At 40.4% G+C, this 115,343-nt stretch carries 117 protein-coding genes, 12 tRNA genes, 1 rRNA gene, 2 pseudogenes and 3 riboswitches (1 of these 135 running past the window's edge); of the genes and pseudogenes, 98 read left to right on the plus strand and 34 right to left on the minus strand.

The window, feature by feature from the left end; all coding sequences use genetic code 11:
- The 31 genes and pseudogenes from rrf to hepT form a co-directional block, all read left to right on the plus strand.
- Positions 1–97: ribosomal RNA gene (rrf, locus tag ABD006_RS14920) — 5S ribosomal RNA — on the plus strand; the annotation flags it as partial.
- Between the two features lie 13 nt (positions 98–110).
- Positions 111–185, plus strand: a tRNA-Asn gene (locus ABD006_RS14925).
- Positions 186–189: 4 nt separating this feature from the next.
- Positions 190–262 (plus strand) — tRNA-Thr (locus tag ABD006_RS14930).
- Between the two features lie 37 nt (positions 263–299).
- A tRNA-Glu gene (locus tag ABD006_RS14935) sits at positions 300–371 on the plus strand.
- A 49-nt stretch (positions 372–420) separates the two neighbouring features.
- A tRNA-Val gene (locus ABD006_RS14940) sits at positions 421–496 on the plus strand.
- 17 nt (positions 497–513) lie between these two features.
- Positions 514–589, plus strand: a tRNA-Thr gene (locus ABD006_RS14945).
- Between the two features lie 23 nt (positions 590–612).
- Positions 613–699: transfer RNA gene (locus tag ABD006_RS14950), tRNA-Tyr, on the plus strand.
- Positions 700–704: 5 nt separating this feature from the next.
- Positions 705–779, plus strand: a tRNA-Gln gene (locus tag ABD006_RS14955).
- 1 nt (position 780) lies between these two features.
- Positions 781–853, plus strand: a tRNA-Lys gene (locus tag ABD006_RS14960).
- 119 nt (positions 854–972) lie between these two features.
- Positions 973–1,047, plus strand: a tRNA-Gly gene (locus tag ABD006_RS14965).
- A gap of 21 nt (positions 1,048–1,068) precedes the next feature.
- A tRNA-Ala gene (locus ABD006_RS14970) sits at positions 1,069–1,144 on the plus strand.
- 467 nt (positions 1,145–1,611) lie between these two features.
- Positions 1,612–2,508: an arginase gene (gene rocF, locus ABD006_RS14975; RefSeq protein ID WP_343842761.1), complete on the plus strand. Its 897-nt coding sequence runs from the start codon at positions 1,612–1,614 to the stop codon at positions 2,506–2,508.
- A gap of 331 nt (positions 2,509–2,839) precedes the next feature.
- Complete coding sequence (gene sigW / locus ABD006_RS14980; RefSeq protein ID WP_343842764.1) at positions 2,840–3,403, plus strand: RNA polymerase sigma factor SigW; 564 nt, start codon at positions 2,840–2,842, stop codon at positions 3,401–3,403.
- Positions 3,404–3,415: 12 nt separating this feature from the next.
- Complete coding sequence (locus ABD006_RS14985) at positions 3,416–4,036, plus strand: zf-HC2 domain-containing protein (RefSeq protein WP_343842767.1); 621 nt, start codon at positions 3,416–3,418, stop codon at positions 4,034–4,036.
- 365 nt (positions 4,037–4,401) lie between these two features.
- Positions 4,402–5,220, plus strand: coding sequence for a diadenylate cyclase CdaA (gene cdaA / locus ABD006_RS14990; RefSeq protein ID WP_343842769.1), 819 nt, complete (start codon positions 4,402–4,404; stop codon positions 5,218–5,220).
- Complete coding sequence (locus ABD006_RS14995) at positions 5,213–6,439, plus strand: CdaR family protein (protein WP_343842772.1); 1,227 nt, start codon at positions 5,213–5,215, stop codon at positions 6,437–6,439. The genes cdaA and ABD006_RS14995 overlap by 8 nt, the downstream gene beginning before the upstream one ends.
- Before the next feature lie 139 nt (positions 6,440–6,578).
- The gene (glmM, locus tag ABD006_RS15000) at positions 6,579–7,934 is read left to right on the plus strand and encodes a phosphoglucosamine mutase (protein ID WP_343842775.1); all 1,356 of its coding nucleotides are present in this window, start codon (positions 6,579–6,581) and stop codon (positions 7,932–7,934) included.
- Positions 7,935–8,451: 517 nt separating this feature from the next.
- Complete coding sequence (glmS, locus tag ABD006_RS15005; RefSeq protein ID WP_343842778.1) at positions 8,452–10,257, plus strand: glutamine--fructose-6-phosphate transaminase (isomerizing); 1,806 nt, start codon at positions 8,452–8,454, stop codon at positions 10,255–10,257.
- 947 nt (positions 10,258–11,204) lie between these two features.
- Positions 11,205–14,283 (plus strand): annotated as a pseudogene (ileS, locus tag ABD006_RS15010) (isoleucine--tRNA ligase).
- Between the two features lie 240 nt (positions 14,284–14,523).
- On the plus strand, positions 14,524–14,826 hold the full coding sequence (locus ABD006_RS15015) for a hypothetical protein (protein WP_343842781.1): 303 nt from the start codon (positions 14,524–14,526) through the stop codon (positions 14,824–14,826).
- 445 nt (positions 14,827–15,271) lie between these two features.
- Positions 15,272–16,345, plus strand: coding sequence for a hypothetical protein (locus tag ABD006_RS15020; protein WP_343842783.1), 1,074 nt, complete (start codon positions 15,272–15,274; stop codon positions 16,343–16,345).
- Positions 16,346–16,747: 402 nt separating this feature from the next.
- Positions 16,748–17,545, plus strand: coding sequence for a nucleotidyltransferase domain-containing protein (locus ABD006_RS15025; protein ID WP_343842786.1), 798 nt, complete (start codon positions 16,748–16,750; stop codon positions 17,543–17,545).
- A 148-nt stretch (positions 17,546–17,693) separates the two neighbouring features.
- Positions 17,694–18,707 (plus strand): S66 family peptidase, encoded by a 1,014-nt coding sequence (locus ABD006_RS15030; RefSeq protein ID WP_343842788.1) that lies wholly within the window; start codon positions 17,694–17,696, stop codon positions 18,705–18,707.
- A 152-nt stretch (positions 18,708–18,859) separates the two neighbouring features.
- The gene (locus ABD006_RS15035) at positions 18,860–19,438 is read left to right on the plus strand and encodes a histidine phosphatase family protein (RefSeq protein WP_343842791.1); all 579 of its coding nucleotides are present in this window, start codon (positions 18,860–18,862) and stop codon (positions 19,436–19,438) included.
- 66 nt (positions 19,439–19,504) lie between these two features.
- Positions 19,505–20,047, plus strand: coding sequence for an NUDIX domain-containing protein (locus ABD006_RS15040; protein ID WP_343842794.1), 543 nt, complete (start codon positions 19,505–19,507; stop codon positions 20,045–20,047).
- A gap of 38 nt (positions 20,048–20,085) precedes the next feature.
- Positions 20,086–20,655, plus strand: coding sequence for a nucleotidyltransferase domain-containing protein (locus ABD006_RS15045; protein ID WP_343842797.1), 570 nt, complete (start codon positions 20,086–20,088; stop codon positions 20,653–20,655).
- Positions 20,656–21,084: 429 nt separating this feature from the next.
- Complete coding sequence (locus tag ABD006_RS15050) at positions 21,085–21,381, plus strand: hypothetical protein (RefSeq protein WP_343842800.1); 297 nt, start codon at positions 21,085–21,087, stop codon at positions 21,379–21,381.
- Between the two features lie 62 nt (positions 21,382–21,443).
- Positions 21,444–22,043 carry a hypothetical protein gene (locus tag ABD006_RS15055; protein WP_343842803.1) on the plus strand — a complete coding sequence of 200 codons (600 nt, stop codon included), beginning with the start codon at positions 21,444–21,446 and terminating at the stop codon, positions 22,041–22,043.
- 101 nt (positions 22,044–22,144) lie between these two features.
- The gene (locus ABD006_RS15060) at positions 22,145–22,675 is read left to right on the plus strand and encodes a DUF4269 domain-containing protein (RefSeq protein ID WP_343842805.1); all 531 of its coding nucleotides are present in this window, start codon (positions 22,145–22,147) and stop codon (positions 22,673–22,675) included.
- An 874-nt stretch (positions 22,676–23,549) separates the two neighbouring features.
- Positions 23,550–23,954 (plus strand): type VII toxin-antitoxin system MntA family adenylyltransferase antitoxin, encoded by a 405-nt coding sequence (gene mntA, locus ABD006_RS15065; RefSeq protein WP_343842808.1) that lies wholly within the window; start codon positions 23,550–23,552, stop codon positions 23,952–23,954.
- The gene (hepT, locus tag ABD006_RS15070) at positions 23,947–24,354 is read left to right on the plus strand and encodes a type VII toxin-antitoxin system HepT family RNase toxin (RefSeq protein WP_343842810.1); all 408 of its coding nucleotides are present in this window, start codon (positions 23,947–23,949) and stop codon (positions 24,352–24,354) included. The genes mntA and hepT overlap by 8 nt, the downstream gene beginning before the upstream one ends.
- Before the next feature lie 126 nt (positions 24,355–24,480).
- Here hepT and ABD006_RS15075 read toward each other — a convergent pair whose 3' ends face one another.
- On the minus strand, positions 24,481–25,458 hold the full coding sequence (locus ABD006_RS15075; protein ID WP_343842813.1) for a glycine betaine ABC transporter substrate-binding protein: 978 nt from the start codon (positions 25,456–25,458) through the stop codon (positions 24,481–24,483).
- Between the two features lie 376 nt (positions 25,459–25,834).
- On the opposite strand from ABD006_RS15075, the gene ABD006_RS15080 reads away from it, so the two are divergent.
- The gene (locus ABD006_RS15080; protein WP_343842815.1) at positions 25,835–26,389 is read left to right on the plus strand and encodes a TetR/AcrR family transcriptional regulator; all 555 of its coding nucleotides are present in this window, start codon (positions 25,835–25,837) and stop codon (positions 26,387–26,389) included.
- 66 nt (positions 26,390–26,455) lie between these two features.
- A complete protein-coding gene (locus ABD006_RS15085) occupies positions 26,456–27,643 on the plus strand; it encodes an MFS transporter (RefSeq protein WP_343842818.1) in 1,188 nt (395 codons plus the stop codon).
- Positions 27,644–27,762: 119 nt separating this feature from the next.
- Here the strand turns inward: ABD006_RS15085 and ABD006_RS15090 are convergent, their stop codons facing one another.
- The 3 genes from ABD006_RS15090 to ABD006_RS15100 all read right to left on the minus strand — a co-directional run bounded on the left by ABD006_RS15090 (position 27,763) and on the right by ABD006_RS15100 (position 31,059).
- Positions 27,763–28,974 (minus strand): Bcr/CflA family efflux MFS transporter, encoded by a 1,212-nt coding sequence (locus ABD006_RS15090; RefSeq protein ID WP_343842821.1) that lies wholly within the window; start codon positions 28,972–28,974, stop codon positions 27,763–27,765.
- A gap of 445 nt (positions 28,975–29,419) precedes the next feature.
- Positions 29,420–29,986: an NADPH-dependent FMN reductase gene (locus tag ABD006_RS15095; protein WP_343842823.1), complete on the minus strand. Its 567-nt coding sequence runs from the start codon at positions 29,984–29,986 to the stop codon at positions 29,420–29,422.
- A 14-nt stretch (positions 29,987–30,000) separates the two neighbouring features.
- Positions 30,001–31,059, minus strand: coding sequence for an LLM class flavin-dependent oxidoreductase (locus tag ABD006_RS15100; RefSeq protein ID WP_343842826.1), 1,059 nt, complete (start codon positions 31,057–31,059; stop codon positions 30,001–30,003).
- A 170-nt stretch (positions 31,060–31,229) separates the two neighbouring features.
- On the opposite strand from ABD006_RS15100, the gene ABD006_RS15105 reads away from it, so the two are divergent.
- From ABD006_RS15105 to ABD006_RS15130, 6 genes are all read left to right on the plus strand, one after another.
- Positions 31,230–31,592, plus strand: coding sequence for a winged helix-turn-helix transcriptional regulator (locus ABD006_RS15105; protein ID WP_343842828.1), 363 nt, complete (start codon positions 31,230–31,232; stop codon positions 31,590–31,592).
- A gap of 291 nt (positions 31,593–31,883) precedes the next feature.
- Entirely contained in the window at positions 31,884–32,348 is a 465-nt protein-coding gene (locus ABD006_RS15110) for a flavin reductase family protein (RefSeq protein ID WP_343842831.1), read from the plus strand.
- A gap of 51 nt (positions 32,349–32,399) precedes the next feature.
- Positions 32,400–32,732, plus strand: a complete 333-nt coding sequence (locus ABD006_RS15115) for a CHY zinc finger protein (RefSeq protein WP_343842833.1) — start codon at positions 32,400–32,402, stop codon at positions 32,730–32,732.
- A 205-nt stretch (positions 32,733–32,937) separates the two neighbouring features.
- Entirely contained in the window at positions 32,938–34,743 is a 1,806-nt protein-coding gene (locus ABD006_RS15120) for a heavy metal translocating P-type ATPase (RefSeq protein WP_343842836.1), read from the plus strand.
- Positions 34,744–35,200: 457 nt separating this feature from the next.
- Positions 35,201–35,899, plus strand: a complete 699-nt coding sequence (locus tag ABD006_RS15125; protein WP_343842839.1) for a CPBP family intramembrane glutamic endopeptidase — start codon at positions 35,201–35,203, stop codon at positions 35,897–35,899.
- 376 nt (positions 35,900–36,275) lie between these two features.
- The gene (locus ABD006_RS15130) at positions 36,276–36,821 is read left to right on the plus strand and encodes a hypothetical protein (RefSeq protein WP_343842842.1); all 546 of its coding nucleotides are present in this window, start codon (positions 36,276–36,278) and stop codon (positions 36,819–36,821) included.
- A gap of 92 nt (positions 36,822–36,913) precedes the next feature.
- Here ABD006_RS15130 and ABD006_RS15135 read toward each other — a convergent pair whose 3' ends face one another.
- Positions 36,914–37,513, minus strand: a complete 600-nt coding sequence (locus ABD006_RS15135; RefSeq protein ID WP_343843156.1) for a sterol desaturase family protein — start codon at positions 37,511–37,513, stop codon at positions 36,914–36,916.
- Positions 37,514–37,541: 28 nt separating this feature from the next.
- Positions 37,542–38,248: pseudogene (locus ABD006_RS15140) on the minus strand (GntR family transcriptional regulator).
- Positions 38,249–38,506: 258 nt separating this feature from the next.
- Between ABD006_RS15140 and ABD006_RS15150 the strand changes: the two are divergent.
- The 3 genes from ABD006_RS15150 to ABD006_RS15160 all read left to right on the plus strand — a co-directional run bounded on the left by ABD006_RS15150 (position 38,507) and on the right by ABD006_RS15160 (position 39,732).
- Positions 38,507–38,752 (plus strand): YuzB family protein, encoded by a 246-nt coding sequence (locus ABD006_RS15150; RefSeq protein WP_343842846.1) that lies wholly within the window; start codon positions 38,507–38,509, stop codon positions 38,750–38,752.
- 65 nt (positions 38,753–38,817) lie between these two features.
- Complete coding sequence (locus ABD006_RS15155) at positions 38,818–39,309, plus strand: DUF1648 domain-containing protein (RefSeq protein ID WP_343842849.1); 492 nt, start codon at positions 38,818–38,820, stop codon at positions 39,307–39,309.
- Positions 39,310–39,324: 15 nt separating this feature from the next.
- Positions 39,325–39,732: a secondary thiamine-phosphate synthase enzyme YjbQ gene (locus ABD006_RS15160; protein ID WP_343842852.1), complete on the plus strand. Its 408-nt coding sequence runs from the start codon at positions 39,325–39,327 to the stop codon at positions 39,730–39,732.
- Between the two features lie 299 nt (positions 39,733–40,031).
- On the opposite strand, the gene ABD006_RS15165 is transcribed toward ABD006_RS15160, so the two are convergent.
- Entirely contained in the window at positions 40,032–41,204 is a 1,173-nt protein-coding gene (locus ABD006_RS15165; RefSeq protein WP_343842854.1) for an MFS transporter, read from the minus strand.
- A 177-nt stretch (positions 41,205–41,381) separates the two neighbouring features.
- On the opposite strand from ABD006_RS15165, the gene ABD006_RS15170 reads away from it, so the two are divergent.
- The 5 genes from ABD006_RS15170 to ABD006_RS15190 all read left to right on the plus strand — a co-directional run bounded on the left by ABD006_RS15170 (position 41,382) and on the right by ABD006_RS15190 (position 45,521).
- Positions 41,382–42,713, plus strand: a complete 1,332-nt coding sequence (locus ABD006_RS15170) for an MFS transporter (protein WP_343842857.1) — start codon at positions 41,382–41,384, stop codon at positions 42,711–42,713.
- 121 nt (positions 42,714–42,834) lie between these two features.
- Complete coding sequence (locus tag ABD006_RS15175; RefSeq protein ID WP_343842860.1) at positions 42,835–43,299, plus strand: MarR family winged helix-turn-helix transcriptional regulator; 465 nt, start codon at positions 42,835–42,837, stop codon at positions 43,297–43,299.
- A 137-nt stretch (positions 43,300–43,436) separates the two neighbouring features.
- On the plus strand, positions 43,437–43,994 hold the full coding sequence (locus ABD006_RS15180; protein WP_343842863.1) for an NADPH-dependent FMN reductase: 558 nt from the start codon (positions 43,437–43,439) through the stop codon (positions 43,992–43,994).
- A 105-nt stretch (positions 43,995–44,099) separates the two neighbouring features.
- A complete protein-coding gene (locus tag ABD006_RS15185; protein ID WP_343842866.1) occupies positions 44,100–44,951 on the plus strand; it encodes a VOC family protein in 852 nt (283 codons plus the stop codon).
- Between the two features lie 429 nt (positions 44,952–45,380).
- Positions 45,381–45,521, plus strand: coding sequence for a hypothetical protein (locus ABD006_RS15190; protein WP_343842869.1), 141 nt, complete (start codon positions 45,381–45,383; stop codon positions 45,519–45,521).
- 247 nt (positions 45,522–45,768) lie between these two features.
- Here ABD006_RS15190 and ABD006_RS15195 read toward each other — a convergent pair whose 3' ends face one another.
- A complete protein-coding gene (locus ABD006_RS15195; protein ID WP_343842871.1) occupies positions 45,769–45,957 on the minus strand; it encodes a hypothetical protein in 189 nt (62 codons plus the stop codon).
- 115 nt (positions 45,958–46,072) lie between these two features.
- Between ABD006_RS15195 and ABD006_RS15200 the strand changes: the two genes are divergently transcribed.
- From ABD006_RS15200 to ABD006_RS15210, 3 genes are all read left to right on the plus strand, one after another.
- Positions 46,073–47,200 (plus strand): glycerate kinase, encoded by a 1,128-nt coding sequence (locus ABD006_RS15200; protein WP_343842874.1) that lies wholly within the window; start codon positions 46,073–46,075, stop codon positions 47,198–47,200.
- A 92-nt stretch (positions 47,201–47,292) separates the two neighbouring features.
- Positions 47,293–48,309, plus strand: coding sequence for a GTP 3',8-cyclase MoaA (gene moaA / locus ABD006_RS15205; protein WP_343842877.1), 1,017 nt, complete (start codon positions 47,293–47,295; stop codon positions 48,307–48,309).
- Positions 48,310–48,454: 145 nt separating this feature from the next.
- Complete coding sequence (locus ABD006_RS15210) at positions 48,455–49,513, plus strand: NAD(P)/FAD-dependent oxidoreductase (RefSeq protein WP_343842879.1); 1,059 nt, start codon at positions 48,455–48,457, stop codon at positions 49,511–49,513.
- A gap of 118 nt (positions 49,514–49,631) precedes the next feature.
- On the opposite strand, the gene ABD006_RS15215 is transcribed toward ABD006_RS15210, so the two are convergent.
- A complete protein-coding gene (locus ABD006_RS15215; protein ID WP_343842881.1) occupies positions 49,632–51,107 on the minus strand; it encodes a methyl-accepting chemotaxis protein in 1,476 nt (491 codons plus the stop codon).
- Between the two features lie 179 nt (positions 51,108–51,286).
- Here ABD006_RS15215 and ABD006_RS15220 point away from each other — a divergent pair, with 179 nt between their 5' ends.
- Positions 51,287–51,526 (plus strand): hypothetical protein, encoded by a 240-nt coding sequence (locus ABD006_RS15220; protein WP_343842884.1) that lies wholly within the window; start codon positions 51,287–51,289, stop codon positions 51,524–51,526.
- Between the two features lie 35 nt (positions 51,527–51,561).
- Here ABD006_RS15220 and qoxD read toward each other — a convergent pair whose 3' ends face one another.
- The 6 genes from qoxD to ABD006_RS15250 form a co-directional block, all read right to left on the minus strand.
- Positions 51,562–51,846 carry a cytochrome aa3 quinol oxidase subunit IV gene (qoxD, locus tag ABD006_RS15225; protein WP_343842886.1) on the minus strand — a complete coding sequence of 95 codons (285 nt, stop codon included), beginning with the start codon at positions 51,844–51,846 and terminating at the stop codon, positions 51,562–51,564.
- Position 51,847: 1 nt separating this feature from the next.
- Positions 51,848–52,444 (minus strand): cytochrome aa3 quinol oxidase subunit III, encoded by a 597-nt coding sequence (gene qoxC / locus ABD006_RS15230; protein WP_343842889.1) that lies wholly within the window; start codon positions 52,442–52,444, stop codon positions 51,848–51,850.
- The gene (qoxB, locus tag ABD006_RS15235) at positions 52,441–54,390 is read right to left on the minus strand and encodes a cytochrome aa3 quinol oxidase subunit I (protein ID WP_343842891.1); all 1,950 of its coding nucleotides are present in this window, start codon (positions 54,388–54,390) and stop codon (positions 52,441–52,443) included. Before qoxB ends, qoxC begins: the two co-directional genes overlap by 4 nt.
- A gap of 89 nt (positions 54,391–54,479) precedes the next feature.
- Positions 54,480–55,358, minus strand: coding sequence for a cytochrome aa3 quinol oxidase subunit II (gene qoxA / locus ABD006_RS15240; protein WP_343842894.1), 879 nt, complete (start codon positions 55,356–55,358; stop codon positions 54,480–54,482).
- 286 nt (positions 55,359–55,644) lie between these two features.
- Positions 55,645–57,546 carry an ABC transporter ATP-binding protein gene (locus ABD006_RS15245; RefSeq protein WP_343842897.1) on the minus strand — a complete coding sequence of 634 codons (1,902 nt, stop codon included), beginning with the start codon at positions 57,544–57,546 and terminating at the stop codon, positions 55,645–55,647.
- A gap of 120 nt (positions 57,547–57,666) precedes the next feature.
- Positions 57,667–58,692: a hypothetical protein gene (locus tag ABD006_RS15250; RefSeq protein ID WP_343842900.1), complete on the minus strand. Its 1,026-nt coding sequence runs from the start codon at positions 58,690–58,692 to the stop codon at positions 57,667–57,669.
- A gap of 201 nt (positions 58,693–58,893) precedes the next feature.
- Between ABD006_RS15250 and ABD006_RS15255 the strand changes: the two genes are divergently transcribed.
- Together ABD006_RS15255 and ABD006_RS15260 are read left to right on the plus strand one after the other, a co-directional pair.
- Positions 58,894–59,859, plus strand: a complete 966-nt coding sequence (locus ABD006_RS15255) for a DMT family transporter (protein WP_343842903.1) — start codon at positions 58,894–58,896, stop codon at positions 59,857–59,859.
- A gap of 712 nt (positions 59,860–60,571) precedes the next feature.
- The gene (locus ABD006_RS15260) at positions 60,572–60,826 is read left to right on the plus strand and encodes a YdbC family protein (RefSeq protein WP_044164242.1); all 255 of its coding nucleotides are present in this window, start codon (positions 60,572–60,574) and stop codon (positions 60,824–60,826) included.
- A gap of 124 nt (positions 60,827–60,950) precedes the next feature.
- On the opposite strand, the gene ABD006_RS15265 is transcribed toward ABD006_RS15260, so the two are convergent.
- The 3 genes from ABD006_RS15265 to ABD006_RS15275 all read right to left on the minus strand — a co-directional run bounded on the left by ABD006_RS15265 (position 60,951) and on the right by ABD006_RS15275 (position 62,007).
- Positions 60,951–61,043, minus strand: a tRNA-Ser gene (locus ABD006_RS15265).
- A 10-nt stretch (positions 61,044–61,053) separates the two neighbouring features.
- Positions 61,054–61,126: transfer RNA gene (locus ABD006_RS15270), tRNA-Thr, on the minus strand.
- Positions 61,127–61,260: 134 nt separating this feature from the next.
- Complete coding sequence (locus tag ABD006_RS15275; RefSeq protein ID WP_343843160.1) at positions 61,261–62,007, minus strand: MerR family transcriptional regulator; 747 nt, start codon at positions 62,005–62,007, stop codon at positions 61,261–61,263.
- Positions 62,008–62,213: 206 nt separating this feature from the next.
- Between ABD006_RS15275 and ABD006_RS15280 the strand changes: the two genes are divergently transcribed.
- From ABD006_RS15280 to ABD006_RS15305, 6 genes are all read left to right on the plus strand, one after another.
- Positions 62,214–62,711: a hypothetical protein gene (locus tag ABD006_RS15280; RefSeq protein WP_343842910.1), complete on the plus strand. Its 498-nt coding sequence runs from the start codon at positions 62,214–62,216 to the stop codon at positions 62,709–62,711.
- A gap of 50 nt (positions 62,712–62,761) precedes the next feature.
- Positions 62,762–63,445 carry a response regulator transcription factor gene (locus ABD006_RS15285; protein WP_425542236.1) on the plus strand — a complete coding sequence of 228 codons (684 nt, stop codon included), beginning with the start codon at positions 62,762–62,764 and terminating at the stop codon, positions 63,443–63,445.
- Entirely contained in the window at positions 63,442–64,794 is a 1,353-nt protein-coding gene (locus ABD006_RS15290; protein ID WP_343842913.1) for a sensor histidine kinase, read from the plus strand. Before ABD006_RS15285 ends, ABD006_RS15290 begins: the two co-directional genes overlap by 4 nt.
- A 102-nt stretch (positions 64,795–64,896) precedes the next feature.
- Positions 64,897–65,679 (plus strand): PepSY domain-containing protein, encoded by a 783-nt coding sequence (locus tag ABD006_RS15295; protein ID WP_343842916.1) that lies wholly within the window; start codon positions 64,897–64,899, stop codon positions 65,677–65,679.
- Positions 65,680–65,736: 57 nt separating this feature from the next.
- Positions 65,737–65,937 (plus strand): hypothetical protein, encoded by a 201-nt coding sequence (locus tag ABD006_RS15300; protein ID WP_343842919.1) that lies wholly within the window; start codon positions 65,737–65,739, stop codon positions 65,935–65,937.
- A 108-nt stretch (positions 65,938–66,045) separates the two neighbouring features.
- Positions 66,046–66,255, plus strand: a complete 210-nt coding sequence (locus tag ABD006_RS15305) for a hypothetical protein (RefSeq protein ID WP_343842922.1) — start codon at positions 66,046–66,048, stop codon at positions 66,253–66,255.
- A 43-nt stretch (positions 66,256–66,298) separates the two neighbouring features.
- On the opposite strand, the gene ABD006_RS15310 is transcribed toward ABD006_RS15305, so the two are convergent.
- On the minus strand, positions 66,299–66,658 hold the full coding sequence (locus tag ABD006_RS15310; RefSeq protein WP_343842925.1) for a Lin0512 family protein: 360 nt from the start codon (positions 66,656–66,658) through the stop codon (positions 66,299–66,301).
- Between the two features lie 110 nt (positions 66,659–66,768).
- On the opposite strand from ABD006_RS15310, the gene ABD006_RS15315 reads away from it, so the two are divergent.
- Together ABD006_RS15315 and ABD006_RS15320 are read left to right on the plus strand one after the other, a co-directional pair.
- Positions 66,769–67,149 (plus strand): CidA/LrgA family protein, encoded by a 381-nt coding sequence (locus tag ABD006_RS15315; RefSeq protein ID WP_343842928.1) that lies wholly within the window; start codon positions 66,769–66,771, stop codon positions 67,147–67,149.
- Positions 67,142–67,831, plus strand: a complete 690-nt coding sequence (locus ABD006_RS15320) for an LrgB family protein (RefSeq protein WP_343842930.1) — start codon at positions 67,142–67,144, stop codon at positions 67,829–67,831. The genes ABD006_RS15315 and ABD006_RS15320 overlap by 8 nt, the downstream gene beginning before the upstream one ends.
- A 72-nt stretch (positions 67,832–67,903) precedes the next feature.
- On the opposite strand, the gene mnmH is transcribed toward ABD006_RS15320, so the two are convergent.
- From mnmH to ABD006_RS15335, 3 genes are all read right to left on the minus strand, one after another.
- Positions 67,904–68,947: a tRNA 2-selenouridine(34) synthase MnmH gene (gene mnmH, locus ABD006_RS15325; RefSeq protein ID WP_343842932.1), complete on the minus strand. Its 1,044-nt coding sequence runs from the start codon at positions 68,945–68,947 to the stop codon at positions 67,904–67,906.
- A 92-nt stretch (positions 68,948–69,039) separates the two neighbouring features.
- Positions 69,040–69,762 carry a hypothetical protein gene (locus tag ABD006_RS15330; protein ID WP_343842935.1) on the minus strand — a complete coding sequence of 241 codons (723 nt, stop codon included), beginning with the start codon at positions 69,760–69,762 and terminating at the stop codon, positions 69,040–69,042.
- A gap of 14 nt (positions 69,763–69,776) precedes the next feature.
- Positions 69,777–70,232, minus strand: a complete 456-nt coding sequence (locus tag ABD006_RS15335) for a LytTR family DNA-binding domain-containing protein (RefSeq protein ID WP_343842938.1) — start codon at positions 70,230–70,232, stop codon at positions 69,777–69,779.
- Between the two features lie 619 nt (positions 70,233–70,851).
- Between ABD006_RS15335 and ABD006_RS15340 the strand changes: the two genes are divergently transcribed.
- On the plus strand, positions 70,852–71,775 hold the full coding sequence (locus ABD006_RS15340; protein ID WP_343842941.1) for a manganese-dependent inorganic pyrophosphatase: 924 nt from the start codon (positions 70,852–70,854) through the stop codon (positions 71,773–71,775).
- 88 nt (positions 71,776–71,863) lie between these two features.
- Here the strand turns inward: ABD006_RS15340 and ABD006_RS15345 are convergent, their stop codons facing one another.
- Positions 71,864–72,643, minus strand: coding sequence for a Cof-type HAD-IIB family hydrolase (locus ABD006_RS15345; RefSeq protein ID WP_343842944.1), 780 nt, complete (start codon positions 72,641–72,643; stop codon positions 71,864–71,866).
- Positions 72,644–72,737: 94 nt separating this feature from the next.
- Here ABD006_RS15345 and ABD006_RS15350 point away from each other — a divergent pair, with 94 nt between their 5' ends.
- The gene (locus tag ABD006_RS15350; protein WP_343842946.1) at positions 72,738–72,884 is read left to right on the plus strand and encodes a lmo0937 family membrane protein; all 147 of its coding nucleotides are present in this window, start codon (positions 72,738–72,740) and stop codon (positions 72,882–72,884) included.
- Between the two features lie 6 nt (positions 72,885–72,890).
- Here the strand turns inward: ABD006_RS15350 and ABD006_RS15355 are convergent, their stop codons facing one another.
- Complete coding sequence (locus ABD006_RS15355) at positions 72,891–73,343, minus strand: YueI family protein (RefSeq protein WP_343842948.1); 453 nt, start codon at positions 73,341–73,343, stop codon at positions 72,891–72,893.
- A gap of 285 nt (positions 73,344–73,628) precedes the next feature.
- Between ABD006_RS15355 and ABD006_RS15360 the strand changes: the two genes are divergently transcribed.
- From ABD006_RS15360 to ABD006_RS15385, 6 genes are all read left to right on the plus strand, one after another.
- Entirely contained in the window at positions 73,629–73,979 is a 351-nt protein-coding gene (locus tag ABD006_RS15360; protein WP_343842951.1) for a lmo0954 family membrane protein, read from the plus strand.
- Positions 73,980–73,993: 14 nt separating this feature from the next.
- Complete coding sequence (locus ABD006_RS15365) at positions 73,994–74,635, plus strand: PspA/IM30 family protein (protein WP_343842954.1); 642 nt, start codon at positions 73,994–73,996, stop codon at positions 74,633–74,635.
- Positions 74,636–74,761: 126 nt separating this feature from the next.
- Positions 74,762–75,499 carry a cell wall-active antibiotics response protein LiaF gene (liaF, locus tag ABD006_RS15370; protein ID WP_343842957.1) on the plus strand — a complete coding sequence of 246 codons (738 nt, stop codon included), beginning with the start codon at positions 74,762–74,764 and terminating at the stop codon, positions 75,497–75,499.
- Complete coding sequence (locus ABD006_RS15375; protein ID WP_343842960.1) at positions 75,496–76,521, plus strand: sensor histidine kinase; 1,026 nt, start codon at positions 75,496–75,498, stop codon at positions 76,519–76,521. The genes liaF and ABD006_RS15375 overlap by 4 nt, the downstream gene beginning before the upstream one ends.
- A 60-nt stretch (positions 76,522–76,581) precedes the next feature.
- Complete coding sequence (locus ABD006_RS15380; protein WP_343842963.1) at positions 76,582–77,208, plus strand: response regulator transcription factor; 627 nt, start codon at positions 76,582–76,584, stop codon at positions 77,206–77,208.
- Between the two features lie 152 nt (positions 77,209–77,360).
- Positions 77,361–78,164, plus strand: coding sequence for a hypothetical protein (locus ABD006_RS15385; protein ID WP_343842966.1), 804 nt, complete (start codon positions 77,361–77,363; stop codon positions 78,162–78,164).
- A 45-nt stretch (positions 78,165–78,209) separates the two neighbouring features.
- On the opposite strand, the gene ABD006_RS15390 is transcribed toward ABD006_RS15385, so the two are convergent.
- From ABD006_RS15390 to solA, 3 genes are all read right to left on the minus strand, one after another.
- Positions 78,210–78,437, minus strand: coding sequence for a hypothetical protein (locus ABD006_RS15390; RefSeq protein ID WP_343842969.1), 228 nt, complete (start codon positions 78,435–78,437; stop codon positions 78,210–78,212).
- A 2-nt stretch (positions 78,438–78,439) separates the two neighbouring features.
- The gene (locus ABD006_RS15395; protein WP_343842972.1) at positions 78,440–78,763 is read right to left on the minus strand and encodes a YbjQ family protein; all 324 of its coding nucleotides are present in this window, start codon (positions 78,761–78,763) and stop codon (positions 78,440–78,442) included.
- A 93-nt stretch (positions 78,764–78,856) separates the two neighbouring features.
- A complete protein-coding gene (gene solA, locus ABD006_RS15400) occupies positions 78,857–79,987 on the minus strand; it encodes an N-methyl-L-tryptophan oxidase (RefSeq protein ID WP_343842975.1) in 1,131 nt (376 codons plus the stop codon).
- Positions 79,988–80,093: 106 nt separating this feature from the next.
- Positions 80,094–80,239: riboswitch (FMN riboswitch) on the plus strand.
- A 192-nt stretch (positions 80,240–80,431) separates the two neighbouring features.
- Between solA and ribD the strand changes: the two genes are divergently transcribed.
- The 7 genes from ribD (at position 80,432) to ABD006_RS15435 (ending at position 85,349) form a co-directional block, all read left to right on the plus strand.
- A complete protein-coding gene (gene ribD, locus ABD006_RS15405; protein WP_343842978.1) occupies positions 80,432–81,532 on the plus strand; it encodes a bifunctional diaminohydroxyphosphoribosylaminopyrimidine deaminase/5-amino-6-(5-phosphoribosylamino)uracil reductase RibD in 1,101 nt (366 codons plus the stop codon).
- Positions 81,533–81,536: 4 nt separating this feature from the next.
- Positions 81,537–82,130 carry a riboflavin synthase gene (ribE, locus tag ABD006_RS15410; protein ID WP_343843165.1) on the plus strand — a complete coding sequence of 198 codons (594 nt, stop codon included), beginning with the start codon at positions 81,537–81,539 and terminating at the stop codon, positions 82,128–82,130.
- A gap of 59 nt (positions 82,131–82,189) precedes the next feature.
- Complete coding sequence (locus tag ABD006_RS15415; RefSeq protein ID WP_343842981.1) at positions 82,190–83,395, plus strand: bifunctional 3,4-dihydroxy-2-butanone-4-phosphate synthase/GTP cyclohydrolase II; 1,206 nt, start codon at positions 82,190–82,192, stop codon at positions 83,393–83,395.
- A 25-nt stretch (positions 83,396–83,420) separates the two neighbouring features.
- Positions 83,421–83,891 (plus strand): 6,7-dimethyl-8-ribityllumazine synthase, encoded by a 471-nt coding sequence (ribH, locus tag ABD006_RS15420; RefSeq protein ID WP_343842984.1) that lies wholly within the window; start codon positions 83,421–83,423, stop codon positions 83,889–83,891.
- Positions 83,892–83,901: 10 nt separating this feature from the next.
- Positions 83,902–84,414 carry a GNAT family N-acetyltransferase gene (locus ABD006_RS15425; RefSeq protein WP_343842987.1) on the plus strand — a complete coding sequence of 171 codons (513 nt, stop codon included), beginning with the start codon at positions 83,902–83,904 and terminating at the stop codon, positions 84,412–84,414.
- Positions 84,415–84,497: 83 nt separating this feature from the next.
- Positions 84,498–84,980 (plus strand): spore coat protein, encoded by a 483-nt coding sequence (locus ABD006_RS15430; RefSeq protein ID WP_343843167.1) that lies wholly within the window; start codon positions 84,498–84,500, stop codon positions 84,978–84,980.
- A 159-nt stretch (positions 84,981–85,139) separates the two neighbouring features.
- The gene (locus ABD006_RS15435; protein ID WP_343842990.1) at positions 85,140–85,349 is read left to right on the plus strand and encodes a YozQ family protein; all 210 of its coding nucleotides are present in this window, start codon (positions 85,140–85,142) and stop codon (positions 85,347–85,349) included.
- A 114-nt stretch (positions 85,350–85,463) separates the two neighbouring features.
- On the opposite strand, the gene ABD006_RS15440 is transcribed toward ABD006_RS15435, so the two are convergent.
- Positions 85,464–85,586, minus strand: a complete 123-nt coding sequence (locus ABD006_RS15440; RefSeq protein WP_343842993.1) for a DUF4023 domain-containing protein — start codon at positions 85,584–85,586, stop codon at positions 85,464–85,466.
- Between the two features lie 254 nt (positions 85,587–85,840).
- Here ABD006_RS15440 and ABD006_RS15445 point away from each other — a divergent pair, with 254 nt between their 5' ends.
- From ABD006_RS15445 to ABD006_RS15455, 3 genes are all read left to right on the plus strand, one after another.
- Positions 85,841–86,038 (plus strand): cold shock domain-containing protein, encoded by a 198-nt coding sequence (locus ABD006_RS15445; protein WP_343842996.1) that lies wholly within the window; start codon positions 85,841–85,843, stop codon positions 86,036–86,038.
- A gap of 333 nt (positions 86,039–86,371) precedes the next feature.
- A complete protein-coding gene (locus tag ABD006_RS15450) occupies positions 86,372–86,578 on the plus strand; it encodes a zinc ribbon domain-containing protein (protein WP_343842999.1) in 207 nt (68 codons plus the stop codon).
- A gap of 99 nt (positions 86,579–86,677) precedes the next feature.
- Entirely contained in the window at positions 86,678–87,130 is a 453-nt protein-coding gene (locus ABD006_RS15455) for a GNAT family N-acetyltransferase (protein WP_343843003.1), read from the plus strand.
- A gap of 184 nt (positions 87,131–87,314) precedes the next feature.
- On the opposite strand, the gene ABD006_RS15460 is transcribed toward ABD006_RS15455, so the two are convergent.
- Both ABD006_RS15460 and ABD006_RS15465 read right to left on the minus strand, forming a co-directional pair.
- Positions 87,315–87,611, minus strand: coding sequence for a 4a-hydroxytetrahydrobiopterin dehydratase (locus ABD006_RS15460; RefSeq protein ID WP_343843005.1), 297 nt, complete (start codon positions 87,609–87,611; stop codon positions 87,315–87,317).
- Between the two features lie 223 nt (positions 87,612–87,834).
- Positions 87,835–88,023, minus strand: coding sequence for a DUF5370 family protein (locus ABD006_RS15465; RefSeq protein ID WP_343843007.1), 189 nt, complete (start codon positions 88,021–88,023; stop codon positions 87,835–87,837).
- Positions 88,024–88,098: 75 nt separating this feature from the next.
- Here ABD006_RS15465 and ABD006_RS15470 point away from each other — a divergent pair, with 75 nt between their 5' ends.
- The gene (locus tag ABD006_RS15470) at positions 88,099–88,329 is read left to right on the plus strand and encodes a hypothetical protein (RefSeq protein ID WP_343843009.1); all 231 of its coding nucleotides are present in this window, start codon (positions 88,099–88,101) and stop codon (positions 88,327–88,329) included.
- Between the two features lie 105 nt (positions 88,330–88,434).
- Here ABD006_RS15470 and ABD006_RS18030 read toward each other — a convergent pair whose 3' ends face one another.
- Positions 88,435–88,977: a 3D domain-containing protein gene (locus tag ABD006_RS18030; RefSeq protein WP_425542237.1), complete on the minus strand. Its 543-nt coding sequence runs from the start codon at positions 88,975–88,977 to the stop codon at positions 88,435–88,437.
- Between the two features lie 688 nt (positions 88,978–89,665).
- A complete protein-coding gene (locus ABD006_RS15480) occupies positions 89,666–89,803 on the minus strand; it encodes a hypothetical protein (RefSeq protein ID WP_343843011.1) in 138 nt (45 codons plus the stop codon).
- Positions 89,804–90,001: 198 nt separating this feature from the next.
- Between ABD006_RS15480 and ABD006_RS15485 the strand changes: the two genes are divergently transcribed.
- Positions 90,002–90,895, plus strand: a complete 894-nt coding sequence (locus tag ABD006_RS15485; protein ID WP_343843014.1) for a helix-turn-helix domain-containing protein — start codon at positions 90,002–90,004, stop codon at positions 90,893–90,895.
- A gap of 204 nt (positions 90,896–91,099) precedes the next feature.
- A complete protein-coding gene (typA, locus tag ABD006_RS15490) occupies positions 91,100–92,926 on the plus strand; it encodes a translational GTPase TypA (RefSeq protein ID WP_343843017.1) in 1,827 nt (608 codons plus the stop codon).
- A gap of 41 nt (positions 92,927–92,967) precedes the next feature.
- On the opposite strand, the gene ABD006_RS15495 is transcribed toward typA, so the two are convergent.
- Positions 92,968–93,741: an enoyl-CoA hydratase gene (locus ABD006_RS15495; RefSeq protein WP_343843018.1), complete on the minus strand. Its 774-nt coding sequence runs from the start codon at positions 93,739–93,741 to the stop codon at positions 92,968–92,970.
- Positions 93,742–93,856: 115 nt separating this feature from the next.
- Positions 93,857–95,116: a helix-turn-helix domain-containing protein gene (locus ABD006_RS15500; protein WP_343843021.1), complete on the minus strand. Its 1,260-nt coding sequence runs from the start codon at positions 95,114–95,116 to the stop codon at positions 93,857–93,859.
- 180 nt (positions 95,117–95,296) lie between these two features.
- On the opposite strand from ABD006_RS15500, the gene ABD006_RS15505 reads away from it, so the two are divergent.
- The 16 genes from ABD006_RS15505 to ABD006_RS15580 all read left to right on the plus strand — a co-directional run.
- Complete coding sequence (locus ABD006_RS15505; protein ID WP_343843023.1) at positions 95,297–96,598, plus strand: serine hydrolase domain-containing protein; 1,302 nt, start codon at positions 95,297–95,299, stop codon at positions 96,596–96,598.
- 216 nt (positions 96,599–96,814) lie between these two features.
- Positions 96,815–96,919: riboswitch (TPP riboswitch) on the plus strand.
- 128 nt (positions 96,920–97,047) lie between these two features.
- A complete protein-coding gene (gene thiT / locus ABD006_RS15510; protein ID WP_343843026.1) occupies positions 97,048–97,632 on the plus strand; it encodes an energy-coupled thiamine transporter ThiT in 585 nt (194 codons plus the stop codon).
- Positions 97,633–98,114: 482 nt separating this feature from the next.
- Positions 98,115–99,023, plus strand: coding sequence for a branched-chain-amino-acid transaminase (gene ilvE, locus ABD006_RS15515; protein WP_343843028.1), 909 nt, complete (start codon positions 98,115–98,117; stop codon positions 99,021–99,023).
- Between the two features lie 12 nt (positions 99,024–99,035).
- Positions 99,036–100,703 (plus strand): dihydroxy-acid dehydratase, encoded by a 1,668-nt coding sequence (gene ilvD, locus ABD006_RS15520; protein ID WP_343843031.1) that lies wholly within the window; start codon positions 99,036–99,038, stop codon positions 100,701–100,703.
- A 385-nt stretch (positions 100,704–101,088) separates the two neighbouring features.
- Complete coding sequence (gene ilvB / locus ABD006_RS15525) at positions 101,089–102,786, plus strand: acetolactate synthase large subunit (protein WP_425542239.1); 1,698 nt, start codon at positions 101,089–101,091, stop codon at positions 102,784–102,786.
- A complete protein-coding gene (ilvN, locus tag ABD006_RS15530; RefSeq protein ID WP_044164326.1) occupies positions 102,783–103,304 on the plus strand; it encodes an acetolactate synthase small subunit in 522 nt (173 codons plus the stop codon). Before ilvB ends, ilvN begins: the two co-directional genes overlap by 4 nt.
- A 21-nt stretch (positions 103,305–103,325) precedes the next feature.
- Positions 103,326–104,360 carry a ketol-acid reductoisomerase gene (gene ilvC, locus ABD006_RS15535; protein ID WP_343843039.1) on the plus strand — a complete coding sequence of 345 codons (1,035 nt, stop codon included), beginning with the start codon at positions 103,326–103,328 and terminating at the stop codon, positions 104,358–104,360.
- A complete protein-coding gene (locus ABD006_RS15540; protein ID WP_343843041.1) occupies positions 104,347–105,891 on the plus strand; it encodes a 2-isopropylmalate synthase in 1,545 nt (514 codons plus the stop codon). Before ilvC ends, ABD006_RS15540 begins: the two co-directional genes overlap by 14 nt.
- A gap of 43 nt (positions 105,892–105,934) precedes the next feature.
- Positions 105,935–107,041, plus strand: coding sequence for a 3-isopropylmalate dehydrogenase (gene leuB / locus ABD006_RS15545; RefSeq protein WP_343843044.1), 1,107 nt, complete (start codon positions 105,935–105,937; stop codon positions 107,039–107,041).
- A gap of 60 nt (positions 107,042–107,101) precedes the next feature.
- Positions 107,102–108,520 carry a 3-isopropylmalate dehydratase large subunit gene (leuC, locus tag ABD006_RS15550; protein WP_343843047.1) on the plus strand — a complete coding sequence of 473 codons (1,419 nt, stop codon included), beginning with the start codon at positions 107,102–107,104 and terminating at the stop codon, positions 108,518–108,520.
- Positions 108,521–108,545: 25 nt separating this feature from the next.
- A complete protein-coding gene (gene leuD, locus ABD006_RS15555) occupies positions 108,546–109,136 on the plus strand; it encodes a 3-isopropylmalate dehydratase small subunit (RefSeq protein WP_343843049.1) in 591 nt (196 codons plus the stop codon).
- Positions 109,137–109,189: 53 nt separating this feature from the next.
- A complete protein-coding gene (gene ilvA, locus ABD006_RS15560; protein WP_343843051.1) occupies positions 109,190–110,143 on the plus strand; it encodes a threonine ammonia-lyase in 954 nt (317 codons plus the stop codon).
- 380 nt (positions 110,144–110,523) lie between these two features.
- Positions 110,524–112,107 carry a peptide chain release factor 3 gene (locus tag ABD006_RS15565; protein WP_343843053.1) on the plus strand — a complete coding sequence of 528 codons (1,584 nt, stop codon included), beginning with the start codon at positions 110,524–110,526 and terminating at the stop codon, positions 112,105–112,107.
- Positions 112,108–112,513: 406 nt separating this feature from the next.
- Positions 112,514–112,697: riboswitch (cobalamin riboswitch) on the plus strand.
- A 208-nt stretch (positions 112,698–112,905) separates the two neighbouring features.
- A complete protein-coding gene (locus tag ABD006_RS15570; RefSeq protein ID WP_343843055.1) occupies positions 112,906–113,892 on the plus strand; it encodes an ABC transporter substrate-binding protein in 987 nt (328 codons plus the stop codon).
- 18 nt (positions 113,893–113,910) lie between these two features.
- On the plus strand, positions 113,911–114,963 hold the full coding sequence (locus ABD006_RS15575) for a FecCD family ABC transporter permease (protein WP_343843058.1): 1,053 nt from the start codon (positions 113,911–113,913) through the stop codon (positions 114,961–114,963).
- Between the two features lie 10 nt (positions 114,964–114,973).
- Positions 114,974–115,343 carry the 5' portion of an ABC transporter ATP-binding protein gene (locus ABD006_RS15580; protein WP_343843061.1) on the plus strand. It continues 410 nt past the right edge of the window, so the window shows 370 of its 780 coding nt (coding positions 1–370); its start codon is at positions 114,974–114,976; its stop codon lies off the right edge, out of view.

The raw sequence follows: 115,343 nt of genomic DNA on the forward strand, positions 1-115,343 counted from the left end.
AGGTCACACCTGTTCCCATTCCGAACACAGTAGTTAAGCTCTCCAGCGCCGATGGTAGTTGGGGTTCTTCCCCTGCGAGAGTAGGACGCTGCTGGGCCAATTAAAACAATTCCACCGTAGCTCAGAGGTAGAGCAATCGGCTGTTAACCGATCGGTCGTAGGTTCGAATCCTACCGGTGGAGCCATAATGCTTCCATAGCTCAGTCGGTAGAGCGCTTCCATGGTAAGGAAGAGGTCGCCGGTTCAAGTCCGGCTGGAAGCTCTTTGGAAACTTTTCAAGGATAAATTTTATTTTGAATGGCCCGTTGGTCAAGTGGTTAAGACATCGCCCTTTCACGGCGGTATCACGGGTTCGAATCCCGTACGGGTCATCGTAAATATAAGGATGGATGCTGAAAAAAACAGGCATTATCCTTTGTCGGAGGATTAGCTCAGCTGGGAGAGCACCTGCCTTACAAGCAGGGGGTCGGTGGTTCGAGCCCGCCATCCTCCACCATATATCTCTTTAAATATGCCGGCCTAGCTCAACTGGTAGAGCAACTGACTTGTAATCAGTAGGTTGGGGGTTCAAGTCCTCTGGCCGGCACCATTTTAAACTCTATTGTTATCAATGGAGGGGTAGCGAAGTCTGGCTAAACGCGGCGGACTGTAAATCCGCTCCCTTTGGGTTCACAGGTTCGAATCCTGTCCCCTCCACCATATTTTGGGCCATAGCCAAGCGGTAAGGCAACGGGTTTTGATCTCGTGATGCGCTGGTTCGAATCCAGCTGGCCCAGCCATGAGCCATTAGCTCAGTTGGTAGAGCATCTGACTTTTAATCAGAGGGTCGGAGGTTCGAATCCTCCATGGCTCATCAAGGAAGTTATGGTTGGATTCTCACCTGCGGTTCCCCTTGTTATCTATTGATATAAAGGTAGGAAACAAGGACTAGCCGGGGGGCGTCGGAATCCTCCATGGCTCATTTTTCTTTTTGCGGAAGTAGTTCAGTGGTAGAACACCACCTTGCCAAGGTGGGGGTCGCGGGTTCGAATCCCGTCTTCCGCTCCAGAAGAAATGATTATATATTAAGGGGCCTTAGCTCAGCTGGGAGAGCGCCTGCTTTGCACGCAGGAGGTCAGCGGTTCGATCCCGCTAGGCTCCACCAGAATATAAATATTGAACAGTGTACTGTCTCGAATTTTCCGTGACAGTTTTTTTGTGTACGAAATTATAAAATAACTGATTTATGGATATGAAATCAGCAAGCCGCGTCCTGCTCCATCACCCTGCGATAACACACAATAGCGTTATAAAGAATTTTGGTTTACCAAAGAATAGTTATATTCAAGCAGGAGATCCTATATGGAATAGGAAGATTAATTAGAAACAGGTAGGTAAAAATGGTGTATCGCTCAGTGAATCATTAGTTATTAAACCACTTCATTATGCAGGAATCATCAACACTTCTAAAGGCCTCCAACGTCTGTCAGCATCAATCATATTCCCTCACAGCCATCTGATCTAAACCGCCCTTCACTTTTTTTCTCACCGTATATATATACATAATTTTGTCAGGTTGAAACATCGTCTCCTTTGTATCTAAAATAGTGATAACTGAGGAGGGGGAGAAGTATGAACAAATATATATCATTAATTGGAGTACCGATGGATTTGGGCCAGAATCGCCGTGGGGTTGATATGGGTCCCAGTGCCATCAGGTATGCAGGGGTAATGGATCGTCTCGAAAAGTTGAATTATATGATAGAAGACTTAGGAGATATTGATATTCCTAATCCGGGAAACCGTCCTGATGATAAGGGGCTGAAAAATTTAGATGAAGTATCGGAAGGAAATATCCGTCTAACCAAGGTTGTGGACGAAACAGCAGCAAGAGGTCATTTTCCTTTAGTTTTGGGAGGTGACCATAGTATCGCTATTGGTACCCTTGCAGGGATCGCCAAGCATGCAGAAAACCTCGGAGTCATCTGGTATGATGCCCATGGAGATTTAAATACCGGAGAAACGTCCCCATCAGGAAATATTCACGGAATGCCGCTTGCGGTCAGTTTAGGGATAGGAAACGAAAAACTGACTCAAATCGGAAAGTATGCTCCGAAAATACGTCCGGAAAACATTGTTATTGTAGGAGCAAGATCTTTGGATGAAGGAGAAAAGAAGCTCATAAAGGATAAAGGAATAAAGGTGTACACCATGCATGAAGTAGATCGGCTGGGTATGACTCAAGTAATGAATGATACAATTGAGTATTTGAAGGAGCGAACAGATCAGGTTCATTTAAGTCTGGATTTGGATGGATTAGATCCACAGGATGCACCGGGAGTAGGGACGCCTGTTGTAGGCGGGCTAAGCTTTAGAGAAAGTCACTTAGCCATGGAAATGCTCTCGGAAGCAAATATTATTACCTCAGCAGAATTTGTGGAGGTGAACCCAATATTAGACGAAAAAAATAAAACAGCCTCTGTCGCCGTTGATTTAATGGGTTCTCTGTTTGGGGAAAAATTGTTATAATTATAGCTGTATAACAAACGTCAGCAACTTGTCTTTGCACAGGTTGCTGAATTTTTATCACGCATTAACTGGCCATAATACCCCCACTTCAGGTCTTGAGGGTACCCCAACAGTACTAAGTGGGGGGATAAATGGCCAGTAAATTCCTAATAAGTTCAACTAACCATCAGTGGGGGATGAAGAAAAGCCCCACTGATGGAAGTTTCACTTTATATAAATCACTTCCAATGGATAAAACGAACAACATGATAAAAAATTTTATAAAAATGAAACCTGATTTGTCTGGTGTTCGTACATATAGAGAACCCGCAGATCTAGCGGAGGTACAGGGATGGAAACGATAATTAAACAAAAAATTCGACAGGTTAAAAAGGGAGATCAATCCGCATTTGAAGATATCGTTAACTTTTACCAAAATAAAGTTATTCAGATATGCTATCGAATGCTCGGAAATTTACATGAAGCAGAAGATATTGCCCAGGAGGCTTTTGTGAGAGCTTATACAAACATCCACTCCTTTGACGAAAAACGTAAATTTTCCACCTGGTTATATCGAATTGCAACAAATTTATCGATTGATCGAATACGAAAAAAGAAACCTGATTATTATTTAGATGCCGAGGTTAAAGGAACAGAAGGATTAACGATGTATTCACAGCTTTCTATGGATGAACCCTTACCAGAGGAAAAAGTAGAGAGTATGGAGCTTAATGATTACATTCAAAAACAAATTTTATCCTTACCTGAAAAATATCGATCGGTTATTTCTCTTCGCTATGTCGATGATTTATCGCTGCAGGAAATTAGTGAAGCACTGGAGATGCCGATGGGTACAGTTAAAACTCGAATACATCGGGGAAGAGAAGCTTTGCGGAAAAAGCTTCGCGATTTGTAAAGGGGTGATACCTTGAGCTGTTCAAAGCGCTATATTGAGTTAATGCATAAATATCTGGATCATGAAATTCTGAAGGACGAAGAGGATGAGCTAAAACAGCATTTGATGCAATGTAAGTCCTGTCAATCACACTTTCATGAATTAAAGCGAACGGAAGCACTGCTTGAGAGTCCTTCTCATGTGCAAGCTCCCGATGACTTTGTGCAACAGGTCATGAATAAACTTCCAAGGGAGAAGAAATCTGTAAGTTACAGAAAATGGCTGAAGGCGCACCCGATTTTTACCGCCGCTGCTATCTTTTTTATTCTGATGTTTTCCAGTGTTGTAACCCAGTGGAGCCAGGATGGACAATTGACGGTTTCAAAGCAGGAAGGGATTGTTATTGAAGATGATACGGTTATTATCCCGGAAGGCCGGACAATCAGTGGAGACCTGGTTGTGAAAAATGGAGATGTTCAAATTGAAGGAAAACTGCAGGGCAATCTTGTACTGATCAATGGGAAAGTAAAAAATAGAAATGCTTTACGGGCTTCGGCTGGAGAAGTGACAGGTCAGATTGAGGAAGTGAATCAGGTTTTTGAATGGGTCTGGTACCATTTAAAAGAGGTTTCTGGTGATATTATCCCCTTTTAACGACAAGAAGCTATTAACTTGGACTTCCATAAAAAAATGGCCGCTAATCAAGCGGTCATTTTTCACGTGGTATAGAAAATAGTCAAATGGCAGAGGAGCGGACAGGAAATCAGGGGAGATCACGTCCGGCTCCAGCACTCAACGAGACTTCCTGCATCTGTACAATAAGTCAACAACGACCCACACAGTTTTTGTCGTGTATCCTTTGTTCTAAGATTGTTCACTTTGAGGTTTAAAGGGTTATGGCTATAGGGAAATATGGTATAATAAGGGAAGTTCAGGATTTAACTACATAGTGATGGTGATTTGTCGAATGATGTTTTACTTCGTCACAATGAAAAACAACGGTAGAAGGAAGTGTGCGCATGCTTGATGGGGGATTTAATTTCGTAGAACTTTTACGAATTGTTGTGGATGTCACCCTCGTATGGTTCGTTTTATATAAACTATTTATGCTGATTCAGGGAACGAAGGCTGTTCAGCTGTTAAAAGGAATATTTGTCATCTTAGCCATTTTTTTTGGCAGCTCCCTTTTAGGGTTGCAGACGGTTCAATGGCTAATGTGGCAAACCATGATGTTTGGTCCTCTCGCCATCATTATTCTCTTCCAGCCAGAATTAAGAAGAGCTTTGGAACAATTGGGTCGAGGAAAGTTCTTCTCAAGAAACACGCATTCTGAGGAAGAGGAAATGAAGGAGTCGATAGAGGCAATCATTAAATCCTGTAAATATATGGGGAAGCGTCGAATCGGTGCTCTTATATCCATTGAAAGAGAAACCGGTATGAGTGATTATGTGGAAACCGGGATTAAAATTAATGCAAATCTGACGAGCGAACTTTTGACGAATATTTTTATTCCGAATACCCCATTACATGACGGTGCTGTTATAATTAAAAGAAATGAAGTGATAGCAGCTGCATGTTATCTTCCGTTGTCCGAAAGCCCCTTTATTTCCAAGGAGCTGGGAACGCGCCATCGTGCAGCATTAGGGATCAGCGAAGTAACCGATGCATTAACTATTATTGTATCTGAAGAAACAGGAGCCATTTCCTGTACCAAAAACGGAGAATTGCATCGTGATTTAGAAGAAAATGCATTAAGGGAAATTTTGACGAGCGAATTAAACCCTGAGTTTGCTCAGACATCAAAAAGCTGGAACTGGAGGGGGAAGAAGAATGGATAAGTGGCTAAAGTCCCCTTGGTTTATTCGAATCATTTCATTACTTCTGGCTATAGGTTTATATGTATCTGTAAGTTTGAGCGATAATGAAGCGAGTGCATTGCTTCCAAAGAGCTCCAGTGAAACAGCAACGATGAGTAATATTCCTTTACAGGTTCGGATGGATGAGGAAAAATATGTTGTACGAGGGGTTCCTCAAACCGTTAATGTTTCGATTGAGGGATCGGGAGGTATCGTAACGACAACAGAAAGAGTAAGGGCTTTTAATGTATTCGTTGATTTGGAAAAGCTTGAGCCTGGTAAACATGATGTGAGGGTTCAGCATCAGGGATTTTCAAATAATTTATCGGTTAATATTGAACCTCAGACCATTGAGGTGGTCATTGAAGAAAGAGCAACAAAAGAATTTAATGCAGAAGTAGATATCCTTAATCAGGATCAGTTAAATGAAGGAATGATTTTAGGTGATCCTTCCGTTGACCCGGAAACTGTAGAAGTAACGGGAGGGAAATCCGAGGTTGATAAAATAGCGATGGTAAAAGCCATTGTTGACCTGAATAAAATAGATGGGGAAAAAATTAGTGTTGATAACGCCCCTGTAAAAGTCTATGATGAGCAGGGGAACGAATTAAACGTTTTTGTAGACCCATCAACTGTACAAGTTGATATTCCGGTTGAAGGGGGACAAAAAGAGGTCCCATTATCCGTACAGACAAAAGGAGAACTTCCGAATGGATTAAGCTTACAATCCATATCAACCAAACCTGAAACAGTCACTGTTTTTGGACAGGAATCTCTCCTGAAAGATGTAAAAGAGATTTCAAACTTAACGGTGGACCTGTCATCCTTTGAGAAGGATGGCTCGGTTGAAATAGATGTTCCGCTGCCATCAGGGTTAACAAGAGTGGAACCGTCCACTGTACAAGCCCAAATCGACGTTGAAGAAACCGTTGAAAAAATACTGGAGGACATACCTGTTCAGGTAAATGGTTTGGAAGAAGGCCGTGATATTACGTTTATTGAGCCTGAAAACCAGGCAATCACAGTTACGGTAATGGGTACCGAGAAGCAGCTTCAGGAAATTACAGCGGAGGACTTTACTGCTACGATCGATGTACAGGGTTATTATGAAGGTGAATTTGACGCTGAAATCCAAATTAATGGTCCTGAAGGCTTTGATTACACAGCAAATTTCAATTATGCACGAGTTCGAATTGAATAAATAGAATGTAAGAACTAGCAGGATAAAATGAAAAAGCCTTGCGCATAAAGGACATAGCCTTAAGTTTAGAACAAATGGTCTCATGCTTGGGCTAACCATGCCTTTGCGCTTTGAAATAAGGACGAAGGAGCGATTATAAATGGGAAAGTATTTTGGTACGGATGGTGTCAGAGGCATAGCAAATAAAGACTTAACACCAGAGCTGGCTTTTAAAGTTGGCCGCTATGGCGGATATGTATTAACAAAAATGAGCGATAGTCAGCCAAAGGTGTTAATTGGCCGTGACACCCGTATCTCCGGTCATATGCTGGAAGGAGCTCTTATAGCCGGTTTGATGTCTATTGGAGCTGAAGTGATGCGTATTGGCGTAATCTCGACTCCTGGAGTTGCCTATTTATCAAAAGCGATAGAAGCACATGCGGGAGTAATGATCTCCGCTTCCCATAATCCTGTTGAGGATAACGGAATTAAATTTTTTGGACCTGATGGGTTTAAGCTGACTGATGAGCAGGAAGCTGAAATTGAAGAACTCATGGACCGTGAGGAGGATGATCTGCCACGACCTATTGGTGCTGAAATCGGACAGGTGAATGATTATTTTGAAGGCGGTCAAAAGTATCTTCAGTATTTGAAACAAACCATAGACTTTGATTTTGAGGATATGCATATAGCTCTGGATTGTGCACATGGTGCGACATCCTCTCTTGCTCCTCACTTATTTGCGGACCTTGAAGCTGACATTACAACGATTGGAACCTCACCAGATGGATTAAATATCAATGATAAAGTAGGTTCCACCCATCCTGAAGCATTACGGGAGGTTGTTCTGGAAAAGGAAGCAGATGTGGGTCTAGCCTTCGACGGAGATGGAGACAGACTTATTGCAATTGATGAAAAGGGAAATATTATCGATGGCGACAAAATTATGTATATATGCGGAAAATACTTAATGGAAACAGGACGTCTTAAGCAGAATACGGTAGTCTCTACAGTAATGAGCAATATAGGACTTTATAAAGCGTTAGAGAACCATGATATTTCCAGTGTGAAAACAGCCGTGGGTGACCGTTACGTAATGGAAGAAATGAGGAAGAATGATTACAATCTTGGCGGTGAGCAATCAGGTCATATCATTTTTCTTGATTATACGACAACTGGTGATGGAATGCTTTCTGCCCTGCAATTAGTAAATGTGATGAAGGATACCGGGAAGCCTTTATCAGAATTAGCGGCGGAAATGGAGAAATTTCCACAGGAACTAAAAAATATAAAAGTGGTTGATAAACATCAGATCCATACCAATCAGCGCATTCAGGAAGAAATTCAAAAGGTGGAGGACATTCTTGGAAACGACGGTCGTGTACTTGTTCGTCCATCAGGTACCGAGCCGCTTGTTCGTGTTATGGTGGAAGCACCGACACGGGAAGATTGTGAAAGGTATGTGGACCAAGTATCAGCCGTTGTTCAGCAGCAATTAGGAATGAAGGAAGAGTAGGATATGCGCAGGTATCACAAAAAAGGGTACCTGCGCATATTTTATTAGTGATTGTGTAGAGGCCTTTATATAAAAATTATATTGACGCATACTTTTCTTTTTCGATAAAATATTAGTGATCTTTATTTTTTAACCAAAAATCAAAGATAGCATTCAGGAATGGAAAAGGAGGATTGCAGTTTATCATTTCTTTAAAAAGCGCCAGGACTATTTCCAATTAGGGAGCAGGGATTGTATTGATTTTACTGGAGCACACTAAGGAAAATTAGATCATATTCCTTATCCCAAGGGAGGAAATAGTTGACGAGGAGGAGGTTCATCGAGATTTCGGCGGATGCCTCCCGGTTGCCATCATCTCAACCGTACGTTTTAAACGAAAAACAAAGAGGTGACTCTTTGCACAAACGTTTAAAACAAGATGAGCGGACGTTAACTTAACACGAGAAGGGGGCAAACATCGCCCCTATTGTTAAAATAGTACTTTGTTTGCCTCTTTCTTAAAAGGGAGGAAACAAATATGTGTGGAATTGTAGGATATATCGGACAGCAGGATACAAAGGAAATTCTGTTAAATGGATTGCAAAAACTTGAGTACCGTGGCTATGACTCAGCTGGTATTTCAGTTCTGAATAATAACGGAGTTCACCTTTTTAAAGTGAAAGGGAGAATTGCAGCTTTACGCGAGGAAGTAGATGAAAACGTTCATGCAACGATGGGAATCGGCCATACACGATGGGCCACACACGGAGCGCCAAGTGTGGAAAATGCTCATCCACATCAAAGTGCGTCTGGCCGCTTTACCCTTGTGCATAACGGCGTCATCGAAAACTATACAGCTTTACGCGATGAATACTTGAAGGATGTTCAATTAAAGAGTGAGACAGATACAGAGGTTATCGTTCAACTGGTTGAAAAGCTCAGTGAACAATATAACGATGTGGAAAAAGCGTTCCGTGAAGCGGTACGTTTACTTGATGGGTCTTACGCAATTGCTTTAATGGATGAACAGGATCCAGACCAAATCTATGTAGCGAAAAACAAAAGCCCGCTTTTAGTTGGCCTGGGCGAGGATGGCTTTAACGTTGTATCCAGTGACTCTTTAGCCATGCTTCAGGTAACAGATCGTTTTGTAGAGCTTATGGATAAAGAGGCAGTCATGGTAAGACGTGATCAGGTAACCATTCAGGATCTGGATGGTCATGAAATTGAAAGAGAACCGTTTACAGCTGAAATTGATGCCAGTGATATTGAAAAGGGTACCTACCCACACTTTATGCTTAAAGAAATTGACGAACAGCCAACTGTCATCCGTAAAATTGTTCAGGAATATCGTGATGAACAGGATGAGATTAAATTAGATTCTGACATTCGTCAGGCTATGCTGGATACAGATCGTGTCTATATTATTGCTGCAGGAACAAGTTACCACGCAGGACTTGTTGGAAAGCAGATGATTGAAAAGCTGGCCAATGTTCCTGTTGAGGTTCATGTAGCCAGTGAGTTTTCCTATAACATGCCTTTACTAAGTGAAAAACCACTGTTCATCTTTATTTCCCAAAGTGGGGAAACAGCGGACAGTCGTTCTGTACTTGTTCAGATTAAAGAGATGGGTCATCCAGCCCTTACGATTACGAATGTTCCGGGATCTACCCTTTCTCGTGAAGCGGATTATACCCTTCATCTTCATGCAGGGCCGGAAATTGCAGTTGCTTCTACCAAAGCATACACAGCGCAAATTTCTGTGTTAGCCATCCTTGCTGTGGATACAGCTAAAGCAAAAGGGATTGACCTTGATTTCGATCCACTGCAGGAGCTTGCAATTGTTTCCTCTGCTATGGAAACCCTGTGTGATCAGAAGGAAGAAATTGAAAAGATTGTCTCGGAATTTTTAGAGACAACACGAAATGCTTTCTTCATTGGCCGTGGCATTGATTATTTTGTCGGTCAGGAAGGAGCACTAAAGCTTAAAGAAATCTCCTATATTCAGGCAGAAGGCTTTGCTGGTGGTGAATTAAAGCATGGAACCATTGCTTTAATTGAAGAAGGAACACCAGTAATCGCTATTGCCACTCAGGAAAATGTGAATTACTCCATCCGTGCCAATGTGCAGGAGGTTGTTGCTCGTGGAGCCAATGCCTGTATAATCAGTATGGAAGGCTTAGATGAGGAAAACGATACATTTGTGGTACCAAAAGTGCATGAACTGCTGACACCACTGGCTTCGGTAGTCCCTATGCAGTTAATTGCTTACTATGCAGCCCTGCATCGTGATTGCGACGTAGATAAACCACGGAATTTGGCGAAAAGTGTTACGGTTGAATAAGGAATAACGTGAATGAGAGTGCGGGTGTCTCCCCGCAACTCTTCTTTTCAAAAATGTAACTCTTCTTACAAGATGTAAGTAAGTTTTACAAAGAAGGGAAAGCGGAGGCACTTATGTATCGGTTCTTATGTATCACTCTAATCAGAATCGGGAGCGTACCGTTGGTACGCCTTCTCGGTTCTTTTTTTATTGGGTGAAAGCCTGGAAAGATAGATGACGTAAGGGATTAAAGCCATCCAAGCAGGAGAAAAAAGCGTGAAGAAAAGCGTGGGAAAACGCAAGAAAATCCCCTGTTAATCCTTAAACCTTATCTCTATTGCCTCCTTAATTTCTATTCTGTTTTGTAAAACCGAGTTCCATTTTTCAATATTTCATCGCATGTTTTTCGCCTGATTTCTGTAAGAAATAGCGGTTTTCTTTGTAAAACTTAGTTAAATTGAAAGGGGATATTTAGGGGGAGAAAAGGGCGTGAGGGCAAGTGGGAGAGGGTGTTGCGGGGGAGGGAGGGGTTTTGTAAAACTTAGTTCCAAAGGCATATAGTAGAAGATAAGGGATAGGGTAAATAGGAAAGGATTGCTAATTAATGTAAAATTGTAAGTTGACTTTTAAATCACTGTTAGTTATCATTTATATAATTTAATAAATAATTTGATGACGAGAAAGAGTAGTTATGTTTATCTTATCTACAGAGAGTTGACGATTTGCTGGAAGTCAATGTTAAGACCATAATGAAAATCCTCTCCGAGAAGCAAAGTTGAAAGGGCTTTTAAACTTTGACGGCATTCTACCGATATCCAGAACACGTATGATAGTACGTAGTGTAATGAACTGATAAAAACCACTACTATGGTTTTTTTATTTTGTTAAAGGAAGATTATATATTTATATATAAACTCGATTCTACGTATGTAGGGTCGAGTTTTTTTAATTATAATGAGGTGATAATGTTGAAGGAGTCCAGTGTAGAAAGGGAATTAAGGGTTCGTGAAAAATGGGAAAAGGATGGAACGTTCGAACGTTCTATATCTAACCGAGAAGGAAGGGAGACCTATGTTTTTTATGAAGGGCCTCCAACTGCAAATGGATTGCCACATGCAGGTCATGCCCTTGGGAGAACAATCAAGGACTTTGTAGCGAGGTACAAAACAATGTCTGGTTATCAGGTTTTAAGAAAAGCGGGTTGGGATACACATGGCTTACCTGTGGAATTAGAAGTTGAAAAACAATTGAATATTCGTGGTAAGGATCAAATTGAGGAGTACGGAATAGAAAATTTTATTCAGAAATGTAAAGAAAGTGTCTTTGCCTATGAAAATGAATGGAAACAATTTACTGAGGCTCTTGGTTATTGGGTAGATATGGAAGATCCTTATGTAACCTTAAACAACGAGTATATTGAGTCTGTCTGGAATATCCTATCCACTATACATGAAAAGGGTTATTTATATAAAGGACACAGGGTTGTACCTTATTGTCCACATTGCGAGACTTCACTTAGTTCTCACGAAGTTGCACAAGGGTATAAAGATGTTTCTGATTTATCCGTTACAGCCAAATTTCGATTAAAGGGAACTTCAAATGAATATCTTTTAGGTTGGACAACGACACCATGGACATTACCAGGTAATGTTGCTGTTGCTGTAAATCCTAATATGAATTATGTACGAGTTAGACAAGGGTCAGAAATATTTGTTCTTGCAGAGTCTTTGGCTTCCATTGTTATGAGGGAGGATTATGAGATTTTGGAAGTTATGAAAGGAAAAGATTTAATTGGTCTCTCTTACGAACCGCCTTTTAATTATGTCGCAGTAACCAATGGACATAAAGTTCTCGGTGCAGATTTTGTTACTGATACAAGTGGAACTGGTATTGTGCATATAGCACCTGCCCATGGAGAAGATGATTACAAGGCAATTAAGGATAACCAATTTGATTATGTAAATGTTGTTGATTCCAAAGGTCGTTATAAGGAATATGTAGCCCCACTTGCAGGACAATTTGTAAAAGATTGTGACGTAGAAATTATCAAAATGCTATCGAAGCAAAACCTTTTATTCGATAAGCAAAAGTATGAACATAGTTATCCCCATTGTTGGAGATGCGACAGTCCTCTTCTTTACTATGCCATGGAGGGTTGGTTTATTAAGACAACAGCAGTTAAGGAAAACATGCAATCAAATAACCAAGGGGTCGAGTGGTTTCCTTCTCACATGAAGGATGGAAGGTTTGGAAACTTTTTGGATAACATGGTGGACTGGAATATTGGAAGAAACAGATATTGGGGGAACTCCGCTAAACGTTTGGGTTTGTCAAGATTGCAGTAAAGAAAAAGCCCCGCATTCTGTTAAAGAATTAAGAGAGCTTTCTATAGAAGAATTGCCAGAAGATATAGAGTTGCATAAACCATACGTAGATAAAGTACATCTAACTTGCTCTTGTGGCGGTACAATGGTTAGAACAAGCGAAGTTATTGATGTATGGTTTGATAGTGGCTCCATGCCATTTGCTCAATATCATTATCCATTTGAAAATAAAGATATGTTTAAAAAGCAATTTCCTGCTGATGTAGTAATTGAGGGTGTTGACCAAACAAGAGGATGGTTCTACAGCTTATTGGCGGTTTCTACTCTGTTTACAGGACAATCACCTTATAAACGTGTCCTTTCTTTAGGACATATTTTAGATGAAAATGGACAAAAGATGTCAAAAAGTAAGGGTAATGCCTTGAACCCTACTGAGCTAATTAATGAGTTTGGTGCTGATTCTTTAAGATGGGCGTTGTTAGCTGACAGTTCACCATGGAATAATAAACGCTTTTCCAAAAAGACTGTTAGTCATGCTAAGTCTAAAGTAATTGATACACTTTTAAACGTTTATTCTTTTTACTCCATGTATGCAGAAATTGATCAATTTAATCCAGATAGTGACATGGGTGGAACTCGAACAACTCTCGATAAATGGGTTCTTTCAAGATTAAATACTGTTATTAGGGAAGTTGTCCAAAGTTTAGATGATTATGATGTAACAAAAGGGGCAAGATCCATTGCAACGTTTGTTGATGAACTTAGTAATTGGTATGTAAGACGTTCCAGACAAAGGTTTTGGAGTAGTGGTATGACTGATGATAAAAGATCGGCATTTAGCACCTTATTTGAGGTCTTAAAGAAGCTCACGCAACTAATGGCTCCTTATACACCTTTTGTTACAGAAGATATATACTCAAATTTAGTGAAAGATAGTGTGCATGTATCTGATTACCCTCAACCAGATGAAACGCAAATTAATAAACAATTAGAAAAGAATATGGATGTTGTCTTACAAATAATAGAGCTAACAAGATCCCTTAGAAATAAAGTTGGAATAAAAACCAAACAACCATTAGCTCAATTGGTTGTAGTCCCGACAGAAGAAACCACTCTATCTCAGTTGCAAAAGTATGTATCTATTATAAAAGATGAAATGAATATAAAAGAAGTAATTTTTAAGAATGATTATCAAGATTTGTTACAGGTTGATTTCAAATTGAATTTCTCAGTAGTTGGGCCAAAGGTAGGCAAAACAGTAGGCGAAGTTAAAAATAAAGTTGATGTGTTAGACGATTACGAGAAGGGAAAATTTCTTGAAAATAGAGAAATACAGTTATTATTAAATTCAGGGGAAACTATCACTCTTAATTCGGATGACATACTTATTGAGAAAAAAGGAAAAAATGGTTTTGAATTGCTGGAAGGGAGTAAATTCATAGCTCTATTAGATACTAATTTGACGCAAGAATTAAAAGAAGAAGGATTAGTAAGGGAATTTGTTCGGGCTGTTCAGACATATCGGAAGGAATTAAATCTTCCAGTTGAATTACGAGTAGATCTTTTTGTTCAGACTGATTTACAGCTTCAAGAAGTATTGATTAAATTTGATGAATTAGTGCAAAAAAACCTAATAATAAATGCAGTTCATTTTGAAAGTAAACCAGATATGATAAGTTTCAAAGTAGAAGGGCATGAGGTTCAACTGTACATTAAGTCATAAAGTTGACCCTAAAAGACCAGTGGAAAACAATAACTATCTGGTCTTTTTTAGGGATTGTCCGCTAACCGATTTATGGTTTAAATATATAGAAGGTGTAGGCTCTTCCGCAAAATGTTCAGAATCATCAATTTCTCGATTTAATAGTTTTAAAAATTTGAAACAAGAACTAAATCCGCCATAAATGGATAATTATGTTATTATTTAATGAATAATTGAAGTTTTGGAAAGCGAGGTTTAATTATGAGTGATATAGAGAAAAAGTTGGATCTAATTTTGGATGGCATAGAAGAACTCAATGAAGAGGTATCCTCGCATCAAAATGAAACGAATGCTAAGTTAGAACAAATTGAATCAATGCTGAGAGAAACTTTGGATGAACGTAAAAATCTAATAGCGAAAGATAAAAGTGAATCGGGTAAAAGCAAGCGATTAAAAATAGTGACTAAAGAACCGAGAGTAAGGTTTGGTGAAGTTGGCGTAGATCCACATACCGAGCAGGTAATGAAGCAAAACGACAATATCATTAATAGGGGCATTAATTAAAAAGGTAGTGTAGAGATTATTTTCATAGAGGGGAGATAGAAAGTTGACGAAAGCTGGAATTAGACGCAGTCCACGAAAAAATCCATCTTGGAGACCAATGAGTGTTGATGTATCAGATAGTTTCAGGCCTTTATTTGAACGGAATGAACAACTGTTGCAACAAATTGATAAACGAAGGAAGCAAGCTATTTTAAATTTGATTATTAAAGAAAGACCTTGACAACTTATATGACTACCTTTCTTTCTTTAGTAAGGTTTGTGTGCTTAAACCAAAAAGATAGTTATATTACCAAAACAAGTAATTGAGGGGGAGAGGCCTTTGTCCAACCAATACGAAAATATAATAGAAAATGCTCTAAGTCATTATGAGATTTGGGTTTATACTAACATTTATGTCTAAGACGCTTGTATAAAGTGTACAGATATTAGAGGGGAAATTTTAGCAATGAAATGTGATTATCTTACTAAGGCTATCCAAAAATTGGATTTAAAAAATATACAGAACAAACAAATTTCCAAAATTGGTGAAGGTGCTTGGCATAATGTATATAAAATAGAAAGGGAATTTGAAGAGGACATTGTAATAAGAATTAAGAAGAAGGTGGCATATGGGCATTTACAAGAATATAAAGAGAATGATTTGATTTCTGAATATGAATCTACAAAAGTTTATTACCAGTATGCTAATAAGTGTTACTTTAACATTTGTCCTACATTTTTTGATTACTATTTAGATGAATCATTAGTATTTACTATAGAAAGTTTTATGGGGAAAGGAAATACACTTCAAAGTTTAAATCATACCGAAGCCTTTTCGGTTGGAGAAAAATTAGGAGACTTTTTTAGTGTTATGCACAGTAATCCCCACGATATAAAAGGATTTGGTACTTTAAAATGGTGTGGGATACATCTTGAAGGGGAAATACAAAAGGAAGCTAACCAAATTTGGCAAGATGATAACGACTTTTACATAAATGTATTAAAGAAATTAATTTCTACTAATTTAAACTTTGATACTGAAATTGTTGCGGATAAGATTTTAAACATAATCGGACAACGACGCAGGAATCAGCAACGAATTTCATTAGTTAATCAAGATGTAACACCAGAAAATATAATACTTAATTTAGATAATGTTTCGATAATTGATCCATTTCCAAGGTTAGATTTCGATTTAAAATATGCGGGCTATTTTGTTTTTTGTTATAAATTCCTCCTTCCTGCTTATTCTAATGCACCAAGATATCGGAGTAGTTCCTATAGTCAAAATGCGAATAAAATGAGAGAAATTGCAGATGGATTTATAAAAGGTTATACAGGAAATAATGTGAGTTTGACTAAGTGGATAATGAGCGAATATATCTTATGGATTTTATTAGAAACTTATGAACATCTCGAAGTTTTGAACGAGAAAGATATAGGTTATAAGACTTTACAGCAAATGGGTGATGAAGACATTATTAAAAATAGACTAATAGTATGTTTAAAAGAGCTTGAAAATTCATGTTTAACTTTTTAATCGTTTTAGATAAATTTACCCTATAAGTTAATGTTACACCTATTATTACACCTATTTTAAAGGTGCAACTCTTATTTTTTCCCTTTCAAAGATGTAAGTAAGTTTTACAAAGAAGGGGAAGTGGAGGCAGGTATGTATCGGGCTTTATGTAATACTCCAATTAGAATCGGGAGCGTATCGATGGTACGTTATCTCGGTTCTTTTTTATGGTTAATATACTGAAATAGCATGTGGGAGTGGGAGGGAAAGTTTAAAGTGGAGAACAATAGGATGAAAAAGGTAGAATTACGTTGGTGAGAGTTTTGTAAAACTAAGTTCCTTTCTAAGAGAATTAGCTATTGATTATTCTAAATAAATGGAATATAATGGCGTAATATTTATTTTTAGGTTAGGAGGGTAATGATGAAGCAGGAAGATGCTGTTAAGGCCATTTCACATAGTTTAATGAAGGATAAACTTGTAAAGGCAATCTTCTTAAAAGGCTCAATGGGAAGAGGGGAATATGATGAATATTCGGATGTTGACCTTTACTGCTTGGTAGACGAAGAAGATGAAGAGAAATTTTTGACACAACGATTAATGCATTTAGAGTCTTATAGAAAGATATTGTTTTATGAAGATTTTTTTATCATTGCACCTCAAATAATAGCAGTTTTTGACAATCTCCTTCATGTAGATTTATTTACTGTTACAGAAAAGAGTTTCAAAGAAAAGGATTTTTTCCATGTGTTATATGATCCAGAAGGAAGACTAACTAAATTTCAATCCACTCAAAATTTGCTTCTTTCCGTAGAGGAGTTTAGTGGTTGTGCTTATGATGTTGCTTGGTATCTATTTCAATATAATAAGGCAAAACAAAGGAGAAATGACTTATGGGCTGTGGAGATGTTGCAACACGTTATGGTCAACCTATCTAAAGTGTTGTTACATAGATATAGACCTGAAAAAGCTCAATTAGGATTAAAAAGTCTTGAATCACAATTACCTCCTATTCAGCTGGATAAAGTACAAACAATTTTCATGTATATAACACCTAATTCTCATAAAAAGGCGGTATATTACTTAATTAACTTATTGAGTAATGAAATCGATTGGATAGAATCCAAGGTGGAAAAGAATTCCCAAGCAGTTCCATTTATAAGAATGATGATAACCCTGTTAAACCAGCAAAAGAGGGAAGGAAAAGGCAGTAAGGTTTAAGTTAGAGAAAGCAAAGTAATGTAAGAAATAAACTTTATCAGACCGCTATGTTAGTATAAGACCTATAATTTGTGTATGGATACTTATACAATGGAGTAGGTAATTAGTTCATTCTATTAACCTAATATTCAAAATGGGAGGCGTAAAATTGATCCAATATCCATTCTTAGAAAAAGGTATGACTATAGGAGTAACTGCACCATCATCAGGAGTGCCAAGTGAATTACATGAATTGCTACATTCAGCGTTTAAAAGTATGGAAAAGAAGGGTTTCCACATTGAATGTGGTGACACACCTTGGACTCAGGATAAGGCAAAGTCTGCATCTGCAAAAAAACGAGCAGAAGAATTTAATGATATGATGTTTAACGAAGATATTAACATTATTATTCCTCCCTGGGGTGGAGAACTACTTATTGAAACGCTTGAATATATCGACTTTAAAAAAATACAGAACAAATGGGTCTTGGGCTATTCTGACATTAGTTTACTATTGTTAGCTATTACCTTAAATACAGGTATAGCTACTGCTCATGGAACAAATTTAGTAGATTTAAGAGGGGATTATTCTGATGGTACGACTGCAATGTGGCAATCTGTTTTATCTACCCAAAAAGGCGAATCAATTCTACAACGTTCATCAGAAAAATATCAAAAAGAATGGCAATTTGATAAACCCACTCCTCATATTTTCAATCTAACAGAGAATACTTACTGGAAGTCAACTGCAAATCATAAAGTTAAGGTTCGAGGAAGATTACTTGGTGGATGTATTGATACGATAAGACATTTAATTGGTACACCATACGGGGATGTACAGCATTTTAAAAATAACTATATTGCAGGAGATTCAGTCATATGGTTTCTCGAAAATTGTGAGTTACCGACCACTGACTTACGTAGATCTCTAATACAAATGAAATTGGCTGGTTGGTTTAATAATTGTAATGGTATTATGTTTGGAAGGAGTTCAGCTAATACACCTGTCAGAAATTATACAGTTGACGATGTTTATAAAGAGCTTTCTGACGAACTCCAAATTCCTATAATATACGATATTGATTGTGGTCATGTACCACCACAAATTACTTTGATAAATGGAGCATTCGCTGAAATAGAAGTCGATAATGGAAAAGGTACTGTATTACAAACCTTTAACTAAAAAAGAGTAACTCCCCTTTTCAACAAAATGGTGTCCTTCTATAAATCTGAATGGAGATTCAAGGGGAGTTGCAAGATAAAAAGAAAAAATGATGCAGACAAATGATCTATTCGATTAAGAATTACAAAGAATGATGACCATTATAAACGTTTATGGAAGGTTTGATTGGTTTGCAGACGAATTTGTATTTTGTTAGACATGCTCATTCTACATATACGCCAGATGAGTTAGGAAGACCTTTGTCTGAATGTGGGTTTACTGATGCAAACACTGTAACTGATTTGCTTAAAAGAGAGGCTATTGATTATGTTTATTCAAGCCCATACAGACGTGCAGTTCAAACAGTTGAAGGGGTTGCAAAATACATAGATAAAGAGATTGAGTTAGTAGAGGGTTTCAAAGAACGCATCTTGGCGGAAAAGCCTGTAGAAGACTTTTCAGTAGCCATTACAAAGGTTTGGAAAGACTATGATTTTTCATGGAAAGGCGGAGAATCGAATAGGGTTGCTCAAAAAAGAGGTATTCATGCTACTTTACAAGTATTAGAAAGCAATATAGGTAGGAATGTAGTAATCGGTACTCATGGTAATATTATGGTGTTAATTATGAACTATTTCGATAATCAGTATGGATTTGATTTTTGGAAGAAACTCGAAATACCAGATATATATAAACTATCATTTAACGGAAAGAAAATGAAAGATGTTCAAAGAATTTGGAATAAATCCTAATGATGTTGTTCAGAAAACAAGAAGAAACATGACTTGGACATAAAAATTTGTTGAATAATTGGTTATATGAGTGATAGAAAGGGAGAGGTATATTTGAAACTTAGGCAAATGGCGGTTGCGTTCTTATTTAACAAAAATCAAGATGTCTTATTTCTTCAAAAAAAACTTAATAACTCCTTTCTTCCTGGATTATTAGTTCCAATCGGCGGTCATATTGAAAAAGAAGAAATGAGTGATCCGAATAAAGCGTGTCAAAGGGAAATCGAAGAGGAAACAGGATTAGTTGATACTGATATTAATAATTTGATGCTTAGGTATGTAGTCCTCAGAATAAAAGGCTATTCAGAAATTAGGATACAATATGTTTATTTTGGAAATGTATTAGATGTCTATAAAGTAACTGAAAGCGAAGAAGGTCAATTATGTTGGAAAAACCTTAATGAAGTATTGTCTGATAACGTTACAGAAACAACAAAGGAAGTAGTAAATCACTATGATGAAATTGGACAATTTTCAGACCAGGTGTATGTTGGCACAATGAAGTCTGATGATGGAACTCCTGAAATTACATGGGCTATTTTAGAAGATTGGGATAGACCTATTAAGTAATAGATTTGGTAAAGAAATAGAGTAAAAGGAGTAGGTAAATGTCATTTAAACATTGCTATTTCATTAATGAGTTGATGTCCGATTTTAATAAAATATGGTTTGTTGTAGGCGGTTGGGCAATTGACCTTCATATCGGTAAAGAAACAAGACTACATAAGGACATAGAGATATCAGTTTTCCGTAAAGACCAACTAAAATTAAAGGAATACCTACAAGAGTGGGAATTCCAAAAGGTCATTAAAGGTGAATTCCATCCTTGGAAAAATGAATACCTGGAACTACCCATTCATGAAATACATGCTATAAATAAATTGAGCGGGGCAAAAATGGAAATCCTTCTAAATGAGACATGTGGTAATAAATGGATATTCAGAAGAGATATGAGGATTTCCTATCCAATTAAAGAATTATATAGATATTCAGTTCAAGGAATCCCGTATCTAAATCCTGAAATTGTACTATTATATAAAGTTAGAAATACAAGAGAAAAAGATCATCAAGATTTCATGACAGTAAAAGACTATCTTAATGACCACCAGAGGAAATGGTTAAGTGAAGCAATACAGATCCACGAACCACAGCACGAATGGCTTAAATGTTTAGGTTGAGATTATTTCTCTTTAGGAGGTTTTCTTTACAGGGAATAAATTCCAGGAAGAGAAAATTACCCTTCTGAGGGTCAATATTATTTCAATGTGGAAGATGTCGATGCACTATGAAACGCAATAGATTAGGTTGTGTTCATGATGACTAAAAAAGTAACTAAAATAGTGCATTATTGACCAGTCTGGCAGGTTATTTTATGATGATAATATAAAATAAAACCTTGAAATTTAGGATGATAAACATGAAGTATCCATCGACCAACCTTCAAAAGTTCATAATAGTGAATTCAAACGCTCAGACAAAATGGGCGTTTTTTTAATGCAGTTAAAAAGTAAACAACATTAGGATGTATCTGCGGGTAGAGGTGTAAATGGTGGAAAGAGTGATGAAAAGGAGATTATACATTTTCCTGAAAGGGTGGGGGGTAGAGCATGAGTGATGCAAAAAATCTGTCTAAAAATGAAATAGTTATTAGAATGTTTGTGAATGCATATACCGAAGATGAAATAGCCAATGTTACTGGACACAGCATAGAACAAGTACAACAGCAATTGTCTTATTTTCAAACTGGAGAAATAACAAGAAGTTTTGATATAGCTTCAAACATGCTTCGAAAAGGATTCGAAAAAGAAGTTATATCTGAAATTACGGAGCTTGAAGTAAAGTTAATAAACGAATTAAGACATGAAATGATCAGAAGAGGAGATTTTCCTGAAGAGAGAAAATAAATGAGCTGGAAAAGTAAAGGTGATTACGGAGATTAGGTAATACTTAGAAAGGGTCGTGGACTATGAGTAATAAACAGGACTTCGAGGGGATTACTAAAGAAGCAAAACAGGAGATTTGGAAAATTATTATTAGTTTGCTTACAAAGAAGGTTGATATCGATACAATTTTTTCTGTTCTAACATTCAATAGAGAAGAATTGGAAGATGTAAAGAGGACAATGCAAGAATCAAAATTCCCTTTGTTAGCAATGAATCCTTTAAACTTAATTTCTTCTTGTTATGCGTGTAATAAAGCCCAAGAGGGTAAAGGTGATCGAGTTTCAAATCCTCCTATAGTAACTCCATACAACGAGATGATTGGTGGAAATTTTGAATTTAAGATTAATTTTGAGGATGAATTTATAACATTGCAAAATAATGGAGGAAAGGCACATGAGAACTATATAAAACTACTAAAACTTGATTCACGATATGCAGATCCATTTATTTTTAGTAATGTTGATGATAGGGCAAAAAGTTTATTTGAATCTTTATCTAATTATGGTTCTCCATCTAAACAGAGTATATTTTCATATATTGATCAAAGAGAGAAAAGAGAAAATTTATCTTTTGCTTTGAGGTCTGCTATAAGTAAATACCCTCAATTTGATAAATATAAGTAATCGTTTGGGGTTAATTCTATTTCTGTGTATGGTCTTACGAAGAACGGTTCTTATGGTAACGGTAGAAGAGTAGTCGAATTATTAAAGAGAGGGAAATTTGTATGTTTGAAACTATTGATTATTTGAGATTTGGCAATCAAAAACAGAAAAATGCTTATAATGCTATTAACAGTTTAGGGATAATGGAGAGTTTATCTGAATTCAATCCTATCCTATGTGGAACGTTACCCATTGGAATTGATATAGAGGGGTCAGATTTAGATATTATTATGGAGGTTTTCGATCCCAATAAGTTTGAGAAAAAGGTGAAATTGTTATTTTCAAATAAGGAAAAATTTATATTTAAGAAGACTGTGATTAGGAATTTCTCCGTAGTAAAAGCAAATTTCATGTATGGTGGATTCGAATTTGAGTTATTTGGTCAACCGCAATCTGTCAAAGAACAATATGCTTATTTACATATGGTAATTGAAAACTTCATAATATCCAATCATCCGTCTGTACAAGAAGAGGTAATATTATTAAAAAAACAAGGATATAAGACAGAGCCTGCTTTTTGTAAAGTTTTAGGGTTAAAAGGAGACGCTTATGAGACACTTATAGATTTTGGGAAAAAGAATAGGATTGTTTGATTTACTTATGGAAATGTAAAGAAGAAATTGATTTGTTCAGTATTATGAAAAAAGAGTATGTCTATGTAATTAGAATTTGCTCTTAAACCCTTAATATCTATTATGTCTCCCTGTAACTCTCCCTTTCAAAGATGTAACTCTTCTTACAAGATGTAAGTAAGTTTTACAAAGAAGGGAAAGCGGAGGCACTTATGTATCGGTTCTTATGTATCACTCTAATCAGAATCCGGGAGCGTACCGTTGGTACGCCTTCTCTGTTCTTTTTTTAATGGGTGAAAGCCTGGAAAGATAGATGACGTAAGGGATTAAAGCCATCCAAGCAGGAGAAAAAAGCGTGGGAAAACGCCAGAAAATCCCCCTGTTAATCCTTAAACCTTATCTCTATTACCTCCTTAATTTCTATTCTGTTTTGTAAAACCGAGTTCCATTTTTCAATATTTCATCGCATGATTTTCGCCTGATTTCTGTAAGAAATAGCGGTTTTCTTTGTAAAACTTAGTTAAATTGAAAGGCGAGGATTTAGAGGTGAAAAAGGGCGTGAGGGCAAGTGGGAGAAGGTGTTGCGGGGGAGGAAGGGGTTTGTAAAACTAAGTTTCAAGGGCACAGTTTTTTAGAACAGTTTAGTCCATTATAATATTTGCACCGTTTCATCCCTTTAGATATGCTTATTTAAAGGGATGTTTTTTTATAAGTAATTTGTAAATAAGATCTGTTTATCCTCCGCCTTTTCAGTATATATATATGGACTGGGGAGTAATGGTATTTATTACAGCTCATGAATAGATGATAAGTAAAATTTAACCAAGGCAGACTGTGGCCACCTATAATATTAAAAGCACTGGTGTTTGATAGGCACCTGTTTGGAGGTGGAAAAATGATACCTGAAGATTGGAAAGAACTGATTAAAGAAACCCTGAAAGATCGCTTGCAGCCAGCATTTTTGATTGTGTTTGGTTCTTATGCCATGGACTCAGCCCATGATGATAGTGATCTTGATCTTGCCTACTATTCAAATCAAATCTCTACTAGTTATGAACGATTTTTGCTGATGGAAGAGCTTGCAGAAAAATGTAATGTTAATGTGGATCTTGTAGATTTAAAAAATGTCGACACTGTCTTTGCTGCACAAATATTTACAACCGGTGAACCCATTTATGTTGCTGATAAAAATGTATTCATTAAGGAACGAATGAAAACTCTTTCCATGTATGCGCGATTAAATGAACAACGTGCAGAAATTATACAAGGAATTAGGGAAAGGGGGAATATTTTTGGTTAGTGACGTAGTATTAAATAAAGCGGAAACCATTGAAAGGTGTATAAAACGTATACTCGATGTATACGGTGATAATCCGGACAATTTAAATGATTTTACGAAACAAGATAGTATCATTTTAAATATACAGCGCGCTTGTGAGGCAAGTATTGATTTAGCTATGCATATGGTTAGTGAAAAGAGACTTGGATTGCCAAAGTCCAGTCGTGATGCATTTAAAATGTTAGAAGAAGAAAATATTATAGATAGAAAGTTATCGAAATCATTGAAGAGTATGGTAGGCTTTCGTAATATCGCAGTTCATGATTACCAGGCAATTAAACTTGATATTTTGCAGACAATTATTGAAAAGCACTTACATGATTTTAAGGATTATACGAGGATTATTTTAAGTTTAAAATAAATTTACCCATCCAGCCTGGAAAACTGCTGCCTTATAAGTTTTCGCATTTGATACCATGTGATTATTAAGTCCAATAAAAAAGGAACCGGAGAAAATCATTCCTCTCCGGTTCCTTTTTTACGTTTTCTATTCTCTTGGTATCCCTTTAAGCCATTCATCTACTTTGTCAGGGTTATTTTCAATAAATTCCTTAACAACATCTGCTGGGTCCTGACCGTCCTTATGAACCTTAGGCATCATTTCCTCCAGCATCTCATAGTTTTCATTATATTGTTCCATTACTTTGTACGCTCTTGGTGCATCTTCTTTTAATCCTTTACGGGCAACCGTGTAAACCTGGTCACCGTCACCGCCATAGATTTCCTGTGGATCTTCAAGCATTTTCAGATCCATGGTTCCGAAAGCCCAGTGTGGTTTCCAAAGGGGTACAATAATAGGCTCCTCGTTTTCAATAGCTGACTGCAGCGCAGCAAGCATAGCTGCTTCAGAGCTTGATGTCAGATTCCAATTTTCCAGCCCGTACTCTTCAAATACCTGTTGAGTATTCTGCATGATTCCGGCACCGGGATCTATTCCAACAATCTCCCAATCAACGGATTCACCTAGTTCTTCATTACCCTTTAAGTCCTCTATTGAATTTACATCTTCCATGTAGCTAGGAACGGTTAAAGCTAATGGTGCCTTATCAAGGACTTGCTTTACTTTCACAATATCGCCCTGGTATTCTTCCCAGTAAGAAGCGTGAGTGGCCGGGAGCCATGCGGATGTATGGAAATCAGCTGAACCTTCCGCAACACTGGACCACATTGGACCTGCCTCTACTTGTGACAGTTCAACATTGTAGCCGACCATCTCAAGCAATTCAGCAAGCATATGTGTACTAACCGTTTCTCTGGCCCAAGCAACGTATGGCTGCGTTAGATCCTTCTGACCGATTGCAGGTCCTTCCGTTGTTTCTTCGGAATTTTTATCGTCTGAGGAGTTGCTATTGTCCTCCTCATTACTATCTCCACCGCATGCAGCTAGAAACATCATGAGCATTAAAGCGAAAACGGTAAGACCAAATTTGATTTTACGATCCTTAAAAATAATAATACCTCCCAAATGAAATAGATTTGAGTAAGTTAAAGGCTATTTAAATTTAAATGGCCTGTTAAAAAGCTGCTGTGTACTGGTAACGGTTACCCAAAATTCAAACACTATTCATAATCATATCAAAAAAATTACATAAAACTAAATGAGCATTTTAAAGATATAGAGCATAAACGAGTATATGTTAGGGATACATAGTGCTATATGAAAATATTAAATAATTTCCAAAGATTATTTTAAATTACCAGACTATTTGCCTGTTTTCTTTCTTTTGCGAAACTTTTCTCGATCAAAAAACGAATCAAAGGGTTTGACGATGGCCATCAGAAGCTGATATTTTTATAATAGTAGAAAGGTTGTTCTATCTAATGAAGGAGAAGTAGATAATATGAGTCGATCTGTAAAAAAAGAAGCACTTCTTGAAGTAGCTGAAGGGCTATTCTATAAGCATGGATTTCGTGGTGTAGGACTAAAGCAAATAATTAATGAAGCGAATGTTGCAACGATGACCCTTTATAATCATTTTGAATCCAAAGACAATCTGGTTGAAGAAGTACTTAAGCAGCGGGAGGCACGTTATTGGTCTTATTTGGACTCTTACGTGGAAATGGATTCTGATTCACCTTTCATTCTTGCAGTTGAAGCCCACTGCCGCTGGCTAAAGGAACAATCCTATCAGGGGGATATGTTTTTAAGGGCGATAGAAGATTATGCAGGAACGGATAATGAGATTGAAAGCATTGCAAGAGGTCATAAAGCTAAATTACTTCAATATTTTCAGCGGTTAGCTCAAAAGAAAGGAAAGGATAACAAACGGGAAATCGCTTATCAGCTTACATTGCTGCTTGAAGGAACCACATCTATGACCACACTAATTGGTGCAGAGAAAGCAACCGAACATTCGATTGCGATGGCCAGGACGATTGTCCGGCATACATCGTAATTTTTTTCCTACAGAAATAGAAAGGTCGTTCTATATAATTTTTGCAGAACCGGGGAGGTGAATATGATGAAATTCTCAAAGCTGGTTCTACCAGGTATTACGATGATTGCGGTCACCTATGGATTAGCAAGGTTTAGTTTTGGACTGCTTCTTCCAGATTTGAATCAGTCACTTGAAATGTCCAACTTTGTATCAGGGATGGTCTCTTCATTATTTTACTTGTCCTATTGTTTTACCATTATTCTGTCTACAGTCATTACAACAAGAGAAGGGCCGAGAAGGATGATTATCGCGGCCGGTCTATCGGCATTTGCCGGATTAATGCTGATGGCAGTAACTCCAAACGTATGGATGCTGGCATTAGGTGTTTTACTGGCTGGAGGAAGCACAGGCCTGGTATCCCCGCCTTATGGTGCAGCGATATCCCTTTGGATTCAGAGGGATGAACAGGGGAAAGCAAATACATGGATCAATTCCGGAACAAGCTTTGGTATCGCTCTTACTGGAGCAGGGGCGATCTTATTATCCCCTAATTGGAGACTGACCTATTTCATCTATGCGATGCTGACACTCTTTATTTTGATCTGGAATTACCGTATCATTCCAAAAATCAGTGCAAATCCAAAGATCATGCTTGAGAAAGGGAGCTATTCGATACAAGGGGTTAAGGGTTCCATTCCTTTGATTCTGGCATCCCTGATTTTAGGGATTTCTACAGCAGCCTTCTGGTCATTTTCAAGAACGTTTATCCAGGTGGCTGGTGATTACAGTGAATGGCAGCTTGCTGTATTCTGGATTGTTATTGGTATATTTGGTGTGCTGGGGGGATTTTCCGGATCCTTAGTTGAAAAAGGAGGCTTACCATTCTCATATAAATTAGGAAGTATCGCTATTGCCTCCGCATCGATGATTCTATCGGTGGCTCCTGAACACTTATTCATGGCTTATTTATCAGCAGGTCTTTTTGGGAGCTCTTATATCTTTTTAACAGGCGTTCTTCTGGTCTGGGGAATTCGAGTATTTATTGATAATGCATCTTTGGGCATTGGGGTTCCGTTTTTGCTTTTGGCAGTAGGTCAGGTGATAGGTTCTGCACTGGCCGGCTGGCTGATTGGAACCTGGGGCTATGCTCCTTCGTTTGTCTTTTATGGTTCCGTTGGCATGGCTGCTGCCCTTTTAGCTCCTAAAAAGAGAAAAGAAGCGACTGGGCTTCCTGTGAATCTGGAACAGAACGTAACCGAGAGTACAAAGTAAAAGAGACTATGACGGATAGCGCTGACGAAAGAACAATGGAATCAAAAACCGGGAAGGCCATACAGATGGTCTTCCCGGTTTTATAAAGATAATCAGTTACTTATGAATGAAACGACGCATTACGCTTTAGTATGCTTATTTTTCGTTAATGTAAAAAAGGCAATACAGCCAATCAGTGACGTACTGAACAAGATCGCCCCCATCGGTACTGCTGTAGATTCATCAAGGCCCACAAGCGGTGAAACCAGGGATCCCAGTAAGAGGGGAAGCATACCAAGCACGGCACTGGCACTCCCAGCCCGTTTCTCCTGATGCTCCATAGCCAGAGTGAAGGTGCTGGTTAAGACCATTCCCATAGATGTCATATAAATAAAAATCGGAATCACAAGACTGAACAGTGGGCCTTCTATAATAGCCATCGTTAAAATAACCGTTGTTGCACTTAAGGCGATAATGACAGCTGTGCGCAGTAATTTTCGTTCAGGAATAATTCCCCCTAAACGGCCAATGATAAAACTTCCTGAAATAATAGCCAGTCCATTGATGCCAAACAGGACCCCGTATACCTGTGGGGAAACCCCATAAATTCCCTGATAAACGAATGGGGTCCCTGAGACATAGGCAAAGCTGCCCCCGTGAACAAAGCCTACAACCAGTGCGTAGCCAATGAACGAACGGTCTTTCATCAGACTTCCCATCGTTTTGATTGTATTTCCGACTGAGCCCGGAATCCGCCGCTCTTCAGGCAGAGTTTCTTTCAGCTTCCATGCTACGGTGAGCACAATTAAAATGCCGATTATCCCTAAAAAGTAAAAAATCGTTTCCCAACTCGCAAACGGCAAGGCTAAAATGGCGCCCCCTGCCATCGGGGCTATCATAGGGGCAACCGCATTAATAACCATTAACAGGGCGAAAAATTTTGTGAGCTCTCGTCCACTGAATACATCACGGACGACTGCCCGGGAAAGCACCACACCGGCAGAAGCGGTAAAGCCCTGGAGGAAGCGTCCGATAACGAGCGTCGTAATATTCGGTGCAATGGCACATATAAAAGAGGACAGGGCAAACAGGGAAATGGAGATTAATAGAGGCGTTCTTCTTCCCTGAGAGTCACTGATCGGTCCAATGATGATTTGACCAATAGCAAGGCCAATTAAACAAGTTGTTAAGCTGAGCTGTACGAGCGAGGCACTGGTATGTAAATCATCGGCAATGCCGGGGAAGCTGGGGAGATACATGTCGATATTTAGCGGTCCTAATATCCCCAGCATGCCAAGAAGAAAAGCCAGTCCCAGACGCTCTTTTCCTGCTGGATTATGAATTTCGAACACTCTCCCTATCAAATAGTGTGTAAGTTAATACAAATAAGATTAGTATAAGGTAAGAAGGATTGCCTGTCCAGAAAGAAATCCTCAAATAAATCTTTATGCTTATGATTCTGTTTTTACTTCATTTGCCCGTTCCTAGCCCGATTCCTTCTTCGATTAGACTGCTTAATCGCCAAACCTTAATGGCATTTTTGGAAATTTGATTTTCAGGTTCTTGAATAGGCTGCATCGGTAGATTCTCCTTTTTTGAACGATGACTACTATGACTAACTCATACGATTGTTTTGCTGATACGTTTCATCTCTTCTGTTTGGTTTTTATTTATAAACGATTATAAATAAAAAATAAATCCACCAGGTAACGAAACCCGAGTGGACTTATCTTCTCCAACTTATATTGTAACAGAATACATTTTTTAGAAAACATAACCTAAGACCTGTTTTTACCATTAAAAATCATATTTTGCCTCTTCTGCCTCACGGACCTTTGCATACGTTTCCGATAAAACCATCGTATCTTCAACAAGCCGGTCGAGACGTAAAAGAACATCATCATTGGTAATTTCTTTGCGATAGAAATCCTTTTCTTCAATAAATACATAGGTTGGAACGATCTGTGCTTTCATATAGGTCAGTATGGGCTTTAACTGCTGCTCAGCAATCAGGTAATGCTTTGGTGAACCGGCTGTAACAATGATACTTACAACCTTATCAAGAAAGGCCTGTTGGGGGAGCAGGTCAAAAATATTTTTTAATGTAGCGGGAATGGATGCCTGGAAAATCGGTGTGCCAATAATGATGGTATCGGCATCCATAAGGGTCTCTGCTACATATTTCGTATCCCCTTCATATTCTAAATAGTTTCGGCCATCACTGAATTGGATGTGATAGTCCGCTAAATCAATCACGGTAATCTCCGCATCCGGATAGCTTTCAGAAAGGGATTGAACTGTATAATTTATAGCTGTCCGTGTTTTTGATCCAACAATGGACCCTGACAATGCCACGACGTTCATATTGTGAGTACCTCCTAGTCTTTTGCTGTATATTTTTTGATGGCAGGAATAATTTCTGTACCAATGATTTCAAGATTCTTTTGCAATTTATCCAATGGCATACCGCCAAAATCAATTTGGGCAATATAGCGCTGGTGGCCAAATTGTTCATGCTGATAGAGAATCTTTTCAATGATCTCCTGTGGGCTGCCAACATTCATTATATTCCGACGGTCGACACCCTGTGCGAAAAGCTGTTTGGCAAAACCCCGGCCGTTGGTTTTTTTCATCCCCTCGTTAATATGAGGATAAAGCTCTCTTAACGCCTGCTGTGAGGTTTCCGCTGCGTAGAAAAATCCTGCTGTGGCTACCGGAAGCTGAGCTGGATCATGACCGCTGCGACGGGCTGCTTCCCGGTAAGCATCCACGGTTTGTTTAAATACGGAAACCGGTCCGCCCAGATGAGCCATAAACATTGGAACACCGGCAAATCCTGCTTTTATGGCACTGGCAGGAGTACCGCCAACTGCCCGCCAAATCGGAAGGGCTCCTTCTTTTGGACGAGGAATGACCTGTGCATTTTCCAGGGGTGCGCGGAATCGTCCCTCCCAGTTCACGGTTTCCTCCTGATTAATTTTTAATAACAAGTCAAATTTCTCTTCATATAAATCCTCGTAATCATTTATATCATAACCGAGTAAGTTAAATAGTCCAACTCTGGAGGCTCGGCCTGCAACAAGCTCGGTCCGTCCTTTTGAAACCAGATCAATCGTTGAAAAGTCCTCATAGACGCGTACAGGGTCGGAGGTACTAATAATGGTAGATGAACTTCCGATTTTTATTTTTTCCGTTGCCTGGGCGATCGCTGATAATACGACGGTGTGTGCCTGAGTTGCAAAATATTCCTGGTGACTTTCCCCTACACTGAAGAAGTCGACACCTGCCTGTTCAGCCAGTTTGGCATATTCAATAATTTCATGTATACGCTGCTGTGCAGAAATTCTTTCCCCTGTTGATGGGTCAGGGAGATGGTCCCCTAATGTGTAAATACCGAATTCCAAGCCTTTTTCCGGATTGAGTCGATACTGTTCCATATGTCTTCACCTTCTTTTCATTGTTAATCGTCCTTCTGTTATTTTACCATTGGTATATAAAATCTTTAGTATAAATGTTTCCACTGTTATTATAGTTTAAAAGGGTGTATCGTGTAAGTACACACTTTTTAGTAATATAGTATACAAAAGGATACTATGGAGGTCGGAACATGAAAATTGAGCCGGAATTATGTCGTGTGGAGGACGCTTTAGGAATTTTAGTAGGAAAATGGAAGCCGATTATTTTGCTTCATTTGCTAAAAGAAGGAACACAGCGGTTTAGTGAATTGAAACGAAATGTCCCTGGAATTACTCAAAAGATGCTGACAAAGCAGTTGCGGGAGCTGGAAGAAGAGGATATTGTCGAGCGTGTCGTTTATCCTCAGGTGCCTCCTAAGGTAGAGTACTCCATTACGGAATATGGAAAAAGCCTGCAGCCGATATTGGAAGCAATGCATGAATGGGGGAAAAAGCATACCCAGCATAAGCAGGAGAAATTAAAAAGGGAAAAAGAAACTTTAAGTGAAGGGTAGTAAGGAGAGAAGACCTGAAATAGGTCCAGCTCTCCTTTTATTTTTATGTTTCAGAGAAAAGTAAACAAAAAAGCGGGGATTTTTGGTTAATTTGTAGAAACGTATATATGAAGAAACATTCAGGGTGTTAATTTTCGGTTTCACTCATAAGATGGTGAGAAACGGCTGTATGTCTCCTTACCTTCTTTATAAACCATTAGAAGGCGGGAGAGGAGAAGCTACTTAAATTTTCTAAGCAAAAGCTCACTTATCCATACTAAGGCAGGCTGATTTCACAAAAGGAGGATCAATATGGATAATCGGGAATATAGGAAGGCAATGGGGAAGTTTGCCACGGGAATCACGGTGGTTACCGGTGAATTTGACGGGGCCTTTCAGGGGATGACGGTCAATGCGTTTATGTCTGTTTCCCTGGATCCGAGGCTCATTACCATTTCGATTGATGAACGGGCCTCCATGTATGAAAAGCTGCAGAGCCATGATCGCTTTGGGGTCAGTGTATTATCGGAGGATCAACAGCCCTTCTCCATGATTTTTGCCAAACAAATGGAGCAGGACAGAGACATTCCGTATGAATATAGAGATGGAGTACCAGTTATTAAAGATTCGCTGGTTACTTTATCCTGTAAAATCGAAAATAAAGTGAAGGCCGGCGATCATATGCTGCTTATTGCTGAGGTCACGGATGTACAGGTTAAAGAAGGAGATCCGCTTCTTTTCTTTAATAGTGAATATCGTCATATAAAAGATAAATAGACGACCAGGGCTGATGAGATCAGTCCTTTTTCTATAGGGAGGAGTTTAATTATGATCATTCATGGACATGCAGTAGAGGGAAAGGTGCGGGATAATAAGACCCGCTGTGAGCATTATCATGGGCGAAGAGATATTATCGCCATCAAATTTAAATGCTGTCAGACCTATTATCCCTGCTACAAATGCCATCAGGAGAAAACGAATCATCCCGTTAGCGTCTGGAAAAAGGATGAGTTTGCGGAAAAAGCTATTTTATGCGGGGCGTGCGGGTATGAATTAACGATTCATGAGTATTTACATAGTCAATCGATCTGTCCGAATTGTAAAGCATCCTTTAATCCAAACTGCAAATATCATTATCCCTTGTATTTTGAGAACAATTAGCGGAAACAGCCTCCTATCTTTCATGATTCTTTCCTATATTGATATAGGTCAATTTCTTTTTACCGCTTGGGCCTTACTATTAAAGATAAGGAGGAAATAAACATGAGTAAAGCTGTCCTGTATAAAAAAGATTGAAGGAACTCTAAATAAAACGGAAGGTGTCGACACAGCCAAGGTATTGTTTAACTCTTCTCATATCACGAATTTGGATTCTATTAAACAGGCAACGCTCATAGTGACCAGTATTATCGCAGCTGTACCTATTTTTATAAAGGCATATCAGGCCCTGCGTATGAAGGCGTTCAGCATTGAGTTACTCGTTTCAATTGCAGTAATCGGTGCATTCATTATTGGGGAATATGTCGAAGCGACTGTAGTAACCTTTCTTTTTTTATTCGGGGATTATTTGGAAGCCGGAACCCTGGAAAAAACCCGTTCTTCACTGAAAGAACTCGTCGAGATGGCCCCAGACGAAGCAACGGTAATCAGAGATGGAGAGGAGACCACCATTGATGCTGAGGATGTTTTAGAAGGAGACCGAGTCATCATTCGTTCTGGCAGTAAAATTCCCGTGGATGGGAAAATTGTCAGCGGGCAGGCCTCTTTAAACGAAGCGGCTGTTACGGGAGAATCCGCTCCTGCCGTAAAAAAGCAGGATGACCAGGTCTTCAGTGGAACAATCGTCGACCAGGGCTACATTGAGCTCATCGCAGAAAAAGTCGGCGATGACACAACCTTTGCCAAGATTATTGAATTGGTTGAAGAAGCTCAGGAGTCGAAATCAAAAACGGTGAAATTCTTAGATAAATTCGCCAATATTTACACTCCTGGAGTGGTCATTTTATCGATTCTCGTTTATGCCATCACACAGAATCTACACCTGGGGATTACGTTTCTGGTGGTAGCGTGCCCTGGGGCATTAGTGATCGGAGCGCCTGTCTCGAACGTAGCGGGAATAGGCAATGGAGCAAAAAACGGTGTACTGGTTAAAGGTGGGGAAGTCATGGACCAGTTTTCCAAGGTGGATACGCTCGTCTTTGATAAAACTGGAACGTTAACAAAAGGAAAACCGGAAGTAACCGATATAAAAACTTTTCATCAGCATAGCTCTGAAAAACTATTACAGCTTGTCGCCCAGGCAGAAACCATTTCAGAGCATCACTTGGGTCAGACAATTGTGAAGGAGGCCAAATCTCAAAAACTTTCTTTAAGTCAGGACGTAAACAATGGTGAAGTAATAAAAGGGAATGGTATCTACGCTGAGGTTAACGGCGATACCGTTGTCGCAGGAAATCGAAAATTGATGGAAGCTCAAAGGATCAAAATACCTGAGGATGTGACAGCTTATGCAATCAACCGAGAAAAGGCAGGAAATACAGCGATATTTGCTGCAATAGATGGAGAAATTGCCGGTATTTTCTCGATTGCCGACCAGATTCGGGCGGATGCACCGCGGGCTCTGGCTCAGATGAGGAAAAACGGGATTAAAAAAATCGTCATGCTTACGGGTGATAACAGACATACGGCAGAACTGGTTGCCAAAAAGATTGGCATTGATGAAGTACACGCAGAATTACTGCCGGAAAATAAAGTAGAAAAGGTCAAAAGGCTGAAGGAACAAGGACACGTGGTAGCGATGGCAGGAGACGGTATCAATGACGCACCTGCTATTGCCACAGCTGATATTGGGCTTGCCATGGGGGAGGGTGGAACCGATATCTCCATGGAAACCGCAGATGTGGTCTTAATGGCTGATAAACTGATGCAGTTCCCCCATGCTTATTCCTTATCCAAAGCAACTATCCGAAACATGAAGCAGAACACATTTTTTGCAGTCGGAACGGTGTTTATTCTCCTGTTGGGCGTATTAATGGGATCGATTCATCTGGCAAGCGGGATGTTTATCCATGAGACAAGTGTACTCCTCGTCATTCTGAATGCGATGAGATTGATTGGGTTTCATCGGACGTCAGCCAAAAGGGAAAGGATAATACAGACTGCAGAAGCTTAGGGGATATTCTATATAAGTGAATAGAATTTTGAGAAAAGAATCAGGAAGCCAGCCTAACAGGTTCAGTTCTAAAGGTGAAAATAATAAATAACAAACTACTTAGGAGTACAAATCGCATAGCGTTTCGTACTCTGTTTTTATTGACATAACAGCATTTATCGCATTTTACAACCTTAATTGACATTGTAAATAGCAACCTTTTTATCAAGTGTACATAGATTTATGTACTGTGTGGAATTAAGGTGCTAAAATAAATGTTAATTACTATGTTATTTTTATTGTCATTTGTGATGTTAATAATAAGTTTTTGCTGTACTTTAAGGACTTTAGGAGTTATATGATAAAATATAATTAAATATTTTGAAAAAATCATATTCTTCAACTAACTAGCGAAAGAGTTGAAAAAAATGGGCCTTAATAGTCTATGTTCGTATATATTGTTACGGAGGTGATTGGGTTGAAACAGACAGATAAACAGAAAAGCAACCTATCTATTTTAATGTATATGTTTACTGTCGTAATTTCTTTTTATACAGTAGGTGAACTTGTTGGTATTGATCATTCACCTGCTTATCATTACGAAACTTATTTAAAGGAAATAGCAATTGCTTTAGTCCCTCTCATAATAACTTTATCCTTTCCACCTATTAGAAAAATGCTTTGGCAATCATTTGACACTTCCCCTTTATCATCCAAAAAAATCTGGTTCTATATAATAGGATTTTTACTTGTATATTATTTTATTTTTAAAATTACCTTTGACTATGAAATATTTATTTCGAAAAGTTGGGTAATATACTATGATTGGGGAATACCTTATATAACTTATTTCACTTATCCAGTGTTAGGGTTTTCGCTATACATTTTTTCAAGAGTTATATTAGCTCCAATTATTGAGGAGTTTATTTATCGTGTATTCTTTATATCTTTTTTTAGCAAGTGGATTAACGTGTGGATAGTAGTTATCCTGCAAGCAGCTATATTCACTTTTAATCATCCGTTTTCTCCTTTTTTAGCTGGCATATTAGGACTTTTCTTGGGGATTCTTTACGTTAAAACAAAGTCTATTATTCCAGTTTTAATCTGTCATTCAGTATGGAACCTTTACAGTGCCTTAGTTATGAATTTTGATTTCTGGTTTATTCCAAGATGGTGATTGATAATATAATGCTGCTTTTTTAAACAACTTCCTTACTGTTATTGTATAAACGGAGGCTTTAGTTGAATAAGGATAGTAAATTTTTACGTTAAAAAACCGCTCATATTAATGTTTGTACTGCTATATTGTTGTTAAATTGTTTGCGAATTAGTCAGTTATTCATACTATTATTAGCATTTTTCTCTCCCAAAACTGACCCCGTTAAAGCCAGCCCTGGTTCTTTTTTTTAATCACGTATGAACTGGCCGTAAAACCCCCCCCACTGCAAGAAGTTTCACTTTATAAAATTGGTTGTTATGAAACGTTTTTCCCTTAAAATTCGTATAGAGGAGTAAGATGTTATAGAATTTTACGCAACAGGGAGGAATAACAGGTGAATGAACTAATATTGGCTGCTATGATTATATTTATCCTTTATAAATCTATCCGTTTTTATCAAGTCATCGCACGAATGAAAAACATTCGATTTCCAGCAATGGAAGATATGGCTGAGATTCGGAAACTTCCGGAGAAACCATTAAACGCCCCTTCCTATTCCCACCAGAAACTAGGGATGACCATTTATATACTAATGCTCGTATTTTTACTGGTTATGTTTTCGGTAGGAATATTTATAGGAGGAACACAATGGTATTCTTTTCTGCCCCTGCTCGTACCATTTGTATATGCCGGTGATTTACTGAATCTGTTTGCTATTTCAGATGACGGAATATTATCTGGTACCAGGTTTATCCCGTGGAAGAATATCCGTTCATTTGAATTTGTGCAAATTGATGTAAATCATCGATATTATGGTCATTCTAAAGAGGTGAATGACACTTACGAACTTAAAATTAAGACTAGAGGATTTCCTGTCAGTATTGTAGTGGTTACAGATGAAATGAAGGAAAAGTTGACCGAGATTTTGAATAATAAGTAAGCATCAGTTCAGTATTAAGAATTAAATGCCCCTAAGCCTGTTTTTAACTTATTAGTTATTAAAAACAGGCTTTTTTCTAAACTTTGTTGAGTTCAGGCTCTTTTCTCAAGGTTTTTTGCTGTCTCGCTTTTTTCAACTTCATCGTGATGTCTGTATGTCCCCAGTGTTTTGTCAACGGTGGTGTGTGTTACACCGTACCAGTAGTTTTCATTTTTATAATGATGCCAAAGATGTGTTTTTTTAATCTTTTTACCAAGCTTTGTTCTTGGTTTAATCGGTTTGTGAGCAACATAATGCTTCCATTCATAAAAAAGAAAATAAGTAATTAATCCTGTAGAAAACGCAACGGTTAACTGTAGATTAGTGGAGATGGAATAGAAAATCAGTGACAGGATTATAAAGTTAGGAAGACTGAACCATAGGGGTAAAAATAGCAGTTTTACATCTTTTGGATCCACATGATGATCATAGTGCAGACGTTTAATCATTTTTAGTAAAACTGGATTTTTAGGGGGTTTCATATGAAATACAAAACGATGAACCATATACTCGCTGATTGCATAAGCTATCGCTCCAATGATCATCGCAATCCATGTACCAATCTGAAGCAAATGCTGAAATGTATAAATTGCAACAGCGAAAAACAGGATAAGCATAACGGTGACATCCGGAAAGAAAACAAACTCCTTCATATATTTCTTCACAAATATCTTCTCCTTTTTAACGAATAGTATCTTCACCCTCTTTATAATCAGAGGAAATATGATTCTTCCATATGGTATAGCTTTTTTCCATCATAGAAGACACAGCACTCTCCGCTTGCTGATAATCCCCATTTAATGCAGCAGTCATCAGGTCCTTATAGTAGTTAAAAGATGCTTTTCGACAAAAATCCAGTGAAAAGTATTTCGTTGCCATTCTTACATATACATGATCAAAACTGTTTAACATCAATAAATAAATTGGATTATGCGACAGCCCTGCTACTCTTTTCTGTAAATGCCAGTCGAATAACGCAAAATCTTCTGCCTGATCATGCAATGTGTCCATTTCAGAGAGGATGGCAACTACTTTAGGATAATGGTTCATAACGGCTTCTTTTATATACTTTGTCGTGATTGCATTCCGCAGTTCCAGAAAATAGAGTACAAATTCGTCAGGGACTTCCTCATATTGCTGCACGATATCAACAATGGTTTTAATATTTCCCTCCTTCCAATAATCTTTTACGTAGCAGGGTGGCCACGTTGCAATCTTATCCACCCAGCATAAGATAAACGCTGTAAAACCTCTCGTATGGTCGGACGGCCCACCTCATATTGAACTGCAAGCTGTCTTTCGGGTTTTAATTGAGTTCCAACTGGGTATTCTCCTTGAATAATCGCTGTAATTATCTGTTTTTCGATAGCAATAGCAGACTGTTTCATGTTTTCCTCCATTTTGGTAAGACCAATTAGTTTTGTGGTATGACCATTCACCTTAAAATATTTAGAAAATTTAGTCAACATTTTATTCAATCATAAACTTGGATTACTCGTTTTATCTATGGATGAAGGCAGAAAAGGTATTGAAAGTTGACATATTATATAATGATCCGTAGTATCTTCAAAGGGCTAAAGATTTAACCATTTATCATTTAATGGTAATCGTAAACTTTTAATGAACTTCAAAGGAGGTTAGCAGCTATGCGGCTTGTGATTGTTGAAGTCTGTGACGGCAATTTGATGGCCAGAGTTGATCTGGAGGAAATTATAGAGCATGAATATCCGGAAGCTGCTGTGATTGAAAATAGCTGCCTTAACTTCTGCGGAATGTGTGCGAAGCGTCCTTATGCAATGGTTAACGGTCACCGTGTGTTTGGTCAGACTGCTGAAGAATGTCTGGACAAAATCCGGACTAAAATTGAAGAAGAATTAGCTGTATTTCATTAAAAGGGACAGTCCCCACATGCGCAAATGTGGGGACTGTCCCTAAGAGGGAGGCTGGAGGGATGCTAATGAAGAATAATCCTATCATAGATTTACCGCCTAGCAGAATTGTTAAAAGGCTAAATGCGGTTACTCTGATAATTATACTAGGTACATATATTTATTTAGCTTTTGTTTTCCCTGGGCTCCCCGAGGAAGTACCTATGCATTTCAATTTGGCCGGGGAAGCTGATAATTGGGGGAATAAAGCGTTTATTCTGGTTTTGCCACTTATTTTTGCTATTATCCTTTTGCCTTTACACTTTTTGCAAAGGACTCCATACATGTATAATTTTCCTGTGAAGGTGACTGAAGAAAATGCCAGTCGTTTATATCGGCTGGGACGATTACTTCTGGCTGTTATGAATGTGGAAATGGCTCTCCTGATGGTATTCATCACCTGGGCGGTGGTTCAAACGGCCAAGGGCCATCCATTTTTAAATGGGATTATGATTGCCTTTCTTCTCCTTCCATTGGTCACTGCGCTGATTTTCATCATAAAAATGGTAAAATCTAAGTAAAAGGAGCTGATAACGTTGAGTAAAACCTTATTTTCATTTCAAATTTCAACCCATGAAAAACAGTCTTTTACGAATTTAGATCAATATATACAGGATGCCTTAGAGCAAAGCAATATAAAAGACGGGATTATGGTAGTTTATTGTCCTCATACCACCGGAGCGATTACCATCAATGAAAACGCTGATCCAGATGTTAAAACTGATTTAAAGCTTGGGTTAAATGAAACCTTTCCCAATAAATCAGAATATGTACATATGGAAGGGAATTCAGACGGTCACATGAAGTCATCTGTCGTTGGGGCGAGTGAAACCCTGATTATTTCAAACGGACGCCCTGTGCTTGGCACCTGGCAAAGTGTATATTTCTGTGAATTCGACGGACCAAGAATAAGAACGGTTTATATAAAAATCATTGAAGGGTAATAAGAAAAGCGGAGGCGACCCGTTTAGGCCCGACGGCATAAGCAAAATCTCCGGAGTGGCCGCTTTTTGGCCATGGAGGAGATTTTGCTTATGACCGCTTGGGCCTGGGAGCCGCAGCTGGACATAGAAAAGCGGAAGCGACTTTTCAGGTCATGCGGGATAAGACGAAGACATGGAGTGGCATGGGTTTTGCCACGTAATGGCTTTGGCTTATATCCGCCTTGACCTAGGAGCCGCAGCTGGACATTAGAAAAGCGGAGGCGACTGGATAATCAGTCGCCTGCGCTTATGTTCAATAACTATTCTCCCTGCCATTCATTATGGTTTTGCACAGAATACGTACTCTTAATGGAGAGTATGGCTGTCACAAGGGACGCACCAATCAGAATTGCTCCAATAAAAGCATTTTGTTCAACGGTAGTCTGTTCAATGATGATACCTCCCAGTAAAGAACCGAATGCAACCCCGAAATGCAGGGCAGAGTTACTTAAACTTTGCTGAGTATCCGATGTTTCGGGTGATGTGTCGATCAGGTAGGTCTGCATTGCAGGGGAAATGGCCCAGCTTAGAATCCCCCAGATGAGCACCCCTATAAATAATAAGGGGATATTAAAGGTCATATAGGGAATGGAATAAACGATAACCCCAAAGATAATCAGTGAATAAACAATCGTTTGTTTTGTACCGAATAAATCTCCCAGCGTACCCCCGATTCCACCGCCACTGACAGCAGCAAATCCGAACGCAAAGTAAATCACGCTAATCCAGGTTCCATCCAGACTGGTTGATGACTGCAGGAACGGTTTTAAATAAGCATAAAGAGCCGTATGACCAGTCATATACAGAAATGTCGTAGCGTGTGCAAATACAATTTTGGAACTTTTTAAGGTCCTAAGTTGATCTCGGAGCGGTACAGGTGGAGTCGGTGTCCTTCTTTCCATTAAAAAGTAAACACCAGCCATTGAAATTATCGTCAGGATTGCAATTATGACAAAGGGGGCCCGCCAGCCAAGCCCTTCACCAATTAAAATGCCAAAAGGAACCCCTAATACGATGGCTCCACTGACCCCCATGGATACCATTCCGATAGCCCTGGCCCGGTACTTACGCTCAACTAAACCTGGAGCCATGACCAGACATAATATAATGAGTAATGCCCCGCTTGTTGCCGAAATCACTCGACCAAGAAATACTATACTATAGGTGGTACTGAAAACGGTGACCACATTTCCAATGAGAAAGATGAATAAGGATATCATCATTAAGGTTTTTCGTTCAATCTTAGCTGTCATCACCAGTAATATTGGAGACATGATCGCAAAAATAAGTGAAAATATTGTAATGAGAAAGCCGGCCTGTCCAAGTGATATATTCAGATCCCTGGCGATTAAATCTAAAATACCGCCAATGATAAGTTCGACCAGACCAATGACAAAGGCAATGACCATTAATAAATATACCCGTTTATCCATACACTGCCGTCCTTTCTTAGAAGTTCAATTCTCATCGTATACCTCTCGGCCGTTAAAAACAAGGAGGATTTACCTGGAGTGAAGAAGTCCTGCTTGACACACGGATTGAATAAAACCTATTTGCCTGTAAATGCTATAATAATTCATACATCATTTTAGCAAAACCCGGGTGATTACATGACTGGACGGATAAGAGAACAACTGCAGAAACCCTGGATTCTCGTATTAACCATTGGACTCGGTACCATGCTGAATCCATTGAATTCATCGATGATTTCTGTAGCACTGACTCGCTTGCAGTTTGAATTTGAATTATCGTTTGCGGATGCCTCATGGCTAATCTCTATTTTTTATCTTGCAAGTGCAGCAGGACAGCCTGTAATGGGGAAATTAAGTGATATGTTTGGTCCTAAGCGATTATTTATGACAGGGCTGGTACTGGTAGCGGGTGCATGCCTGCTGGCCCCTTTTTCACCAAATTTCGTCTTTTTGCTTGGGTGTCGGGCTTTGCAGGCGATTGGCAGCTCAACGCTATTTCCAAGCGGGATGAGTATGGTACGCACAAGTATCACACAAAAACAGGGACAAGCCCTGGCAGCCTTATCTATATTCGCCAATGTTTCGGCAGCATTCGGGCCATCTATTGGCGGCTTTTTAGTAGGTGCCTGGGATTGGCCTTCCATTTTTTTCGTCAATTTTCCTTTTATCATTCTTTCGTTTGTTATGGCTCTTTTTATATTGCCGAATACGGGTAAAATGGAATTTGATATGAAGCGAATTGATTTTGGCGGAATTTCTCTGTTTATTGTGTCGATTGTCGGCTTAATACTGTTTCTTCTTTCTTTGGAACAAACGGTTAATATATGGGCGCTTATCGTATTTGTATCAGCTGGAATCGCTTTTTATTTCTATGAAAATCGACATCAGGCGCCATTTATACATTTTCCGACCTTAAGGCAAAATCCGACCGTAACATGGATTTATTTACAATTTATGACGATTAATCTGGTTTATTATTGTTATTTCTTCGGGTTTCCCACGTATTTGCAGCAGGCTGCAGGTTATAATGAAGGAAAGACAGGCTTAATAATGCTTGCACTGGCGGGGTTCAGTGTCATTATCTCACCACTGGCAGGGGCCCTGATTGACCGTTTTGGATCAAAAGTTCCCATGGTTATTGGAGCCGTCCTCCTTTTAATTGGAACAGGACTCTTACTTACTTTCGATCAGGCATCCCCATTACTTTGGTTAATGGTGATTATGGCTGTGCTGGGAATGAGTAATGGCTTTAACAATATTTCCGCACAGACGGCCTTGTTTGAAAATGTATCAAGAGAGGAAACCGGTTCAGCTTCCGGACTATTTCAAACGAGTCGCTATTTAGGAGCCATATTATCCGGTAGTCTGCTTGGGATCACCTTTAATCAATTTGTCGATACCAAGCACCTGCACCTTGTGGCTATCATCTGCTTTATTTTCTGCCTGATCATCGTAGGTCTCTGTCCCTGAAGCTACCAGGGGAAAACAGGGCTTCTAATTCAGGTCACCTTGACAGCTAGCCCCATTATCCGATATAATTTATTTTGAATTCGAGATATTAAAAGATATTTTAAAATAAGGGTTGATAACGATGAGTTCAACTGAAAATTTTAATCAGGAAAGTGAGCTTTCTTTAAAGTTATTTATCGTTTTAACACGTGCATTACAATCCGTAGAAAAAAAAGCCATCAAAGATATAAAGAGTCTCGGACTTAATCTGACCGAGTTTTCCGTTCTTGAATTGCTTTATCATAAGGGGGAGCAGCCGATTCAAAAGATCGGAAGCAAGGTTCTCCTTGCCAGCAGCAGTATTACGTACGTGGTCGATAAACTGGAAAAGAAAAACTATATAAGAAGACGTGCGTGTCCGAATGATCGGCGTGTGACCTATGCAGGTGTTACAGAAGCCGGGAAGCAGTTAATGGATGAAATCTTTCCAAAGCATGTGGAGGCGATTAATGATATTATGGGCGGCCTCAATAATGATGAAAAGCAAACGATGATTGAATATCTGAAAAAGTTAGGCTATCATGCGGAAGGACTGGAAAAGGAGTAAGCCAGCTGGTTGATGAAGGACCTGAGCTTGAAAATTGACAAGGTCCTTCCTTTTATTTAAAATAAATCTCGAATTCATAATAATTGAATTTGTAATAATTAACTTAAAACAATTCATGAACACAGGAGGAATACATCATGCTAAAGATAGGTATCGTTTTGGGAAGTGTAAGAGAGGGGCGTAATGGAGAGGCAGTAGCCAATTGGATCAATGACTTTGCCGGAAACCGTAATGACGAAGCAGAGTATGAAATTATCGATCTTAAAGATTACAGCCTTCCGTTATTAGGTGCAGCCGTACCTGAAAACCAACAGGAGGAAGCCAATGCTGCAGTAAAAGCCTGGTCAGAAAAAATGGCCTCTTTTGATGGGTATATCTTCGTCGTACCTGAGTATAACCATGCAGTTGGTGGAGCCTTCAAGAATGCCTTAGATTATTTAAAATCAGAAGTAAATAATAAGGCAGCGGGCTTTGTCGGTTATGGAAGTCTGGGTGGTACTCGTGCCCATGAAAATCTCCGTTTAATTTTAGGTGAGCTTCAAGTAGCTGATGTGCGTACAGCTGTTACATTCTCTCTTATGACTGATTTTGAAAACATGAGTGTGTTTAAACCAGCGGATTACCATGAAAATAATGCAGATGAAATGCTGGATCAGCTTCTTGCATGGAGCGGTGCATTAAAAACAATTAGATAAACTGGAATAAAAAGGCTGCCACACATTGTGGCAGCCTGTTTCCTATAAAAGGCAGGCTTTTAAAATCATCCGCCGTAACGGATAAATATGAAAGGAGATGAACATATGGAAAAGCAGTTTTTTAATGAGAATGCCATTTATGTAGGAGAAGTAAATATTAAAGTGACGAACTTGGAACAATCCATCACGTTTTATAAGGAAATCATCGGATTTGACGTTCTGGAACAGACAGAAGGGAGGGCTGTTCTGACAGCTGATGGGAAAACACCATTGGTTACTCTTGAACAGCCAGAAGGTATCCAGCCAAAAGAAGGAAGAACAGCTGGCCTTTATCATTTTGCAATCTTATTGCCTTCGCGTGCTGATTTATCCCACTTTTTATCTCACATTATTCAAACGAAATACCGCTATGGCCTTGGTGCTGCCGATCATTATGTCAGTGAAGCTTTATACCTCTCCGACCCGGATGGAAATGGGATTGAAGTTTATCATGACCGCCCATCTTCTGAGTGGAACTGGGCCAATGGTCAGGTGGATATGGCAACCGTTGAACTTGATGCACAGGGGATTCTTGATGAAAGCAATGGAAAGTGGGCAGGACTCCCATCGGATACCATTATCGGGCACATTCACTTACATGTAAGAGATTTAGAATCAACGGAAGCTTTTTATATACAAGGACTGGGTTTTGAGGTTGTTACTCAATTACCTGGAGCACTCTTCACCTCAACAGCGCGCTATCATCATCATATTGGTCTGAACGTATGGAATGGTACAGGGGCAAAAATCCCGGATAAAAACCGTGTAGGACTCAATTATTTTACATTGGTGTTTCCGGATGATGACCAGCGGCAGCAGGCAGTAGACCGTCTGGAAAATCAGGGGGTACATGTAGAAAAACAGGGCGATATTCATGTAGTAGAAGACCCCTCAGGAAATGTTATTCATTTGGTGTAGGTGCCTGTCACCACCCGAATTTTGTCGAAGCATCACAGGTTGGGGGTCTCATCAACAACGTTCGTTAGAATTCTACAGGGTGAGAGGTTTTTAATTTAATCGATACCCTTCTTGTAACGCTACGAATTCCCCATAAGATGATACTGGCCAAAAGTATGGACCCAATAATGGATAGCGGCATTGGTACCTGATCTGCTTCAAAAGGGAGCCACTCCGGAATATACAGTTCACTGTATTTTTTCCTATCCTTTTATTTACAATAATCATTAAGGAGGGTTGATCATGGTTACCTTTACAGAACCTGCAATTAACAAAATTAAAGATGAACTGCAATCGGTTTTAAAAGATGGCGAGGAGCCTTTACTACGATTAACCATGGCAATTGGTTGAGGAGGCCCTCAATTACAACTGGCTCTGGAGGAGTCAGCCATGAAGAATGATCAACAGTTTGAGGCACATGGAATTGAGTTTTTAATCAATGAAAAGGATCAGCCATATTTCAATAACACAAAAATTGATTATACAAGGACCTTATTAGGTGGAGGAAAATTTGAAGTTCTGAGGGTATAATCATTTAAGGTGGTGACAACTTCTGTCACCACCTTTTTCAATGGTCAACTGCAGGGAGGGGAGTGCTTGGCCATAAAGAGATTTGATTGATGTCATCCGTACAGTGACTGATACCAGGGCTGAATCGATTGATATCGCACATGCAGCGACTGATATCATTGCCAAAACGACCGATAGCCCAAAAGTAAATTGATAAACAGAGAAAACTGATGGATGAATCCCGTTAACTGACGGATATTCCATAAATTTAGACGTGATTCTGCATAAACATAAAGGATAAACCACGAAAGGCGATTGATTTCCTGAAGTCCAATTGAAACCAGGACTGAAACAGATTATATTTTGGTTGATTCAAAGCCATAAGCAACCGATAACCCCATCCATCAGACGGATAAACAGCAGAAACCGACTGATCCCACACATTTGCCCTTTCCAATTAATAGCCATATGATCTCCAAACATCTCGCTATTCTCCTTAAAATGTCTCAATATTGCCATATCTCATATTTTTCTAATATACTGAATGTATAAACTAAAAAGGTGTGTGGATGATGAACATAGTCGTTTCAGCAGATTCATTTAAAGGCAGTGCCTCAACATTTGAAGTGAACGATTATATTGAGAGGGGAATCAGGCGGGTGATGCCTGACGCTCAAGTGACGAAGCTTCCTTTGGCTGACGGTGGTGAGGGAACGGTTGATGCTTTTATACATCATTTAAATGGGCAGCACATCGAACGGGAGGTAACCGGACCATTAGGGAAAAAGGTAAAAGCTAAGTTTGGTCTGGTAGATAATAAAGCTGTTATTGAAATGGCGGAAGCTTCCGGTCTGCCACTTATTACTGAAGAAGAAAAAAATCCATTCGATGCAACAACATATGGAACAGGAGAATTAATAAAAGCAGCACTGGACTACGGTGTAGATGAAATTTTGATTGGGCTTGGCGGAAGTGCTACAAATGATGGGGGTGCCGGTATGGCGCAGGCCTTAGGTGTATCCCTTAAAGACGACAGGAATGATGAAATAGGATTCGGCGCAGCCCAGCTGGAGCGTTTGTCCCATATCGATATGTCAGGAATCGATGAACGCCTGGCACATACAACAATCACGGTATTATCTGATGTAACCAACCCTTTATGTGGAGAGAATGGAGCTTCCTATGTGTTTGGCCCCCAAAAAGGAGCCTCTGACCAGGATGTGAAGAAATTAGACCAGCTATTAAGACATTTAGGTGAGAAAATTGAAAATGAACTCCAATTACAGGTTATTGAACAACCTGGAGCAGGCGCTGCTGGTGGGCTTGGAGCGGGATTAGCTGCCTTCTGCGGGGCCAGGATTCACTCAGGGATTGAAAAAATTTTGGAGATTATGCAACTGGACGAGTATGTCAGGAATGCCGATCTTGTTATTACAGGAGAAGGAAGAATGGATTATCAGTCCGTTAATGGCAAGGCCCCAATTGGTGTTGCCAAGGTGGCTAAGCGGTACAACCTTCCTGTAATTGCCATTGTAGCAAGTGAGGGTGAGCGAGTGACCGAGGTTTATCAGAATGGCATAGATCTCGTGATTGATATCATTAATGAGCCTATGACAGTTGAAAAGGCCATAAGTAAAGTGGATGAACTGACAGAGGGTGCCGGGGAAAAGGCTATTCGAGCTTTTCGATTATCTGTATAAACATCTAATTTTGTACCACTAAATGAATAGAAAAAGGCATAGAATGTAGTGTGGATAAGGGAATGGGTATTTGAAAGGAGCAGGATAATTGTATGCAGGACACTCCATTAAAGGATAAGTTTGGTCGACCATTTCAGGATCTCCGTATTTCAGTGACAGATCGTTGTAATTTTCGCTGCCGCTATTGTATGCCTAAGGAGATTTTTGGCCCGGATTTTTCATTTTTACCCAAAGAGCACTTATTATCCTTTGAAGAAATAGAACGACTGGCAAAGCTGTTTGTACAATTGGGTGTGAAAAAAATACGCCTCACTGGCGGTGAACCACTGCTTCGAAGGAATTTGTCATTGCTGATTCAAAAGCTGTCCAATATCGACGGATTAGATGATATAGCTTTAACGACAAATGCATACATGCTGGAAAATCATGCAGAAAAACTTAAGGATGCAGGGTTGAAACGTGTCAACGTCAGTCTGGATGCTATTGATGACGAAACATTCAAATCCATCAATGATGTAGGTGCGAAAACCAATCGTGTTTTAAAAGGAATCCATAAGGCCAAGGAAGTCGGGTTGGAAGTAAAAGTGAATATGGTTGTGAAAAAGGGAATGAATGATCATGAAGTCATTCCAATGGCCAAGTATTTTAAAGAGCATGAGATTACGCTTCGTTATATTGAGTTTATGGATGTTGGTCAAACGAATGGCTGGGACTTCAGTCAGGTCGTTACGAAGAAAGCACTCTTTCAGCAGCTTAATGAACACTTTAAACTGGAGCCTGTGGAACCTGCCTATAAAGGGGAGGTAGCTCAAAGATACCGGTACGCTGGTACAGATACGGAAGTCGGTTTTATAACGTCTGTTTCGGAATCCTTTTGCTCAACTTGTACACGCGGCCGCCTCTCTGCGGATGGGAAATTCTTCACCTGTTTATTTGCAACGGATGGTCTGAATCTGAAAGAATTGCTCAGAACTGGTGCCACCGATGACGAAATTATTTCAGCTTTCACCCCAACCTGGGAAAACCGTACAGACCGTTATTCTGATGAACGTACAGAAGAAAGTGTGAAAAACAGGCCTAAAATAGAAATGTCTTATATTGGCGGATAAGCATTTTCACTTCGCTATCTCTTTCATCAATGTTTTTTCACAAAACTTATCGACAAGTTCTATCCTCCTTTGATAGTCTATAGTAGGAAGAAAACGTTTTCTGAATAATGCTTACATCAATAGACAAAGGGTAGGGAGTTTACTTATGAAGAGATTAGTCATACTAGGTGGAGGCTACGGGGGAATGAAAATTGTTCATCAGCTGTTAACGAGCGGGTTTCCCCATGACGTGGAAATTATTCTGGTCGATCGGAATCCGTATCACTCACTAAAGACTGAGTTTTATGCGATAGCAGCCGGAACAACAGCTGATAAGGATGTACGTATTGAATTCCCTCATCATGAACAGATTCGTTATGTTTTTGGAGAAGTTACTACGATTGATACAGAAAATCAGTTGGTAAAAATGGGGGATGAACCTGATGTTTCCTATGATTACTTAGTCATTGGATTGGGTTGTGAGGACAACTATCATGGAATTGAAGGGGCAGAGGCGTATACCGAAAGTGTCCAGACAATAGCAAAAGCCAGAAAAGCTGGTTCAGCCATCGGAAATCTGGATGCGCATTCGAAAGTAACCATTGTTGGTGCCGGCTTAAGCGGAATTGAAGTAGCTTCAGAGGTCCGTGAGAGCAGACCGGATTTAACAGTCCGTTTATTGGACCGGGGTTCATCTGTCCTAAAAGCCTTTGACGAAAAAATCCAAAGGTACGTAGAAGACTGGTTTGCTAAAAATGATGTCGAAGTGGTTCATCATGCCAACGTGGAATATGTGGAAAAAGGCCAGGTCTGTAATAATGGCAGTTGTTTTGACAGTGATGTAACGATTTGGACAGCAGGTGTTAAACCCAATCACATCATTGAGGAAATTCCCTTTGAAAAAGACGAACAGGGAAAAATCATATTAAATGAATTTTATCAGGTGCCCAGTCAAACAAATGTTTATGTGGTAGGTGACTGTGCCTCATCGGTCCATTCTCCAAGTGCACAGCTGGCAGGTCAGCAGGGGGAAAAAATTGGAGATGTCTTAACGGATGTATTGCAGGATACAGAGCCTGATGTTCCTTCAGAAGTTAAATTAAAAGGGAAGCTTGGCTCATTAGGCAAATCGGATGGGTTTGGCAGCATGTTTAACCAGCCTTTTACCGGTTTTCTGCCACGCCTGGCTAAAACAGGAGTACTCTGGTTAAGCAAAAGACACTAAAAAAGCCTTGTCATTGTCGAGTTTCATTTCGACAGTGACAAGGCTTTTGTTGTAGAAGCGACGGCCGGCTTCAGCACCCTATTCCTGGCTGGACAAACGGGCGCTTCCGCCTATGCTTTTAAAATCGCTCGGTTATGGTTGTGGCTTGTCTGGATGTTTCCTCCATTAATTCTGACAGCTTTTGATGGTCATTGGATAAAGTATCAACGGTTGCATTCATTTCTTCTAAGCTGGCGGATGTCTGTTCAATAATAGCAGCCAGATCATTTGTGGAACGTTCTACGCCATTGGATTGATTTTCAACCATCTCTGCCAGCTCGGTAAAGCTCTTTAACCCATGAGTTAAGTTCTGCAGGGTTCTGGTAATATGTTCAAAATAGCCTGTGACATCATTTGTAGAGGAAACACTGTCTTTAATTGTTTCTTCACTTTGTCCCATCTTGTTAATGGCTTCCTGATTACTCTTATTTAATTCTACAAGATTTTTAGTGATTTTTTCCGTCGTCTGGCCTGTGACATCAGCCAACTTTCGAATTTCATCAGCTACAACAGCAAAGCCTGATCCAGCTTCACCTGCCCGCGCGGCTTCAATTGATGCATTTAAGGCAAGCAGGTTGGTCTGCTCTGTAATATCCTTGATCGAATCCGCGAATGTATTTGTTTCCTCAATTTTTTCAGTTAAAACGCCAAATGTCTCATTTAAGGATTGAATAATTTTTTCCAGGTTATAAATATGGCTGGATAAGGTTTCAATTCTATCCTGACCATCGTAGGCGAGATTCTTGGCTTCATTTGATTCCTCGTATAGTGATGTGGATGTTTGATAGACCTCCTGAGCACTTGATCGGGTACCTTTTGTGCTTTCGGCAATTTCAGATATTTGTTCCGTTTGAGATTGACTTCCCAGGGATATTTCATGAATTGTGGAAGCCATTTCCTTCTGGGCACTTAAATTTGTTTGTAAATGCTCGTTGGCTGATTCAATATTTTCTGTAATGGACGAGACACTGTCTTCCAACTGGGTCTTTTGCTCTTCCTTCCGTTTAGTCTCTTCTTCTGATTGAATCAGTAACTCCTCAATTTTTTTATCCTGCTGATTGGATAGATGAATGATGACGTAGAAAATCACACCCATTAATAGATAAACCAGCATATAGGTAGGGAAGATGGCTTTGATGACTTCCTGCTCCGGAGCAGCCATCACCAGATTCGCAATGACGGTAATAAGTCCTAATATAAACCCTTGAAGAAAGATTTTTGTATGTAAATGAATCGCTGAATATACGGTAAGAAATAATAAAATAACCATAACATCCAGGGTACTGCTATCAAAAATAATGCTGACTAAACAAAATAAGTAAACGATCCAAATAAAAATGGACGGTAAAATATTAGGCTTTTTAAGTGCCTTCTGAAGGATGAAATAAGAAAGCCATAAACAAAGCAGCTCTGTACTGTAGATCCCGGTGTTAAAACCTTCTCCCTGTATAATGGATAGTGTCAAGGCGGCGACAAGAGAGATTGACATGGTGACAACCATTAAAGTGTTCTTTTTGAATGTATTGCTCTTACGCATATGTTCTATACTGCTCATCATATTCCCCCTGATCTTGTTGAAAATTGTCAACTATGTATTTACGTCCTATTATATGTCTTTTTCCTCTTTTTGTCATACCAATATATGTAAAACTGGTTATCTTTAATAAAATTTATAAAAAGTTTGACGTTTTTGTGAACATTGTGAATAATATATAGTATAAGGGGGTTGGGAAAATGAACACCAATCAAAGGATATTGAATGCTGTAAAACTTACAGGCGGGTTGATTCTGTTAGCCGGAATTGTATTATTTGCTATCGGACTGTTTGAAAGCCATTACAGTATTCTGGTTTCTATTGGAACGGGAACCATTATAGGGGCCGTGTTTATTTTTCTAATGGGAGTTTTTCTTGTGATATCAGAGGAAATAGTGGAGAAAAAATCAAGCAGAGCAGAAAACATGAAGAAGATTTAAAAAGGAGAGCGCCTTTTGACGCTCTCTTTTAATCTTTAAATATATCCCCAGGCAAGGGCGAGCAAGGAGCCGAATATCGTTACTAATGCAATGATCAGCCCATAGTAGATGTTTGTATAAATGGCTCCTTTATCCTTTGATTCTCCAGCATGCATAAACACAACCAGCTGAAGAGCGGCCTGAGCAAATGCTGTAATAAGCAGAATCGTTAAACCGACTGTAAATGAAACATCGTAAAAGTAAACCAGCAGAGCCACAATTGTAAGGATTAATGACCCTGCAAAACCCATGACATGTTTACGTGGAAATAGTTCTTTCATCTTACATCATTCCTTTCAGGTAGACGAAGCTGAAAATAAAGATCCATACGACGTCTAAGAAATGCCAGTAAAGAGAAAATATGAATGATTTATTGGTCGTCTCTGGTGTTAAGCCACGTTTTTTAATTTGCATCATAATGAATATCCCCCAGAATAATCCAAAGGTTACGTGGGCTCCGTGAGTTCCCAATGTTGTAAGCAGAATCGATGTGAAACCACTGGTCTGCAGTGATGCCCCTTCATGTACATAATGGGTAAATTCATAGATTTCCAGCCCAAGGAAACAGACCCCTAAGAGAAGGGTGATTGCGAAAAAGGCTTGCATCGCTTTCTGTCTGCCTAATCGCATAGCATGCACACCCAGGCCAATGGTGAAACTGCTTGTTAATAGAATAAAGGTTTCAAGCATAATCGGTGTAATAGTGAAAATTTCCTCCCCGGATGGTCCACTTCCTGTTCGGTTTTCAAGCAGGAAGTAGGACGCAAAAAGGGTAGCAAACAGCATAATTTCTGCACCGATAAAGATCCAAAAGCCTAATATATTAAGGTTGTTTTGTTCTGTACTATATTCAAGAGGCTGCGTTTTTTCTATACTCATGATTTAGCACCCCCTAATTTTTCTTCGGTCTCTTTAATATGATCCACCGACAGATGGTGCCCATGATCCTGCTCCAGGGAACGGTGAGCCATACAGCCAAATATACCAATGGCCGAAATAATCGCCAGAATCCATAAGCTGAATACCATCGCAAAACCGAATACAAAGAAGAAAGCACTCATGATAAACGGAACACCGCTGTTATTTGGCATGTGAATTTCTTCGTATTTTCCTTTAAACAGGTTTCCGTTGTTCTTCTTGTGATTCCAGAATGCGTCACGAGTGGTAACCTCTGGTGTAACCGCGAAATTATATTCCGGAACCGGGCTGTGTGTTGCCCATTCTAAGGAACGTGCATTCCAAGGATCTGCAGGTATATCTCTGGATGCATATCGTGTACTGTAGTAAATGTTGTAAACGATAATCACAAACCCTATAGCCAGCATAATGGCTCCAACAAAGGCAATCATGTTCCAAATACCGAATCCAGTTGCTTCGGAATAGGTGTACATCCGGCGTGCCTGACCGTCAAGACCTGAAATAAACATCGGGAAGAAGGCGACACAGGTACCAATTCCGATCAACCATGCTGCCCATTTTCCGAGTTTTTCGTTCAGCATGAAGCCAAACATCTTTGGCCACCAGTACGTGAGGCCAGCAAGCATAGCGAATACAACACCTGGAATAATCACTAAGTGGAAGTGAGCAACAAGGAACATCGTATTATGATACTGATAGTCAGCAGCTGACATCGCCAGCATAACCCCTGTTACACCACCAATGGTAAAGATCGGAATAAACAGCAGGGAATATAGCATCGGTGTTGTAATCCGTATCTTCCCTTTCCATAGCGTAAATAACCAGTTAAAGATTTTAATTCCTGTTGGTACAGCAATCGCCATCGTTGTAATGGAGAAAATACTGTTGACCAACGCGCCCTGCCCCATCGTAAAGAAGTGGTGAACCCATACAAGGAAAGACAGCAGGGAAATGATCACCATTGAGGCAACCATTGATTTATAGCCATAAAGATTTCGGCCTGAAAATGTTGGGATGACCTCACTATAGACACCGAAAGCAGGCAGAATCAGAATATAAACTTCAGGATGTCCCCAAACCCAGAACAGGTTGGCCCAAAGCATATCCATACCACCGTTTCCGGTTGTAAAGAAGTGAGTCGCAAACAGACGATCCATAGTTCCCATCGCCAGAGCTACTGTTAACACTGGGAAGGCAAACACAATAATGATATTGGTAATAAGCGCTGACCAGGTAAACATTGGCATTTTCATAAGGGTCATGCCAGGTGCTCTCATTTTCAGGATGGTGGCAATAAAGTTAATTCCGGTCATCAGCGTTCCTATACCGGATATTTGAATCGCAATCATATAGTAGTTGGTTCCAACAGACTTACTAAATTCATTTCCAGCCAGAGGGAAGTAAGAAGTCCAGCCTGCATCAGGTGAGCCCCCAACTATGAATGAAATGTTAAATAGCATCGCTCCCATAAAGAATAACCAGAAGCTCAAAGCGTTTAATCTTGGGAAAGCAACGTCCCGGGCCCCAATTTGTAAGGGCACAACGTAGTTCATTAGGGCAATGATAAAAGGCATTGCCATAAAGAAGATCATGACAACTCCATGTGTTGAAAAGATCTCATTATAATGCTGGGAGTCCAGCAATGTATTATCGGGTACTGCGAGCTGAGCACGCATCATAATAGCGTCCACGCCACCACGGAATAACATGAGTATGGCAGAAATTAAATACATAATCCCAATACGTTTATGGTCAACCGTTGTCAGCCATTCGCGCCATAGATATCCCCATTTTTTAAAATAGGTCAGACCTACGATAATGGCAATGGTGGTAAGGACAATCGCTACCATCGCTGCATAAATTGCAGGACTGGGATGAGGTATGGCAAATCGTTCAAAAAACTCCATCCTGATTGCTCCTTTCAGTAAATGTCATGAATGTGTTTTTCGGTATAAATGAATCTCGTAAACTTTGAAAACAAAAATCTATCGTAAATCTATTCATTCGTGTTCATATTCTTACTGTCGTGATTCTCTTCCTTCATTGATGAACCATGCTTTTCAGGAGGCGGCATAAAGTCTAAATGTGTGCCTTTAAATGTCAATTGACCTAAATGACCCGGCTCCAGCAGTTCATTAAACCGTTTTTCTGTAATCGGTTCAGCTGTCTGTTTTACCTCATCTACCCACTCATCAAATTCCTTTGGTGGAACAGCCTTTACGTTAAATGTATTTTCGGCAAAGCCTTTACCACTGAAGTTTGCATTTCGTCCCATATATTCACCGGGAACATCAGCAGCTAAGTGTAAAGTAGTAATCATATCGGCCATAGCGTATTTTTGCCCGCCTAATTGCGGAATCCAAAAGCTTGTAATCGGACCATAAGAGTAAAGTTTGAATTCTAATGGTCGATCAGTTGGAACATATAAGTAATTGACCGTTTCGATATCCTGCTCCGGATAACTGAAATGCCATTTCCAGTTTGAAGATGATGCATAGATAACTAACGGTTCTTTATCTTCATATCCTTCTGGGGTGGATTCTACGGCATAGTTACTTTGAACCGAAACAAAGGAGAGAAATGTCACAATTAAAATAGGAACAACGACTACAATGGTCTCAACAATCGGATTTCCTTCGATGTGAGGTGGTTCATAATCATCCGGCTGTTTAGAAGCGCGATATTTTAAAAGGATAAAGGTCAGAATCCCAAATACGACAACCACAATGACTGACATGAGAACGATGGATAGTTTAATCACATCCGCCTGCGTTTCAGCTTGTGGTCCTTTAGGATCTAAAACGAGTAAATCACAGCCTGATAATATCGTAAAAGCAGTAAATACAATGGATAGGAAAGCCCATTTCATTTTCATGCAGGTACCCCTTTCTATTAAAAGTGAATCAATGGACTTGATTTAAGAAGGTGTGATACTTATCACTATCTCTATAGTGTTAATGTTATTTTAGCGGTATGGTATTTCTCAAGAAAAAGTGATGCATTTCACAAAAAGTTCATAAGAAATCAACGAATTTGTGACGGATATGATAAAAGTGTGACAAATCGGGCTTTAATATTTCGTCTATTCAAACTTGTCCACCATATTATGTGGGGCGTATCGACAATGGAGCGAAAAAAGCATACCCGTTTATGGGTATGCTTTAACGATACTGTTCTTCAATGAGCAGGGACAGTTCTTCCCAGCGTTCCATCGCTTTTTCCAGTTTTTCTTTTGTTTCCTGTTGTTCCTCGAATAAATGCTGAGCTTTTTCAACATCACTGCCGGCCTGCTCAATTTCAGCTTGTAATTCCTCTATCCGTTCTTCCAATTCAGTAATGTGGTCTTCTATGGTTCCCCATTCTTTCTGTTCATGATAGGAAAGCTTTTTCCGTTTCTGCTTTTGCGGCTTTTGGTTTTTTTCCTCTTTGTGCAGCTCTTTTTTCTGCTGTTCCTCATGCTGTTTTTCTTCTTTTTTTACGTCCATATATTCTGAATAGCTTCCATAATAAATACGTATTTGTCCATTTTCTTCAAAAGACAGCAGACGATTTACTGTACGATCAAGGAAATAGCGGTCGTGGGATACGGTTATGACAACCCCCGGGAATTCATCCAGATAATTTTCAAGAATGGATAAAGTCTGGATATCCAGATCGTTGGTTGGTTCATCTAAGAATAATACATTCGGCTCTTTCATGAGTATACTTAATAAATAGAGCCGGCGCCGTTCCCCTCCGGATAGCCGGTAAATATAGGTCCACTGCATACTCCTTGGGAACAGGAAGCGTTCCAGCATTTGCTCCGCAGTAATGTAATCCCCGTTGGAGGTTCGGATTACCTCAGCGCTTTGCTTAATATATTCAATGACTCGCAGGTTTTCATCCAGTTCCAGACTTTCCTGGGTGTAATAGCCGATCTTAACGGTTTTTCCAATATCAATATAGCCATCATCGGGCTGTATGCGACCAGCCATCATATTGAGCAGGGTCGTTTTTCCACTTCCATTAGGACCGATAATTCCGATTCGGTCCTTTGGTGTAATGAGAAAACTGAAGTCCTTTAACAGCGGTCGATCTTCAAACTGTTTTGAAACGGATTCTAATTCGATGACCTGTTTTCCCAATCTTGAGGTGCTGAGTTCTATATCAAACGTTTGATTGGTTTGCTGGGGAGTCTGATTTTTCAACTCCTCGACCCTTTGTTTACGTGCTTTTTGTTTCGTGGAACGGGCTTTCGCTCCCCGGCGCAGCCATGCAAGCTCATGTCTAAGTGTATTTTGCCGTTTTTGTTCATTGATTTGGGCCTGCTCTTCTCGTTCGGCTTTCTTTTCCAGAAAGACTTCGTAGTTTCCTTCGTATTGGTATAAGTTGCCTTGATCCAGCTCAAAAATCTGATTGGTCACACGATTAAGGAAATAGCGGTCGTGGGTAACAAGAATGAGAGCCCCTTCGTAGTGGGACAAATATTCCTCCAGCCATTCGATGGTTTCATTATCTAAATGGTTGGTTGGCTCATCCATGATCAGAATATCTGCTGGCTGAATCAGGGATTTGGCAATGGCCACTCGTTTTTTCTGTCCCCCGGATAAGGCGTGTACCGGATGGGAGAAGGTCGTGATTCCCAGACGTGTCAGGACGGTTTTGGCCAGTGCATTAGCATCCCAGGCATTGTCTTCGTCCATCTTTTGCTGAGCAGCCAAAAGCTGCTCCTGTTTTTGTGGGCTTTGAGGATCTGCATTTAAGTGAGCTAATGCTCTCTCATAGTTGCGCATGGTCTCCATGATTTGGGAGTTTCCGGCATAAATATACTCCAGCACAGTTTCGGAGCCATCAAATTCAGGGTTTTGCGGTAAGTATTCAATATGAAAGTGCTTAGCATGGTCAACCTGTCCTTCTTCAGCTGAATCCAGTCCCGCAATGACTTTAAGAAGCGTAGATTTTCCTGTACCATTGACCCCGATCAAACCAATCCGGTCATTTTCCTCAACTGTAAAAGAAATATGATCAAATAACACCTTTTCTCCATATGTTTTCGTTAAATTCTCTATGTTTAATAAACTCATTGGTGCCTGTCACCACCCGAAATTTGTCGAATTATTTAGTGTCTATAAACTAACATGAATAGTATATCATTTAAAGGAAGAGGGGTGGAATAAAAGGGCTAATAATTTAATTCACAAATACTACTGGATCTGAACGGGTTGTTCATGTGTATATTCAAATTCAAAATCATTTCCCATGTTATCAGGCTGTTTTGTATGATAATGATAGGATACACCGATTCCTTTTTTTATAACATATTCTTCTTCATAACGATTATTGGGATAGCCCTCTATTCCATTTATAAAGGATGAAACTCGAATTTCATCGTCCTTTTTATCTGTAATTTCCGAGGTCATAGAATAGGTTTCTCCATCGATTGAGACTTCCTGTTCCCAGGCGGAGCCCTTTTGCACATGATATGGAAGGATCATGCGGGTCGGAGCGATGCCATAAGGAAATGGGAAGATGTTTTCTGTGGAATTTGTTGCCGGATCATGGACTTGATAGACTCTTCCATCTCTTACAAGATAGCTAATAAAAAAGAATGGTGATCCTGCACTCGCTGGGTCTTCTACTTGAACATAATTCTCAAAGAGGGACTCGTGAGTTTCAGGCTCTGATGCTTGTTGAACCTGTACAGCACCATGGGAATATTCAAAGAGTCCGGAATAAATGATTCCTTCTTTATCCTTGATATCAAACCAATCCTGTAACTGTTTATTCTTCGTTTTTGTAAGAACATAATAGAGAAGGGATAATTCATTTTCGTTTAACTGATCCGACGAATGATCGAGCTTCTGTATATCAGAAAAGCCAAGGTCGGTCAAATCCTCTTGCACGACATTCTGAGTCTCTCTGTCTATTGATTGATAAGCCTTGTAAGTTTCTTTTAAAGACACTGGCTGCAATAGGTTAGGTTCCATTTGCGTATAAAAGTCATCGGGCCTTTCTAAGTGCTTATAAGCCGGAACTTTAATGCCTGAGTTTTTATGCTGATTCTGCGCTGGTGATGTGTCTATTTCCTTTTCTTCTTCTTCTGAGTTTATTTTCTCCTCTTCTCCCTGATTGTCTGGTGGATTAGATATAGTCTGACCATTCTGAGAGTTGGACTTAGCACCATCCTCACAAGCGGTCAATAGTAAACTGAATAGAAACAGGCCAGCCATAAACCTTTTTTTTAAAATCATCACGATATTCAAATCCTCCATTTCTTAACAATGAACCTTCCCTAACAAAAATAAAGTAAAACTTCCATCAGTGGGGGGATTACGGCCAGTTCATGCGTGATAAATTTATGACATGATATGTTATACTATTCACCGTTATCCTTTTTATGTCATGAATCTGTGAGGTTGGGAGAAGTGAAAATGAAAGACAATCAATCTCGTATTTGGACGTTTCTGAACAAAAATCGGTGGGCTATAGGGGTTATGATACTAGTAATTACACTCCTCTGGGGTTATGCCTGGGTTCTCATGAAAGATGCCCTTCAGTATATGGGGCCATTTACATTTTCGGCCTTTCGCTTTGGGACGGGTACACTCACAATGATCATCGTATTAGCCATTATGAGGATAGGTTTGCCCCCTAAGGATAAATGGGGTCACTTACTTGTGGCAGGTATTCTGCAGACTAGTATCGTCTTTTTGTTTGTGATGTATGGTTTGCGGTTTGTTGACGCTGGTAAATCCTCTGTTCTGTTATATTCCATGCCTATTTGGAGCAGTATACTGGCTGCTAAGTTTTTAAAAGAGAAAGTTCCCCGGATGAAAATGATTGGGCTTGGTATGGGGTTAATTGGCCTCTTAACCATTCTTGGCTGGGATATTTGGATAAACCAGAACCCGAGTATCATTATTGGAGAGTTACTGATTGTAACTGCGGCCATATCGTGGGGCGCATCAAATGTTTATTACCGCCTGAAATTGAGTGATGTGCCGCAGCTTCAGGTAAATACATATCAGATGCTCTTTGGTACATTGGGGATCATATTAGCAAGCATCGTAATGGAGTGGGGAGATTCGGTACAGCTTACAGGTGAGAGCATTTATTATGTATTATTCACAGGTGTACTTGCTTCTGCCTTGTGCTTCACAGCCTGGTTCTTTTTATTGAGTCTAATTGACATGGTCACAACAACGATTTCTACTCTGCTTGTTCCTGTTTTTGGGATGTTTTTTGGCTGGTTATTACTGGATGAGAAATTAACCATAAGCATTATTATTGGTTCCGTTCTGATTCTGAGTGGGATCATTATTGCCAATGTGTATCGTGGTCCGGCTAATCGCAAAACATATATTTCGAAGCATGAGGCCGAGAGCCAGGGTGGCTAAGGAATGGTCACTTCCGCTGATTAAAGTTTTATAGAATAACAGGCTCCCGTATCAAAAAAAGATGCGGGAATTTTTAATGGCCAAGAAAATTGTAAAATAATCGATTAGTGGATAAGAAATCGGGAGAGGCGACATCCGGCTCCAGCGCCCAGCGACTAGCGAGACTTCCTTCACCTCCGTACGATAAGTCAACATCGACTCACAAGGTTCGTCGTGTTTCCTTTTCCGCGTGTTAACTTCTGTAAGACCCCCTGTAAGAAATAAGTGGGGGTCAACAGCCAGTAAACACCCGATTTGTTCAACTAACAATCCGTGGGGGATGAACCCCCACTAATTGAAGTTTCACTTTATCTCCTCCGGCTCAGTCCTGTCCGTACGTCGCTAATAGAAAAGCGGAGGCGACTGTTCAGGTCATGCGGGATAAGACGAAGACATGTAGTGGCATGGGTTTGGCCACGGAATGGCTTTGGCTTATATCCGCCTTGACCTAGGAGCCGCAGCTGGACAAACGGGCGCTTCCGTCTTTGTTAATTTGCTCATATTTGTATTCATTTTGCTTTTCAGACGGAAAAAATGAAAATAACAGCTAAGCATTTTTATTTTTCATTTATTAAATCGGTCCTGTTTTCTCCTTTTCGGAATTTGCGCAGGGTATAAAAGAAAGACATAATAAGCACATTCAATTATTTATTTCAGGAAGGAGATTTAAAGAATGGCAGATTTTAAGTATGAGATTGTAAAAACCATTGCTGTATTGTCTGAGTCAACAAAAGGCTGGACAAAGGAATTTAATGTTATCAGCTGGAATGGCAGGGATCCTAAGTATGATCTGCGGGATTGGGCACCCAATCATGAGCGTATGGGCAGGGGAGTAACCCTGTCAAATGAAGAAGCGGATAAATTGAAAGAAGTGCTTAATGATCAAGTCACCCCAGAACTAACACCTGCAGGAACTTTAAAAGAATAGAAAAATAAAGGAACACATTCATCAATAAAGAGAATGTGTTCCTTCACGTAGAAATAGGTTATTCATGATAGCACAGTTTGAAATGGTTCTTACTTAGAGGATTTTACTTCGTGTGGTTAGGTTATGGCGGAGAAGGTGGGATTCGAACCCACGCGACGGTTGCCCGTCCTAATGCATTTCGAGTGCATCCCCTTCAGCCGGACTTGGGTACTTCTCCACATAGAAGATGCTGGTGAGAGGATTCGAACCTCCGACCCCTTCATTACGAGTGAAGTGCACTGCCAACTGTGCTACACCAGCATAATTTCATAGACAAGCGCTAAAAGTCACATAGAATATAATAAAACATTCTTCGGAAATCTGCAAGAGTCAGTTGATAAATTCCTCATTTTAACAGACGGACAGGGGGATTCGTAATGAATCCCCCTGTCTGGTTACTTTTGATTACGATCTGCATAAACCGCCATGGCATCACGCATAAATACAGCTAATCCTTCGCCGTACTGATCAATATTTTTCGTAAATCGTTCATCAGCGACATACATCTGGCCTAAGCCTTTAAATGCATCTAAGGAGTAGTGACCGATTTTATTAAGATAATCATACCAGACTTTAATAGCCACCTGAGCCTCTTCAGAATCGGGGGATGAATGACGGATAGCAGCCAGATCCTTATATATTCTGTCAAACTCTTCCCCTAATGCCTTCTGTTGTTCGTGAGACATACGTCCTATTTTATGATTGGATTCATCTACAGCTTTATCTCCCCATCGTTTACGGGCTTCCTGTTCATAGGGATTGTGACTGAAATCAAATCCTGCAAATTTCTCTTTATCAGACATGGTGATTTCCCCTTTCTCATTTTGAATCGTCCTGTCGATTGTTCTGATCATCTGGTCCAGACGCCGGCGTTTTTCCTCCAGCATTTTTCTATGCATAAGAAGAGCTTCTTCACGGTCAAAGTCCGGGCGATTCATGATTTCCTTTATTTTTTTCAAAGGGAAGTCAAGCTCTCGGAAAAATAAGATTTGCTGCAGTCTGCTCAGATCTTTTTCTGAATATATCCGATATCCTGAGGCATTTTTTTGCGCAGGTGTGAGCAAACCGATTTCATCATAGTGGTGAAGGGTGCGCACACTGATACCTGCTATTTCTGCCAGTTCTTTTACCTTCATTCTTATGAACCTCCCTTGTACTCTTAACTTTAAAGGATAACGTAACGTAAGGGTCAATAAAAATGTGAAAAATTTTTCTAGCCTATATTAAACAATGTTGCACCAGTTTCTTTCCTTCCTATGTCTTTCATCACAGACAATCGTTGAGGCAAAATGATAGTAATGGGGAAGGATAGTAGTACGGAAATGACGTAAAATTGGGGGAGAAAACAGTGAATAAGTGGTTTTACTTCAATCTGTTCCTGCTGGCGCTGGCGGTTTGGCAGGGGGTGCTTAATGGAATCGCGAACATTTCCATCTGGTTCGGAATAAGGGGATTAACGTTTATTTTATATAACTGGAATATGCACTCGTTTTTTTCGGAAATACGGAACGAATCTGATCGTAAACGGAAAATAAAAATAGCGAATATAGCCAGAAAACTGATGCCTCATCATACATGGGTCGGGTTTGCTGCCTGTGGTCTCATCACCCTTCATCTTGTCCTGATTTTGAATAACTATGGGTGGAATATCGAGAGCCTGAAAATGGTGAGTGGAGTCATTGCTTTCATGGCTTTGATTGCCCAAACCGTAAGTGGGTGGATGAGAAAGGTAAGGCTACAGGAAAAGACGACGAGCCCATTTACGTCTCGGCTTTATTCTGTTTTTCAGTATCCTGCTTCATATTTTGCTGTAGACAGAGGATTTTTTACACCCCAAAAAGAATGAAGTGATGTAGACTCATTATAAAGATACCTGCGTTGGAGGGGTGTATAGCTGTGACGAAAGTTCTGATTGTGGAGGATGAAAAGAAGCTGGCGAGAGCTTTGCAGCTGGAACTGGAATATGAAGGCTATGAAGCGGAGAGTGTCCTTGATGGGAAGGAAGCTGTTGAACATATTCTACAGGATACAAGGCTTGATTTAATTCTTTTAGATATTCAATTACCAGGACTGAGTGGCTTTGAGGTTTTACGAAGAGTCAGACGTGAAGGAGTTCAGATTCCTATATTGCTGCTAACAGCCCGGGATGAGGTCCATGATAAAGTGAGTGGTCTTGATTTAGGGGCGAATGATTACCTGACCAAGCCTTTCCAGATTGAAGAACTGCTGGCCAGGGTTCGTGCCCATCTCAGACAGCAGCCAAAGCAGCAGGAGGATATTCTCAGAATGGAGGAGTTATCCGTTAATCTTCAGACCAGAACAGTCAGGAGGGGGCAGGATCTGATTGAGCTGACCCCGAGAGAGTTTGACCTGTTAGTCTTTCTGCTGAAAAATGAAAACCAGGTATTAACCAGGGAACAGATTATTGAACAGGTTTGGGGCTATGATTATTTAGGGGATACCAATGTAGTGGATGTATATATCCGCTATCTGAGACAGAAAATTGACAAACCCTATTCCAAGGCCTATATCCATACGATTCGAGGGGTTGGCTACTCGGCAAGGAACGGTCAGGTATGAAGCTGAAAACAAAGATTCAGGTCTATGCTACCCTGGTTTTACTCATTACTATACTATGTATTAATACCGCTATATTCCTTCTGTTCAATAAGATAACTGTAGACGCTGAGGTTAATCGGGTAAAGGCTGAAGCTGATACGTTAATGGAATCCCTGGCAACAAATATGAATACAGGTGTCAATCTGGATGAACTGTTAAAGGCTTATGTTCCTAATCAGGGTATTGTACGTATCATTAATAATGAGGAAATGACCATCCATACGGTGACAAAAAAATCAAAGTATTACAACCTTTCAGCAGACTATATACAAAAAGAAACGCATGACATCGTGGAAGGACAGGATGGTATGCGATATGCCGTCATTTCAACCCCGATGATCTGGGAAAATGGGGAAGTCGTAACTCTTCAGGTAGCCGAGGAGCTTATCAACCTTGAAGACACTATGTCGACGTTATTTTATGTTTTGCTGTTTGCATCATTAATCATGGTGATTCCTGCACTGATTGGGGCCCGGGTCCTCAGTAACTCTTTATTAAGACCAATCCAGCGCCTGACCAATATTATGACTGAGAATGCCAGTCAGGGGCAAATGAAGAAAATTCGACTGTCAGGCCGTTCTAAGGATGAACTCCATCAGATGAGCAGTACATATAATCAAATGATTGATCGACTTAGAGAAAGCTTTACACGTCAGGAGCAATTTGTTTCCGATGCCTCTCATGAGCTGAAAACGCCAATATCTGTAATTAAGAGCTATACTCAATTGCTGAATAGATGGGGAAGAAAAAAACCTGAAGTCTTTGAGGAAGCTACTGAAGCCATTCAAACCGAGACTGATCGAATGGATGCGATGATTCGTCAAATGCTCACTCTGGCCCGGAACCAGAAGAGTGACCACCTTAAGCTTGAATCTGTCAATCTCACTGCTCTCCTGCAGGATTGTGTGAGAGCATTTTCGGTGACTTATGACAGAGATATTCAGCTTTTTTCCACGGAAAATAAGTTAGAAGGCAGGGTGGATCGTGAAAAAATCAATCAGGTGTTCTACATTCTGATTGATAATGCCTGTAAATACAGCCAGGATGAGGTTCATGTGTACACCGATTCTTCAGAAGGCTATATTCAGGTTAAGGTTCAGGACTTTGGCGAGGGTATTCCGGAAGCAGACGTAGAACGTATTTTTGACCGGTTTTACCGGGTGGATAAGGCAAGAAGTCGTGATAACGGTGGTACGGGCTTAGGTTTGTCCATTGCAAAGCACATTGTTGAGAGCCATAATGGAATCATTACTGTTGATACAGAGCTGGGTAATGGAACAGCCTTTACCGTTAAGCTTCCGAAATCTTAGATATTTCCATTCATTTTCTCATCAAATTTTAATCTTTCTCACATTGTCTTTTCATCTCCGTTGTCTATGATAAAGACAGTAAAAGAAATAGGAGGGAAAAGCATGAAGAAAAAAATTCTTGTTTCTGTCATGGCCATTATAGTAGCCTTTGGTGCGGGAATGGGGATCCATCAGATGACCAAAACTTCCTCGGCAGCATCATTATCTATAGAAGAGGCGCGTAAAATTGCCGAGCAGCAGTTTCCGGGTGAAGTGGTTGAAATTGGGCTTGAAAAGGATGGCAATCGTGCTGTCTATGAAATGGAAATTAAGGGTGATGGTCAGGAGTATGAACTGCTGCTTGATGGAGAAACAGGTGAAGTCATTAAATTAGAACAAAAAGCTGCAGCGAAAATTGACACAGAGAAACAGTCAGGACAGTCACAAAAGCCTTCAGACCAGTCGGATGATAAAAAGCAGGAGGGTTCATCCGGAAAGAAATCGGATGATGATGCAAATTCTGAGCCATCTCAAAATGACCCAGAAGACCAATCATCCAATCAGCCAAAAGATGATCATCATGATGACAAAGATGTAAAACAAGATAAAAACAACGATTCTAAAAGTGATGGGAATGGCAATCAAAAATCAGATGATGACCCTGAAGCAGTCAGATTCGAACAGCCTAAAAAAGAAAAACTACCCATTATTCAGGCTCAGGCTATTGAAATTGCCCGAGCAGAAATTAATTTTGATGGAAAAGTAGAAGAGGTTGAACTTGACGATGATGATGGCCGCTTATACTACGAAATCGAAATGGTAAGTGCAACCCATGAAGCAGACATTGAAATTGATGCTTATACGGGTGCTGTTTTATCCATATCCACAGAGCGAGAAGAGGATTAAGAACAAAAAATGGTTAAAAAAACACGTTATCCGAGAGTTATAATCGGATAACGTGTTATGTTCCGTTCACCTAAGGGAGAAACAGAATATCCTGTAGCTGAGCCTGAAGATGATGCACCAAAAGCACCAATGTGGACTGAGCGTTGGGGACTTTGGATGGCATTACTATTAGCCGTTATGGCCATGGCGTATGTTGTACCAATTGTTGATATGATTATGAATGCACCTCCAGGGTCACCGCCAATTAGAACCTGGTAAAATTTTTGAGCCAAGTATAAGTGGATCTGCTGACCATGAAATACTTGGCTCTCATTTTTAAAGGAAGTGATTCCATGAAGCAAAACAAGCGAAACTGGATGGCTGTGATTGCGGTTCCAAAATTTAACTTATCTGTTTTTCACTTTTATGTTATTTGCCATGGCCTGGATTTATATTAGCGCCGATGAACAAATTTGTAATAACTATCTTGAAGTAGAGCAGAAAACCCTCGGATGGGGGTCTTTAGCCCTTGCAATATGCTTAATCATCTATGTAGTACAGGTTATGTTTATGAATAAACCGGAAGAAGAGCGCTGACCCTTCAGTATATTAGCTGACTTAAGGGATCAGCGCTTTTGTTTTAATATCCTACTTCAACTGAGGCTACTGCGATAACCATTAAGTCGTTTTGGTCTTCTTTATCTTCAAGTACGATGCCGTGGGTGGTGGCAAGACCTCCGTGTTGAACTTCCAATGTCACCTGACCATATGGAATTTCAGCTTTTACGGCCTCCTCATCTAACTGCTCCTGATTGGAGGGTACACCAAGTTTGATCTTTACCTGCATATTTTCCAGACTTTGATCGGGTAGTAATTCCTTAATTCCAGGCATAGAGTTAAAATGAATGGCATTATGGACCGCTCGAACAGCAGCTTTTGTTACGTTCTGGCCGTGTACATCAATTCCCATTCCGGTTTCAATGAACAGAAGTTTTTTCATTATGAATGCTCCTTTATACCATTAAATATGCTACCCTATATTATAATAATATAAAGATAGCTGGGTAAAATGAGTAGCTTAATATTCAGACAGAGGAGGCCCGTGAAGACTTGGGAAACGTTTATACTTTAGCAAAAGTCATTCTTCAAATAGGTATTATATCTTTATTCTATATGGTGGGTACCTGGATTCAACAGCTATTTCATCTGATGATCCCCGGAAGTATTATTGGTATGCTCCTGCTTTTCGTTACGCTGCTGACAACAAAATTTAAACCGGCTTGGATAGAGGATGGTGCAAATCTATTAATAAAGCATCTGCCATTATTATTTATCCCTGTCACGGTTGGAATTATAAATTATTTATTTATTTTTGAGGGAAAGGGACTCGTTCTGATACCGATTGCCTTTGTCAGCACAATCCTGGTGATTGCAGGTTCCGGTGCGGTGAGTCAGTACCTGGCGGGAAAAAAGGTGACGGAGCATGAATAGTCTTTTGATCATCCTGGCAGGTTTGATAGGAACCTTTATCGCGTATACAGGAGCTTTATATTTGTACCAGAGATTCCCCTATCCAGTTTTGCTGCCTGTGTTTGTTGCAACTCTCATTATTGCTATATCCCTTCTTATGTTCGATGTTCCTTATGAAGCCTATATGCAAGGAGGGAAATGGATCGATTGGCTGCTTGGACCTGCTGTTGTGGCACTGGCATTTCCGCTTTATAAACAATGGGAGCTTGTAAAAAAATATCCCTATCCATTACTGGCTGGAGTAGGGGTCGGATCAGTGCTTGGAATTTCCACAGGACTATTGTTAGCCAAGTGGTTTCAGTTCGATGACCAGATTATATATTCGATGATTCCGAAAAACTCCACCACACCTGTGGCGATGGATATTACGGAGTCTCTGGGCGGAATCGCACCTATGGCAACCGTGTTTGTAATGATTGCCGGGATTGGTGGTGCCATTACAGGACCAACCATTTTAAAGTGGTGTGGGATTACTCATTTCTTAGGGATGGGAGTGGGGATGGGGAGTGCTTCTCACGCGATTGGCACCTCCAAAACCATGGAACAGAGTGTGCAGGCAGGAGCTGTCAGCACGGTGGCTATGACATTGAGCGCCATTGCTATCTCTATTTTAAGTCCGGTCTTTTCCTATCTTTTGCTGTAAATGAAGCCTTAAAAAGCAGAGCTAAAATGGCAGGTTGAAACATTCCTTTCCATCATCTGCTCCTCCTGCCTATTACTGCACCACATTCATCTCGGCCAGTAACTGCTTAATTTGCTTTGTGGCATCCTCGACACTTTCAGCCTTAATCGGAATAATATGATCCTCGGCATATTGGGTGATGGAGTGCAGATAACGGGGATCATAGTAATAATCCAATAAGCGATCAACAGCTGTCTTATAATCCCCCGTTTTAAGGGCTTCTTCAATTTCTTTCGCTACAGGTGTATGGATTCGCTTTTTAATTTTATTGAACGCTTCTAAGCATTGCTCGGGATAATTCCATGGCTGGTATTCATCCAGGATGACTCTGATTCGTTCTTCTCTGGGCAGCTCTATATAGAACTGTACCCCTTTCTCTTTTTTATTCATTAAAAAGTCTGGAAGGACAGCCTTTCCAATCCGCTTACTTTCACCTTCCATTAGTACATATTCACGGTCCTGATAATTCACGAGTTCCTGAAGAAGAAGGGAATCAAATGTCTTCTGGTTATGAGGTCTGCGGCCGACCTGTCCAAAAATGGATCCCCGATGATTTGCCATTCCTTCTAAGTCCAACACAGGATAACCTTCTGATTTTAATTGCTGCAAAATCTCAGTTTTTCCTGTTCCGGTGTAGCCATTTAAAACAAAGGCACGGGGCTTCATATCGAAGTTTTCCAGCGTTTCGACGACCCAATTCCGATAAGTCCGGTAGCCGCCATTCAGACGGTAAACAGGGGTTCCGGCCAGGTCTACAACTGTTGCAGCAGCTTTACTCCGCATACCTCCCCGCCAGCAATAAACCACCTTTTCTCCTTTTAAATCCTTCACTTGTTTTATAAAATCAGGAAGCTTGGCAGAGAAGATCTCAATTCCCCGTTCTCTTGCTGCTTTTGGGCTCTCCTGCTTATAAATGGTTCCAACTTCTTTTCGTTCTTCATCATCAAAAACAGGGATGTTCACACTTCCAGGAATCCTTGAATCCTCATATTCTGATGGTGATCGGACATCAATGATGGAGATTTTCCCCTGCTCTGCTTTTGTCTGTAACTCATCTAATGCCATGTCTTGAAACATATCAATCAGCCTTTCTAATCTTAGAAAAAACGTATCCTTCATATATTGTAAATCTAATTCGTAAAAAAAGAAAATCACAGACGCCCAGTGAATTAATGGAAATGATGATTGATTTTTTCATATTCATCGTTAAGGTGTTCCCTGTTGATTAAGTAAATAAAACCCAGACTAAGTAAAGAGGCAATCACAGCCAGAAGAATCATCCATGTATGCGCAGTGCTGACTCTGTTCATAACAGCAAAATGACTGGCAAACCCCGTCATTAAGAGAGTGATTCCAATCGAAATAGACATTTTCATTTTTTTCGATGGATGGCTATTCTGTAATAAACCAGCCTCTGAAAACAGGGTAAAGCCTAAACGATAGCGATAAAAAAGAATGGATAGATGAAAAACGATAATGGCATATAGAAACTGCATGGTCATTAGCGATGTAAAGCTTGTCAATGTTGCTGATACCAGGTCACTATTGATAATTTCCAGCTGATTTAAAAGTGTATATACAGGGCTCTGGATTATTGATGCACTTAAATAACCAGCGATTGTAACCATAAATGACTCCCATAATTTGAGATGCACAAGAAGAAAGAAAAAGAGTATAGATACACTGTGGTTCACGATTTCCCCAAGGTAGAATGAGAGATTCCAGACATTATAAAACAATAAGGAAATCCCCGATATAACAAAACTAGTTAGCAAGAGCCGAAAATAGATGCTTCGAAAAGGGATACGAAAAAGGGTAATCGATAGCAGTAGTGTGGCAAATGCTTCAACAGCGCCAAATAAGAACTCTAAAATAAATAAAAAACTGATCATTTACTCGTCTCCTTTTAATCCTTTTCAGGTTTTTTAAACCAACGCTGTTTCGGCTCACCTTTTATCGTTGTAGTCCTTTGCAGGTCAAGATTATTCGCAATGGCTCTGTGGATAAGGGGAGAAAGAATTTTTTGTTTTATTTTTGCAATGGTCGTAAACGTTCTTTCTCCTTCCTGTTTCTGATCAAAGTAGACATTCCCAAGCTTCTCATCATATTCTTTTACATGGTTTAAATTAACGAGATTTGTACGATCCAGAGAAACAAAACCGTCCTGTTCATTAAGGACCTGGTGCATTTCACTTAATTTTGTGATCTGCAGGTAGCGTTTATCGCCAACATAGTATACGAGACGACGGTTTTCAGACTCTATATAGTCGACATCATTTAAATTAATCGTAACAAATTCTGACGTACTGTCGATTGTATCTTCTATAACAGTCATCCATTTACACGGTTGTTCAGCTGACAAATATTTCACTCCTTAGCACAATATGTAACTCCTGTCAATATAAATTCATGTACATCGATTTTTCTTTTATTACCTCTCATTCCTTTATATACTGAGAGAGGAGGATAACATCTCGTTTTTAACGAGGCTGACAAATAGGATGTTCATAAGCCATGGCAGACTTCATGAACGGTTTACTATTATATAAAAGAAATAGAGTAGCGTCTAGTTTCCGAGTGATTGATAGATATTAGAAAGTCTGTTGCCCTTATTGAACATCCATATCTGTCTTTTCATACCCTGCTGATAAAATTCCCCATAAGGATTCCTTCTGATTTCCTTCCTTAATGAATTACATAATTTCATCACGCATTAACTGGCTGTAATATCCCCCACTTCAAGTCTTAAGGGTAACCTAACAAGACTAAGTGGGGGATAAACGGCCAGTAAATTCCTGATAAGTTCAACTAACCACCAGAGGGGGGCCCCCCTCTGATGGAAGTTTCACTTTACAAATGTACTTTGCTGTTGATGTTCCTTGATTATTCACCGTGTTTATTTTATTGTAGATATGAAGTTTATATTGGAAATAGTTTAACTAGACTACATACTAAATTATATATGTAAAGGAGAATTTGTAATGGGCAAAGTACTCGTCTTTGGACACAAAAATCCGGATACAGATACGATTGGTTCAGCTATTGCTTATGCACACTTGAAATCAGAATTAGGTGCGGATGTTGAACCGGTACGTTTAGGTGAAGTAAATGGTGAAACTCAATATGCATTGGATCATTTTAATGTTGAAGCCCCAAGATATGTCGAAACCGTTGCTAATGAAACCGATCAGGTCATCTTGGTTGACCACAATGAGCGTCAGCAAAGTGTAAGCGATATTGATCAGGTGCAAATTAAAGAGGTTATTGACCACCATCGTATTGCGAACTTTGAAACCAGCGATCCATTATACTATCGCGCGGAGCCTGTAGGTTGTACGGCTACAATTCTTAACAAGCTTTATAAAGAAAATAATGTAGAGATTCCTAAGAACATTGCCGGATTAATGCTATCCTGCATTATCTCGGACTCTCTATTGTTTAAATCTCCTACATGTACGGAGGAAGATGTTCAGGCAGCTAAAGAGCTTGCAGAGATTGCCGGTACTGACGCTGAAAGCTATGGTCTTGAAATGCTTAAAGCAGGTGCAGATGTAAGTGATAAAACGGCTGAAGATTTAATCTCTCTTGATGCCAAAGAGTTTGAAATGGGTTCAGAAAAAGTGGAAATCGCCCAGGTCAATGTGGTAGACCCTAATGATGTATTGTCCCGTCAAAGCCAAATTGAAGAGGCTATTAATAAGACGATTGACGATAAAGGGTTAGGTTTATTCCTATTTGTCGTTACCGATATTCTAAATAACAATTCAGAGGCTGTTGCACTGGGAAGCCGTACAGATGCAGTAGAAAAAGCTTTTGATGTAACATTATCCGAAAACAAGGCAACACTTGAGGGAGTTGTATCCCGTAAAAAACAAATCGTTCCTTTCGTGAAAGAAGCGATGTAATAACAGAGATGCCTGTTTAGCAAAAAGGTTGTGAGCCATGACTTTGGCCCACAACCTTTTTTGAAATAGACTGGTACTTCCGTCTTTGTTACTTAATTAATTCAACCTTCTTAAGGCCATGCAAAATACCGTCCTCATCCACAGGCTTTGTTACTAGTTTTGCTGCTTCTTTAACTTCGGAAAGTCCATTCCCCATCGCAATGCTATTGGGTACAGCTTTAAGCATTTCAATATCATTTAAGCCATCCCCAAAGGCATAAACATTCTCGAGTGGAATTCCGAGATGCTGGATCATCTTTTGAATACCATTGGCTTTAGAACCCCCTCTGGGAATGATATCCATGGAAAATTCATGCCACCGTATAAATGTTAAGTCATCAAACGCTTCCTCGTAAGGTTTTTCTTCACCTGCCGTACAAAAGAGTAATGACTGATATAAATGACGGTCTTTAAAGAAGTCCGGGTCATATTCAGGGTGACTGAATTTTAAGCTTTTAAGGCTTTGATCCACATGGGGATGATATTCGATATTTGATTTCATCATAGATTCATTCATATAAACCAGTGGATGATCGTTTTCTACTGCCATTTTCGTAAGTTCTTCTATGCTTGTTTTATTAATAGGGTTTGTAAAAATAACCTCATCCTGAGAAACCGCATATTGGCCGTTATAACTTACGTATGTATCAATGCCTAACTCCTTCCGTAATGGCTCAAACATAAAGGGAGCCCGTCCTGTTGCAATGGCTGCAATATGCCCCTGTGCCTTTAAATCTGATACGGCCTGTTTCGCTGATTTCGGCAATTCCTTATCGTGGTCGAGTAATGTTCCGTCAATATCAAAAAATACGATGCTTTGTTTCGTCAAATTTCATCACCTGTTTCTTTTAGTCTGTATTTATTCTACAATAAAATCAGATTTTATCCTATGATGTTACGTTAAAGAAAGGTACGTGTTTCCTATGCTATGGAAAATTTTCATGCTCATTATCCTGGTGTGGATCATCGGACTGGTTTTAGACCTTTTAGGGAAGTTTATTCATCTTTTATTAATTGTCGCATTATTTGTTATCGTTTTTAAGCTTGGTCAGCGTTTCTCCAAAAAGTAAGCCTGCTTATTTTTTGGAGCCTGTGAACAAATATTTAAAAAAAGCAGCAAGCCTATTGGGTTTATCCTCCTGCTCCTGATTTGCCTGCTGTTCTTCTTCAACAGAAATATCCTCTTTCTCAATCGCATAATCTACCGCTAAAATTAATCCCAGATCGGTTTTTGCCTGTTTATTGGTGACAGATTTGTACGCAATGTTATATTTCCCCGCTAACTTTTTATACGGGTTAAAATAGGAGGATCTGACTTTTCCGTTAAGCAGAATTTCAGCATCAGGATAATCCTTCATCGCCGCTTCCAGTTGATCCATCCCTTTTTTCTTCATGACCTGTCCCTTGGTTAACACTAATATAACACGTTCCCTCAATGTTCCTAAAAATCGTCTTCTTTCATCAGGTTTTGTCTCCTTTTTTCCGTAGATTCCTTCTTCTATATATTCATCCATTTTTGATTTAGACATGGGATCTCTCTCCTCAGACAGAATTTGCCGTCGGGCCTAACCGGTCGCCTTCGCTTTTCTATGTCCAGCTGCGGCTCCCAGGCCCAAGCGGTCATAAGCAGAATACCCTCCATGGCCCAAAAGCGGCCACTACGGATATTCTGCTTATGCCGTCGGGCCTAACCAGTCGCCTTCGCTTTTCTTACTACTCCTTAAGTCTTAATTGAAAATATATCTGTAGTTCGTTATGTCCGGTTCTTTTTCTCGATATGATATAGACAAGCTATTGAAAGGAGGCGGGTGTAAATGAAAAAGTTTGTATTATTTAGTTTAGGGCTAATTGCTTTTCTTATATTACTGGCTAATATTGGTCCGATGATTTTATTAGCAGCCAGTGTATGGTTCCTGTATATCATATTTAAACAATTCATGAAAGCTGATTCCACTGCCGGTAAAATTGGCTGGGCCATTCTGGGGCTGTTTGTAGTGGGTATTGCCTTCTCTAATCTGTTTGCTGTTATAGGCCTTGCAGCAGGGTATGGACTGTATCTGATTTATAAAGAATGGAAAAGCAGCAGTCATCATCAGTCACAGCCTGAGTCCGATGACCCTTTTGTGAACTTTGAAAGGGAATGGGCCGAATTAAATAAATCATAAAGGAGAGATGTGCGATGGCAAATGTGTTTAAGCGATTATCGGAGAGTATTTCGGCGGATCTTCATCAGATGCTTGATGAAAAAGAAGAGAAAAATCCAATTGCAAAACTGAATCAGTATTTGCGCGAAAGTGAAAAGGAAACAGAAAATGTGCGTAAGCTGATTGAAAGACAGCATCGTTTGAAGGAAGAGTATACACGAGAATATTATCAGGCTGGAGACATGGCGGACAAGCGGAGACGTCAGGCAGAAATCGCGAAAAAAGCCGGTGAAATGGAAATGGAGCAGTTTGCCCTGCAGGAGCTTGCAGAATATGAGACTCGTGCTGAACGAATGAAGACCATGCGTGATGAAATGGACGAGAAGCTTACCATGCTTGAGCAAAAATACGAAGAAATGCAGCATCGGCTTAAAGACATGAAGTTAAAGCGTATGGAGCTGATGGGAAGGGAAAATGCAGCCCGGGCACAATATCGGATGAATCAGGTGCTTGATGAGTATCCGGAAAAATCCTTCTCCCGGTTTGATGAAATGGACCGCTACATTCAGCATCTTGAGCAGAAGGTGAATAGTGCCTATTATCGAAATACGTTTGACAGCAAAATCGCTCAATTAGAACGTGAACAGAATGAACAGGAAAAAAACTCTGCCAATTAAGCTGGATATGGTATGCTAATAACATAATTAGATAATCTTTTTATTGCTTCTTCTAACTATATAAAAAGGCGCAGAGCTTCTGTGTCTTTTTGTACATATCTGAATATACAAAAGGAGGGCTCACAGATGTTTCAACGGCTGCCGACAAATACGATAAACTGGATCATTTTAATTGTGATTGCTCTCTTTTTGTTCGAGATTCTCTTTTTTAACGGATGGTTAATTTTTTCTATTTTATTTTCTTCCTTTATGATATTTGTGGGCTGGAAAAACCTCTCTTATACATGGGGGAAAATCGTGTTCTTTTTCGGCTGTATCAGTCTTTTCTTCAATATTTTAAATACCATGGCTGTCCGTTTTTTAATCATAGCCGGTGTAGTCCTGTTTATTCTTCATTATCAGCGCTTAAAAAAGGAGCCTGAACAGATCACCCCTCAATTTACCAGGGATGATGCGGAGCAAAGGGCAGATGAGGAATCGTTAATAAAAGTGAAGCCTCTGTTAAACAATCGTTTATTTGATGATCAGGCAACCTCCCAGACCTCCTATAAATGGAGCGATATAAGTATTCATAGTGGCTTTGGGGACCGGATTATAGACTTAAGTCATACCGTTCTTCCTGAGCAGGCAGTCATATCTATACGTCATTTTATCGGAAATATTATTATTTACGTACCCTATGAAGTAGAAGTACAGCTAGTTCATAGTTCTATTTTTGGACGGGCATACATTTTAGGAGAGCATCATGAAAAGCTGATGAATGATACCCTGGCTTATAAAACCGAAAACTATGATAATCATATACCCCGGGTGAAGATGATCACCTCAATTGGATCCGGAGATATTGAGGTGAGGCGGATATGAAGTGGATACTTAAGCAGATGATGATTGGAATTGTCGCTGCGGTCAGTTTAACGGTACTTGTCCTGGCTCTTACCTTTATTTCATTTCCCCTGAATGACTGGAGGGGGCTATTTGATACTTACCTGTTCAATGATGTTCCCTATATCTGGTTAGTTTTGGCACTCTCCATCCTGGCAGGTGTCATAGGCGGCACGGCTTATGGGATATCTTCCAAACAGAATTTTCAATTTATCCAGAGAAGGCTGGATGAACTTCTCAAAGATCAGAAATTGACGATGGAAGACGACATCATGATGAAGGAAATTCAGCAGATTCAGGAGCAGATATTGGAGTTGGATAAGAAATTTAAGAAGCAGACAGAAACCTTTCAGCGGATGACAACCGAGCGGGCCCGGGAGCGGGAAAAGAGTTTGCAGGAGGTTGTTGTTCAGGAAAGGAACAGATTGGCAAGGGAGCTTCATGATTCCGTGAGTCAGCAGCTATTTGCTGCTTCCATGATGATGTCTGCAATGAAGGACAGCCATCCTCAACAGGACCCTGGTTTACGAAAGCAAATATCCTTAACTGAAAATATGATTCATCAGTCACAATTGGAGATGCGTGCATTATTGCTCCACTTAAGACCAGTAGCTCTGAAGGGAAAGTCTCTTCAGGAAGGGATTGAGGAGCTATTGGCGGAGCTGACGCAAAAAGTCCCAATGGAGATTGACTGGCATTTGGAGGACATGGAACTGGATAAAGGAATAGAGGATCAGTTATTCCGGATTTTACAGGAATCTGTCTCCAATACCCTCAGACATTCGAAAGCGGGTAAGCTGGAAGTGTTATTAATAGAAAGAGACGAAAACGTCATTATGCGAGTTTTGGATGATGGCATTGGCTTTAATGTAGAAGAAGCTAAAACCAGCTCCTACGGGTTACAGAATATGCAGGAAAGAGCCCTTGAAGTAGGAGGGAATTTAAAAATCGTGAGTATCGTGGGGGAGGGCACCAGGTTAGAGGTGAAGGTACCCCATTTATAAAACTTTAATATAGAATGACGAAGAGGTATTTTCTGCTGCGGAAGAAAGGTGGTGGCTCATATGATAAGTGTCCTTTTTGCAGATGATCATGAAATGGTTCGTATTGGAGTGTCCTCCTATCTGGCTTCGCAAAAGGATATTGATGTAATAGCAGAAGCCGGTGATGGTGAGGAAGCCGTCAAACTGGCTCTTGAATACAAACCAGATATTATTCTTATGGATCTGGTGATGGATAAAATGGACGGTATTGAAGCAACGAAACAAATTAAGGAAGCATGGCCACAGGCGAAAATTATTATAGTGACAAGCTTTTTGGATGATGATAAGGTTTATCCCGCCCTGGAAGCAGGGGCAACCAGCTACATGCTGAAAACATCCAAGGCGGGTGAAATAGCAGATGCCATCCGGGCGACCTATGAGGGGCAATCCATTCTGGAACCGGAAGTAACTGGAAAAATCATGTCCAAAATGCAGAATACAACTGGGGAACCGCATCTTCAATTAACAGGGCGTGAAAAAGAAGTCCTCTCCCTTATGGCGGAAGGGAAAACAAATCAGGAGATTGCAGATGAGCTGTTTATTGCCATGAAGACGGTGAAGGTTCATGTGAGTAATATTTTAGGTAAACTGGAAGTGCAGGATCGAACGCAGGCGGTAATTTATGCGTTCAAAAATAACCTTGTTTAGCTTTGAGCGGACGAAATATGTAGATATGAGCCGGACTCTGTTTAGCAAAAGCTGACGTTGCAAAACAGAGTCTGTTGTTTTATGATGAATATGCGATTTGAGAACGGTTATACGATTATTCGTACGCATGACATCAAGTGAGGAGTATACCTATGAATTATCAACAATGGCAGGAAGTCATGAAGAGGGATTTTTTTATCACTGATGAAGATCAGGAAGCTGTGATTTATTCCAGACCTTTGTCGGAACTATTGATAAAAGAAAATATGCAGGAACTGATTGATTTATATTCCCCCAACTTTAAAGCCTTACATCCCGCAGCTACAGCGGCAGCGCTGGCAAGGTGGTTTGCAAGCCTCCCGCTGGCTGTTCAGTACACATCATCGATCATGAATGAAACGGTAGATTTATCTCCTCAAAATGTTACCGTCCGCCTTTATTCCGTTCAAGGAACCTATCGTTTTTCTTTTAAGCTGGATCGATGGGCAACCTTTCCTTTCCATCATGATCAGCCAAGAGAGGAATGGCTGTATCAGCGACTTGCTGCTTTTTATAGGGAGACGATGCAGCCATTATTCGAAACCCTGGCCGAATCGGTGCAAATGAACGCCGGCCAATTATGGGGCCAGCTGCCGAGAAAGTTTGATATTTATTTAGATCAATGGAAGCACAGGGCAGGTGACGAATTACATGAGCAGATTGATCAGGATTACCGGTTCCTGGCTGAGAAGATTGAACCAGATGTTTTTGGCCGTAAACGAAATCCTTTTCGGGTAAAACAGCGATTCATTGATAGTTTAGATGATAAAAATAAACAGGTTCCAGTCGAGTGTACTTGTTGTTTGAATTATTTGCGTGAAGGTGAGAAGTTTTGCTTTACCTGTCCTCGTTTAACAGAAAAGGATCGGGAGGAAATGCGTAAAAACAGGGAAGAAGAAATCAGGGCAAATGGTTAAAAGACAAGAATCTCTCACTTCAACAAGTGTCAGATTCTTGTCTTTTTAATGCTCAACGTAAATTCGCTTTCCTGTGTGGCGATTATAGTAAACGTAGATCGTCTTTTTTGTTTTCGTGTCTATAAACGTTTCGGACGTTTTTTCAAATCCTTCAGGTACTTCGTTAGGCTGTAAAAACGCTTTGCGACTGTTTTTATCCGTTTGATGAGTAATGACTAAAATGACAATGAGCAGAAGGATTTGAAAAACAAAATATCCTATGACAAATTTCATCATTATTCCTTTTTCTCCAACCTTACCGCGGTACCATAGGCGACGATTTCACTCATGTTGTTGCTGATGCTGCCGGAATCAAATCGGAACATAATGATACCATCTGCACCCATTTGCTGTGCGTTTTCTGTCATCCGATCCAAGGCTTCTTTTCTTGCATCCTCAAGCATCTCCACATATTGGCGGACTTCACCGCCGAATAACCCTTTAATCGAAGCAGTGATGTCCTTTCCGACACCGCGGGCTCTTACCGTAAGTCCAAAGGTGGGGCCTAATACTTCGGTCACTTCATATCCAGGAACCTTTTCACCTGTCATAATAATCATGTTTGCAACACCTCGCATCATATTCTTCATTTTATTATTGAATAGTTGCTAATGCCCTATACGATAAACGTCCGGTATAGGTTTCATATCTTTTTATTTTAAGAATCTCTTTATACTGAATGGAGCAAGGTCAAAATCAACGTTTTCATTCATAGCCATTTTACTCAAAATTTCTCCAACCACACTGCTGAATTTATAGCCATGCCCGGAAAATCCACACGCAATTGTGACATTCGGATGCTGGGGCAGCTGATCAATAATAAAGTCCCCATCAGGAGTCATGGTATATACACAGGTTTTTCCGGTGTTTTGACTCTGAACATGCGGAAAATAGGCCTCTAATATATCTGAAACGTCCCCGATATCTTCTCTGTAATATCCATAAGGTTTTAGGGGACGACCCATTTGAAACTCCCGTCCACCGTCGTGTCTTCCAATTTTAACTCCGGACTCGTGAATGCTTGGAAATCCATAATAGGTACCCTGGCTAATAGCAAAGGTGAATGCTGGGAATTCTGCTGCATTATAAATTTGGTCATCGGCATCGAACCAGGAAAAGGTTTTACGTAAGGTGGTTAAAGGTAAAGATACATTCAGCTTTTCGCCTGTCTTTTTTGCCCATGCTCCAGTGGTCGCAATAAGATGGTCTGCTTCAAAGCTTTCGTTTTCTGTATACACGGTTGCTGAATCTTTATGTATGTCAATATCCACAACTTCGCTATTCACTTTTATCGTAGCCCCGAAGGATTCGGCCAGGGAACGATACGTTTGTATAATCCTTTCACTAAAAAGGACTCCTGAGGTGGTCTCTAAGCAGCCTATGTAATGATCGGGTAATGACAGCCCTTCCCACTTTTGGGAAATTTCTTTTGCAGACAGGGTTTGCAGTGGGAGGTGATAGGTTTCTGAACTTGATTGTACCTCACGAATAAAGGAAGAATCCTTTTCTCCTATATTTAAGACACCTGTTTGCAGAAATAAATCCTCCCCTGATTCCTTTTCCAATTCATACCAAAGCTCCTGGGCGCGGAGAGCTAATGGAACATAGTGTTCACCTTCCCCATAGGCATGACGTATGAGTCGGGTTTCCCCATGATGGGACCCGTCCTGATGCGGGGGATTATGAGAGTCGATAAGCAGAACCTTTTTCCCTTGTCTTGCCAAATAATATCCTGCAGCCATGCCCATGGATCCTGCCCCAACAATGATTGTATGAAAATGCATTTTTGACATCCTTTCAAATAGATCTGATTCTTATATTTTAAGTGGTGTAAACAAATTTTTGTACTTATAAATTTTTTAGTGTTACAATTATACAAAATTAAATAAAAAATTCCTTCGGGGTCGGGTGCAATTCCCTACCGACGGTGATGGAGCCGAAACTCCTCAGTCCGTGACCCGTGAGATGAAAATCGAGCGGTGGACCTGGTGAAAATCCGGGACCGACAGTGAAAGTCTGGATGGGAGAAGGAATGGAAGATCATACGGCAGTGATTCAGGTTATATGCATGGAAAATGGCTATTTTTCGGATTCCTCCTGATTCATTTGTTTTTTGCTATGCTGTCGTAAAATTTTTAATCATACACACCTTCTCCCTTCTGATTTTGAATCAGAAGGGTTTTTTAATGAGATGACCAAATCTTAAACATACGAAAGCAGGGACTGTTATGAATGATCAGTACTATATGAAATTCGCCTTATCCTTAGCCAGATCCGTATCGGGCCAGACCAGTCCCAATCCACCTGTTGGAGCGGTAGTGGTGAAGAATGGGCAGATCATCGGCTTTGGTGCCCATTTAAAAGCTGGTGAGCCCCATGCAGAGGTTCATGCGTTACAGATGGCTGGGGACAAAGCAAAGCATGCGACCATTTATGTAACGCTTGAGCCATGCAGTCATCACGGAAAGACCCCACCCTGTGCAGACTTAATCCTGCAAAAAGGTCTGTCACGTGTTGTTGTGGCAACGGTTGATCCAAATGAAAAGGTTGCAGGTCAGGGGATTAAACGACTGCGAGAATCGGGGGTTCAGGTTGATGTGGGGATATTAAAAGAGGAAGCTGACAGCATTAATAAAGCATTTTTTTATTATATTCAGCATCATAAGCCCTTTGTCACACTGAAGTCAGCTACAAGCCTGGATGGAAAGCTTGCCACTGTCTCCGGAGAAAGCCAATGGATCACAGGAGAGGAAGCCCGACAGGATGCCCATCTGTATCGGCATACCCATGATGCTATTCTGGTTGGTGTCAACACAGTATTAAAAGATAATCCAACTCTCACAGCCCGGCTGCCCCTTGGCGGTAAAAATCCGGTACGAGTGGTGCTGGATACCCATTTAAGAACGCCTCTTCAATCAAATATTATAACAAAGAAAGATGCCGAGACGTTGATCATAACGGGATCGGAAGCCCGACAGGATACCATTGCAGGCTATGAACAATTTGCCCATGTGGAAGTGATCCAGCTTGATCAGCCTGAAATCACTATTCCCAGAGTGCTGGAGGAATTAGGGAAGCGAAAAATTATGACCCTGTTTGTAGAGGGTGGAGCAGAAGTGAATGGCAGCTTTCTGAAGGAGAAGGCTGTTCAGCAGGTCATTACTTATATTGCCCCAACGATTATTGGTGGAAGGGGAGCGCCAACATCCATCGGAGGAGATGGCATCGAAAGTCTCTCAGACAGTCTGGACTTATCCATTACCTCCTTTGAAAGAATTGGCAAGGACCTCAAAATTGTGGCAGAAGCTAAAAATCATGATGAAGGGTGAAAATATGTTTACAGGAATTATTGAAGAGTTAGGCACCATAAAGGATATCCAGAAGGGTAAACAGGAAATTGAAATGACCATCGAAGCGAATGAAATTTTATCAGATATTAAGGTAGGAGACAGTATTTCGGTTAATGGTGTCTGTTTAACCGTGACAGGCTATTCAGATGACGATTTTCAGGTTGATATCATGCCGGAAACGGTGAAGGCGACCTCTTTACGAATGCTGGATAAAGGCTCACAGGTTAATTTAGAGCGTTCCATGCCAGCAAATGGCCGGTTTGGCGGACACTTTGTTTCAGGACATGTTGATGGTACAGGTACGATTATTGAGAAGAAACCGGTGGCGAATGCGATTTACTATCAGATTGAGCTTCCGGACGAATTGGAGAAGCTGATGATGCTAAAGGGTTCAGTTGCGGTTGATGGAACGAGTCTGACAGTCTTTGGAACAGAAAATAACGTTTTAACCATTTCCTTAATTCCTCATACAGCCGAAAATACAGTTTTAGGACAGAAGGATGAGGGAGATATCGTGAACATCGAGTGTGACATGTTGGCGAAGTACGTGGCTAATATGATTTCCGATAAGGACTGACCTTCCGGGCAGAAACATTTTAGATCAGCTTTTATAAAAGACGAAAAGGAAGTGACAGCATGTTTGATAAAGTAGAGGAAGCAATCGAGGATTTAAAGGCAGGTAAGGTCGTTATTGTAGCCGATGATGAAGATCGTGAGAATGAGGGAGATTTTGTTGCTCTTTCAGAAAAAGTAACCGCAGAAACCATCAATTTTATGATCACACATGGCCGTGGGCTTGTATGCACATCCATTACTGAAGATTTATCCAATCGTCTGGAACTGCATTCAATGGTTAATCAGAGTACAGATCCTTATGGCACAGCCTTTACAGTAAGTATTGACCATCGGGATACAACGACAGGGATTAGTGCTGCCGAACGGGCGCTGACCATCCAGCAATTATTGTATCCTGATTCGAAGCCTGCTGATTTTAAAAGACCTGGACACGTGTTTCCGATTGTAGCAAAAAACGGTGGCGTATTGAGACGAGCGGGGCATACGGAAGCTGCGGTTGATTTAGCTAAACTGAGCGGTGCCTTTCCATCAGGGGTGATTTGCGAAATCATTAAAGATGATGGAACCATGGCCAGAGTACCAGATTTACGCAAAATAGCTGATCAGTTTGGTCTTAAGTTTATTACGATTAAGGATCTGATTGAATATCGGAACCAGAAGGAAAAGCTGATTCAGAAGGAAGTTGAAGTCAATCTTCCTACCGAATTTGGGGATTTTAAAGCTGTTGCATATACCAATGCAGTGGATGATCGTGAACATATCGCCCTTATAAAAGGGGAGATTGATCCGGAGAAACCGACATTGGTCAGAGTCCATTCCGAATGTCTGACGGGTGATGTATTCGGTTCCTATCGCTGTGATTGCGGACCTCAGCTGCATACAGCCCTTGCACAGATTGAGGAAGCAGGAAATGGTATTTTGCTTTATATGAGGCAGGAGGGCCGAGGGATTGGATTAATCAATAAGCTTCGTGCCTATAAGCTGCAGGAGGAAGGCTATGACACAGTAGAAGCCAATGAAAAATTAGGATTTGCTCCTGATCTTAGGGATTATGGAATTGGTGCACAGATATTAAGGGACTTAGGTCTTAGAAAAATGCGTCTATTAACGAATAATCCGAAAAAAATTAAAGGACTTAAAGGGTATGGTTTAGAAGTAGTTGAGCGTGAACCTATTCAGATGCCTGCCCGTAAAGAAAATGAACGTTACCTGAAAACGAAGCATACAAAGCTGGGACATTTATTGGAGTTTCATACTCATTCATGATCGATAAAACAAGGAGGAAGCAATCATGGGACAAATTTTTGAAGGAAGCCTAGTAGGCACTAATTTAAAAGTAGGAATCGTCGTTGGTCGTTTTAATGAATTTATCACAAAAAAATTATTGGAGGGCGCAGTGGGTACCCTGCAACGTCATGGAGTTTCAGAGGAGCATATTGATACCGCCTGGGTTCCGGGAGCTTTCGAAATTCCGTTAATCTCGCAGAAAATGGCGGAATCTGGAAAGTACGATGCTGTGATTGCGCTTGGAACAGTTATCAGGGGCTCTACTCCCCATTTTGACTACGTTTGTAACGAAGCCGCGAAAGGCGTATCAAATGCTGCGTTAAAAACCGGCAAACCGGTCATTTTTGGTGTTATTACAACAGATACCATTGAGCAGGCAATTGAACGTGCAGGAACAAAGGCAGGGAATAAAGGCTCTGAAGCGGCTGCTGCTGCAGTGGAAATGGCTCAGTTAGTAAAAGATATGGAACAGTGAGGAATACAAAATGACAAATACCGTTGTAACCATTTTACATGAAGGGGATGCAGAGCAGTACTGGAATTTAAGGATAGAGGCCTTAAAGGAAGCGCCGGATGCCTTTCTTACCACCTATGAAGAAGCTGTTCAGCGGGAGAATCCGGTTGACCAGACTGCCGAACGATTATCAGACGAAAATAATATAACTTTTGGAGCCTTTACGGATGAAGGTTTAGTCGGTGTGACAACCTTACAATTCTCGGATAAAAGGAAGGAAAAACATAAAGCTTTTCTCTTAGCCATGTATGTGAAGCCGCAATATCAGAATCGGGGTATTGCGAAACAGCTGATTTTCAAAGCTATTCAGACGGCTCGGAGGCAGGGAGAAGTGGAACAGATTCATTTATCGGTGGTTTCCACCAACAACGCTGCTATTCACTTATACGAATCCATTGGTTTTAAAATGTATGCCACAGAGCCCAGAGCGATTAAAACGGACAAGGGATACTTAGATGAACATTTAATGGTCTTATCTTTATAAATTGTCTCGCTGGTGTAAAGTGCCAGTAGGGGAATGTCATGCATAGAGTAGTAATGAAACATTTTCCAAAGGAGCTGAAAGCATTGGAGCATCATAATACTCTTGCGTGGCATGAAGCGCTTGAACTGCATGAACTTGTCGCCTTCAAATCAATTGGTGTCATGAAAATGAAAATGGCCCTGCCGAATATCACGGACCAGACTTTAAAAGGTCTGTATGAACGCAGTATTCAGGAAAATCAGTCGGATCTGCAGGAATTAATGGAATTTTACCGTCACGTTCCATCCCCTGACGGCCGGAATGAAGAGGAACGAATACATGATACTTTTTTTGAAGGTGATTTACTCGCTTTTACGAAGGCAGGGGTTCGGAATTATGCCATTGCGATAACAGAAACCGCAACCCCAGCGTTAAAGGAAGTCCTGACAAAGCAATTAAATCAATGCATAAGACTGCATGATATGGTTTATCGCTATATGTTTAAACAGGGTCATTACCCATCGTATAATTTAAACAAATTATTTTCGAATGATTTAAAACTGGCACAAAAAGCGTTATCCATGTAAAGAAAAAGGGCTATCACTGAAAACAGGATAGCCCTTTTTGATATTCAGGCTGGCTGTACCTGGATCTGTCTGATCACCCTCAACCATTTCCTTTATTTCCGGCATAAATTTCATCCTTATATCAAAGGATAATGGATGAATCTATATGGGAGGTGCCGTATGAGTCAAAAAAATAATCGCAAATCAGAAAAGACGGTAGCAAATAAGTATTACGAGCCTGAGGACTACGAAAAACAGGATCAACTGTCTGCAGGAATCGCCGAGACCCATGAACAGGCAAGCGATACATTAACAGAAGGTACGATTGATGGAAAAATTGAACGTGAAAATGGTGAAAGTGAGGATATACCCCGAAAGGGATATGAATAATAACAACTTTCGTGGCTGTTCCTGTGTGGGGCAGTCATTTTTATTCTTTAAGAGGGGGATGAAGGACAGTTTCTTTGAATTATGGCACTCCAGTGTCCTTCATCCGCTTTTCTGTTATTTTTTATTTTTGTTTGGGAGTTTGTTGGAGGGGGCGTTTTTTCCCTGACGTCTGCGATTGCGTTGATCTTTTCTCTGTTTGTCATGGATTCTTTCAATAAAATCCTGGGTACTGTCCATAGATGGTGAACCTCCTTATGATGGATTCTTTTTGTTACTATGTCCGATTGGGATAGAAAAATGTAGGCATAGGATGATTAAATCATGGAAATTATACATTACGGTTGCATTTCCGGAGAAAAAGCGTTATATTTAAATAAGCAAAATGAAATTGAAGATCGAATATTTACTTGATGACCTCTTTATAAAAGTAGGTAAAGTAAGTTGCGGTTCATTTCTTTTGTAACATTATTTTTATAAGGAGGTCATTTTAAATGACTGGTACAGTAAAATGGTTTAACTCAGAAAAAGGCTTTGGTTTTATCGAGCGTGAAGGTGGAGACGATGTATTCGTACACTTCTCAGCTATCCAGGAAGATGGATTCAAAACACTTGAAGATGGACAAAGTGTTGAATTCGAAATCGTTGAAGGCGACCGTGGCCCACAAGCTGCGAACGTTGTTAAGCTATAAGCTGAAATATCAGGCACATTCCGTGTTATGCGGAATGTGCTTTTTTAATCGTCCAGGAAATTATAAAATTTCAGATTTGTGGATAAAAAATCATGAGAGGCCACGTTCGGCTCCAGCGCCCAGCGACTAGCGAGACTTCCTTCACCTCCGTACGATAAGTCAACATCGACTCTCTCCGTTCGCCGTGTTTCCTTTATCTCCTCCGGCTCAGTCCAGTCCGTACGTCGCTGATGGGCATTTCTTGTTCGAAATACTTGTAAAGAAGAGGATTTTGTTACAGGATAAAGAATATAAATTTTATGAAGAAGTTTAAATATTAAAGGAGGTTTTCATATGTCTGAACAAAAAGGATGTATTAAATGTGGCAGTACGGATGCAGGGAAGAAGGATGTGTCCATGACGGGTACAGGTCTTTCAAAAATGTTCGACGTACAGAACAATCGTTTTACTGTTGTATATTGTAATAACTGTGGATATTCAGAGTTTTACAATCAGGAGGCATCGAAGGCCAGTAACGTGTTTGACTTCTTTTTTGGTTAAACAAACGATTGATTGAAAAATGCGACACCAGCATTTCAACGGTCAAAAGAGCGGATAACTTTTGATTGGAACAAAGAACGCTAAAAAGAAGGTATAGATATGCAGTGGATACATAAGAATTTTGATCAATTAGCAGTAAGTGAACTTTACACATTACTGAGGGAAAGAGTTAATGTATTTGTCGTTGAACAGAATTGCCCCTATCCGGAAATAGACAATTATGATCAGCATTCCACGCACTTGTATTTAGAACATGACGGAGAGATCGTTGCCTATTGCCGTCTGCTTCCCCATCATACCATTTATCGGGAAGCTTCCATTGGCCGTATTCTTGTCACACAAAAGTTCAGGAAACAGGGCTATGCTAAAAAGTTAATGGATAAAGCATTAAGTATTATGAAAGAGGAATGGGGAGAGACCGAAATTAAACTGCATGCTCAATCACATCTGCAAAACTTTTACGGTCAGTATGGATTTGAAACCGTGACGGATGAATACATGGATGACGGAATTTTGCATGTAGATATGATATTACACACTAAAAAGAAGTAAGTCGGGTGCACCCATGACTTACTTCTTTTTGGTTGTCTAGGAAATTATAAGATTACGGATTTGTGGCTAAAAAATCATGAGAGGCCACGTCCGGCTCCAGCGCCCAGCGACTAGAAAGACTCTTATGACCGCTTGGCCTGGGAGCCGCAGCTGGACAAACGGGCGCTTTCGCCTTTGTTCACTTCTATTCTGTTACTTGTAAAAAAATAGAATCATATTTTTGGATAAGTTCCATATCTAAATCTGTAATTCCTTTTGCCCGCCATGAAGTAAGCTTGACCGTAACCACCTTGTACTCAACAGAAATAAAGGGGTGATGATCTACTTCTTCTGATAGTTCGGCAATTTCATTTACGAACTGAATGCCTGTTAGAAACTCCGTAAAACGGTATCGCTTCGTAAGCCAACGTCCATCCTCAACGTTCCAGTCTGAAAGATAATCCAGTTGTTTTTCAATTTCCTCCGCTGGTAAACGCTCCATTTGATAACCCCTTCCGTATCTAGATACACAGTAACATTATAAGGGGAAAGAGGCCTCTTAGTAAAACACATTTTTTCAAATAAATAGGTGAACGTTCGACAAATGTTTTATTTTCATGAGAACGTAAAGTGATGTTCGCATATTTTAAAATATCCTTTCTAAATTTCCATTTATATAAAAGTATACCATGATCAGAAATTAGAAAGGATATCTTCCTGCAGATTTAATGCTGATTTTCAATATAATGATTAATAAGCTCTTCAATTTGCTGCTCATCAGGTTTTTGTCCACTAAAAGAGAAGGTTAATTCTTCTATAAAGTCTCCTTCCCTATAAACATGAATGGAACCCTTTTGAAGACTGACGGCATATTCCACATCAAACTGATAATCACCCTGCTCAATTGCACCCATTAGATAACCCTCCAATAATGGTTTGTACATACTTTTCCCTGTTGAAGCTTATTCTATTTAACAGGAGGTGTGAAAATGCAGGAACGTGACAGACGTACTTATACAGGTGAGCCATCCGCCCATTTGGATGGGGAAAGAGAGGGGGTATATAAAGACTCGGCAGGTGTACAGGCAGGTGTGTCCATGGATGGTGATCCGAAGAAGGAAGTCAATCAGAATCCGGAAGATGCCATGATTAAAAGTGATCCTGAGATGCTGAAGCTTAATAAAGCTTTAAAGGGCAGAGATCAGACCGGGGAAAACTGATAGGACTTCCCTGTATATTTTCCACAGACTTGTCAATTACAGATAGGAGCATTTTGGGATATAAAAAACTCATCGCTCCTTAAAATGAGCGATGAGTATGCCTGATCAGGAGCTTAAGATTGTCACTTCTACATTCTTTACTCCCCACGTATTGGCTTTTGCCTCTGAAGGGATAAACACATCAATTCGCTTCCCTTGAATAGCACTTCCGATGTCTCCGGCAACAGCTTCCCCATAGCCTTCCACATAAAGTTTGGAACCGAGTGGGATAACATCAGGGTCTACGGCTACCACCTTTCTATCGGGGTTTTCCAGCAGGTTTATTCCTGTTCTTGTAATACCACTGCAACCATCACAATGGGCTGTATAGGCTGTAGCTTTCACCGTCAATGTTCGTTTTTCTTTCTCCTTTAAAAAGTCTTGTCCAGTTAAGGATAATTCTGTTGTAAACTGGCTGTACTTCAACAGACTATTTATAGACCCTCCGATTTGAAAAGCAATTTCACTGGTTGGCTCTTCCTTTGCGACTTCGATCATTTTCTCTTGATTATTAATTTCTTTATTTTTCTCTGTCTGAGCAAAAGTAAAGTGTCCTAATGAAAATATACATAAGATAAATACTAAAATTAGTGCTGATAGTTTTTTCATGAGATAACCTCCAATCACCGCGCCATTATAACAGTCATGTATTTCAGTGCAATAACAACGACTTAACAAAAACGATACATTTTCAATACAAAACGTAAATATCTGTAATGGACATCGGATAATGGTCCTTTTTTCTCTTGAGTAAAAAGTTTCAGGAGAGGACAATGGAGGACAGAAAGGCGATAGTATTGTGCAAAAGCATTTATTTGAAAGAGGAATTTGGAGAATCTTAGCGAATAAGCTATTAGAGTGTGCAATTTTTTTAGTGAAACCCCGGATGGCGTTTAAGACATTATTCTCTAATAGGTTTTTTGAACAAAAAAAAACCTGGTTTACACCAGGTGAAAAGTTAAACGTCATATGTTCAGTTTGAAGCAATTGGGGTTTGCTTCATGGATTGGAATGGAAAATAGTTCGTTAAGAAAGGTGAAACGTATTAACCATGTTTACGCTTAAGATAGAGAGAGGTTATCCAGTTCAGGGCAACGATTGTAATGATAATACATAACCCTAATGTGATAACATCTCGTTCAGGCGTTGCCATGGCATCATACCCCTTTCAAACTTCATTTTGATTCAAAATACTAATCATTAAGCTAATTACAACACATTTTAAACCGGATCGTATAAACAAAAAATCTTAATTGGAAGGGAAATACTAAAGTCAAAATAGTTAAGACTTCTAAAATTAATACATTGGTCCTGGATCTTTTCTGTCAAAAGTAATGACCTTTGCAGCTGATTCATTATCTGGAGTTACATCTACACTTGCAAATGAAACAACAATGGTAAATGCTAATACCAGACTTACAAGTACTTTTTTCATCCATATTCACCCTTTCTATTAATTTCTCTATTATAGTTATATCAGATTTTAAAATTCTATGTTTTGGGCAAATAAGCCCATTTTCGGTGAATAACAGCATATTTTTTACGAATATATCGCCCAGACGCTAAAACTTATGAAGATAGTAATATTTTTTTCTAGAAAATCCCAAAAATGTACGTTGGATGGTGAAGATGTATGTTAATCAGTGGTAATATCGGGGAAAAAATTAAGGATTTAAGAGAGTTTTACGGAATCTCTCAAAAGGATTTATGTAAAGGAATCTGTTCCCAGGCTTATATCAGCAGGCTGGAAAAAGGTGAAATTAATGTTTCGGCAGATTTGTTGTTTATGCTCTCAAGGAGATTAGGGATTGAAGTTAATTTTTTCTTTGAGAACTACAAATCATCAAGATCAGAGTATGTAAGTGTCACTATGGATGAAATTCGCGATGCTATACAAGATAGAGACTATAAACATGTAGATGAGATCGTTGAGCTTGAATTAAGTAATCCGTTATTTAAAGATAACCTGGAAGGAAGGCAGTTTCTATTATGGCATAAGGGAATATGTAAATATGAACTAGGGAAAAGTGTAGAGCGTGCAATGTTTTATATTGATGAAGCGTTGTCGTGCAGTTTAACTACAAATAAAAACTATTCACAGCGAGAAATTGAAATATTGCTAACTAAGGCGATTATTCTGCATAATACTAAACAATACAAAAGCAGCAAAGACATCTATTTAGAATTGCTTTCTGCTTTGAATAAAAATATTTATATTACCGACGAAAAAATTTTTGTGAAAAGTTATTATAATTTCACACGATTACTTGTGGATTTAAAAGAATTTGATGAAGCCATAAAGAATGCCAAATCAGGTCTTCGCCATGCAAAGAAAAATGAGTTGCTTTTTTTACAGGGAGATCTATATTTCCAAATTGGCAGGTGCTATGAGCTCATGAATGATTATAATGCGGCACAGGAAAATTATCAACTATCTTCACATTGCTTTTATTTAAGTGAACATACAGAGCTATATGATTTATCAACCGAGGCTCTAAATGAAATGAAGGAATTGCGGGCAGAATAATTGATGACAATAGTGGAGGTGGATTGTACTTATCCATCTCTTTTTATGTTATTTTTTACAGATTGGTAAAAAATAAATACAAGAAAGTTTGTTTTGAATGTGAATAAGCAGTATGATTTAAAATATATGGAGGTTAACTGGATCACTTTATGTTATAATTGAAAGGTTGAATATTGATAAAGGTTTTTTAGAGGAGAGTTGTTCATGCAACATAGAAATGATTTGCGTAACATTGCGATAATTGCTCACGTAGACCATGGAAAAACAACATTGGTTGACCAGCTATTAACGTATTCTGGTACCTTTCGTGATAATGAGCATGTAGATGAGCGTGCAATGGATTCGAATGATTTGGAAAAAGAACGTGGAATTACGATTTTATCAAAAAATACGGCCATTCATTATAAAGATACACGTATTAATATTCTGGATACACCAGGACATGCGGACTTCGGTGGAGAAGTTGAACGGATTATGAGTATGGTAGACGGAGTATTGCTCGTGGTTGATGCTTACGAGGGTGTAATGCCTCAAACCCGTTTCGTACTTAAGAAGGCTTTGGAACAAAAATTACGCCCTGTTGTCGTGTTAAATAAAATTGATCGTCCAAATGCCCGTCCGGAAGAGGTAGTGGATGAAGTTCTTGATTTATTTATTGAATTAGGTGCCGATGATGACCAGTTAGAATTTCCGGTTGTCTATGCTTCTGCTCTTCAGGGAACTTCCGGTTATGAGCCTGATGAACTGGGAGAATCCATGGACCCTATATTTACGACAATTATGGATCATGTTCCGGCCCCTATCGATAATGCAGATGAATCCCTGCAATTTCAGGTAACGTTACTTGATTACAATGATTATGTTGGAAGAATTGGTGTGGGAAGAGTATTTCGCGGCTCGATAAAAGTCGGCGATCAGGTTTCCCTTATGAAAAAGGATGGTTCAGTACGGAACTTCCGAGTCTCCAAGCTGTTCGGCTTTATTGGCTTGAAGAGAGTGGAAATTGAAGAAGGTAAAGCTGGTGACATCGTTGCTGTATCTGGTATGGAGGATATTAACGTAGGTGAAACGGTTTGTTCACCTGAAAATCGGGAGCCACTGCCATTATTGAGAATCGATGAACCAACCCTTCAGATGACCTTCCTGGTAAATAACAGTCCATTTGCTGGTAAGGAAGGGAAGTATGTAACGGCCCGTCAGATTGAAGAGCGATTAATGACTCAATTAGAGACGGATGTCAGCTTGCGGGTGGAGCCAACATCATCCCCTGACGCATGGACGGTTTCCGGTCGCGGAGAGCTTCATCTGTCAATTTTAATTGAAAATATGCGCAGGGAAGGCTATGAGCTTCAGCTTTCCAAGCCACAGGTAATCCTAAAGGAAATTGATGGGAAAATGTGCGAGCCTGTAGAGCGGGTCCAGGCTGATGTTCCTGAAGATTATTCAGGTTCTGTGATTGAATCCTTGGGTTCCAGAAAAGGTGAAATGCTCGATATGATGAACCAGGGAAATGGTCAGGTACGTCTTGAATTTAAGGTACCTTCCCGCGGACTTATTGGGTATGCAACAGAGTTTATGAGTCAAACAAGAGGATACGGTATTCTCAATCATACGTTTGATGGATATGAGCCTGTTAGTACAGGAAACGTCGGTGGACGACGCCAGGGTGTTCTGGTTTCCCTCGAAAATGGGAAGACCACCACATACAGTATCATGTCTTTAGAAGACCGCGGTGTCATTTTTGTAGAACCTGGAACAGATGTGTATGCAGGAATGATTGTTGGTGAGCACAATCGCGAAAATGATCTGACAGTAAATATTACGAAAGAAAAGCATTTAACCAACGTTCGTTCAGCTACGAAGGATCAGACAGCTACGATAAGAAGTACACGTAAATTAACACTGGAAGAGGCAATTGAATATTTAGATGATGATGAATACTGCGAAGTAACACCGGAAAACGTTCGTTTACGTAAAAAGATTTTAAATAAAAATGAACGTGAAAAGGCTGCTAAGCGGAAAAAGGACTAAGAGATAGAGAAAAGCCAAGGATGAAGGAAATCCTTGGCTTTTTATTCTCCTTGAAAAACAGGGGATCTTTTTTCTATGAAGGCCTGAACCCCTTCTTTGTGGTCGTTAGTTTGACGCATTTTTTGCTGACCATCCGTTTCAAGGCTTAGAGTATTTTCAAGCCTTTCCCGGTTTTCCTGTGCATAAATCAGTTTGGTTTCTATCATGGCACTTAGAGGCTGTTTATGTAACTGATCTATTTTATTCTGTATGAATTCAACAAAATCAGAGCTGACGGTTTCATCAATTAATCCTGCTTGCTGTGCTTGGTGAGCTGTTTGTTTTTGTCCCTCCCAAATGGTCTGCTTAGCCTTTACTTCTCCTAATCGCTGCTTCATGAAAAAATGGCCCCCGCCATCAGGAATCAGTCCAATTCCAATAAAATTCATGGCGATGGTAGCTTTTTCATCCGCAAATACGTAATCACAGGCCAAAGCCAGGCTGAGGCCTAAACCGGCAGCTGCACCATTGATGGCACTTATTGTAATAGCTGGGAGTGTGTAAAGTGTTACCATTATTTCCTTTATGGTTTCCATTGTTTCCTTAAAACCTTCAGGATCAGACTGCAGCAGCATGGTCTTAATATCACCACCTGCAGAAAACGCCTTGCCATTTCCTGTAATCACCAGCACATTTACTTGACTTTCCTTTATCTTCTGTAACTGCTCATGAAGTTCATTTAAAAGATTCACATCCATGGCATTCATGCTGTCTGGGCGATTTAATGTCAGTTTTGCCGTTTTGCCTTCCATTGTCAGTAAAACTGAATTCGACATAGCTTTCTTCACCTCAACTTTTTAATAAAGCGCATACAATTCTGATAAATATAGTATTCTATTTTTGCTATTGATATTCCTTTAAAAAAATAAAAGAGGCTTTAATAGCTCTCTTTTATAAATAGTCTTCCACCCTAAATGTATTTGTATAAAATTGGTGCGTAAGCTGATAATATTCTGCACCTTTTTTATATTGACGATTATGAAAGTATATATCTCCGAGTAACTTGTAAAGGCGGAGAAGCTCATACTGATCTCCGGCTTTTTTAAAGTAGGGAATAATGTCACCTTCCAGCTTTTCAATGAATGTTAAATCATAGATAAGCTGATCTTTCTTCATTTCTAATATATAGAATTTATAAATATATCTTATAGAATTCTGTTTTTTAGCCAAATTTTTGCCGGATTCTATCATTTCATCAAGCAGTTGAAAATAAGACAAGGATTGATAGACTAAGCATAATACATAAATCGTATCCAACTGGTGTTTAGATTGATTAAACGCAAGTGATGTCTTTAAATGCTGCATTGCTCTCTCATATTCTTTATACTGATAGTAAATGTATCCGAGGTTATGATAAATCAGGGCATTAAATTCAGGGATTATATTTTTCTCTTCCTTTTTAAGTTTTAATAGTTCCTTCTCGGCATAGTCATATTCACCAATTCTTATATAAAGTGTGGAAATTAAAATGAAAGTTCGTGTAATCTCAATTAAGTCATAGTTCGCCTGAGTTTCCTGCAAAGCTTTGAATGCATAATGGAGAGATTTGTACATTTGATCAGCGCGACTATAAAAGACTGCCAAATTATAGTAAAGGGTTAAGTCAGTCTGGTCAATTGTCGGATAAACTCTTTCAGCCTTTTTTAACGATTCCAGTGCATTTACTAAATCATTCTTATTATAAAAATATAAGGACTCCAATTTGTAAAAGTAATAATTGGTTAATGGGGAAAATAATTCTTTCAACTCACAAAGTTGCTTATAGTGTGATGTTATTATTTTAGAATCATGCCCAAAAGTCATAAGATATGCGAATTCAATCGTCAGAAATAAATTTTTAATCGAACGATTGTTTGTTAAGTGGTAATATTTCTGCAGCTTTTGGTATTCTTCATGCGCTTTTTCATAATTATTTGTTTTGATGATGCTATACCAATCCAGGAGACGTTGTTCAACGTCCTGGTTATCTTCCTGCATATCTAAGGAGATGTGAAGACGATCGCCCAGGAGTTGCAGCACATCCTGGCTGGGTTCGATGGTTTCATTTTCTATTTTACTTAAATAGGAAACCGAGCATATACCGGTGGCAAGCTCCTTTTGCGTCATCTTTTTCCTTGTACGATGATACTTAATTAATTTTCCCTGAAACATTCACATCATTCCCAGATCAAAATTTAGTACTATTTGGTAAGTAATTACATTATACCATATCTATTTTACTGGTATATTATTTTTAATACAATACAAATAATAGCTAATCTATTATTTGTTATTTCCACGTCATGGAGAAACAAAACACGATTCCAAAAACAAGGTTGGGGGCTAACGTTCATGTGGTCGTTATTCGAGAAAAGATTAATAGAGCGTATGGAGAAAGAACATCACGTGGGAACAGCGGTGGGCGTACTGAAAAGGGGTGTTGTCATTTATCAGAAGGGGTTTGGTGTGCTTGATTTACAATCCCGATCACCTGTAACCAGCAACTCATTATTTGGAACAGCCTCTATCAGTAAATCCTTTACAGCTCTGGCAATTATGATGCTGGAGGAACAGGGCTTACTGTCCGTTGATGACCCGGTTGTAAAATATGTCCCCGGTTTCAAGCTAAAGGGAATATCGGATATGAGACAGATAAAAATTCATCATCTATTAAGCCACACATCCGGACTGGCGCCGGTCAAAAGGGATGAGAACAGAAATCGCTTTAAAGATGAAAAAAACTTTTTAATGAGAGGGGATCATTCGATTTTAGGTGATCCTGGTGAATATTTCAGTTATTCAAATGACATGTTTTTATTGCTGGGCGAGATTATTGAAAAGACTTCAGGGAAGCTTTTTCGGCGATTTATTACTGAGGAAATTCTGAGACCGTTGGAAATGAACAGAACGACGCTTAGTATTGAAGAAATCCATAAAATGAATCAGGTCTCTACACCTTATTCCTATAATAAAGAGGAACGGAAGCATCAGAAGGAAGAATGGCCTTCATTGGGTATTTATGAAGTTGGCGGGGGTGTACGTTCAACGGTCCTTGATTTATTGGAATATGGTGACTTTTTCCTTAATCATGGGAAAATTGGAGATGAGGAGCTGCTATCCCCGATGGCTGTGAAAAAGATGTATCAGCCTTATGCGAAGGTCAGTCAAAACAAATATTATGGTTATGCTCTTAATGTAACATCTGATTACCATGGGTTTACGCTTGTCGAGCATGGGGGAAGCCAGCCTGGAGTATCCTCACATTTTGGCTTTGTACCCGAGGAAGAATTGGTGGTTGTGGTATTATCTAATGTATCTGATCTGCCAGCAGGGGACATCTGGTTAGAAGCGGTGAATACGGCTTTAGGATTACCCATTGGGGAAAAGGACGGGGAATTTCCTGAAAGCACCCTTTCCGAAGCACAATGGCAAAGTCTGATGGGTACCTATTCTTCAGATGAAGGTCATTTGCTGGTTGTTAAAATCGTTAACCATCAGCCGATGATTCATATAAATGGTGAAGACCACTCTGTATATCCATCTGATGAGCAAACACTCGTTATAAAAGGTTCCAACATCCCCGTTCATTTTTATATAAAAAATCATAGGTGCTGGGCAGCATTTTTCGGAATGCGAATGTTATTGAAAGAATAGTAATTTATCACGCATTAACTGGCCGTAATACCCCCACTTCAAGACTTGAGTGTACCCCAACAAGACTAAGTGGGGATAATCGGCCAGTAAATTCCTGATAAGTTCAACGAACCATCAGTGGGGAATGGAAAAAAACCACTGATGGAAGTTTCACTTTATGATTTTTTAGTTGTATTTCAGAAACGTACGTAGTATATTAGAATCAAAGTGAATGAGTTTGCCACAAAGGGGAGCCTGTTCGGCTGAGATTGAGCGTTTTCGTTCTTGACCCTTTGAACCTGTCAAGTTAGTACTTGCGTAGGGATTGTGGTGTTAAGGACAATTTGTTTTGAACGGCAAAGCAAAGTATCGCGCGTCCTTGCGCCATACTTTGCTTTTTTTATGAGCAAAAATCCATGTATGACGTGGCGACCTTCACTTTCATTATCTGATTGGGGAGGAATAATGAAATGGCGGCAAATCAGTCAAAGGTGTTGTTTGTAGTGGAAATCGCCATTTTCACGGCTTTAGCATTATTATTTGATGAACTGTCCAAATTTTTAACAGGACGTTTCTGGCCACAGGGCGGATCCGTATCGATTGGAATGCTTCCGGTATTAATCATGGCTTTCAGATGGGGTATCAAGGGGGGACTTCTGTCAGGCTTCCTGTTTGGAGGATTACAGCTATTATTAGGTGCCTCGATTTATCATCCTGTTCAAGGTTTTATCGACTACTTCCTTGCGTTTACGTTCGTAGGTTTTGCGGGGGTTTTTGCAAAACAGGTGAAACAAGGGATAACCAGCGGGAATTCTGTTAAGTGGATTTCGTTCGTAATCATGGGCACGATTATAGGAGGATTTCTCCGTTTCTTATGTCATTTTGTGGCAGGGATTGTCTTCTTTGCTTCCTTTGCAGGAGATCAGCCGGTTGTCATTTATTCACTGCTCTATAATGGTGCCTATATGAGTATTTCTGTTTTGTTCTGTATTATTCTATTAATTCTATTAATACCTGCGTTACCTAAAAGGTATTTTGCCATAGCAAAAGCTTAATTAAAAAGTGATTTATTTTAGATGACCGGTTCTGTTTGCGCTTATTAGCAGACGATGTAAAAATGACCATCCACGGATGGTCATTTTTTATGTTTAGTGTACCTATCAAAAGATCCCTTCCGTGTTTTCTAAAATATGGGCATATTTCATCTGACTATTAGGAGGCAAAAAAATGCGCAAAAACCTAATGGTGGAAGGAGTACAACAGCATCAATATTGGAAGCGTTTTCTAAAAATTTGACTTATAAAAATTATCAGAATTTTTTTGTTTTACCGGTTGACCTCCAAATGAAATGGCGTTATGATTATCGACAATATTAAAAAAACTACATGATGAAACCCATAGCAAGCTAAGTATAAATGCCCTTTAAAACTTCAAAAAGAAGGAATTTGAAAAAAGGGTTATTTTTGAAATTTTATACTTTAACGCGTTAACGCTTTTATGCAGTTCAATAAAATATGAAAAGAGAGGAGTGACGTATATGGGTGATCAGTGGATTTATTTAAATGGCGAATATGTGAGGAAAGAGGATGCCGTCATTTCCGTTTATGATCATGGTTTTTTGTATGGAGATGGGGTATTTGAAGGTATTCGTGTCTACAGCGGAAATGTGTTTAAGCTTGATGCACACGTTCATCGTCTTTATGAATCAGCTCATTCAATCATGCTTGATATCCCTTATGCAAAGGAGGAATTTAAGCAGATTATTGTGGACACGGTTCGCAAAAACAACTTGGAAAATGCCTATATACGAGTTGTGGTCTCACGCGGAAAAGGCAATCTGGGACTTGACCCTGATTTATGTGAGGAACCGCGTATTGTTGTGATCGCAGAAGCACTCGCTCTTTATCCGGAAGAATTATATGAACGAGGCTTAAAACTGGCATCCGTGGCGACGAGAAGAAATCGTCCTGATGTGCTTAGTCCACAGATTAAGTCTTTAAATTATTTAAATAATATTTTGGTCAAACAGGAGTCAAAGCAGGCAGGGGCTGATGAAGCACTCATGCTGAATGACCAGGGTTATGTTACTGAATGCTCCGGAGATAATATTTTCATTGTAAAAAATGGAACGATTTACACACCTCCTATTTATCTAGGTGCTCTGGAAGGCATTACGAGAAATGCCATTATAGACTTAGCGAACGAAAACGGATATGACCTTAAAGAACAGCCATTTACAAGGCATGATGTGTTTGTAGCGGATGAAGTATTTTTAACAGGAACAGCAGCAGAAGTGATTGCGGTTGTAGAAGTGGATCAGCGTCCAATTAATGGCGGTACAATCGGCGATGTAACCAGACATCTCTTGCAGGAGTTCAGAAAAGTCGTATTAACAGATGGCGTTCAATGCTATCCGGACAAGAAAAACAACGCCGAGGCAATATAAGGGGGCCCCGCAATGAGAAGTGACATGATTAAAAAAGGAATTGACCGCGCTCCGCATCGAAGCCTGCTTCATGCAACAGGGGTTAAAACGAGTGATTTAGGTAAGCCGTTCATCGGCGTCTGTAACTCTTATGTAGATATTATCCCTGGTCACAGACATTTAAATGAATTTGGGCAGGTCGTTAAAGATGCTATACGGGAAGCGGGCGGTATTCCATTCGAATTTAATACGATTGGAGTCGATGACGGAATTGCCATGGGTCATATCGGCATGCGCTACTCCCTGCCAAGCCGGGAAGTGATTGCTGATAGTGCAGAAACCGTTATTAATGCACATTGGTTTGATGGAGTCTTTTATATTCCCAACTGTGACAAAATCACACCAGGTATGCTGATGGCAGCAGCCAGAACCAACGTTCCATCTGTATTCGTTTCAGGCGGACCGATGGAGGGAGGCGTTTCCCCAGGTGGTGATCATTTATCTCTCGTTTCCATGTTTGAAGGAGTGGGCGCTTACAAGTCGGGGACAATGACGAAGAACGAATTATCCGAAATGGAACAGCTGGCTTGCCCAACATGCGGATCCTGTTCAGGCATGTTTACCGCAAATTCGATGAACTGTCTGATGGAAATGCTCGGGTTGACCGTTCCAGGAAATGGTACGATTGTAGCTACATCAAAAGAGCGCCATGATTTAATTTATCAGGCCGCACACCACTTAGTTAACCTGGTTAAGCAGGATATCCGGCCAAGAGATATTTTAACGAAAGAGACTTTTGATGATGCATTTGCTTTAGATATGGCAATGGGGGGATCAACCAATACAGTGCTTCATACGATTGCAATCGCTCATGAAGCAGGTATTGAATATGATCTGAAATCCATTAACGAAATTGCGGAGAAGGTTCCGTATTTATCTAAAATTAGTCCAGCATCGGATTATACCATGCATGATGTACACTTAGCCGGTGGTGTCAGTGCCATTATTAAGGAGCTTTGTCAGATTGATGGACTCATTCACAAAGATCGTATCACGGTGACGGGTCAATCCATCTATGAAAATGTGAAAGATGCAGAAATTAAGAATGATCAGGTCATTCGTAAAAAAGAGAATGCCTATAGCCCTGTTGGTGGTTTATCCATTTTATACGGCAATATCGCCCCAGATGGAGCGGTTATTAAAGTAGGAGCGGTTGACCCATCGATTAACAAGTTCCTGGGAGAAGCCATTGTTTTTGACTCACAGGAAGAGGCTCAGGAGGGAATTGACAACGGCACCGTTCAGGCAGGTCATGTAGTTGTGATCCGCTATGAAGGACCAAAAGGCGGTCCGGGAATGCCGGAAATGCTCGCCCCAACATCTTCCATTGCAGGGCGTGGCCTAGGGAAAGAGGTTGCGTTAATTACAGATGGCCGTTTCTCTGGAGCTACTCGAGGTATTTCCGTTGGCCATATTTCTCCGGAAGCTGCTGAAGGCGGACCGATTGCTTTAGTCGAAAATGGAGATGGCATTATGATTGATTTAGAGACCCGTTCCATCGAATTACTCGTTGACGAGGAAGTTTTAACAGAACGGAGGAAGAATTGGCAAAAGCCAGAGCCGAAAATTCAGTCCGGTTATTTAGCGAAGTACTCAAAACTTGTTACATCCGCTAATACTGGAGGAGTTATGAAAATATAAAACGGTAAGTAAAAGCGATGACGGGAACAAAGGAATGAACCACTTGTATTCCCAGAGATCCGGGGTTGCTGGAAGCCCGGAAATACAGCTCATTCCGACATCGTCCCTGAGTGTTAAGCTGAACGGATTCATCTCACTAGGCTTAGCCGGGTGTTTCTCGAAGCACTCGTTATCAAAGAGGCTGGCGTCAGCTTCATGAGACAGTGTCTGTAAGGATACTGTAAAAAAGGGTGGTACCGTGAAAAGTAAAAGACCTTTTCTCCCCTTATATTCTGCAAAAGTGTGTGTAGAGTGTAGGGAGAAAAGGTCTTTTTTGATTAGAGATTTTTGATTATTAAAAATGTTTAGGAGGGATTAAAAGGTGAGCGTTCAGGCAAAGGCAAGTATGCGAACAGAAACAAGCACAAAAACGGGTGCAGATTTGCTGGTGGAATCATTACTTCGTGAGGATGTGGAAACGATTTTTGGTTATCCGGGAGGTGCCGTTTTACCCATTTACGACGCCTTATATAAAGCAAAAGAATCGTTTCATCATGTATTATCCCGTCATGAGCAAGGAGCCGTTCATGCAGCAGAAGGCTACGCAAGAGTGTCAGGTAAGCCTGGTGTTGTTATTGCAACCTCTGGGCCTGGTGCAACCAATCTGGTGACAGGAATCACCGATGCCATGATGGATTCCTTACCTCTTGTTATTTTTACCGGCCAGGTAGCACGGCAGGTTATTGGAACAGATGCTTTTCAGGAAGCAGATGTGATGGGGATTACTACACCAATTACCAAGCATAATTACCAGGTTCAATCGATGAGTGACCTGCCACGAATTGTAAGAGAGGCTTTTCATATTGCAACCACAGGGCGAAAAGGTCCGGTTTTGGTCGATATACCAAAAGATATTTCCGCCAGTATACAGGAGGGCTCATTTGATACAACGTTTGATCTGCCTGGCTATCAGCCGACAACTAAGCCAAATCCGCTGCAGATTAAAAAGCTGGCTGATGCGATATCGAAAGCAAAAAAACCTCTATTACTTGCCGGAGCAGGCGTTTTACACGGAGAAGCATCCAGTCTGTTAAAAGCCTTTGCTGTTAAGCATTCCTTACCTGTTGCAACCACCTTACTTGGATTAGGAAGCTTTCCGGGGAACCACCCGTTATCCCTTGGTATGGCAGGAATGCATGGAACGTATGCAGCAAATATGGCTTTATATGACTGTGATTTGCTTATCAATATCGGCGCTCGCTTTGATGATCGTCTGACAGGGAATCTCAAGCATTTTGCCAAACATGCAGCGGTTGCTCATATCGATATTGACCCAGCTGAGATTGGTAAAAATGTCAACACAAAAATCCCGATTGTAGCAGATTCCAAAGAAGCCCTTCATGAAATGCTGTCAATGATTGAGGAAAGCCCTCAACACGAGGAGTGGATGAAGCAATTGCAGGATTGGAAGAAGGATTTCCCGCTAGGCTATAAGCATTCGGATGAGGGTGTTTCTCCGCAATGGCTGGTAGAGGCAATTTACAAAGAAACGGAAGGAAGGGCCATTGTTACAACAGACGTAGGTCAGCATCAAATGTGGGCTGCTCAATATTATACATTTTCTGATCCGGACAGATGGGTAACTTCAGGCGGCCTCGGAACCATGGGCTTTGGCTTTCCGGCAGCAATCGGAGCCCAGTTGGCGAAACCGGATGAAACCGTCGTAGCACTGGTGGGGGATGGTGGATTTCAGATGTCCATGCAGGAGCTTTCCCTCCTCCAGGAAAAAGGATTACCGGTCAAGGTCATCATTATGAATAATGAATCATTAGGAATGGTGCGGCAATGGCAGGAATCCTTTTATGAAGAACGATACTCTGAATCTCTGCTGCCTGTTCAGCCCGATTATGTGAAGCTTGCCGAAAGCTATCAAATTCGTGGGTTCAAGGTGGAAACCGAGGAAGAGCTTCAACGTGTCATTCCTGAAGTATTTGCTTATAACGGCCCGGTTGTACTGGATTGCAGGGTACTAAAGCTTGAAAATGTTTATCCAATGATTGCACCTGGCAAGGGCATTCACGAAATGATAGGGGTGAAACCATGAGGAGAATCATCACAGCTACCGTTCAGAATCGGAGTGGTGTACTGAATCGGGTAACAGGATTGCTTCATAAAAGGCAGTTTAACATTGAAAGTATTTCAGTGGGACGCACCGAAACAGAAGGGATTTCAAAAATGACGTTTGTCGTTGAAGTTCCTGACTATCAGAAACTGGAACAGATGATTAAGCAGCTTCATAAACAAATCGATGTTTTAAAGGTATCCGACATTACGGATAAGGCCATTGTAGCCCGGGAGCTCGCCTTAATTAAAGTCGTCAGCAATAGTCAGATAAGAAGTGAAATTCAGGGCATCATAGAACCGTTCCGGGCTTCAATCATCGATGTGAGCCGGGACAGTCTGACCGTTCAGGTAACCGGAAAAACCGAAAAGATAGAAGCTTTGATTGAATTGCTTCGTCCTTATGGAATAAAAGAATTAGCACGAACGGGATTAACAGCATTCCTTCGCGGGCATCAGCCACAGGTGACCGAGATTCCCGCTTATTCAATATTAAAATAAACTTTGGAAAGGATGTTTAACATGGCAAACGTACTTTATCACAATGATATTCAGGAAGAGGTATTAAGGAGTAAAAAGATTGCTGTTGTTGGTTATGGATCACAGGGGCATGCCCATGCACTGAATTTAAAGGAGAATGGTTTTGATGTAGTCGTTGGATTACGCAAGGGGAAATCCTGGGATAAAGCAGAAGAGGATGGAATGGAAGTGAAAACCGTCGCAAATGCAGTAGCAGAGTCAGATGTTGTTATGGTTCTTCTTCCGGATGAGTTACAGCCGGGCATTTATGAAAATCAGATTAAACCAAACTTAGCTCCCGGCAATGCGCTTGCTTTTGCACACGGCTTTAATATTCATTTCAATCAGGTTGTTCCACCAGAAGATGTCGATGTATTCCTTGTTGCACCAAAAGCTCCTGGTCATCTGGTAAGAAGAACATTTGAAGAAGGGGCTGGTGTACCATCCCTTTACGGGGTATATCAGGATGCGTCCGGTCAGGCTACAGAATTAGCATTAGCTTATGCAAAAGGAATCGGATCCGGTCGTGCCGGTATTTTAAAAACCTCCTTCCAGGAAGAAACGGAAACAGACTTATTTGGTGAGCAGGCTGTTTTGTGTGGAGGAGTGTCAAACCTGGTTAAAGCAGGCTTTGAAACCTTAACAGAGGCCGGTTATCAGCCTGAAGTCGCTTATTTTGAGTGTTTGCATGAAATGAAGCTGATTGTTGACTTGATGTATGAAGGCGGACTCGAGTATATGCGTTACTCTGTTTCCGATACAGCTCAATGGGGTGACTTTGTATCAGGCCCTAGAGTCATCAATGAAGAAACAAAAGAACGTATGAAAGAGGTTTTACAGGACGTACAATCAGGCGCATTTGCTAAAGGCTGGATTTTGGAAAATCAGGTGAATCGTCCACAGTTTAATGCGATTAATGAATTAGAGAAAAATCATCAGCTGACCCAGGTTGGAAAAGAATTACGTGAATTGATGCCATTTGTTAAGCAAAGCAAAAAGAAGAAAAAGGAGGAAGTCGTCACTTATGGCTCAAATTAAATTCTTTGATACAACGCTGAGAGATGGGGAGCAGTCTCCGGGAGTGAATTTGAACCAGCTTGAAAAGATTGAGATTGCCAAACAGCTCGAACGTCTGGGGATCGATGTTATGGAAGCAGGCTTTCCGGCATCTTCCAAAGGGGACTTTGAAGCGGTCAGACAAATTGCCCGTACCATAAAAAACACATCGGTTACAGGATTAGCGCGGACCACAAAGGAAGATATCGACATTGCCTGGGATGCTCTTAAAGATGCTGCAGAGCCAAGGATTCATATTTTTCTTGCTACTTCGCCGATTCATATGACACACAAGCTGAAGAAAACCCCGGATGACGTGATTCAGACTTCGGTGGAAATGGTCTCATATGCCAAGCAAAAATTTACCCATGTGGAATGGTCAGCGGAGGATGCCAGCCGGTCCGATTTAGACTTCCTCGTTAAAATTATTGAAAAGGTTATTGATGCCGGTGCTACGGTTATTAATCTGCCCGATACAGTTGGATATACCACACCTGAGGAATACGGCAGGATGTTCCGCTATGTGAGAGAGCACGTTCCGAATATTGATAAGGTGGCTCTTTCTGCACACTGTCATGATGACCTTGGAATGGCTGTTGCCAACTCCATTGCTGCGATTGAAAACGGCGCGACTCAGATTGAGGGCACAATCAATGGAATTGGGGAACGTGCCGGGAATGCTTCACTGGAAGAAATTGCAGTGGCACTGAAAATTCGTAATGATTATTATCAGCATTCCACCAATCTGGTTCTCAATGAAATCAAACGAACGAGTGATTTAATTAGTAAATTTACCGGAATGATGGTGCCGGGAAATAAAGCGGTTGTTGGCCGGAATGCCTTTGCCCATGAATCCGGAATTCATCAGGATGGGGTTCTGAAGGAGGCCTCCACCTACGAAATTATTACACCAGAGATGGTCGGAATTAAATCTAACAATCTGGTATTAGGAAAGCACTCAGGACGGCATGCATTCGTGGATAAGGTAGAACAGCTCGGCTTTGAATTTCCTGAAGAAAAAGTGAAAGAAGCCTTTAAAACGTTTAAAGAACTGACGGACCGGAAGAAGGAAGTTACGGATGATGATTTGTTTACCATTTTGACAGATTTACAATCCGATTCCTTAAACATTGCCAAATACAATCTGGAGTCCTTCCAGGTTCAATATGGATCTCACAATCTCCCAACAGCTACTGTAGCCCTGAAAACACCAGAAGGCTACCGAGTAGAGACGGCAAGAACCGGGCAGGGGAGTGTAGAGGCTCTCTACAACACGCTTGAATCCCTTGTTCAGGAAGAAGTGGATTTAACCGATTACCAGCTGAATTCCATTGGTAAAGGCCGGGATGCACTGGCTGAGGTTCACGTAATGGTGAAGGTCAATGACACCGAAATGGGAGGAAGAGGAGCTGCACAGGATGTTTTAGAAGCATCCGCTAATGCGTTCCTGAACGCACTGAACCGTGTACTGATCAATCAGCGTCAGGCTGAACAGAAAAAGATTCATAGTTAAGGAGAGTTGAGGTTAGTCAAGAAAAAAGGGGAGGATCAGGTTCATGAAAAAACAGATTGCTTTGCTTCTTGGTGATGGTATAGGTCAGGAGGTCATCCAATCGGCAGTGGAAGTACTGGATGCGGTTGCTGATGAATATGGCCATAAATTTGAGTTTGAATCCTTTGATATTGGCGGTGCGGCGATTGACCGCCATGAAACGCCTTTACCGGATAAAACAATCAGGGGATGTGAACAGGCGGATGCGGTATTGTTGGGTGCGGTCGGAGGACCCAGGTGGGAGAACCACCCTTCCCACCTGCGACCGGAAAAAGGTCTATTAGGGATTCGCAAGGCTTTGGGTCTTTTTGCAAATCTCCGACCAGTGAAAGGTTTTCCACAGCTGCTTCATGCTTCACCGTTAAAAGAGGAAGTTGTCAGCGGCAGTGACCTGCTAATTATACGGGAATTGACAGGCGGGCTTTATTTTGGCGAGCCAAGTGAAATACGCGAAGATGGGCAATCAGTTGTTGATACCCTTGCATACCAGCGCCATGAGATTGAGAGAATTGTAGATCAGGCCTTTCAAAGCGCAAGGCTGAGACGTAAACATTTAACTTCTGTGGATAAGGCGAATGTGCTTGAATCCAGTAAACTCTGGAGAGAGGTTGTGGAAGAAAAAAGGAAGGACTACCCGGATGTAGCCGTTGAGCATTTGCTGGTGGATGCAGCAGCCATGAAACTCATCACAGATCCAACTCAGTTCGATGTCATCGTAACGGAAAATATGTTTGGCGATATTTTAAGTGACGAGGCGTCTGTACTGACAGGTTCGCTTGGAATGCTTCCTTCTGCCAGTCTCCGTACAGATGGCGTCGGGCTTTATGAACCTGTGCACGGATCAGCTCCAGATATAGCCGGGCAGGGACTGGCGAATCCACTGGCTATGATTCTGTCGACAGCTTTGATGCTCCGGCATTCCTTTCAACTGGAGGAAGAGGCCAAGGCTGTTGAAGAAGCTGTCCAGGAAACCCTGCGGCTCGGCTATCATACAGCAGATTTAAATGTAGTAGAGGGAGAACAAGTCGGAACAGACGTCATGACCCGTCTGGTTGTCGAAGGAATATCTTCCAGAAGCACATCCGAAAGCATTATGAGCTGCTATATTTAGGAATTGCGCTTTATCGCTTTAAAGCATGTGGGGACAGTCCCCAGGAAAGGAGTTGAACACATGGATCATCCGAAAACGATTATTGATAAGATCTGGGAGCGGCACATTGTTCATCAGGAACAGGAAAAACCTGATTTGCTTTATATTGATTTGCATTTAGTTCATGAGGTCACTTCTCCACAGGCGTTTGAAGGCTTAAGAATGAAGGGAAGAAAAGTGCGCAGGCCGGACCTGACGTATGCAACCATGGACCATAATGTTCCAACCATCCACCGGAATGTGATTAAGGATGAGATTTCCAAAACACAGATGGAAACTTTAAAGCAAAATTGTGAGCAATTTAATATTCCGCTTGCAGATATTGACCATCCTGATCAGGGAATTGTGCACGTCATTGGCCCGCAATTAGGCCTAACACAACCGGGGAAGACCATTGTTTGCGGGGATAGTCACACATCCACTCATGGAGCATTCGGCGCCCTTGCCTTTGGGATTGGAACAAGTGAGGTGGAGCACGTATTAGCCACCCAGACCATCTGGCAGCAAAAGCCTAAGACTTTAAATGTAAAGGTTAACGGCAATCTTGGAAAAGGTGTGACAGCGAAGGATTTAATCCTGGCCATCATTGCTAAACATGGGGTCCGCTTTGGCACCGGCTATATCATTGAGTATACAGGGGAAGTGATTCGGAATCTTTCCATGGAAGGGCGTATGACGATCTGCAATATGTCCATTGAGGCAGGTGCCAGAGCAGGTTTGATCAGTCCGGATGATACCACCATTGAATATTTAAGAGGAAAACGCCATGCTCCGGAAGGGGAGGCCTTTGACAGGGCTGCAGAGGATTGGCGTTCCCTTGCAACAGATGAAGGTGCAGCCTATGATGCAACCGTTGAAATCAATGCTGAGGAAATTGAACCACAGGTGAGCTGGGGAACAAATCCGAGCATGTGTATCCCGGTTAGTGAATCGGTACCGGACCCTGAGAATGCAGCAACAGTAAATGAGAAGCAGGCAATTGAACGAGCGCTTGACTATATGGGACTTGAGCCAAATCAGCCCATTTCCTCCGTAGAAATTGAGCATGTATTCATTGGTTCCTGTACCAATTCAAGACTAAGTGACTTGCAACGAGCAGCGGAAATTGTCCGTGGCAAAAAAGTAAAAGATTCTGTTCGGGCCATGGTTGTCCCTGGATCTCATAACGTCAAGGAAGCAGCAGAAAAAGAGGGACTGGATGTCATCTTTAAACAGGCAGGCTTTGAATGGCGTGCAGCCGGCTGCAGTATGTGCCTGGCGATGAATGACGATGTAGTACCACCTGGAGAACGCTGCGCCTCAACCTCCAATCGAAACTTTGAAGGACGTCAGGGAAATGGTGCAAGAACCCATTTAGTCAGTCCGGAAATGGCAGCTGCTGCAGCGATTGAAGGACGATTTACAGATGTTCGTCAAATGGGGTCAGCTGTATTAAGCTAAAAATCGGAATAAAGGAGGGTCAGCCATGGAGCCGCTGCGGATTCATGAAGGACTTGTATATCCTCTTAATCGGACGAATGTAGATACGGATCAAATCATCCCTAAACAATTTTTAAAGCGGATTGAACGACAGGGATTCGGCCAATTTTTATTTTACAACTGGCGCTTCCATGATGACGGAGAGCCCCGTGAGGATTTTTCATTAAATGATGATAAGTATAAAGGGGCTTCCATCCTGGTGGCGGGAGAAAATTTCGGCTGTGGCTCATCACGTGAGCACGCCCCATGGGCACTGGAGGATTACGGGTTTAAGGTCATCATTGCACCGAGCTTTGCGGATATTTTTTATAATAATTGTTTTAAGAATGGTCTCTTGCCCGTAACCTTAAATGAGGAAACCATCCAGCAGCTTATAAAGAAAGCCGAGACTGAACGTTATGAGGTAACCGTAAACCTTGAAGCCCAAACCGTTCAGGATTCAGAGGGGATGCAGGAAAGCTTTGATATTTCATCCTATCAGAAAGAAATGCTGTTAAATGGATGGGATGAAATTGCGGTTACACTAAATGAAGCGGATAAAATTGATCAATATGAACAAAATATAGTCAAATATTAGAGGAGTGTGAAGACATTGGGAATTGCTTAACAGGTCAAAAAATCACGGATGCGATGCAGCAGATGATGGATGTTGTGCATCGCACCCCCCTGAATCAGTCAACATCCATTAACGAATTAACAGGAAAACAGGTTTATTTTAAGATGGAAAATCAGCAGAAAACCGGCGCCTTTAAAATTAGAGGTGCGACCAACAAAATTTCGCAGCTTTCGGACAGTGAAAAACGAAGGGGGGTTATTGCCGCATCTGCAGGAAACCATGCCCAGGGTGTTGCTCTGGCAGCAACCAAGCACGGCATTCAGTCAAAAATTTTCATGCCGGAGAAAACACCGACGGCAAAGGCACAGGCGACCAAAGGATACGGAGCACAAATTGTGTTAACTGGAGAATCCTTTCAGGAAGCCTATGAAGCGGCTATGGAAGAAATGGAACGGGAAAATTCCGTTTTTGTGCATCCCTTTGATGACCCTGATGTGATGGCGGGCCAGGGAACGATTGGGCTGGAAATGCTTCAGCAGGAGCCTGGACTGGATACCATTATTGTTCCCGTCGGTGGTGGCGGTCTGATTAGTGGTATTGCCGTTGCTGCCAAGGACTTGAATCCAAATATTAAAATTATCGGTGTTCAGGCCAAGGGTGCATGCCCCACCTATAATCGTTTCTATCAGACGGGATCATCAGGGGTAAAGAAGGTTTCCACCATTGCAGACGGCATTGCCGTGAAAAAACCAGGCATCCAAACCTTCCCACTCATTCAGCAATTTGTGGACGATATCGTAACGGTTTCGGATGAGGACATTGCAGTTGCGATGGTTTATATGCTGGAGAGAGGCAAGAACTTAATTGAAGGAGCAGGTGCCAGTGCTTTTGCAGCTCTCCTGGCACATGGCCATCAGATTCGCTCAAACCATTGTGGCGTTATTGTCAGTGGCGGCAATATGGATATTTCCAAAATGCCGCATATTCAGCATCTGGCACAGCAGAATCAATTGTCATGTCTGGCTTAATAGGTCCGGCTGGTCCCTGGGGGATTGGCCGGATTTTTTTATGAGAACAAAACTGTTATTGTAGATGAATATCAGGAAAGTTCGATGAGAAGTATAGAAAAGTTGGCTCAATTTAGGTGTTTCCAGCTTAAATCATAATAATAAAGATTAATCCTGTATGTATCCAGATTATTTAATCGTCCGCGCGATCCATCGAAGGCAGATTCATTTATACGAATGATCGTGAGTTCACGCAATACTAGCCGTTATGGTATGATAATAAAAGTGTTTTTAATTAAGAGACGGAAATGGGGATTAAGTCCAATGTGATACTAAACTTCCTTTCACAGAATCCAGTTCCTGAAATTTTTTAAATTACGTCTGTAGAAGGAGTTCCGATAATGGCTGATATGAAAACAGAAGTGAATAGAAGAAAAACGTTTGCGATTATTTCCCACCCTGATGCCGGGAAAACAACGCTTACGGAAAAAATGCTTTTGCTGGGTGGGGCGATTCGTACAGCAGGCTCTGTAAAAGCAAAGAAATCGGCAAAGTTTGCTACATCTGACTGGATGGAGCTTGAGAAACAACGGGGAATTTCCGTTACATCAAGTGTGATGCAGTTTGAATACCAGGGATACAAAATTAATATTCTCGATACCCCCGGGCACGAGGATTTTAGTGAGGATACCTATCGTACACTAATGGCCGTAGACAGTGTGGTTATGATACTGGATGTTGCCAAGGGTGTGGAAGCACAGACGAAGAAGCTGTTTAAGGTGTGTCGGGATCGAGGCATTCCAATTTTCACCTTTATAAACAAAATGGACCGTTTCGGGAAAGAACCTCTTGAGCTGTTTGAGGAAATTGAAGAGGTATTAGGGATTGAATCTACCCCTATTAATTATCCTATTGGAATGGGGCCTACCTTTACAGGGGTTTATGATCGGTTTGAAGAGCAAATTGAATATTACGATGATGGTGAAAAAGTAGGGACACAGGAAATTCAGGACTATGATGACCTGCAGGAACATCTGGAAAAGGTTACAGACCAGGCGACGATTGATCAACTGATGGAAGACTTAATGCTCATGGATGAGGCCGGGAATGAATTCGATTATGAAGCTGTGAAAGAAGGTAAGCAGACACCGGTCTTCTTTGGCAGTGCCGTTTCAAGCTTTGGGGTTCCAACATTTTTAGAGCACTTTTTAGAAATGGCCCCCTTGCCGGCTACACGGGATTCATCAAAAGGAACCGTAAAACCGACAGATGAGGAGTTTTCCGGCTTTGTCTTTAAAATTCAGGCAAACATGGATCCTGCTCACCGTGACCGAATTGCCTTTCTGCGTATTTGCTCAGGTAAATATGAAAAAGGGATGACGACCTGGCTGGATCGAACAGGGAAGCAGATGAAGCTCGCTCTTCCTCAGCAGTTCTTTGCTGACAGCCGTGAAAATGTAGAGGAAGCTTATGCCGGGGACATTATTGGTTTATATGATCCAGGTGTCTATCAGATTGGGGACACAGTCTGTGGATCTAAGAATATTTTCAGTTTTGGTGATTTGCCTCAGTTTCCACCGGAGCATTTTGCCAAAGTACGACCTAAAAATGCAATGAAGCATAAACAGTACATCAAAGGGATTCAGCAAATTGCCCAGGAAGGTGCGATTCAGGTTTACCGGACGCCGCATATGGAGGAAACGATTCTGGGAGCAGTGGGTCAGCTGCAATTTGATGTATTTATTTATCGAATGAAGGCAGAATATGGTGTGGACCTAGTGATGGATACGCTAAGCTTCCAGATTGCCCGCTGGGTAGCTGAAGGTGAGGTACCTGAAAAACTAAGACGGACCAGTACGAACATGATGGTTTATGATTATGTGGATCGACCTGTTATGCTGTTCAAGAATGACTTTAACCTGGAGTATTTCCAGAGTCAGAATGAAAGCATTATCCTGTCAGAGCGTCCGCCAAAAACCGAATAATGAAACGGTAAGGAACCTTCAACAAACTAGCTTCCTGTCAGTTTCAATTTTTATCTTTGGTCATAGAATGATGGTAGAAAGACGCTTAAATAACTTACTCTTGTAGGGGAGTGATGGCGATGAAGGATGCACTTCGGTTAACCCTTACAGTTGTGGAAGTTATGATTAATGGGAAAAAGTTCGTCTATGAATTGAATCAGCAGACCTGTTTAGAAAATGTATAGCACTGTCCTGAGGGGCAGTGCTGTCTTTTTATATCTTATATAATGGGGATTGATGGATATTAGCCGTTGCATTCCCTGATGAAGAAGGAAACGATAGATGAGTCTGATTCACAAATCCTGATGAAAGAAAAAGATTGACGAAATTTATAATTAGCCATAAGATAAATACTAGATGAAAAGTGAATAAACCATAATAATAAGGTGCGGGCATTTCAAATGTCTGCTTAAAAGGGAAGTCCGGTGAAAATCCGGCACGGTCCCGCCACTGTAATTGGGAGCGACCTAAGGAAATCACTGTCGAACGATGGGAAGATTTAGGGAGCGATGATCATAAGTCAGGAGACCTGCCTTATTATACGAAGCTGATTTTCCTTCGGGTTTAAAGGAAAAGGCAAACATATCCAGCGTTGATTTTCAGCGAATGTTGTATGGAAGCCTCGATTTCTTTTTTTAAAAGGGAAATCGGGGCTTTTTATATAGGTGCCTGTCACCACCCGAAATTTGTCGATATGTTGGTTTTTCCTTTAGCTATATATACAACTTTATACATACAAAAAAAGGAGAGGAATTTAAAATGAAACAGGCTTTGAAAGTATTAGGACTCGTTTTATTTATGACCATGGTGTCCATTGGTTTAATCGGATGTGCATCAGATGATGAATCCAAACAGGATGAAAACCCTGCTCAAGAACAGAGTCAGGAGCAAGGGAGCGGACAGGACTCAAGCGAGGTTGCCTTTCCGGTCACGATCACAGATGACTCTGGTGAAGAGGTTGTCATAGAGGAAGAGCCGGAGCGTATTGTATCTGTGATTCCAAGTGCAACCGAAATTATCTTTGGACTGGGGCTTGGTGATAAAGTCGTGGGAGTAACAGATAATGACAACTATCCCGAAGAAGTAAAGGAAATTGAATCGGTTGGTGGACTGGAATTAAATATTGAGAAAATCATTTCTTTGGAGCCGGACCTGGTGGTTGCCGATGTCAATAATGGCGACTCCATCAGTAAGCTGAGAGAACAGGGAATTAAGGTGCTGGTCCTTGGAGCACAAACCCTGGAGCAGACGTATGAAGATATTTTAACGGCCGGAAAAGCAACGGGTACAACAGATAAAGCAGAAGAAGTAGTTGCCTCCATGAAAGAGGATGTAGAATCAGTGAAAAAGGTCGTTCAGGACATTCCCGAGGATGAGCGAAAAACTGTATGGATTGAAATAGGGGAAGAGCTCTTTACAGCTGGAAGCGGAACATTTTTAAATGAACTGGTTCAAACCGCTGGAGGAGTAAATGTCATGTCTGATCAGGAAGGCTGGCCTCAGGTTAGTGAAGAAGAGGTTATTCAAAGCAACCCTGATGTCATTTTCCTGACCTATGCCAGTTATGTGGAAAACGCGGTTCAAAAAGTAAAGAATCGTGACTCATGGAAGGATGTCACGGCTATACAGGAAGGTCAGGTGTATCCTTTAAATTCTGATATTACGGAGCGTCCGGGACCTCGCATCACTCAAGGGTTAACAAAGATAGCGGAGTACTTGTATCCGGAAAAATTTAATCAGGAATAGAGAAAGTAGTGGAACCGTATGAAAGGGCGTCAGCAGTACACGAAAAAGCTTATCATCTGGATACCGGTATTATTGGCTATTTTGCTGTTTACCATGATTTTTAGTGTATCAATCGGAAGTGCAGATATTAACATGATGACGGTCTGGCTTGTGATTTGCTCGAAAATTCCTCTGATAGGAGAGGGAATTGAACAAACGTGGAAGGATACGACAGAAACAATTATCTGGAATATCCGTATGCCACGGATCGTTCTAGGCATCCTCGTTGGAGCTGCCCTTGCATTAGCAGGGGCTATTTACCAAGGGGTGCTGAGAAACCCACTGGCAGATCCGTTTATATTAGGTGTGTCTTCCGGATCAGCCCTTGGTGCAGCCCTTGTATTATTGTTTGGCTTTGAAAGCATTCTGTTCGGACAATTGACCCTGCCAGTGGTTGCTTTCAGTTCAGGTTTGCTCACACTGTTCATCGTTTACACCTTAGCCAGGATTAACCGCCGCTTACAGATGGAAACATTAATTTTAGCAGGGGTTGTCGTTCAGGCCTTTATTGCTTCCATGCTGTCCCTGATTCTCGCTCTCTCGGATGAAAAAATGCAGACGATTATGTACTGGATGATGGGGAGTCTTGCCCTTACAGATTGGAGCTACAATCGCGTGGTTTTGCCGTTTGTTCTGCTAAGTATTCTGTTCGTTGCATTTTTAACGAGAGAATTAAACATACTGGCTCTTGGTGAAGAGGCTGCTTATTATTCAGGGGTATCGGTCCAAAAGGTAAGAGTCGTGTTATTAATAGTGGCATCGCTCTTAACCGGTGTGGCTGTTTCTGTTTCAGGAACGATTGGTTTTGTCGGTTTAATTGTTCCCCATATGATCCGACTGATTTTCGGAGCGGACTATCGATTGATTTTGCCATTGTCTGTGATTGGCGGGGCGATTTTCCTTGTGGGTGCTGACACGATTGCCCGAACCATATTAGAGCCCCGGGAATTACCAATTGGCATTATTACGGCATTTCTGGGTGCACCGTTTTTTGGCTACTTACTGCGGAAAAAGAAATCCGATTATTTTTAGGAGGGTCCCTATGCCTATGCTGACGGCTGAATCCATAACAAAACAATACGGCGAGCATAAAGTACTGAAAAATGTGTCCTTTCAAGTAAATAAAGGGACCTGTATGGCGATTATAGGCCCCAACGGTTCAGGGAAGTCCACGCTGTTAAAAATGATTTCCGGACTCCTCCCGCCAACTGCTGGCGAAGTGAAATTTGAAAATAAGAATATTCTTCACCAGAAGCAGAAGTCCATTGCCAGAAAAATGGCTGTGTTATCCCAGGACGGCCTTCCAGCATCTCCTATATCTGTTTTTGACACGGTTTTAATGGGGCGCTATCCTCATCTCAAATGGTATCAGCGGGAACGTGAACATGATATTCAATTGGTCAATGATGTAC

It is taken from the genome of Salinibacillus aidingensis (assembly GCF_039522525.1).
Lineage (GTDB): Bacteria > Bacillota > Bacilli > Bacillales > Alkalibacillaceae > Salinibacillus > Salinibacillus aidingensis.

What these genes read in the sequence shown, in the direction of transcription:
- rocF (WP_343842761.1), top strand. Translation starts at nt 1,612, where the DNA reads ATGAACAAATATATATCATTAATTGGAGTACCGATGGATTTGGGCCAG.
- sigW (WP_343842764.1), top strand. Translation starts at nt 2,840, where the DNA reads ATGGAAACGATAATTAAACAAAAAATTCGACAGGTTAAAAAGGGAGAT.
- cdaA (WP_343842769.1), top strand. Translation starts at nt 4,402, where the DNA reads ATGCTTGATGGGGGATTTAATTTCGTAGAACTTTTACGAATTGTTGTG.
- ABD006_RS14995 (WP_343842772.1), top strand. Translation starts at nt 5,213, where the DNA reads ATGGATAAGTGGCTAAAGTCCCCTTGGTTTATTCGAATCATTTCATTA.
- glmM (WP_343842775.1), top strand. Translation starts at nt 6,579, where the DNA reads ATGGGAAAGTATTTTGGTACGGATGGTGTCAGAGGCATAGCAAATAAA.
- glmS (WP_343842778.1), top strand. Translation starts at nt 8,452, where the DNA reads ATGTGTGGAATTGTAGGATATATCGGACAGCAGGATACAAAGGAAATT.
- ABD006_RS15015 (WP_343842781.1), top strand. Translation starts at nt 14,524, where the DNA reads ATGAGTGATATAGAGAAAAAGTTGGATCTAATTTTGGATGGCATAGAA.
- ABD006_RS15020 (WP_343842783.1), top strand. Translation starts at nt 15,272, where the DNA reads ATGAAATGTGATTATCTTACTAAGGCTATCCAAAAATTGGATTTAAAA.
- ABD006_RS15025 (WP_343842786.1), top strand. Translation starts at nt 16,748, where the DNA reads ATGAAGCAGGAAGATGCTGTTAAGGCCATTTCACATAGTTTAATGAAG.
- ABD006_RS15035 (WP_343842791.1), top strand. Translation starts at nt 18,860, where the DNA reads ATGGAAGGTTTGATTGGTTTGCAGACGAATTTGTATTTTGTTAGACAT.
- ABD006_RS15040 (WP_343842794.1), top strand. Translation starts at nt 19,505, where the DNA reads ATGAGTGATAGAAAGGGAGAGGTATATTTGAAACTTAGGCAAATGGCG.
- ABD006_RS15045 (WP_343842797.1), top strand. Translation starts at nt 20,086, where the DNA reads ATGTCATTTAAACATTGCTATTTCATTAATGAGTTGATGTCCGATTTT.
- ABD006_RS15050 (WP_343842800.1), top strand. Translation starts at nt 21,085, where the DNA reads ATGAGTGATGCAAAAAATCTGTCTAAAAATGAAATAGTTATTAGAATG.
- ABD006_RS15055 (WP_343842803.1), top strand. Translation starts at nt 21,444, where the DNA reads ATGAGTAATAAACAGGACTTCGAGGGGATTACTAAAGAAGCAAAACAG.
- ABD006_RS15060 (WP_343842805.1), top strand. Translation starts at nt 22,145, where the DNA reads ATGTTTGAAACTATTGATTATTTGAGATTTGGCAATCAAAAACAGAAA.
- mntA (WP_343842808.1), top strand. Translation starts at nt 23,550, where the DNA reads ATGATACCTGAAGATTGGAAAGAACTGATTAAAGAAACCCTGAAAGAT.
- ABD006_RS15080 (WP_343842815.1), top strand. Translation starts at nt 25,835, where the DNA reads ATGAGTCGATCTGTAAAAAAAGAAGCACTTCTTGAAGTAGCTGAAGGG.
- ABD006_RS15085 (WP_343842818.1), top strand. Translation starts at nt 26,456, where the DNA reads ATGAAATTCTCAAAGCTGGTTCTACCAGGTATTACGATGATTGCGGTC.
- ABD006_RS15095 (WP_343842823.1), bottom strand. Translation starts at nt 29,986, where the DNA reads ATGAACGTCGTGGCATTGTCAGGGTCCATTGTTGGATCAAAAACACGG.
- ABD006_RS15100 (WP_343842826.1), bottom strand. Translation starts at nt 31,059, where the DNA reads ATGGAACAGTATCGACTCAATCCGGAAAAAGGCTTGGAATTCGGTATT.
- ABD006_RS15105 (WP_343842828.1), top strand. Translation starts at nt 31,230, where the DNA reads ATGAAAATTGAGCCGGAATTATGTCGTGTGGAGGACGCTTTAGGAATT.
- ABD006_RS15110 (WP_343842831.1), top strand. Translation starts at nt 31,884, where the DNA reads ATGGATAATCGGGAATATAGGAAGGCAATGGGGAAGTTTGCCACGGGA.
- ABD006_RS15115 (WP_343842833.1), top strand. Translation starts at nt 32,400, where the DNA reads ATGATCATTCATGGACATGCAGTAGAGGGAAAGGTGCGGGATAATAAG.
- ABD006_RS15135 (WP_343843156.1), bottom strand. Translation starts at nt 37,513, where the DNA reads ATGAAGGAGTTTGTTTTCTTTCCGGATGTCACCGTTATGCTTATCCTG.
- ABD006_RS15150 (WP_343842846.1), top strand. Translation starts at nt 38,507, where the DNA reads ATGCGGCTTGTGATTGTTGAAGTCTGTGACGGCAATTTGATGGCCAGA.
- ABD006_RS15155 (WP_343842849.1), top strand. Translation starts at nt 38,818, where the DNA reads ATGAAGAATAATCCTATCATAGATTTACCGCCTAGCAGAATTGTTAAA.
- ABD006_RS15165 (WP_343842854.1), bottom strand. Translation starts at nt 41,204, where the DNA reads ATGGATAAACGGGTATATTTATTAATGGTCATTGCCTTTGTCATTGGT.
- ABD006_RS15170 (WP_343842857.1), top strand. Translation starts at nt 41,382, where the DNA reads ATGACTGGACGGATAAGAGAACAACTGCAGAAACCCTGGATTCTCGTA.
- ABD006_RS15175 (WP_343842860.1), top strand. Translation starts at nt 42,835, where the DNA reads ATGAGTTCAACTGAAAATTTTAATCAGGAAAGTGAGCTTTCTTTAAAG.
- ABD006_RS15180 (WP_343842863.1), top strand. Translation starts at nt 43,437, where the DNA reads ATGCTAAAGATAGGTATCGTTTTGGGAAGTGTAAGAGAGGGGCGTAAT.
- ABD006_RS15185 (WP_343842866.1), top strand. Translation starts at nt 44,100, where the DNA reads ATGGAAAAGCAGTTTTTTAATGAGAATGCCATTTATGTAGGAGAAGTA.
- ABD006_RS15190 (WP_343842869.1), top strand. Translation starts at nt 45,381, where the DNA reads ATGAAGAATGATCAACAGTTTGAGGCACATGGAATTGAGTTTTTAATC.
- ABD006_RS15200 (WP_343842874.1), top strand. Translation starts at nt 46,073, where the DNA reads ATGAACATAGTCGTTTCAGCAGATTCATTTAAAGGCAGTGCCTCAACA.
- moaA (WP_343842877.1), top strand. Translation starts at nt 47,293, where the DNA reads ATGCAGGACACTCCATTAAAGGATAAGTTTGGTCGACCATTTCAGGAT.
- ABD006_RS15210 (WP_343842879.1), top strand. Translation starts at nt 48,455, where the DNA reads ATGAAGAGATTAGTCATACTAGGTGGAGGCTACGGGGGAATGAAAATT.
- ABD006_RS15215 (WP_343842881.1), bottom strand. Translation starts at nt 51,107, where the DNA reads ATGAGCAGTATAGAACATATGCGTAAGAGCAATACATTCAAAAAGAAC.
- ABD006_RS15220 (WP_343842884.1), top strand. Translation starts at nt 51,287, where the DNA reads ATGAACACCAATCAAAGGATATTGAATGCTGTAAAACTTACAGGCGGG.
- qoxD (WP_343842886.1), bottom strand. Translation starts at nt 51,846, where the DNA reads ATGAAAGAACTATTTCCACGTAAACATGTCATGGGTTTTGCAGGGTCA.
- qoxC (WP_343842889.1), bottom strand. Translation starts at nt 52,444, where the DNA reads ATGAGTATAGAAAAAACGCAGCCTCTTGAATATAGTACAGAACAAAAC.
- qoxB (WP_343842891.1), bottom strand. Translation starts at nt 54,390, where the DNA reads ATGGAGTTTTTTGAACGATTTGCCATACCTCATCCCAGTCCTGCAATT.
- qoxA (WP_343842894.1), bottom strand. Translation starts at nt 55,358, where the DNA reads ATGAAAATGAAATGGGCTTTCCTATCCATTGTATTTACTGCTTTTACG.
- ABD006_RS15245 (WP_343842897.1), bottom strand. Translation starts at nt 57,546, where the DNA reads ATGAGTTTATTAAACATAGAGAATTTAACGAAAACATATGGAGAAAAG.
- ABD006_RS15250 (WP_343842900.1), bottom strand. Translation starts at nt 58,692, where the DNA reads ATGGCTGGCCTGTTTCTATTCAGTTTACTATTGACCGCTTGTGAGGAT.
- ABD006_RS15255 (WP_343842903.1), top strand. Translation starts at nt 58,894, where the DNA reads ATGAAAGACAATCAATCTCGTATTTGGACGTTTCTGAACAAAAATCGG.
- ABD006_RS15260 (WP_044164242.1), top strand. Translation starts at nt 60,572, where the DNA reads ATGGCAGATTTTAAGTATGAGATTGTAAAAACCATTGCTGTATTGTCT.
- ABD006_RS15290 (WP_343842913.1), top strand. Translation starts at nt 63,442, where the DNA reads ATGAAGCTGAAAACAAAGATTCAGGTCTATGCTACCCTGGTTTTACTC.
- ABD006_RS15295 (WP_343842916.1), top strand. Translation starts at nt 64,897, where the DNA reads ATGAAGAAAAAAATTCTTGTTTCTGTCATGGCCATTATAGTAGCCTTT.
- ABD006_RS15300 (WP_343842919.1), top strand. Translation starts at nt 65,737, where the DNA reads ATGTTCCGTTCACCTAAGGGAGAAACAGAATATCCTGTAGCTGAGCCT.
- ABD006_RS15310 (WP_343842925.1), bottom strand. Translation starts at nt 66,658, where the DNA reads ATGAAAAAACTTCTGTTCATTGAAACCGGAATGGGAATTGATGTACAC.
- ABD006_RS15320 (WP_343842930.1), top strand. Translation starts at nt 67,142, where the DNA reads ATGAATAGTCTTTTGATCATCCTGGCAGGTTTGATAGGAACCTTTATC.
- mnmH (WP_343842932.1), bottom strand. Translation starts at nt 68,947, where the DNA reads ATGTTTCAAGACATGGCATTAGATGAGTTACAGACAAAAGCAGAGCAG.
- ABD006_RS15330 (WP_343842935.1), bottom strand. Translation starts at nt 69,762, where the DNA reads ATGATCAGTTTTTTATTTATTTTAGAGTTCTTATTTGGCGCTGTTGAA.
- ABD006_RS15340 (WP_343842941.1), top strand. Translation starts at nt 70,852, where the DNA reads ATGGGCAAAGTACTCGTCTTTGGACACAAAAATCCGGATACAGATACG.
- ABD006_RS15350 (WP_343842946.1), top strand. Translation starts at nt 72,738, where the DNA reads ATGCTATGGAAAATTTTCATGCTCATTATCCTGGTGTGGATCATCGGA.
- ABD006_RS15355 (WP_343842948.1), bottom strand. Translation starts at nt 73,343, where the DNA reads ATGTCTAAATCAAAAATGGATGAATATATAGAAGAAGGAATCTACGGA.
- ABD006_RS15360 (WP_343842951.1), top strand. Translation starts at nt 73,629, where the DNA reads ATGAAAAAGTTTGTATTATTTAGTTTAGGGCTAATTGCTTTTCTTATA.
- ABD006_RS15365 (WP_343842954.1), top strand. Translation starts at nt 73,994, where the DNA reads ATGGCAAATGTGTTTAAGCGATTATCGGAGAGTATTTCGGCGGATCTT.
- liaF (WP_343842957.1), top strand. Translation starts at nt 74,762, where the DNA reads ATGTTTCAACGGCTGCCGACAAATACGATAAACTGGATCATTTTAATT.
- ABD006_RS15375 (WP_343842960.1), top strand. Translation starts at nt 75,496, where the DNA reads ATGAAGTGGATACTTAAGCAGATGATGATTGGAATTGTCGCTGCGGTC.
- ABD006_RS15380 (WP_343842963.1), top strand. Translation starts at nt 76,582, where the DNA reads ATGATAAGTGTCCTTTTTGCAGATGATCATGAAATGGTTCGTATTGGA.
- ABD006_RS15385 (WP_343842966.1), top strand. Translation starts at nt 77,361, where the DNA reads ATGAATTATCAACAATGGCAGGAAGTCATGAAGAGGGATTTTTTTATC.
- ABD006_RS15390 (WP_343842969.1), bottom strand. Translation starts at nt 78,437, where the DNA reads ATGAAATTTGTCATAGGATATTTTGTTTTTCAAATCCTTCTGCTCATT.
- ABD006_RS15395 (WP_343842972.1), bottom strand. Translation starts at nt 78,763, where the DNA reads ATGATTATTATGACAGGTGAAAAGGTTCCTGGATATGAAGTGACCGAA.
- solA (WP_343842975.1), bottom strand. Translation starts at nt 79,987, where the DNA reads ATGCATTTTCATACAATCATTGTTGGGGCAGGATCCATGGGCATGGCT.
- ribD (WP_343842978.1), top strand. Translation starts at nt 80,432, where the DNA reads ATGAATGATCAGTACTATATGAAATTCGCCTTATCCTTAGCCAGATCC.
- ribE (WP_343843165.1), top strand. Translation starts at nt 81,537, where the DNA reads ATGTTTACAGGAATTATTGAAGAGTTAGGCACCATAAAGGATATCCAG.
- ABD006_RS15415 (WP_343842981.1), top strand. Translation starts at nt 82,190, where the DNA reads ATGTTTGATAAAGTAGAGGAAGCAATCGAGGATTTAAAGGCAGGTAAG.
- ribH (WP_343842984.1), top strand. Translation starts at nt 83,421, where the DNA reads ATGGGACAAATTTTTGAAGGAAGCCTAGTAGGCACTAATTTAAAAGTA.
- ABD006_RS15425 (WP_343842987.1), top strand. Translation starts at nt 83,902, where the DNA reads ATGACAAATACCGTTGTAACCATTTTACATGAAGGGGATGCAGAGCAG.
- ABD006_RS15435 (WP_343842990.1), top strand. Translation starts at nt 85,140, where the DNA reads ATGAGTCAAAAAAATAATCGCAAATCAGAAAAGACGGTAGCAAATAAG.
- ABD006_RS15440 (WP_343842993.1), bottom strand. Translation starts at nt 85,586, where the DNA reads ATGGACAGTACCCAGGATTTTATTGAAAGAATCCATGACAAACAGAGA.
- ABD006_RS15445 (WP_343842996.1), top strand. Translation starts at nt 85,841, where the DNA reads ATGACTGGTACAGTAAAATGGTTTAACTCAGAAAAAGGCTTTGGTTTT.
- ABD006_RS15450 (WP_343842999.1), top strand. Translation starts at nt 86,372, where the DNA reads ATGTCTGAACAAAAAGGATGTATTAAATGTGGCAGTACGGATGCAGGG.
- ABD006_RS15455 (WP_343843003.1), top strand. Translation starts at nt 86,678, where the DNA reads ATGCAGTGGATACATAAGAATTTTGATCAATTAGCAGTAAGTGAACTT.
- ABD006_RS15460 (WP_343843005.1), bottom strand. Translation starts at nt 87,611, where the DNA reads ATGGAGCGTTTACCAGCGGAGGAAATTGAAAAACAACTGGATTATCTT.
- ABD006_RS15465 (WP_343843007.1), bottom strand. Translation starts at nt 88,023, where the DNA reads ATGGGTGCAATTGAGCAGGGTGATTATCAGTTTGATGTGGAATATGCC.
- ABD006_RS15470 (WP_343843009.1), top strand. Translation starts at nt 88,099, where the DNA reads ATGCAGGAACGTGACAGACGTACTTATACAGGTGAGCCATCCGCCCAT.
- ABD006_RS18030 (WP_425542237.1), bottom strand. Translation starts at nt 88,977, where the DNA reads ATGAAAAAACTATCAGCACTAATTTTAGTATTTATCTTATGTATATTT.
- ABD006_RS15480 (WP_343843011.1), bottom strand. Translation starts at nt 89,803, where the DNA reads ATGAAAAAAGTACTTGTAAGTCTGGTATTAGCATTTACCATTGTTGTT.
- ABD006_RS15485 (WP_343843014.1), top strand. Translation starts at nt 90,002, where the DNA reads ATGTTAATCAGTGGTAATATCGGGGAAAAAATTAAGGATTTAAGAGAG.
- typA (WP_343843017.1), top strand. Translation starts at nt 91,100, where the DNA reads ATGCAACATAGAAATGATTTGCGTAACATTGCGATAATTGCTCACGTA.
- ABD006_RS15495 (WP_343843018.1), bottom strand. Translation starts at nt 93,741, where the DNA reads ATGTCGAATTCAGTTTTACTGACAATGGAAGGCAAAACGGCAAAACTG.
- ABD006_RS15500 (WP_343843021.1), bottom strand. Translation starts at nt 95,116, where the DNA reads ATGTTTCAGGGAAAATTAATTAAGTATCATCGTACAAGGAAAAAGATG.
- ABD006_RS15505 (WP_343843023.1), top strand. Translation starts at nt 95,297, where the DNA reads ATGTGGTCGTTATTCGAGAAAAGATTAATAGAGCGTATGGAGAAAGAA.
- thiT (WP_343843026.1), top strand. Translation starts at nt 97,048, where the DNA reads ATGGCGGCAAATCAGTCAAAGGTGTTGTTTGTAGTGGAAATCGCCATT.
- ilvE (WP_343843028.1), top strand. Translation starts at nt 98,115, where the DNA reads ATGGGTGATCAGTGGATTTATTTAAATGGCGAATATGTGAGGAAAGAG.
- ilvD (WP_343843031.1), top strand. Translation starts at nt 99,036, where the DNA reads ATGAGAAGTGACATGATTAAAAAAGGAATTGACCGCGCTCCGCATCGA.
- ilvB (WP_425542239.1), top strand. Translation starts at nt 101,089, where the DNA reads ATGCGAACAGAAACAAGCACAAAAACGGGTGCAGATTTGCTGGTGGAA.
- ilvN (WP_044164326.1), top strand. Translation starts at nt 102,783, where the DNA reads ATGAGGAGAATCATCACAGCTACCGTTCAGAATCGGAGTGGTGTACTG.
- ilvC (WP_343843039.1), top strand. Translation starts at nt 103,326, where the DNA reads ATGGCAAACGTACTTTATCACAATGATATTCAGGAAGAGGTATTAAGG.
- ABD006_RS15540 (WP_343843041.1), top strand. Translation starts at nt 104,347, where the DNA reads ATGGCTCAAATTAAATTCTTTGATACAACGCTGAGAGATGGGGAGCAG.
- leuB (WP_343843044.1), top strand. Translation starts at nt 105,935, where the DNA reads ATGAAAAAACAGATTGCTTTGCTTCTTGGTGATGGTATAGGTCAGGAG.
- leuC (WP_343843047.1), top strand. Translation starts at nt 107,102, where the DNA reads ATGGATCATCCGAAAACGATTATTGATAAGATCTGGGAGCGGCACATT.
- leuD (WP_343843049.1), top strand. Translation starts at nt 108,546, where the DNA reads ATGGAGCCGCTGCGGATTCATGAAGGACTTGTATATCCTCTTAATCGG.
- ilvA (WP_343843051.1), top strand. Translation starts at nt 109,190, where the DNA reads ATGCAGCAGATGATGGATGTTGTGCATCGCACCCCCCTGAATCAGTCA.
- ABD006_RS15565 (WP_343843053.1), top strand. Translation starts at nt 110,524, where the DNA reads ATGGCTGATATGAAAACAGAAGTGAATAGAAGAAAAACGTTTGCGATT.
- ABD006_RS15570 (WP_343843055.1), top strand. Translation starts at nt 112,906, where the DNA reads ATGAAACAGGCTTTGAAAGTATTAGGACTCGTTTTATTTATGACCATG.
- ABD006_RS15575 (WP_343843058.1), top strand. Translation starts at nt 113,911, where the DNA reads ATGAAAGGGCGTCAGCAGTACACGAAAAAGCTTATCATCTGGATACCG.